General features: G+C 72.1%; 79 protein-coding genes and 1 riboswitch (1 of these 80 running past the window's edge). Of the genes, 51 read left to right on the plus strand and 28 right to left on the minus strand.

The genetic code is table 11. The features are described from left to right. The 4 genes from macS to ACZ3X1_RS07150 form a co-directional block, all read left to right on the plus strand. On the plus strand, positions 1–669 hold the 3' portion of the coding sequence (macS, locus tag ACZ3X1_RS07135) for a MacS family sensor histidine kinase (protein ID WP_467277419.1). Its footprint begins 549 nt before the window's first position; the window shows 669 of its 1,218 coding nt (coding positions 550–1,218); its start codon lies beyond the left edge, outside the window; its stop codon occupies positions 667–669. A gap of 59 nt (positions 670–728) precedes the next feature. Continuing rightward, positions 729–1,373: a response regulator transcription factor gene (locus ACZ3X1_RS07140; protein WP_356813094.1), complete on the plus strand. Its 645-nt coding sequence runs from the start codon at positions 729–731 to the stop codon at positions 1,371–1,373. Positions 1,374–1,527: 154 nt separating this feature from the next. After that, a complete protein-coding gene (locus ACZ3X1_RS07145; RefSeq protein WP_467277620.1) occupies positions 1,528–2,556 on the plus strand; it encodes a 6-phosphofructokinase in 1,029 nt (342 codons plus the stop codon). 208 nt (positions 2,557–2,764) lie between these two features. Then, positions 2,765–3,076 (plus strand): hypothetical protein, encoded by a 312-nt coding sequence (locus ACZ3X1_RS07150; protein ID WP_390074933.1) that lies wholly within the window; start codon positions 2,765–2,767, stop codon positions 3,074–3,076. Here ACZ3X1_RS07150 and ACZ3X1_RS07155 read toward each other — a convergent pair. After that, complete coding sequence (locus ACZ3X1_RS07155) at positions 3,045–4,970, minus strand: anthranilate synthase family protein (RefSeq protein WP_467277421.1); 1,926 nt, start codon at positions 4,968–4,970, stop codon at positions 3,045–3,047. The two genes, ACZ3X1_RS07150 and ACZ3X1_RS07155, sit on opposite strands and share 32 nt — an antisense overlap. 376 nt (positions 4,971–5,346) lie before the next feature. Between ACZ3X1_RS07155 and ACZ3X1_RS07160 the strand changes: the two genes are divergently transcribed. Together ACZ3X1_RS07160 and ACZ3X1_RS07165 are read left to right on the plus strand one after the other, a co-directional pair. Further along, positions 5,347–6,708, plus strand: a complete 1,362-nt coding sequence (locus tag ACZ3X1_RS07160) for a class II 3-deoxy-7-phosphoheptulonate synthase (RefSeq protein ID WP_372449405.1) — start codon at positions 5,347–5,349, stop codon at positions 6,706–6,708. Between the two features lie 133 nt (positions 6,709–6,841). Beyond that, positions 6,842–7,138: a (2Fe-2S)-binding protein gene (locus ACZ3X1_RS07165; protein WP_362631194.1), complete on the plus strand. Its 297-nt coding sequence runs from the start codon at positions 6,842–6,844 to the stop codon at positions 7,136–7,138. A 59-nt stretch (positions 7,139–7,197) separates the two neighbouring features. Here the strand turns inward: ACZ3X1_RS07165 and bfr are convergent, their stop codons facing one another. Continuing rightward, a complete protein-coding gene (bfr, locus tag ACZ3X1_RS07170; RefSeq protein ID WP_030037303.1) occupies positions 7,198–7,674 on the minus strand; it encodes a bacterioferritin in 477 nt (158 codons plus the stop codon). Positions 7,675–7,847: 173 nt separating this feature from the next. Between bfr and ACZ3X1_RS07175 the strand changes: the two genes are divergently transcribed. After that, positions 7,848–8,480 carry a sulfite oxidase-like oxidoreductase gene (locus tag ACZ3X1_RS07175; protein WP_362631192.1) on the plus strand — a complete coding sequence of 211 codons (633 nt, stop codon included), beginning with the start codon at positions 7,848–7,850 and terminating at the stop codon, positions 8,478–8,480. Positions 8,481–8,607: 127 nt separating this feature from the next. On the opposite strand, the gene ACZ3X1_RS07180 is transcribed toward ACZ3X1_RS07175, so the two are convergent. The 5 genes from ACZ3X1_RS07180 to thiO form a co-directional block, all read right to left on the minus strand. Beyond that, complete coding sequence (locus tag ACZ3X1_RS07180) at positions 8,608–9,468, minus strand: deoxyribonuclease IV (protein ID WP_467277426.1); 861 nt, start codon at positions 9,466–9,468, stop codon at positions 8,608–8,610. A 6-nt stretch (positions 9,469–9,474) separates the two neighbouring features. Continuing rightward, positions 9,475–11,388: a Stk1 family PASTA domain-containing Ser/Thr kinase gene (gene pknB / locus ACZ3X1_RS07185; protein WP_356813070.1), complete on the minus strand. Its 1,914-nt coding sequence runs from the start codon at positions 11,386–11,388 to the stop codon at positions 9,475–9,477. A 300-nt stretch (positions 11,389–11,688) separates the two neighbouring features. Next, entirely contained in the window at positions 11,689–12,483 is a 795-nt protein-coding gene (locus ACZ3X1_RS07190) for a thiazole synthase (RefSeq protein ID WP_356813071.1), read from the minus strand. Positions 12,484–12,488: 5 nt separating this feature from the next. Next, positions 12,489–12,689 (minus strand): sulfur carrier protein ThiS, encoded by a 201-nt coding sequence (gene thiS / locus ACZ3X1_RS07195; protein ID WP_356813072.1) that lies wholly within the window; start codon positions 12,687–12,689, stop codon positions 12,489–12,491. Further along, positions 12,686–13,867: a glycine oxidase ThiO gene (thiO, locus tag ACZ3X1_RS07200; protein ID WP_362631184.1), complete on the minus strand. Its 1,182-nt coding sequence runs from the start codon at positions 13,865–13,867 to the stop codon at positions 12,686–12,688. Before thiO ends, thiS begins: the two co-directional genes overlap by 4 nt. Beyond that, a riboswitch (TPP riboswitch) is annotated at positions 13,865–13,976 on the minus strand. (Overlaps the previous gene by 3 nt.) 81 nt (positions 13,977–14,057) lie before the next feature. Here thiO and ACZ3X1_RS07205 point away from each other — a divergent pair. The 5 genes from ACZ3X1_RS07205 to ACZ3X1_RS07225 all read left to right on the plus strand — a co-directional run bounded on the left by ACZ3X1_RS07205 (position 14,058) and on the right by ACZ3X1_RS07225 (position 18,421). Further along, a complete protein-coding gene (locus ACZ3X1_RS07205; protein WP_467277430.1) occupies positions 14,058–15,278 on the plus strand; it encodes an NAD(P)/FAD-dependent oxidoreductase in 1,221 nt (406 codons plus the stop codon). Between the two features lie 76 nt (positions 15,279–15,354). Further along, entirely contained in the window at positions 15,355–15,720 is a 366-nt protein-coding gene (locus tag ACZ3X1_RS07210; RefSeq protein ID WP_030663974.1) for an Rv2175c family DNA-binding protein, read from the plus strand. Positions 15,721–15,799: 79 nt separating this feature from the next. Beyond that, positions 15,800–16,435: a thiamine phosphate synthase gene (thiE, locus tag ACZ3X1_RS07215; protein WP_356813075.1), complete on the plus strand. Its 636-nt coding sequence runs from the start codon at positions 15,800–15,802 to the stop codon at positions 16,433–16,435. A gap of 165 nt (positions 16,436–16,600) precedes the next feature. Then, positions 16,601–17,515, plus strand: a complete 915-nt coding sequence (gene metF / locus ACZ3X1_RS07220; protein WP_030832763.1) for a methylenetetrahydrofolate reductase [NAD(P)H] — start codon at positions 16,601–16,603, stop codon at positions 17,513–17,515. A 42-nt stretch (positions 17,516–17,557) separates the two neighbouring features. Further along, positions 17,558–18,421, plus strand: coding sequence for a hypothetical protein (locus ACZ3X1_RS07225; protein WP_362631177.1), 864 nt, complete (start codon positions 17,558–17,560; stop codon positions 18,419–18,421). A gap of 63 nt (positions 18,422–18,484) precedes the next feature. Here the strand turns inward: ACZ3X1_RS07225 and ACZ3X1_RS07230 are convergent, their stop codons facing one another. The 5 genes from ACZ3X1_RS07230 to ACZ3X1_RS07250 form a co-directional block, all read right to left on the minus strand. Then, positions 18,485–19,903 carry a phytoene desaturase family protein gene (locus ACZ3X1_RS07230; protein ID WP_467277434.1) on the minus strand — a complete coding sequence of 473 codons (1,419 nt, stop codon included), beginning with the start codon at positions 19,901–19,903 and terminating at the stop codon, positions 18,485–18,487. 36 nt (positions 19,904–19,939) lie between these two features. Beyond that, positions 19,940–20,566: a DUF4126 domain-containing protein gene (locus ACZ3X1_RS07235; RefSeq protein ID WP_356813078.1), complete on the minus strand. Its 627-nt coding sequence runs from the start codon at positions 20,564–20,566 to the stop codon at positions 19,940–19,942. Between the two features lie 106 nt (positions 20,567–20,672). Continuing rightward, positions 20,673–21,074, minus strand: coding sequence for a DUF3040 domain-containing protein (locus tag ACZ3X1_RS07240; protein ID WP_030663992.1), 402 nt, complete (start codon positions 21,072–21,074; stop codon positions 20,673–20,675). Positions 21,075–21,365: 291 nt separating this feature from the next. Next, positions 21,366–22,124: a methyltransferase gene (locus ACZ3X1_RS07245; RefSeq protein ID WP_362631171.1), complete on the minus strand. Its 759-nt coding sequence runs from the start codon at positions 22,122–22,124 to the stop codon at positions 21,366–21,368. Between the two features lie 73 nt (positions 22,125–22,197). Next, positions 22,198–22,692: an SAV_6107 family HEPN domain-containing protein gene (locus ACZ3X1_RS07250; protein WP_362631169.1), complete on the minus strand. Its 495-nt coding sequence runs from the start codon at positions 22,690–22,692 to the stop codon at positions 22,198–22,200. A gap of 179 nt (positions 22,693–22,871) precedes the next feature. Here ACZ3X1_RS07250 and ACZ3X1_RS07255 point away from each other — a divergent pair, with 179 nt between their 5' ends. The 3 genes from ACZ3X1_RS07255 to ACZ3X1_RS07265 are packed head-to-tail and all read left to right on the plus strand — an operon-like array spanning position 22,872 to position 26,579. Next, complete coding sequence (locus ACZ3X1_RS07255; protein WP_467277438.1) at positions 22,872–23,852, plus strand: ATP-binding cassette domain-containing protein; 981 nt, start codon at positions 22,872–22,874, stop codon at positions 23,850–23,852. Next, complete coding sequence (locus tag ACZ3X1_RS07260; protein WP_467277440.1) at positions 23,824–25,917, plus strand: YhgE/Pip family protein; 2,094 nt, start codon at positions 23,824–23,826, stop codon at positions 25,915–25,917. Before ACZ3X1_RS07255 ends, ACZ3X1_RS07260 begins: the two co-directional genes overlap by 29 nt. A gap of 29 nt (positions 25,918–25,946) precedes the next feature. Then, positions 25,947–26,579 (plus strand): TetR/AcrR family transcriptional regulator, encoded by a 633-nt coding sequence (locus ACZ3X1_RS07265; protein ID WP_356813084.1) that lies wholly within the window; start codon positions 25,947–25,949, stop codon positions 26,577–26,579. Between the two features lie 519 nt (positions 26,580–27,098). On the opposite strand, the gene ACZ3X1_RS07270 is transcribed toward ACZ3X1_RS07265, so the two are convergent. The 4 genes from ACZ3X1_RS07270 to ACZ3X1_RS07285 form a co-directional block, all read right to left on the minus strand. Then, positions 27,099–29,510 (minus strand): transglutaminase TgpA family protein, encoded by a 2,412-nt coding sequence (locus tag ACZ3X1_RS07270; RefSeq protein ID WP_467277446.1) that lies wholly within the window; start codon positions 29,508–29,510, stop codon positions 27,099–27,101. Next, the gene (locus ACZ3X1_RS07275; protein WP_467277449.1) at positions 29,507–30,877 is read right to left on the minus strand and encodes a DUF58 domain-containing protein; all 1,371 of its coding nucleotides are present in this window, start codon (positions 30,875–30,877) and stop codon (positions 29,507–29,509) included. Before ACZ3X1_RS07275 ends, ACZ3X1_RS07270 begins: the two co-directional genes overlap by 4 nt. Then, positions 30,877–31,887, minus strand: a complete 1,011-nt coding sequence (locus ACZ3X1_RS07280; protein ID WP_356813087.1) for an AAA family ATPase — start codon at positions 31,885–31,887, stop codon at positions 30,877–30,879. The genes ACZ3X1_RS07275 and ACZ3X1_RS07280 overlap by 1 nt, the downstream gene beginning before the upstream one ends. A gap of 136 nt (positions 31,888–32,023) precedes the next feature. Beyond that, positions 32,024–32,575 (minus strand): beta-class carbonic anhydrase, encoded by a 552-nt coding sequence (locus ACZ3X1_RS07285; protein ID WP_467277454.1) that lies wholly within the window; start codon positions 32,573–32,575, stop codon positions 32,024–32,026. Positions 32,576–32,935: 360 nt separating this feature from the next. Here ACZ3X1_RS07285 and rsmH point away from each other — a divergent pair, with 360 nt between their 5' ends. The 16 genes from rsmH to ACZ3X1_RS07365 all read left to right on the plus strand — a co-directional run bounded on the left by rsmH (position 32,936) and on the right by ACZ3X1_RS07365 (position 51,211). Beyond that, positions 32,936–33,895 carry a 16S rRNA (cytosine(1402)-N(4))-methyltransferase RsmH gene (gene rsmH, locus ACZ3X1_RS07290; protein WP_356813089.1) on the plus strand — a complete coding sequence of 320 codons (960 nt, stop codon included), beginning with the start codon at positions 32,936–32,938 and terminating at the stop codon, positions 33,893–33,895. Continuing rightward, the gene (ftsL, locus tag ACZ3X1_RS07295; protein ID WP_362631158.1) at positions 33,892–34,425 is read left to right on the plus strand and encodes a cell division protein FtsL; all 534 of its coding nucleotides are present in this window, start codon (positions 33,892–33,894) and stop codon (positions 34,423–34,425) included. The genes rsmH and ftsL overlap by 4 nt, the downstream gene beginning before the upstream one ends. Positions 34,426–34,572: 147 nt before the next feature. After that, the gene (locus tag ACZ3X1_RS07300) at positions 34,573–36,594 is read left to right on the plus strand and encodes a peptidoglycan D,D-transpeptidase FtsI family protein (protein ID WP_362631157.1); all 2,022 of its coding nucleotides are present in this window, start codon (positions 34,573–34,575) and stop codon (positions 36,592–36,594) included. A gap of 45 nt (positions 36,595–36,639) precedes the next feature. Beyond that, positions 36,640–38,349 (plus strand): UDP-N-acetylmuramoyl-L-alanyl-D-glutamate--2,6-diaminopimelate ligase, encoded by a 1,710-nt coding sequence (locus ACZ3X1_RS07305; protein ID WP_362631155.1) that lies wholly within the window; start codon positions 36,640–36,642, stop codon positions 38,347–38,349. Continuing rightward, the gene (locus ACZ3X1_RS07310; RefSeq protein ID WP_356813192.1) at positions 38,346–39,776 is read left to right on the plus strand and encodes a UDP-N-acetylmuramoyl-tripeptide--D-alanyl-D-alanine ligase; all 1,431 of its coding nucleotides are present in this window, start codon (positions 38,346–38,348) and stop codon (positions 39,774–39,776) included. The genes ACZ3X1_RS07305 and ACZ3X1_RS07310 overlap by 4 nt, the downstream gene beginning before the upstream one ends. Beyond that, positions 39,773–40,843 (plus strand): phospho-N-acetylmuramoyl-pentapeptide-transferase, encoded by a 1,071-nt coding sequence (gene mraY, locus ACZ3X1_RS07315; RefSeq protein WP_356813193.1) that lies wholly within the window; start codon positions 39,773–39,775, stop codon positions 40,841–40,843. Before ACZ3X1_RS07310 ends, mraY begins: the two co-directional genes overlap by 4 nt. Then, positions 40,825–42,408, plus strand: a complete 1,584-nt coding sequence (murD, locus tag ACZ3X1_RS07320) for a UDP-N-acetylmuramoyl-L-alanine--D-glutamate ligase (protein ID WP_467277469.1) — start codon at positions 40,825–40,827, stop codon at positions 42,406–42,408. Before mraY ends, murD begins: the two co-directional genes overlap by 19 nt. 70 nt (positions 42,409–42,478) lie before the next feature. Continuing rightward, entirely contained in the window at positions 42,479–43,849 is a 1,371-nt protein-coding gene (gene ftsW, locus ACZ3X1_RS07325) for a putative lipid II flippase FtsW (RefSeq protein ID WP_356813195.1), read from the plus strand. A 6-nt stretch (positions 43,850–43,855) separates the two neighbouring features. Then, positions 43,856–44,950: an undecaprenyldiphospho-muramoylpentapeptide beta-N-acetylglucosaminyltransferase gene (gene murG / locus ACZ3X1_RS07330; RefSeq protein ID WP_356813196.1), complete on the plus strand. Its 1,095-nt coding sequence runs from the start codon at positions 43,856–43,858 to the stop codon at positions 44,948–44,950. A gap of 30 nt (positions 44,951–44,980) precedes the next feature. After that, positions 44,981–45,835, plus strand: coding sequence for a cell division protein FtsQ/DivIB (locus ACZ3X1_RS07335; protein ID WP_467277475.1), 855 nt, complete (start codon positions 44,981–44,983; stop codon positions 45,833–45,835). A gap of 279 nt (positions 45,836–46,114) precedes the next feature. Next, on the plus strand, positions 46,115–47,320 hold the full coding sequence (gene ftsZ, locus ACZ3X1_RS07340) for a cell division protein FtsZ (protein ID WP_385912334.1): 1,206 nt from the start codon (positions 46,115–46,117) through the stop codon (positions 47,318–47,320). A gap of 17 nt (positions 47,321–47,337) precedes the next feature. Then, positions 47,338–48,105 carry a peptidoglycan editing factor PgeF gene (gene pgeF / locus ACZ3X1_RS07345; RefSeq protein WP_362631148.1) on the plus strand — a complete coding sequence of 256 codons (768 nt, stop codon included), beginning with the start codon at positions 47,338–47,340 and terminating at the stop codon, positions 48,103–48,105. Continuing rightward, entirely contained in the window at positions 48,092–48,811 is a 720-nt protein-coding gene (locus ACZ3X1_RS07350; RefSeq protein ID WP_467277482.1) for a YggS family pyridoxal phosphate-dependent enzyme, read from the plus strand. Before pgeF ends, ACZ3X1_RS07350 begins: the two co-directional genes overlap by 14 nt. A gap of 149 nt (positions 48,812–48,960) precedes the next feature. Then, the gene (locus ACZ3X1_RS07355; protein WP_356813199.1) at positions 48,961–49,578 is read left to right on the plus strand and encodes a cell division protein SepF; all 618 of its coding nucleotides are present in this window, start codon (positions 48,961–48,963) and stop codon (positions 49,576–49,578) included. A gap of 60 nt (positions 49,579–49,638) precedes the next feature. Continuing rightward, positions 49,639–49,935 carry a YggT family protein gene (locus tag ACZ3X1_RS07360; RefSeq protein WP_030664053.1) on the plus strand — a complete coding sequence of 99 codons (297 nt, stop codon included), beginning with the start codon at positions 49,639–49,641 and terminating at the stop codon, positions 49,933–49,935. 82 nt (positions 49,936–50,017) lie between these two features. Then, positions 50,018–51,211 (plus strand): DivIVA domain-containing protein, encoded by a 1,194-nt coding sequence (locus ACZ3X1_RS07365; protein WP_467277485.1) that lies wholly within the window; start codon positions 50,018–50,020, stop codon positions 51,209–51,211. A 749-nt stretch (positions 51,212–51,960) separates the two neighbouring features. On the opposite strand, the gene ileS is transcribed toward ACZ3X1_RS07365, so the two are convergent. Beyond that, a complete protein-coding gene (ileS, locus tag ACZ3X1_RS07370; RefSeq protein ID WP_467277488.1) occupies positions 51,961–55,119 on the minus strand; it encodes an isoleucine--tRNA ligase in 3,159 nt (1,052 codons plus the stop codon). A gap of 613 nt (positions 55,120–55,732) precedes the next feature. Here ileS and ACZ3X1_RS07375 point away from each other — a divergent pair. The 5 genes from ACZ3X1_RS07375 to ACZ3X1_RS07395 all read left to right on the plus strand — a co-directional run bounded on the left by ACZ3X1_RS07375 (position 55,733) and on the right by ACZ3X1_RS07395 (position 60,595). Then, complete coding sequence (locus tag ACZ3X1_RS07375; protein ID WP_467277491.1) at positions 55,733–56,551, plus strand: TraR/DksA family transcriptional regulator; 819 nt, start codon at positions 55,733–55,735, stop codon at positions 56,549–56,551. 152 nt (positions 56,552–56,703) lie between these two features. Continuing rightward, on the plus strand, positions 56,704–57,264 hold the full coding sequence (lspA, locus tag ACZ3X1_RS07380; RefSeq protein ID WP_356813203.1) for a signal peptidase II: 561 nt from the start codon (positions 56,704–56,706) through the stop codon (positions 57,262–57,264). Between the two features lie 41 nt (positions 57,265–57,305). Then, a complete protein-coding gene (locus ACZ3X1_RS07385) occupies positions 57,306–58,247 on the plus strand; it encodes an RluA family pseudouridine synthase (protein WP_362635456.1) in 942 nt (313 codons plus the stop codon). Continuing rightward, the gene (locus ACZ3X1_RS07390) at positions 58,244–58,711 is read left to right on the plus strand and encodes a GNAT family N-acetyltransferase (RefSeq protein WP_356813205.1); all 468 of its coding nucleotides are present in this window, start codon (positions 58,244–58,246) and stop codon (positions 58,709–58,711) included. The genes ACZ3X1_RS07385 and ACZ3X1_RS07390 overlap by 4 nt, the downstream gene beginning before the upstream one ends. Positions 58,712–59,002: 291 nt before the next feature. Next, entirely contained in the window at positions 59,003–60,595 is a 1,593-nt protein-coding gene (locus tag ACZ3X1_RS07395) for a Na+/H+ antiporter (RefSeq protein ID WP_467277502.1), read from the plus strand. 99 nt (positions 60,596–60,694) lie between these two features. On the opposite strand, the gene ACZ3X1_RS07400 is transcribed toward ACZ3X1_RS07395, so the two are convergent. Further along, on the minus strand, positions 60,695–61,216 hold the full coding sequence (locus tag ACZ3X1_RS07400) for an SRPBCC family protein (RefSeq protein WP_356813207.1): 522 nt from the start codon (positions 61,214–61,216) through the stop codon (positions 60,695–60,697). Between the two features lie 63 nt (positions 61,217–61,279). Here ACZ3X1_RS07400 and ACZ3X1_RS07405 point away from each other — a divergent pair, with 63 nt between their 5' ends. After that, positions 61,280–61,861, plus strand: a complete 582-nt coding sequence (locus ACZ3X1_RS07405) for a TetR/AcrR family transcriptional regulator (RefSeq protein WP_356813208.1) — start codon at positions 61,280–61,282, stop codon at positions 61,859–61,861. Here ACZ3X1_RS07405 and ACZ3X1_RS07410 read toward each other — a convergent pair. After that, positions 61,858–62,910, minus strand: coding sequence for a mechanosensitive ion channel family protein (locus ACZ3X1_RS07410; RefSeq protein ID WP_467277510.1), 1,053 nt, complete (start codon positions 62,908–62,910; stop codon positions 61,858–61,860). The two genes, ACZ3X1_RS07405 and ACZ3X1_RS07410, sit on opposite strands and share 4 nt — an antisense overlap. Positions 62,911–62,973: 63 nt before the next feature. Between ACZ3X1_RS07410 and ACZ3X1_RS07415 the strand changes: the two genes are divergently transcribed. Next, positions 62,974–63,543: a dienelactone hydrolase family protein gene (locus ACZ3X1_RS07415; RefSeq protein ID WP_356813211.1), complete on the plus strand. Its 570-nt coding sequence runs from the start codon at positions 62,974–62,976 to the stop codon at positions 63,541–63,543. 66 nt (positions 63,544–63,609) lie between these two features. Here the strand turns inward: ACZ3X1_RS07415 and ACZ3X1_RS07420 are convergent, their stop codons facing one another. The 5 genes from ACZ3X1_RS07420 to ACZ3X1_RS07440 form a co-directional block, all read right to left on the minus strand. Next, entirely contained in the window at positions 63,610–64,557 is a 948-nt protein-coding gene (locus ACZ3X1_RS07420; RefSeq protein WP_356813232.1) for a zinc metalloprotease, read from the minus strand. Positions 64,558–64,799: 242 nt separating this feature from the next. Beyond that, the gene (locus ACZ3X1_RS07425) at positions 64,800–66,461 is read right to left on the minus strand and encodes an alkaline phosphatase D family protein (RefSeq protein ID WP_356813212.1); all 1,662 of its coding nucleotides are present in this window, start codon (positions 66,459–66,461) and stop codon (positions 64,800–64,802) included. 129 nt (positions 66,462–66,590) lie between these two features. Further along, complete coding sequence (locus tag ACZ3X1_RS07430) at positions 66,591–67,385, minus strand: DsbA family protein (RefSeq protein WP_356813213.1); 795 nt, start codon at positions 67,383–67,385, stop codon at positions 66,591–66,593. Positions 67,386–67,443: 58 nt separating this feature from the next. Beyond that, complete coding sequence (locus tag ACZ3X1_RS07435) at positions 67,444–68,130, minus strand: hypothetical protein (RefSeq protein ID WP_467277515.1); 687 nt, start codon at positions 68,128–68,130, stop codon at positions 67,444–67,446. A gap of 89 nt (positions 68,131–68,219) precedes the next feature. Continuing rightward, positions 68,220–69,545 (minus strand): DUF2252 domain-containing protein, encoded by a 1,326-nt coding sequence (locus tag ACZ3X1_RS07440; RefSeq protein ID WP_356813215.1) that lies wholly within the window; start codon positions 69,543–69,545, stop codon positions 68,220–68,222. Positions 69,546–69,716: 171 nt separating this feature from the next. Here ACZ3X1_RS07440 and dnaE point away from each other — a divergent pair, with 171 nt between their 5' ends. Then, the gene (gene dnaE, locus ACZ3X1_RS07445) at positions 69,717–73,259 is read left to right on the plus strand and encodes a DNA polymerase III subunit alpha (protein ID WP_356813216.1); all 3,543 of its coding nucleotides are present in this window, start codon (positions 69,717–69,719) and stop codon (positions 73,257–73,259) included. A gap of 104 nt (positions 73,260–73,363) precedes the next feature. Here the strand turns inward: dnaE and ACZ3X1_RS07450 are convergent, their stop codons facing one another. After that, entirely contained in the window at positions 73,364–73,528 is a 165-nt protein-coding gene (locus ACZ3X1_RS07450) for a hypothetical protein (RefSeq protein ID WP_356813217.1), read from the minus strand. Between the two features lie 220 nt (positions 73,529–73,748). Between ACZ3X1_RS07450 and ACZ3X1_RS07455 the strand changes: the two genes are divergently transcribed. From ACZ3X1_RS07455 to ACZ3X1_RS07470, 4 genes are all read left to right on the plus strand, one after another. After that, the gene (locus tag ACZ3X1_RS07455; RefSeq protein WP_356813218.1) at positions 73,749–75,056 is read left to right on the plus strand and encodes an NYN domain-containing protein; all 1,308 of its coding nucleotides are present in this window, start codon (positions 73,749–73,751) and stop codon (positions 75,054–75,056) included. 28 nt (positions 75,057–75,084) lie between these two features. Continuing rightward, on the plus strand, positions 75,085–76,122 hold the full coding sequence (locus ACZ3X1_RS07460) for an ABC transporter ATP-binding protein (RefSeq protein ID WP_467277524.1): 1,038 nt from the start codon (positions 75,085–75,087) through the stop codon (positions 76,120–76,122). A 68-nt stretch (positions 76,123–76,190) separates the two neighbouring features. Continuing rightward, positions 76,191–76,991, plus strand: coding sequence for an ABC transporter permease (locus ACZ3X1_RS07465; RefSeq protein ID WP_356813233.1), 801 nt, complete (start codon positions 76,191–76,193; stop codon positions 76,989–76,991). 60 nt (positions 76,992–77,051) lie between these two features. After that, a complete protein-coding gene (locus ACZ3X1_RS07470) occupies positions 77,052–77,738 on the plus strand; it encodes a hypothetical protein (protein WP_390074974.1) in 687 nt (228 codons plus the stop codon). A 158-nt stretch (positions 77,739–77,896) separates the two neighbouring features. Here ACZ3X1_RS07470 and ybaK read toward each other — a convergent pair whose 3' ends face one another. From ybaK to ACZ3X1_RS07485, 3 genes are read right to left on the minus strand one after another with little or no spacing between them, the layout of a single operon-like run. Beyond that, positions 77,897–78,391: a Cys-tRNA(Pro) deacylase gene (ybaK, locus tag ACZ3X1_RS07475; protein WP_356813221.1), complete on the minus strand. Its 495-nt coding sequence runs from the start codon at positions 78,389–78,391 to the stop codon at positions 77,897–77,899. A gap of 37 nt (positions 78,392–78,428) precedes the next feature. Next, positions 78,429–79,166 (minus strand): LON peptidase substrate-binding domain-containing protein, encoded by a 738-nt coding sequence (locus ACZ3X1_RS07480; RefSeq protein ID WP_356813222.1) that lies wholly within the window; start codon positions 79,164–79,166, stop codon positions 78,429–78,431. A gap of 34 nt (positions 79,167–79,200) precedes the next feature. Further along, positions 79,201–80,799, minus strand: coding sequence for an oxidoreductase (locus tag ACZ3X1_RS07485; protein WP_467277533.1), 1,599 nt, complete (start codon positions 80,797–80,799; stop codon positions 79,201–79,203). Positions 80,800–80,924: 125 nt separating this feature from the next. Between ACZ3X1_RS07485 and hisD the strand changes: the two genes are divergently transcribed. Genes hisD through hisF form a run of 8 tightly spaced genes read left to right on the plus strand, consistent with a single transcriptional unit; the run spans position 80,925 to position 86,653 of the window. Continuing rightward, positions 80,925–82,274, plus strand: coding sequence for a histidinol dehydrogenase (gene hisD, locus ACZ3X1_RS07490; RefSeq protein ID WP_356813223.1), 1,350 nt, complete (start codon positions 80,925–80,927; stop codon positions 82,272–82,274). Next, positions 82,253–83,380 carry a histidinol-phosphate transaminase gene (locus ACZ3X1_RS07495; RefSeq protein ID WP_356813224.1) on the plus strand — a complete coding sequence of 376 codons (1,128 nt, stop codon included), beginning with the start codon at positions 82,253–82,255 and terminating at the stop codon, positions 83,378–83,380. Before hisD ends, ACZ3X1_RS07495 begins: the two co-directional genes overlap by 22 nt. Further along, on the plus strand, positions 83,377–83,970 hold the full coding sequence (gene hisB / locus ACZ3X1_RS07500) for an imidazoleglycerol-phosphate dehydratase HisB (RefSeq protein ID WP_467277539.1): 594 nt from the start codon (positions 83,377–83,379) through the stop codon (positions 83,968–83,970). Before ACZ3X1_RS07495 ends, hisB begins: the two co-directional genes overlap by 4 nt. Before the next feature lie 2 nt (positions 83,971–83,972). Beyond that, positions 83,973–84,140, plus strand: coding sequence for a hypothetical protein (locus tag ACZ3X1_RS07505; RefSeq protein ID WP_030028108.1), 168 nt, complete (start codon positions 83,973–83,975; stop codon positions 84,138–84,140). Further along, positions 84,137–84,787 carry an imidazole glycerol phosphate synthase subunit HisH gene (hisH, locus tag ACZ3X1_RS07510; protein ID WP_467277545.1) on the plus strand — a complete coding sequence of 217 codons (651 nt, stop codon included), beginning with the start codon at positions 84,137–84,139 and terminating at the stop codon, positions 84,785–84,787. Before ACZ3X1_RS07505 ends, hisH begins: the two co-directional genes overlap by 4 nt. Next, a complete protein-coding gene (priA, locus tag ACZ3X1_RS07515; RefSeq protein WP_356813226.1) occupies positions 84,787–85,518 on the plus strand; it encodes a bifunctional 1-(5-phosphoribosyl)-5-((5-phosphoribosylamino)methylideneamino)imidazole-4-carboxamide isomerase/phosphoribosylanthranilate isomerase PriA in 732 nt (243 codons plus the stop codon). The genes hisH and priA overlap by 1 nt, the downstream gene beginning before the upstream one ends. Then, the gene (locus ACZ3X1_RS07520; protein ID WP_356813227.1) at positions 85,515–85,901 is read left to right on the plus strand and encodes a RidA family protein; all 387 of its coding nucleotides are present in this window, start codon (positions 85,515–85,517) and stop codon (positions 85,899–85,901) included. The genes priA and ACZ3X1_RS07520 overlap by 4 nt, the downstream gene beginning before the upstream one ends. Next, positions 85,898–86,653, plus strand: coding sequence for an imidazole glycerol phosphate synthase subunit HisF (gene hisF / locus ACZ3X1_RS07525; protein WP_356813228.1), 756 nt, complete (start codon positions 85,898–85,900; stop codon positions 86,651–86,653). The genes ACZ3X1_RS07520 and hisF overlap by 4 nt, the downstream gene beginning before the upstream one ends. The last annotated feature ends 152 nt before the right edge of the window (positions 86,654–86,805 follow it).

Here is an 86,805-nt window from a genome sequence, read left to right on the forward strand (position 1 = left end):
GAGATCGAGGCCGCCACCCGCGAACGCGAGCGCCTCGCCCGCGACATCCACGACGGCGTCCTCCAGGTCCTCGCCATGGTCCAGCGCCGCGGCGCCGAACTGGGCGGCGAGGCCGAGGAACTGGGCAGGATGGCCGGGGAGCAGGAGGTGGCGCTGCGCACGCTGGTCTCCAGCGGACTGGTGCAGCCCTCCCGGGTCTGCCGCGACGAGTCACGGGGCGCGCTGGTGGACACGTACGACGACGACGAGCCCGGCGCGGACGAGGGGGAGCTGGACCTGCGCTCGCTCCTCGCCCCGCACGCCGGGTCCCGGGTGAGCTTCGCCGAGCCGGGCACCCCGGTACCGCTGCCCGTGCCCGCCGCGAAGGAGCTGGCGGCCGCCGTCGGCGCGGCCCTCGACAACGTGCGCAGGCACGCCGGGGAGGGCGCCAGGGCCTGGATCCTGGTCGAGGACTGGGGCGACGAGGTGATCGTCACCGTTCGCGACGACGGCCCCGGTATCCCGGCGGGCCGCCTCGACCAGGCCGAGGGCGAGGGCCGTATGGGCGTGGCGCTGTCCATCCGAGGGCGGCTGCGCGACCTCGGCGGCAGCGCCGATCTGGTGTCCGTCCCCGGGCAGGGCACCGAAGTGGAACTGAAGGTACCCAGGGGCAGGACGGACAAGAAGTGAGCGAGCACACCGACGTGAACAACCCGCAGCAGTCGCAGGAGCACCGCGAGACGAGGGTGATGGTCGTCGACGACCACCCCATGTGGCGCGACGCGGTGGCCCGCGACCTGGCCGCCGCCGGCCTCGACGTGGTGGCCACCGCCGGCGACGGCCCCGAGGCGGTGCGCCGGGCCCGCGCCGTCAACCCCGACGTGCTGGTCCTCGACCTCAACCTGCCCGGCATGCCGGGCGTACAGGTCTGCAAGGAGCTGGTCGGCGCCAACCCGGCGCTGCGGGTCCTGGTCCTGTCCGCCAGCGGTGAGCACGCCGACGTCCTGGAGGCGGTGAAGTCCGGCGCGACCGGCTACCTGCTGAAGTCCGCCGGCGCCGAAGAGCTGATCGACGCCGTACGCCGCACCGCCGTCGGTGACCCGGTCTTCACCCCGGGCCTGGCCGGGCTGGTGCTCGGCGAGTACCGGCGGCTGGCCACCGACCCGGTGCCGACCGCCTCCGACGAGCCGAAGGCGCCTCAGCTGACCGACCGCGAGACCGAGGTGCTGCGCCTGGTGGCGAAGGGGCTCTCGTACAAGCAGATCGCGGAGCGGCTGGTCATCTCGCACCGCACCGTGCAGAACCACGTCCAGAACACCCTGGGCAAGCTGCAGTTGCACAACCGGGTGGAGCTCGTCCGCTACGCCATAGAGGCGGGCCTCGACGACGCGTGAGCGCCGCCCGTGCGCGCGCCGATCGTACTTACGTCCTCGTACGAGTGAACGGGCGTACGCAACGCCCCGTGATTCCACCTGAATTGCCGCTTCGCAAGCCCTTGCTGTGACCTGCGTCACCACTAGCGTGGCCGTCATGGCGAAGGGAGATGCAATGAAGGTCGGAGTACTGACCGGTGGCGGCGACTGCCCCGGACTCAACGCGGTGATCAGGGCCGTCGTCCGCAAGGGCCACCAGGAGTACGGCTGCGAGTTCGTCGGGTTCAAGGACGGCTGGCGGGGCGCGGTCGAGGGGTGCACGGTCCCCCTCGACATCCCCGCCGTCCGCGGCATCCTGCCCCGCGGCGGCACCATCCTCGGCTCCTCGCGCACCAACCCGTTCAAGACGGAGAACGGGGTGCGCGACATCAAGGAGAACCTGGCCAAGTACGAGGTGGACGCCCTCGTCGCGATCGGCGGCGAGGACACCCTCGGGGTCGCCGCGCGCCTCTACGACGAGTACGGCATCCCCTGCGTGGGCGTGCCGAAGACCATCGACAACGACCTGTCAGCCACCGACTACACCTTCGGCTTCGACACCGCCGTCGGCATCGCGACCGAGGCCATCGACCGCCTGCACACCACGGCCGAATCGCACATGCGGGTCCTCGTCGTCGAGGTCATGGGCCGGCACGCCGGCTGGATCGCGCTGCACTCCGGGCTCGCCGGCGGGGCCAACGTCATCCTCATCCCGGAGCAGCGCTTCGACGTGGACCAGGTGTGCGCCTGGGTGACCTCCCGCTTCAAGGCGAGCTACGCGCCGATCGTCGTGGTCGCCGAAGGCGCCATGCCCAAGGACGGCGACATGGTGCTCAAGGACGGCACCAAGGACTCCTTCGGGCACGTCCGGCTCTCGGGCGTGGGCGAATGGCTGGCCAAGGAGATCGAGGAGCGCACCGGCAAGGAAGCCCGCACGACGGTGCTCGGGCACATCCAGCGCGGCGGCACCCCCAGCGCCTTCGACCGCTGGCTGGCCACCCGCTTCGGGCTGCACGCGATCGACGCGGTCCACGAAGGGGACTTCGGGAAGATGGTCGCGCTCAAGGGCACGGACATCGTCCGGGTACCGATCGCGGACGCGACGGCGAAGCTGAAGACGGTCGACCCCGCCCTCTACCAGGAGGTCGGCGTCTTCTTCGGCTGAGCCGCCGGGCGTTGGCACACCATGGGTCGTATCGCGACCAACGGCCCATGGTCCGGCGTACGGGAGCCAACGTGGAGATCTCGGCATTCGGCGTGCAGGCGGACGAGCGGCCGATGCCCCGCCGGAGCCGACCGCGGCCCCGCGAGTTCACCCGTGCTTCACCGGACGGCCGTACGGGATGCGCGGGCCGGCCGATAGGTTCGGCCGCGTGGACATACCTTCCGTGGGCCGATGGCTCCTGCTCGCCGTGGCCGCAGTACAGCTCGTGTACGCCGTCCGGGCCCTGCGGCCCGCTCTCCGGGCCGGACCGGGAGAGCGGGTGGACGCGTGGCTGACGTTCGCCGACCCCGCGGTCGGCGCACCGGTGTCGGTGGCGCTGGCCGCCGGCGACCTCACGGCGTCCCTGTACGGGATGGTGGTGCTCGGCCTGGTCCTGACCTGCCAGTTGGTACGCCGGTTCCGGCCCGGACACCCCGCGGGCGCGGGAACTACGCCGGGGCCGGAGCGCGGACCGCGGTGAGCAGCTCGCGCAGCAGCTCGGCGCCGCGCAGGGTGAGGACCGACTCCGGGTGGAACTGCACCCCCGCGAAGCCGCCGCCGACCGAACGGAACGCGTGGACCTCCCCGGTCACCGGGTCGCGGGACACCTCCACACCGGCCTGCGCCAGCCGCGCCGCGCCGGCGGCGTCACAGTGCGCGGTGTACGTGTTGTAGAAGCCGACCACCTCCTCGGCCCCGAACAGCCCGATCCGGGTCTGCGCGCCCTGCGCCGGCTCCGCCTTGCGCACCAGCGGCAGGCCCAGCTCGGAGGCGAGCAGCTCGTGCCCGAGGCAGACCCCGAGCAGGCCGTGCCGGTGCCCGGCCAGCAGCTGCGCCGTCAGCCCGCGCAGCATCCGCATCTTCGGGTCGGCGCCGTCCGCCGGGTTGCCCGGGCCGGGGCCCAGCACGATCGGGCCCTCCCAGGCCAGGGCCGCCTCCCGCAGCCCCGGCTCGTCGAAGCGCCGTACGGTCACCTCCAGCCCGGCCACCCGCAGGAGGTGGGCCAGCATCGCCGTGAAGGTGTCCTCCCCGTCCACCACCAGCGCACGGCCCGTCGGCGCGGCCGGCCGCTCCTGCATCCGCAGCCAGAAGGGCGCCAGGTCGGCCCGCCGGGCGGCCAGGGCCGCCCGCACCCGCGGGTCCTCGGCCAGGCGCGCCCCCTCGGCGGCCGGCCGCGGCGCCGACGGGCGGACGCCGAGCGCCGCCAGCACCCCCGCCGCCTTCGCGTGCGTCTCCGCCACCTCGCCCGCCGGATCGGAGTGCCGCACCAGCGTGGCCCCCACCGGCACCCGCAGGGTCCCGTCCGCCGCGATGTCCGCGGTCCGGATCAGGATGGGGGAGTCGAGGGTCTGCGTCCCGGCCGCGTCCAGGCCCAGCAGGGCCAGCGCGCCCGCGTAGTAGCCGCGCCCGCCCGCCTCGTACCGTTCGATCACCCGGCAGGCGTTCTGCACCGGCGAGCCCGTCACCGTCGCCGCGAACATCGTCTCCCGCAGCACCTCCCGCACGTCGAGCGAGGAGCGTCCGCGCAGCTCGTACTCGGTGTGCGCGAGGTGGGACATCTCCTTGAGCCGCGGTCCGACGACCACCCCGCCCCGGTCCCCGACCGTGCACATCATCTTCAGTTCCTCGTCGACCACCATCGACAGCTCCTCGGTCTCCTTGCGGTCTCCGAGGAAGGCCAGGAGCGACTCGACGGTGGGTCCCGTGGCGGGAGGGCGGTACGTCCCGCTGATCGGGTTCATCACGACCGTGCCTGCGGACATCCGGACGTGGACCTCGGGACTGGCGCCGACCAGCGTGCGCTCGCCGGTGTGGACGACGTAGGTCCAGTACGCGCCCCGCTCGCCCGCCAGCAGCCGCCGGAACAGCGCGAGCGCGTCCGCCCGGCCGAACCCGCCGATCCGGCCCTCGAAGGTGCGCCGGATGACGAAGTTCGCGCCCTCGCCCCGGCCGATCTCGTCGCGGATCACCCGATCCACGGTGTCCGCGTACGCCTCGTCGCAGACGTCGAAGCCGCCGTCCTCCACCCGCACCGCGTGCGCGGGCAGCTCCGCGAGGGCTTGGGCGAGCGGGATCTCGTACACCTCCTCGGCGACGAGCGCGCTCAGCGGCGTGCCGTCGTCGCGTACGTCGAACCCGCGCTCCCGGATCTGCCGGAAGGGCACGAGCGCCAGGGTCGGCAGCGGGCCGACGGGCAGGTCGGCCAGGCGCCCGGCCTCGTGGACCGGGCCGAGGAGCACCTCGACGGTGTCGTGGTCGCGGCCGGGGGTGCGCCGGCGCAGCAGGGCGAACGGCGGGCAGGAGTCGTCGAGCAGCCGGCTCAGCGGGTGCCGTCGGTCGCGGCAGTCCTGGCGGTTCTGGCGGCTGGGTTCCATGGGCGGAGCGTCCTTCCGGAGGGGAGGAGCGGCTCTCGCTGCCGGCGCCGAGGTCGCCGAACGCGGAAGGCCGCCCCTCGGGGCGGCCTTCGCGTCGTGCGTGTCTCTAGGTACGCGCAGGAAGTGGGCCGCCGGGAGCGGGCCACCACCAGTTCTGGTTCGTGTGCGCGTACATGCGGTGAACCATAGCCCAGACCGTCCGCCCAGCGGGTGTCTTGCCGATCACGCCCGCCGACCGAGAAGACGCCCCTCGCGCCGGTTCCGACCCCGGCCGCACGCCGAACCATGGATTCCGTTCCGCCGGGCGTCCACCGCCTTCGAGAAATCCGTCTCACGTTGTGGGCGGGGGGCAAGATGCCCCGCGTAACGCCGTAATGTGTACGAGGTGACCGTGAACGCTGAAACCCAAGCCCCCGCCGCCAAGGCGACCTGGCGAGACCTTCCCGCGGCGCAGCAGCCTTCGTACCCCGATGCCGAGGCTCTGCGCGCTGTCGTCGCGGACCTCGAGTCGTATCCTCCGCTCGTTTTCGCGGGCGAGTGCGACCAGCTGCGCGCCCGTCTGGGAGCCGTCGCCAAGGGCGAGGCGTTCCTGCTTCAGGGCGGCGACTGTGCCGAGGCCTTCGACGGCGTCTCCGCCGACCACATCCGAGCCAAGCTGAAGACGCTGCTCCAGATGAGTGCCGTACTGACGTACGCGGCCTCCGTGCCGGTCGTCAAGGTCGGCCGCATCGCGGGCCAGTACTCCAAGCCGCGCTCCAAGGACACCGAGACCCGCGACGGCGTCACCCTGCCTACCTACCGCGGCGACTCGGTCAACGGCTTCGCCTTCACCGAAGAGGCCCGCGTCCCGGACCCCGAGCGGCTGAAGCGCATGTACAACGCCTCCGCCTCCACGCTCAACCTGGTGCGCGCCTTCACCACCGGTGGTTACGCCGACCTGCGCCAGGTGCACGCCTGGAACCAGGACTTCGTGAAGTCCTCCCCGTCCGGTCAGCGGTACGAGCAGCTGGCGCGGGAGATCGACAACGCGCTGAGCTTCATGAAGGCCTGTGGCACCGACCCGGCCGAATTCAAGGCCGTCGAGTTCTACGCCTCCCACGAGGCGCTGCTGCTCGACTACGAGGGCGCGCTGACGCGCACCGACTCGCGCACCGGCAAGCTGTACGACACCTCCGGCCACATGGTGTGGATCGGTGAGCGCACCCGCCAGCTGGACCACGCGCACATCGAGTTCTGCTCGCAGATCGCCAACCCGATCGGCATCAAGCTCGGCCCCACCACCACGGTGGACGAGGCGCTGACGTACATCGACCGCCTGGACCCCGAGCGCGAGCCGGGCCGGCTGACCTTCGTCGTCCGCATGGGCGCCGACAAGGTCCGCGACAAGCTCCCCGAGCTGGTCGAGAAGGTCACCGCCTCCGGTGCGATCGTCGGCTGGGTGACCGACCCGATGCACGGCAACACCTTCGAGGCGGCCTCGGGCCACAAGACGCGCCGTTTCGACGACGTGCTCGACGAGGTCAAGGGCTTCTTCGAGGTCCACAAGGGCCTCGGCACCCACCCGGGCGGCATCCACGTCGAGCTCACCGGTGACGACGTCACCGAGTGCGTGGGCGGCGGCGACGAGATCTTCGTCGACGACCTGCACCAGCGCTACGAGACGGCCTGCGACCCTCGGCTCAACCGCAGCCAGTCGCTGGACCTGGCGTTCCTGGTCGCGGAGCTCTACCGCGACTAGTCGTCGGGATCAGTAGGTGCGTTCCTACGACTGTGGGGCGCGGATCGATGTGATCCGCGCCCCACTGTCGTAGCCGGGGCTTTTAGGCCACCCTAACTTTGGGTACGGTTAGGTAAGCCTCACCGAATAGGGGATGGCTCGCCGCACCAGTCAGCGCCAGGAGGTGAACCGCGTGTACGTCTGCTCTTGCTTCGGGATCACCGACAAGCAGGTCAAGGAACACGCGGCTGCCGGGGCCTGCACGCCCCGCCAGATCGCCTCGGCCACCAAGGCCGGCACCGACTGCGGTTCCTGCGTACGCACCATCCAGGGCATTCTCGGCCGCGGGGCCTGCCCGCGCAGGGAGCTGCTGGAGAAGGGCGACGCGGTGTCCGTGCTCGCCGCCGACACGGAGGCGGTACGTTCGCCCGCGCTGGCGGAAGCGGCCTAGAAGCCGGGCCGGAGCGGGCTGGAGCAGGCTCGGCGACCTTGGATCGGCCCGCCGGAAGGTCAGCTCGGCTGCTCGATGAGCTGCGCGATGTAGAGCGCCTCGCCCAGGGACTCGATGAGCTCCAGCTGGGTGTCGAGGTAGTCGATGTGGTGCTCCTCGTCCTCCAGGATCTCCTCGAAAAGACGGGCCGACGTGATGTCGCCCTTGCCGCGCATGACCTCGATGCCGCGCTTGAGCCGGTCGATGGCCTCGACCTCGACCTGGCGGTCCGCCTGGAACATCTCGGTGATCGTCTGCCCGACGCGCACGTGGAAGAGACGCTGGTAGTTCGGCAGGCCGTCGAGCATCAGGATGCGCTCGGTGATCTTGTCCGCGTGCTTCATCTCATCGATGGACTCTTCACGCGTGTACTTGGCGAGCTTGGTCCAGCCCTTGTTGTCCTGGATGCGGTAGTGCAGCCAGTACTGGTTGATGGCCGTCAGCTCGCCGGTCAGCTGCTCGTTCAGAAACTCAAGGACCTCGGGGTCGCCCTGCATCGCAGAGGCTCCTTCCAGGCAATGTCAGCTATGTGACGGGGCAGTTGCGCGCATCCTTGCACCGCCACTGAGGGCCGTCCAGTAAGTGCCTCCTTAGTGGGAGTTACCGCGACTTGCCCGAATCGGCCCAGACCTGGTCATGACCACCCTGCCCAGTCTGTCACCATGGAGTCATGGGTCAGCCGGAAAGCCGGGAATCTCCGGGAGCAGAGCAGCTGGAGCTTCCACCGGGGCAGCGGCTGCAGAAGGGCTGGCCCGTCACCCACTACGGTCCCGTGCCCAAGTTCAAGCCGGACCGCTGGGAGTTCCGCGTCTTCGGCGCGACCGCCGACGGCGACAAGCACTGCTGGAACCACGAGGAGTTCACGGCCCTGCCGTTCGCGACCGTCGTGGCGGACCTGCACTGCGTCACGAAGTTCAGCATGCAGGGCGCCGAATGGGGCGGTGTGCTCGCCCGCGACGTGCTCGCCCTGGCCCCGCCCGCGCCGCAGGTCACGCACGTGATGGTGTGGGCCGAATACGGCTTCAGCTCCAACCTGCGGCTGGCCGACTTCGCCTCCGACCGGACCGTCTTCGCCACCCACGAGGGCGGCGAACTGCTCACCGCCGAGCACGGTTTCCCGGTCCGGCTGGTGGTCCCGCACCTCTACGCGTGGAAGGGCCCCAAGTGGGTCCGCGGCATCGAGTACATGACCGCCGACCGCCGCGGCTTCTGGGAGGAGCGCGGCTACCACAACATCGGCGACCCCTGGCGCGAGCAGCGCTACTCCTACCAGGAGGAGCCGGGGGACGGCCCCGAGATCTAAGGGGTGTCCTGCGGGCCCCCGGCCGGAGCGCCATCGGCCAGGGCCACCCGGACGGCCGTACGCAGGCCGCGCCGAGGCGAGGATCCGGCGCCGGGTGGGGCTGACCTGTTCCTCAAGAATCAGTGGATCACTGCGGGCCGCGCAGCTCCTTCAGCAGCGCCACGTCCGCCGCATGCCCTTCCTTGCCGCCGGGCGTCTCGATGATCAGCGGCACGCCGTCCATCGCCGGGTGCGTGAACAGCTCGGCGAAGGCGTCCCGGCCGATGTGGCCCCGGCCGACGTTCGCGTGCCGGTCCTTGTGCGCGCCGACACCCTCCTTGGAGTCGTTCGCGTGGACCAGCTTCAGCCGGCCCTCGCCCACGGTGTCCACCAGCAGGTCCAGCATCACCTTCGTCCCGCCCGGCTCCGCCAGGTCGTGACCGGCCGCGAAGATGTGGCAGGTGTCCAGGCAGATCCCCAGCTTCGGATGGTGGTCCAGCGCATCGAAGTACGGGCCGAAGTCCCAGGTGCGCGAGCACAGCGAGGAACCCTGCCCGGCCGTCGACTCCAGCAGCAGGAACGGGTCGTCGTCATGCGTCAGCTCGTCCAGCAGCGGCAGCATGTGCTCCTCGACCTGCGCGTACGCCGCTTCCCGTGGACGACCGCCGGTCGCCGACCCGGTGTGGACGACCACCCCGAGCGCGCCGATCTGCCGGGCCCGGCGCAGCGAGTGGCGCAGGGACTCCACCGACTTCTCCACGGTGGCCCCGGTGTGCGAGCCGAAGTTGATCAGGTACGGGGCGTGCACGTACGCGGGAATCCCCTCCCGCGCGCACTCCTCGCGGAACCGCTCGTCCTGCGCCGGACTGCCGACCGGGGTGGCCCAGCCGCGCGGGTTGGCGACGAAGACCTGGACGGCCTCGGCGCCCATCTCGCGGGCATACGTCAGCCCGACCGAGGCGAGACCGCCCGAGACGGGGACGTGTCCGCCCACTGGATTGCGTACCACGTGCGTTTACAGCCCCTTGATCGTGATCGTGATCGTGAGGCCCTCGGCGGCGGTCTGGCCGGGCAGCACCGACTGGGCGTCCACCGTCCTGCTGAAGGAGATCAGCGGCCGATCCACCTTCACCTTGAAGCCCGCGCTCTCCAGGGTCCTGCGGGCCGCGTCCACGTCCTGGCCGACCACGTTCGGGACCGGCAGCTGGCGCGGGCCCTTGGACACCGTCAGCGTGACCGTGTCCCCGGCCGCGGCCTGGGTGCCGGCGCCGATCGACTGGTTGGCGACCGTACCGGGATCCGACGGCGCGTTGACCTGCTCGGGAGCCGCAACGACCTTCAGGCCCAGACCCTCCAGAGTGGCCTTCGCCTGCTCGAAGGGGAGCCCGGTCACGCCCGGCACCGGCACCGGCCGGCCCTTGCTGACGACGATCGAGACCGCCGTGTCGGGCGCCCGCTTCTCGCCGCCCGCCGGGTTGGTGCTGATCACCGAGCCCTGGGCGACCTCCTGGCTGAAGGCCTGCGTGATGATCCCGGGAGCCAGCCCGGTCCGGGTCAGCTCGGCCTTGGCCTCGTCCAGGGGCCTGCCCTTCAGGTTGGGCACGGACACGACCTCGGGGCCGCGGGAGATCGTGATGGTCACCGCGCCGTTGCCGCGGATCCGCCGGCCGCCCGGGGGATCGGTGTTCATCACCGTCCCGCGCTCGAAGGCGTCGCTGAACTTCCGGTCGACCCCCTTCACGCCGAGCCCGGCCTCGGACAGCTGGGCGCGGGCCTGCTCCTCGGTCTTGCCGAGCAGGTTGGGGACCTTGGTGAACTGGCCGGAGTTGATGTACCAGACGCCCGTACCGATCCCCAGCGCCAGCAGGACGCCGACGACCACCAGCAGCACTCCGCGGCGCGGGCGCGCGGCGGGCGCCGACCGGCGCCCGGGCGGAGCGGGCGGATCCAGCGGCGGCGACTCCAGCCGGGAGGTGAGGTTCACGGGCTGCGCGGCCACCGGGCGCGGGATCACGCCCGTGCGGTCCTCGGCGGACGACCGGTCGACGGCTTGCGCCTGCGGCGGTACGGCGTCCAGCTCGGCGTCGGTGAGCTCGGCGCGGGCCTCGCGGGCGAGGCCGAACAGCGCGGCGGCGTCGTAGGGGCGCAGGTCGGGGTTGCGGGCGGTGGCGGACGCCACGAGCCCGTCGAGACCGACGGACAGCCCGGGCACCACGGCGGACGGCGGCGGGACGTCCTCGTGCAGGTGCTGGTAGAGCACCTGGGCGGGGGAGTCGCCGAGGTGGGGCTTGGAGCCGGTGAGCATCTCGTAGAGGACGACACCGCAGGCGTAGACGTCCGCGCGGGTGTCGGCGATCCCGTTCTCGATCTGCTCGGGGGCCAGGTAGGAGACGGTGCCGAGGACCGAGCCGGTGGTGTTGGTCACCGAGTCCACGGACCGGACCAGCCCGAAGTCGGCGACCTTGACCCTGCCGTCGTCGCCGATCAGGACGTTCTCGGGCTTCATGTCACGGTGCACGAAGCCGGCCCGGTGGGCGGCGCCGAGCGCGGCGAGGACGGGTTCGAGGATGTCGAGGGCCGCCCGGGGCTGGAGCGCGCCGCGCTCGCGCAGCACGTCGCGCAGGGTGCAGCCCGAGACGTACTCCATCGCCAGATAGACGTACGGCCCGTCCGTGCCCTGGTCGAACACGGCGACCACGTTGGGGTGCGCGAGCCGCGCCACGGACTTCGCCTCGCGGATGAACCGGTCCACGAAGGCGGCGTCGGACGCGAGCGCGGGATGCATCACCTTCAGGGCGAGGATCCGGTCCAGGCGGGTGTCGACGGCCCGGTAGACCGTGGCCATGCCGCCGGCCGCGATGCGGGCATCGATGCGGTAGCGGCCGTCGAGCACACGCCCGACGAGGGGGTCTTCCAAGGTCGTATCCACCCGGCGATTCTACGAGCCGGCGCCGGGACCCCGTCGGGGGCGGGTCGCCTTGCAGCGCAGCTGTGACGTGAGCAGGCGCCGGAACAGGCCCCCGCCCCCCTCGCCGCGCCCTCGGCATCCCCGATCCGGCTCGGCGGTCGGCCACCCGCGCGCGGGGCGGTGACCAGGCCGATCGGGGGCGGGAGGGGGAGGGGCGGGCTTCGCGGGGGAGCGGGAGGCGCGGGGGCCTTCAGCCTCCGACCGGGCGGCTCCCGTCCCCGGCGAAGTCCCCGTCCTGCGCCGTGCTCGGCCGCCCGCGTCTCAGAACGCCGGGCGTTCCGGGTCCAGGGTCGCGCGGCCCTCCGTGGGGGACGAGGCTTCGGCGAAGCGGCGTTGTGGGATGCGGCCCGCCCGGTGGGCGAGGCGGCCCGCCGAGACGGCGTCCCGCATGGCGGACGCCATGAGGACCGGCTCCTGTGCGCGGGTGACCGCCGAGGCCAACATCACCGCCGCGCAGCCCAGTTCCATCGCCAGGGCGGCGTCGGAGGCGGTGCCCGCGCCGGCGTCCAGGATCACCGGGACCTGGGCCCGCTCCGTGATCAGCTCGAAGTTGTGCGGGTTGCGGATGCCCATGCCCGACCCGATGGGGGAGCCGAGCGGCATGATCGCCGCGCAGCCCACGTCCTCCAGCTTGCGCGCGAGCACCGGGTCGTCGTTGGTGTACGGCAGGACGGTGAAGCCCTCGTCCACCAGGGTCTCGGCGGCGTCCAGCAGTTCGACGCCGTCGGGCAGGAGGGTCCGCTCGTCCGCGACCACCTCCAGCTTGATCCAGTCGGTGCCGAGGGCCTCCCGCGCGAGCCGGGCCGTCAGGACGGCCTCGCCCGCGGTGAAGCAGCCTGCCGTGTTCGGCAGGACGGAGATGCCGAGCTTGGTGAGGACGGAGAGGACCGAGCCCTGCACGGTGGGGTCCAGGCGGCGCATGGCCACGGTGGTGAGTTCGGTGCCGGACGCGACGAGGGCGCGTTCGAGCACGTCCAGGCTGGGGGCGCCGCCCGTGCCCATGATCAGGCGGGAGGAGAAGGTCCGGTCGCCCAGGGTGAAGAGGTCGTCGGCCATGCCGGTCAGCCCCCCTGGACCGCGGTGAGGATCTCCACGCGGTCGCCGTCGCCCACGGGGGTGGCCGGCCACTGCCCGCGCGGGACCACGGTCTCGTTGAGTGCGGCGGCCACTCCGGAGGGGGCCGCGGTCAGGGTGGCGACGACGGTGTCGAGCGTGGTGCCGGCCGCGACATCGCGCGGCTCGCCGTTGACGGAGATGGTCATGCGTACGACTCCTGACGTGCGGCGGAGAAGCGGCGGGGGGTGAAGGGGCGCGCGATCCCGGGCAGTTCGCCGGTGACCAGCAGTTCGGCCATCACCTCGCCGGTGAGCGGGGTCAGCAGCACCCCGTTGCGGTAGTGCCCGGTGGCCAGGTGCAGGCCGGGCAGGTCGGTCGGGCCCAGCAGCGGGGCGTTGTCGGGTGATCCGGGGCGCAGTCCCGCCCGGGTCTCGGTCAGCGGGAGTTCGGTGATGCCGGGTACCAGTTCGTGGGCGTCGCGCAGGAGTTCGTAGACCCCGCCCGCGGTCACGGTGGTGTCCCAGCCGAGCTCCTCGCTGGTGGCGCCGATGACGAGTTCGCCGTTCTCGCGGGGCACGAGGTAGACGTGGCTGCCGCGCACGACCGCCCGTACGGTGCGGGAGAGGAAGGGGGCGTACGCGGCGGGCACGGTGAGCCGCAGTACCTGTCCCTTGACCGGCCGTACGGGGGGCAGCACCTCGGCGGGTACGCCCGCCAGTCTGCCGCTGAGCGAGCCCGCGGCCAGGACGACCTGGTCGGCGCGCAGCTGCGTACCGTCGTCGAGGAGGGCGCCCGTGGCCCGGTCCGCGGTGGTGAGCAGCTGCTCGGCGCCCGCCCGGTGGACGGTCACTCCGGCGCCTTCGCAGGCGGCGAGCAGGGCGGCGGCGAGCCGGCGCGGGTCGACCTGGTGGTCGCCGTCGACGCGCAGGCCGCCGCGTACGCCGGGGGCGAGCATGGGCTCCAGACGGCGGCATTCGCGGCCGGTGAGCCATTCGGACTCCAGGCCGCAGCGGCGCTGGAGGGCGTGGAGTTCGCGCAGGTGGAGGCGGTCGTCGGCGTCGAGGGCGACGGCGAGGGTGCCGCAGGCGCGGTAGCCGATGTCCAGGCCGCCGGCGGCTTCGGCGAGGTCGGCGGCGAAGCGCGGATAGCGTTCGGCGGAGGCGAGGCCGAGGCCGAGGAGGGCTTCCTCGCCGTAGTGCAGTTCGGTGACCGGGGCGAGCATCCCGGCCGCGACCTGGGCGGCGCCGCCGCCGGGTGCCGGGTCGGCGAGTACGGTGCGCAGGCCGCGCTCCGCCGCCCGCCAGGCTGTGACCAGGCCGATGATCCCGCCCCCGATGACGAGGACGTCGGATCCCCGGCCGGATCCCTCTCCAGATGAGTGCATGGGCGTCCAGCCCCTCCCTTCGCCGGCATGACCCGGATCAGGTTCGTACGGTCGGAGGCCGGCCAGCCTCCCTCTCAGCCCGGTGCGCCGGACTCCCGCGATAGGTACGGTGGCCAGACTATCCCGGCCGTGGACGGCGGGTAAGGCGGCACCTGTTCCTGACGGAGCGTCAGATGACTAGGGTGGCCGCGTGAGTGAGCAGACGGAACAGAATCAGCGCGGCGTCGTGATCGTCGGCGCCGGAATGGCCGGGGTGCAGACCGCGGTCGCCCTGCGCGAGCAGGGCTTCGCGGGCCCCGTGACCCTGCTGGGAGCCGAACCGCACCAGCCCTACGACCGGCCCCCGCTGTCCAAGGCGGTGCTGCTCGGCAAGGCCGAGGACTCCGCCTTCGACGTGGACTTCGAAGCCCTGGGCATCGGGCTCCGCCTCGGGACGGAGGTCACCGGACTGCGGGCCGCCGACCACGAGCTGGACACCGAGGCGGGACCGGTCCCCTACGAGGTCCTCGTGCTGGCCACCGGCGCGCAGCCGCTGCCCCTGCCCGGCGCCGGGGGCGTCCCGGGCGTACACCTGCTGCGCACTCTGGACGACGCGGCGCGGCTGCGCCCCGTCCTGGCGGCCGCCTCCCGGGTCGTGGTCGTCGGCGCGGGCTGGATCGGCGCCGAGTTCGCCACCGCCGCCCGCGAGGCCGGCTGCGCGGTGACCGTCGTCGAGGCGGCGGACCGGGTGCTGGCGGGCGCCCTGCCCGCCGAGGTCTCCGAGCCGATGTCGCGCTGGTACGGGCAGGCCGGCGCCGAGCTGATCACCGGCGCGAAGGTGGCCGGCGTCGAGGAGGGGCGGGTCCTCCTGGCCGACGGGCGCGCCCTGCCCGCCGACGCGGTGGTCGTGGGCATCGGCGCCCGTCCCGCCACCGGATGGCTGGCCGGGTCCGGCGTGGAACGCGGAACCGACGGCTCGGTCACCGCCGACGCGCACCTGACGACCTCCCTGCCGGGGGTGTACGCGGTCGGCGACTGCGCCTCCTTCCCGTCCGGGCGGTTCGGGGCGCGGCTGCTCGTGCACCACTGGGACAACGCGCTCCAGGGCCCGAGGGCGGTCGCGGCGAACATCCTGGCCGGGGAGCCCACCGCGGTCTACGACCCGGTGCCGTACTTCTGGTCCGAGCAGTTCGGGCGCTTCGTGCAGTACGCCGGCCACCACGGCGGGGCCGACACCCTGGTCCGGCGCGGGGACCCGGCCCAGGAGGCCTGGTCGGTGTGCTGGCTGCGCGACGGCGCCCTGGTCGCGGTCCTCGCGGTCGGCCGGCCCCGGGACCTGGCGCAGGGCCGCAAGCTGATCGAGACGGGCGTCCCGGTCGACCCGGCGAAGGTCGCGGACCCCGGCACCCCGCTGAAATCGGCCACGGCGTAGACACCGGCCCCGGGGGCGCGCCACGGACGGTCCGCCCCGGGTACCGGCTGTCGGTGGGAGGTGGCAGGCTTGGCCTGTGACCGAGATTGACGCAAAGATCGATTCCCTCGTCCCCGACTGGCTGTACCTCCCCGACATCGCGGAGATGCTGGACGTCGAGGTGACGCGGGTCCGCCAGATGGTCAAGGAAGGGCAGCTCATCGCCGTTCGCCGGGGCGAGAACAGGGCCCTGCAGGTTCCGGCCCCCTTCATCGACGGCGACAAGGTGGTCAAGGGCCTCGTCGGCCTGCTGACCGTCCTGCGCGACGACGGCTTCTCCGACGAGGAGATCCTGGAGTGGCTCTTCACCGCCGACCCGACCCTGCCCGGCACCCCCGCCCAGGCGCTGAGCGAGAATCGCGGCACGGAGGTGAAGCGCCGCGCTCAGGCGCTCGCCCTCTGACCTGATCCGCAGTAGCCGGCTCCACCGCGGTGTACGGGCCCCGCGCCCGTACACCGCCTCCATCACGGGGGGTACACCCATGCAGCTGTCCGATGCCCGGCTCTACCTGTGCACGGACGCCCGCAAGCGCCAGGGTGACCTGCCCGAGTTCCTCGACGCCGTGCTCGCCGGGGGCGTGGACATCGTCCAGCTCCGCGACAAGGGCATGGAGGCGGGCGAGGAGCTCGAACACCTCCAGGTCTTCGCCGAGGCCGCACGCCGCCACGGCAAGCTCCTCGCCGTCAACGACCGTGCCGACGTCGCCCACGCCATCGGCTCCGACGTCCTGCACCTCGGACAGGGCGACATCCCGGTCCCCGCCGCCCGCGCCATCCTCGGCGGCCGGGTCCTCGTCGGCCGCTCCTGCCACGCGGAGGACGAGGTCGCCGCGGCCGTAGCCGAAGCGGGCGTGGACTACTTCTGCACCGGGCCCTGCTGGCCCACCCCCACCAAGCCCGGCCGCCACGCCCCCGGCCTGGACCTGGTCCGCTACGCGGCCTCCCTGGAGCAGGACCGGCCCTGGTTCGCCATCGGCGGCATCGACGCCACGAACCTGGACGAGGTGCTGGACGCAGGCGCCACCCGCGTCGTGGTCGTCCGCGCGCTCACCGAGGCCTCCGACCCCGGTGCGGCCGCCGCCGACCTCGCCAAGCGCGTCCGGGCCCGGCTCGGCTGAGCCCTCCGGTCCCGTCCGCCCGGACAGCCGACGACCGGTGGCATTCCGCGCCGCATAGTCCGTACAGGCCCCTTCGAGCCAGAGGCGGAAGCCCAGGTGTCCAAAAACGTGTCCAAAAGGCGGACGCCGCTTCGGGGAGCGCCGGGCCGCGTCTAACCTGCCCACATGGCCTCTGGTACCGCTTCCACCTGGTCGGACCGTGCACACACGGTCCGCGACCTCCTCGCGTCCGGGCGCTCGTACTCCTTCGAGTTCTGGGCCCCGAAGACCGAGAAGGGCGAACGCAACCTCTGGAACGCCCTCCGCCGGGTCGAGGCGGTATCCCCGAGCTTCGTCTCCGTGACCTACGGAGCCGGCGGCTCCACCCGCGGCGGCACCGTCAAGGCCACCCAGGAGATCGCCGCGGACACCACGCTGACCCCGGTCGCGCACCTCACCGCCGTGGACCACTCCATCGCCGAACTGCGCCACGTCATCGGCCAGTTCGCCGACGCCGGGATCCGCAACATGCTCGCCCTGCGCGGCGACCCGCCGGGCGACCCGATGGCCGACTGGGTGGCCCACCCCGAGGGCGTGCACTACGCCGCCGACCTGGTGCGGCTGCTCAAGGAGTCCGGAGACTTCTGCGTCGGCGTCGCGGCGTTCCCCGAGATGCACCCGCGATCGACCGACTGGGATACGGACATCCGGCACTTCGTGGACAAGTGCCGTGCGGGCGCGGACTATGCGATCACCCAGATGTTCTTCGATCCCGAGAATTATCTGAGGCTGCGCGACAGCGTCGAGAAGGCGGGCTGCGAGACCCCGATCATCCCCGAGGTCATGCCTGTTGTGGGCATCAAGCAGCTCGACCGACTGCCCCAGCTCAGCACCGCTGTCTTCCCCGCGGACGTGAAAGAGCGCATGCTCGCCGTCAAGGACGACCCGGCCGCTGTACGCTCCATTGGCATCGAGTTCGCCACGGAGTTCTGCGCGCGGCTGCTGTCCGAAGGTGTACCGGGACTGCACTTCATCACGCTGAACAATTCCACGGCGACTCTCGAGATCTACGAGAACCTGGGCCTGCACCAGCGGGCCTGACCGGCCGTACCCGTGTGACGGCCGTACCGAGAGGGGCCTTGCATGGGTATGACGGTCCTCTACATCGCGTTCGGAATCGTCGCGTTGTGGCTGCTTGCCGAGGTACTGATGCAGTACAAGGCCCGGCTCCGCTGGCGCCTGCTCGCCTTCGCCGGCTTCCTCGGCGTGGTCGCCGGGGTGATACTGCCCTCGGTGCCGGTCATCGGCGCCGGCGCCGCCGCGTTCGCCGTGGGCCAGACCCTGGTGACGCTCTCCTTCCGCAAGGGCTTCGTCGCCGGCTGGGCGCTGCGCCGCGGCGGGGAGCCCGTACGGCAGGCCAGGCGCCGCAGGGGAAGGACCGCGACGCCGGAACCGGCGCTCCAGGTCACCGCCCTGGAGTACGGGGACGCCGACGGGGCCGCGGACGAGCGGCCGTTGCGGGCCGCGGCCGAAGAGGTCTACAGCCCGCAGCCGGTGCCCGAGGACACCGGGTCCTACGGGATACAGAGCTTCTCGACGCCTGCCCCGGAGGTCGGCCAGACGGCGGCCTTCGCCTCGCCGTTCACCACCGCCGAGCAGGACGGCCACCAGTACGCGGCGTACTACGACCAGCACAACCAGGGCGGTTACGACTACTCCGGCGGCTACCCGACGGGCGAGCAGCAGCAGGTCTACGCCGCCTACTCGGACCCGTACATCGGAACCGGCGGAGGCGTCGTCCCGCCCCAGCCCTACGACTACGCCCCGTACGCCGACTACGGGCAGCAGCAGTACTCCACCGACACCCCGCCGGGCGGCGTCTGGGTCCCGCAGCAGAGGTCCACCGACGGGGGCGGCCAGCCGTACCCGTCGGACGAGCAGGGCGGGCAGCCGCCGCAGCAGTACCCGTACCCCCAGCAGGGGGAGTACGAGCAGTACCGCTACTGAGCCGGCCGGGGTCGGGGTCGGGGTCAGGGCGGGGTCAGAGCGGGGTCAGGGTCCGGGGCCGGGTCACTGGGAGCCGCGGAAGCCCGCACCCTCCACGATCAGGCCGGCCACCAGGGCCCCGGTCATCCCGGCGTGCGCGAGCCCGCCGCCGGGGTGGGCCCAGCCGCCCGCCAGGTACAACCCGGGCACGGCCGTGGAGTTGGCCGGATAGAGCAGCCGGCCCCCCGCGCCCGCGAGGGCGGGCGGGGGCACCGCGCCGCCCAATGCACCGGTGGCCGCCTCGATGTCGGCCGGGGTGCGCACCTCCTGCCACAACAGCCGCTCCCGCAGGCCCTGTACGGCCTTCTCAGCGAGGTTCAGCAGCTCCCCGGGCTCCGAGGTCCCCGGGCCGTGGACGGCGCTCACGGTGACCGCCTCGTGCTCCGCGTCGGGCCGCGTGGCGGGATCGTCCGGCCGCATGACGGTGACCTGCGCCCCGGCGGCGTGCACGAGGGTGCGGTGGACGGTCCCCGCCGGACGGGCCCCGCGCAGCGCGAGCAGCAGCGTGATCCGGCCGGGCACGCCGTCCCCGCGGGCCGGTACGGCGCCGGCGGGCCACGGGAGCGAACCGGCCGGCAGCCGCCGCGGGTCGATCCCGCAGACGACGGAGTCGGCGGCCGCCTCCGTTCCGTCGGCCAGCAGCAGGCCGGCCGCCCGGCCGCCCCGGACCAGGACCTCGCGGACCTCCGCCCCGAAGACGAAGGCGACCTTCCGCTCCAGGCAGCGCTCGTACACGGCGGTGGCCAGTGCCCGCATCCCGCCGCTCACGTACCAGCTGCCGAAGGTCTGCTCCATGTACGGGAGCACGGCCGCCGAGCCGGGAGCCGTGGCGGGGTCGAGGCCGTAGCCGCGGACCACTCCGGTCAGCACCTGCGCCAGGGGACCGCCCAGCTCCCGCCCGGCCACCTCGGCGAGGGTCGGCGTACGGCGGCGGAGCAGGCCGCTGCGCCGCAGGGCCGGGTACGGGTCGCCGCCCAGCGCCTGCCGGGCCCCGTCCCGCAGGGGCTCCTCCAGCAGCGGGCGGCGGGTGGCGTCCCAGGCATCGCGGGCACGGCCCAGCACCCCGTGCCAGCGCTCACCGGCACCCTGGCCGAACGCGCCGTCGAGGGCGGCGGCGACACCGCCGTGCGAGGCGCCGGGCAGGGTGACGTCGATGCCGTGGCCGGGCAGGACGTGGCGGACGGCCGGGTCGGCCTGCGCCATGTCGACGCACTCCTCCAGCGGCCGCTTGCCGGTCTTCACGAAGAGGTCGCGGTAGACGGCGGGGAGGTGCAGCAGCCCGGGCCCGGTGTCGAAGGCGAAGCCCTCGCGCTCGTACCGGCCGACGGCCCCGCCGTAGGTCGCGCTCCGCTCGTACACCGTCACCTGGTGCCCCGCCACGGCCAGCCGGGCCGCCGTCGCCATCGCGCCCATGCCGGCGCCGATCACCGCAATTCGTGCCATGCGGGCGAGCCTATGGCCCCGTGCGGGCGCCCGCGGTCAGCGGGGTGGGGCCCCGGTGGCCTGACGGGCCTCCGTGGCCAGCCGCTTCTCCTCGCGGCGCTGGGCGCGCCGGCGCAGGAAACGGCGGATCCGGCTCCAGAGGAAGAAGAGTATGGCCAGCCCGACGACCAGCAGGGAGCCCGCGATGATCGCGGCGGCGAGCGGATGGAACATCGCGAAGGTGACCAGGCCCGCCACACCGAGGTCCTCGGCGATGCTCATTGCCACGTTGGTGAACGGCTCGGGCGAGGTGTTGATCGCCATCCGCGTGCCGGCCTTCACGAAATGGCTGGCCAGCGCCGTGGTGCCGCCGACGGCCCCGGCGGTGATGTCGGAGAGCGAGCCGCTCTGACCGGCCAGCAGGGCGCCGATCACCGCACCTGCCACCGGGCGGATCACGGTGTGGACGGTGTCCCATATCGAGTCGACGTACGGGATCTTGTCGGCGACCGCCTCGCACAGGAACAGCACGGCGGCGACGATCAGAACGTCCGGGCGCTGGAGCGACGCGGGGACCTCGTCGGTCAGGCCGGTACGGCCGAAGATGCCGAGCAGGAGGACCACGGCGTAAGCGTTGATCCCGCTGGCCCAGCCGCTGGTGAAGACCAGGGGGAGCACACTCATCGGATCATCATGCCGTACGGGGACACCCGTGGACCGCAGGCCGGCGCACAACAGTGAGGGGACGGTCGCACGGTGGCGGCCGTCCCCTCACTCACGTGGTCCGGGGCTACTGCCCCTGCTCGTCACGCCGGCGCTGCCACCGATCCTCGATGCGGTTCATCATCGACCGACGCTGCCGGTTGTGGCCGCGGGCCGAACCGCCGGTACTTCCGGAGACGGGCTGCTCGCCGGGCTTGGGTGCCTTGCGCCAACCGGTGACCACCAGGACCGTACATCCCAGCATGACGAGGAAGCCCACCACGCTGATCCAGAGCACGTTCGGAATGATCACACCGGTCATGAGGAGCGCGATACCCACCACAATGCCTGCGACTGCCTGGTAGACCCGTCGCCGGGTGTACGTACGCAGCCCGCTGCCCTCAAGCGCTGTCGCGAACTTGGGGTCTTCGGCGTACAGCGCTCGCTCCATCTGCTCGAGCATTCGCTGCTCGTGCTCCGAGAGCGGCACGGGAGTCCTCCTCATCCGTCGGTCGCGGGGGTAGCGACCAGGGGTCCCCTTCAGGATAGGCGGGGAATCGCCCCCGTGACACCCGCCCTCTACACACGTTCCAAAATGACAAAGCACAGAAAGACACAGCCGTAACGCCACTGCGTGAAAACCGTACCGCCGCGGGAGCGGTCACTGAGGCCGTTATTCCCCAATGGCCCGATCGCCATGCCGGTCACTGCTCCCGATCATACGGGGCGGACCGGCGAAGCGGAGGGTCGGCGGCAGACTCCGTGCGCGCAAGAGCGCAGTTCAGACCTGCTTCTCGCCCAGGACGTGCAGTTGCGTGGCCACCGCGTGGAAGGCGGGCAGCTCCGCCGCGGCCTCCTCCAGACGCAGCAGCGCCTCCACCGCGCCCGGCTCGGTGTCCACCAGGACGCCCGGGACGAGGTCGGCGAAGATCCGCACGCCGTGCACCGCGCCGACCGCCAGGCCGGCCTCCCCGACCAGCTCGGAGAGCTGCTCGGCGGTGAAGCGGCGCGGCACCGGGTCGCCGGAGCCCCAGCGGCCGGCCGGGTCGCCGAGGGCGGTACGGGCCTCCGTGAAGTGCCCGGCCAGGGCGCGGGCGAGTACGGCCCCGCCGAGGCCGGCGGCCAGCAGGCTGAGCGTGCCGCCGGGGCGCAGGGCCGCCACCGCGTTGGCCACGCCCTCGGCCGGGTCGTCCACGTACTCAAGGACGCCGTGGCAGAGCACCACGTCGTACGCCTCCCGCTCCACCACGTCCAACAGGCCTTGGGCGTCACCCTGGACGCCGCGGACCAGGTCGGCGACGCCGGCCTCGGCCACCCGGCGCTCCAGCCCGAACAGGGCGTTGGGGCTGGGGTCGACCACGGTGACCCGGTGGCCCAGGTGGGCCACCGGCACGGCGAACTTGCCGGTGCCGCCGCCGGTGTCGAGCACGTCCAGCACGTCCCGTCCGGTCGCCTTCACCCGGCGGTCGAGCGCCTCCTTGAGGACCTCCCACACCACGGCGGTGCGGAGGGAGGCACGGGGGCGGGAAGTGTCCGACACGGCTGATGGCTCCTCGGCGCGGTAAGGGTGAGCGGTCAGTGCCCCACCCTATTGCCTTCCGCAGCCGGGCAGGTCATCCCGCGTCCGGACGCTCCGGCCGTGGCTGGGGCAAGGTCTGGGCCGGGCTCTGGGCGGGCACCCGTACGGCGAGCATCCGCTCCACCAGGCGCAGGAACATCGAGGCGGCGCGCAGCAGGTCGTCCGCGTCCCGGGCGCTCGCCGCGTCCGGTATCCCCGCCTCGGCCCGGGCCCGGCGGGCGGCGCCGGAGGCGAAGAGGGCGCTCCACTCGGCCAGCTCCGGTGCCAGCTCCGGCAGCACCTCCCACGCGCTGCGGATCCGGGGCCGCCGCCGCGGGTTGGCCGGCTCGGGGCGCCCGCGCGCCGCGAGCACGGCCGCGGCGGTGCGCAGTGCGGAGAGGTGGGCCGTCGCGTAGCGCTCGTTGGGCCGGGTCAGCCGGGCGGCCTCGGCCAGGCCGCTGTGGGCCTTGGCGAGGAGGTCGAGGGCGGCCGGAGGGGCCGCCGACTTCCGCAGGACGGGGTGGACAGGGGACGGGGACGGTGTGGCCATGACGAACCTCCTGTCGATGCGTTGTGCGTTGCCCCCATCGTGACGGCCCCCACTGACAATCGCCCTGACCTGCGCTTTTGCCGTCATATGCAGAGCAACTACCCCCTCCTGCACGCCTGGTGCGGCATGAGGTGGTAGTTTTTGAACTGACCGGTCAGTTCAAAAAGAAGGGGGACGGCGTGGACAGCCCGCACGGCGCGGCCGTCAAGGCCGAGGACTTCGGACTCAAGGGCCCGCGCGGCTGGGCCTTCCGGGGACTCGGCCTCGACGCGGCGCCCGGCTCGCTCATCGCGGTCGAAGGCCCCTCCGGCAGCGGCCGGACCTGCCTGCTCCTTGCCCTCACCGGGCGGATGAAACCCACCGAGGGCCACGCCGAGGTCGGCCCCCACCGGCTGCCGAAGAAGATGGCCGCGGTCCGCCGGATCGCCGCCCTCGGCCCGGTCCCCGGGGTCAACGACCTCGACCAGTCCCTCACCGTCGCCGAGCAGCTGCGCGAGGGCGCCCTGCTCCAGCGCCACTACGACGCCCCGATCCGCTCCCTGCTGCGGCCCCGGGCCGAGCGCCGCACCGCCGCCTCCGCCCGGATCGAGGCCGCCCTCGACGCCGCCGGACTGGACCTCGCCACACTGCCCAAGGCCGAGCGCACCACCGTCCGGGACCTGGAACGGCTGGAGTCCGTACGGCTGTCGGTGGCCATCGCCCTGCTCGGCTCCCCGCGGCTGCTCGCCCTGGACGACCTCGACCTCAAGCTCTCGGACCCCGAACGCGGCGAGGTCTGGACCCTGCTGCGCTCGATCGCCGCCCGGGGGACCACCGTCCTCGCGGTGTGCAGCGAAGCCCCCGCCGACGCCGTGGTCCTGCGGACCGGCCCGAAGGCGGACGACGGGGCACCGGAGGAGAAGCCGAAGAGGCCCGCCGCCGACACCCCGAAGATCACGTGGGGCAAGGGGGCGAAGGACGACGCCGAGGCCGGCAAGGGAGCCGAAGAGGACGTCGAGGCGGACCCGGAGAAGGACGCCGATGCCCCCGCCGACGCGGCCGACGGCACCGACGACGGCTCCGGCACCGGAAACGACACCGATACCGACACCGACACCGACACCGAAAACGTCGACACGAAGGGGGCGGACGATGCGCTCGCCGAAGCTGGCCGCGCTTGAGCTGAAGCGGTTCGGGCGGGGAAAGCTGCCCCGGGCCGCCCTCGTCGCGCTGCTCCTGCTGCCACTGCTCTACGGAGCCCTCTACCTCTGGTCCTTCTGGGACCCGTACAGCCGCCTCGACAAGGTGCCCGTCGCCCTCGTCAACTCCGACCGGGGCGCGAGCGTCGACGGCAAGCACCTGGACGCGGGCGGCGAGATCACCAAGAAGCTCCGCGACAGCAGGACCTTCGACTGGCGGGAGGTGAGCCCCGAGAAGGCGGCCAAGGGCCTGGAGGACGGCACCTACTACCTGACCCTGACCATGCCGGCCGACTTCAGCGAGAAGATCGCCTCCAGCTCGGGCGACGACCCCACCACCGGTGCCCTCCAGGTCCGCACCAACGACGCCAACAACTACGTCGTCGGCTCCATCTCGCGCACCGTCTTCTCCGAGGTCCGCTCGGCGGCGTCCGCCAACGCCTCCCGCGGTTTCCTCGACAAGATCTTCGTCAGCTTCTCCGACCTGCACGACAAGACCGCCGAGGCCGCCGACGGCGCCGACAAGCTCAAGGACGGGGCGGGCAAGGCCCAGGAGGGCGCCAAGGAGCTCGCCGACGGCCTCGACACCGCCGGGGAGAAGAGCGGCGAGCTGGCCAACGGCCTGAAGAAGCTCAACTCGGGCGCAGCCAAGCTGGAGACCGGCACGAGGGACGTCGCGAACGGCACCCAGCTCGTCGCCGACAAGGTCAACGGCGCGGCCGACAAGGCCCGCCCCTTCGTCAAGGACCCCAAGAGCCTCGCGGCCACCGCCGAACTGGTCGCCGACAGCGCGAAGGTGGTCAACAACCACCTCGACAAGTTCGCCGAGAAGGCCCCGGCCGCCGCGGCCGCCGCCAAGCGCGCCTCCACCGGCGCCGACGCCTACTACACCAAGCACTGCGTCACCCCCGGCGGCGAACCGCACCTCGCCTCCTGCCCCGACCTGAAGAAGGTCCGGGACGACATGGCGGAGGCCGCCGAACTCAGCGGTGACGTCAGCGCCCTGGTCAAGAACGCCAACGGCGACGTGTCCAAGCTCCGCACCCAGCTGACCGACCTGGAGAACAAGGCGCGCGACCTCGCCGACAAGGCCCCCCACCTCGCCGCGGACCTCGACGCGGCCGTCGCCAAGGTCAACGCCCTCAACACCGGTGCCCACAAGGTCGCCACCGGCATGGCCGAGCTGCACACCGGCCTCGGCACCGCCACCACCGGCTCCGGCGCCCTCAGCGACGGCGTCGGCAAGCTCGGCGACGGCGCCCACCGCCTCGACGGAGGCATGTACAAGCTCGTCGACGGCACCGGCGAGCTCGCCGGCGGCCTGCACGAGGGCGTGGGCAAGATCCCCGACTACGACCAGCAGCAGCGGGACGCCCGCACCGAGGTCATGGCCGACCCGATCAAGCTCGCCAACCAGTCCCTGCACAAGGCGCCCAACTACGGCACCGGCTTCGCGCCCTACTTCATCCCGCTGTCCCTCTGGGTCGGCGCGATGGTCGCCTACATGCTGATCACCCCGATGAACAAGCGGGCCCTGTCCGCCGGCGCCTCGCCCTGGCGGATCGCCCTCGCCGGCTGGCTGCCCGTCATGGGGATCGGCGCCGCCCAGGTCGCACTGCTGATGTCCGTCCTGCACTGGGCCCCGGACCTCGGCCTGAAGATGGCCCACCCGGCCCTCACCATCGGCTTCCTGCTGCTGGTCACCGGCTGCTTCGCGGCGATCATCCAGTGGCTCAACGCCAAGTTCGGCGCGGCCGGGCGGATCCTCGTCCTCGCCGTCCTGATGCTCCAGCTGACCTCGGCCGGCGGCACCTACCCCGTCCAGACCAGTCCGGACTTCTTCAACGCCGTCCACCCCTACCTGCCGATGTCCTACGTCGTGGAGAGCCTGCGCCACCTCATCACCGGCGGCGACCTCACCCCGGTCTGGCAGGGCAGCGTGGTCCTGATGGCCTTCACGGTCGGAGCCCTCGCACTGACCGCGCTGGCCGCCCGCGGCAAGCAGGTGTGGACCATGGACCGACTGCACCCGGAACTGACCCTGTAGGGATGTGTTGACCTGTGACAATCAGCGCCATGGACAGCAGCAGCACCGGTACGGGTACCGGCGGGGGCCGTCGTCGGGCCACCCGGCAGAAGCTCTACGAAGCGGCCGTCACCCTGATCGCCGAGAAGGGCTTCTCAGCGACCACGGTCGATGAGATCGCCGAGCGGGCGGGCGTGGCGAAGGGCACCGTCTACTACAACTTCGCGAGCAAGAACGAGCTCTTCGAGGAACTGCTCCGGCACGGCGTCGGCCTGCTGACGGCATCGCTGCGAACGGCGGCCGAGGAGACCGAGGCGCGCGGCGGCAGCCGGGTCGAGGCGCTCGACGCCATGATCCGGGCGGGCCTCGTCTTCATCGACCGCTACCCCGCCTTCACCCAGCTGTACGTCGCCGAACTGTGGCGCACCAACCGCACCTGGCAGTCCACCCTGATGGTGGTCCGCCAGGAGGCGGTGGCCGTCGTGGAGAAGGTGCTGCGCGAGGGCGTCGAGCGGGGGGAGCTCAGCTCCGAGATCGACGTGCCGCTCACCGCGGCCGCGATGGTGGGGATGGTCCTGGTGGCCGCCCTGGACTGGCAGTCCTTCCAGCGGGAGCGGTCCCTCGACGACGTGCATTCGGCGCTGTCGCTGCTGCTGCGCGGCCGGGTCAGCGGAAACCGCTGAACCGCACGGCACCCCCCAGTCGGCGGTGCCGCGCGGGCGCGTCAGGCCGTACAACTGGTGGGGCCCGCCGCGGCCGCTGAGTACCCGTACCTAGCCGCGGAAATGAGTACGCGCGCGGATGGGCTCCCACCTGCGTGGACGCCAGACTGGGAGCAACGGACAGGAGACCCGGTCCGCACCGCCGACACGGGGCTGCGGAGCGGACCGGGTACCTCCTTCCGGAACCGGGAGGAGGTACGGGGGACCCGGTGGGAAAAGCGCGGACGCGGCGGGGCCCGGGGGGATCGGGCCTCGCCGCGTTCTCGCGTCCGGGGTCCGGCAGGTGGCGCGCCGGGCAGGGCGGCGTTGCGGGGGCTCCGCGTTTTCGCGTCCGCGGGTTTTGCAGGTGGTGCGCTGGGCGCGGCGCCGTTGCGGGGGCTCTGCCCCCACACCCCCTCGCCTTCCTCCGGATCCTGCCGGGCCCGCGCTGCCCGGCACCGGACAACGCGGGCTCGGCCGACAAGATCCGACAGGCACGCCCTAGCCGCGGCCCCGGAGCGGGAGGCGGAGCCGGAGGGCCGTGAGGCGGGCCGAGGCCGCCCCGGCCAGAACCGACCAGCGGGCCGAGACCGCCCAGGAGATCCGGGCCGCCGAGCGCGGCAGCAGCAGCGCCCGCAGCCGGGGCAGGCGGTCCGCCGCGGCCAGCAGGCCCGCCCGGCCCTGGAGTACGTCGTCCGCCAGGCCCGCGTACGAGACCTCCGCGCCCGGCGGCGCGTACAGGGCCCGTTCCACCGCGCCCGCCACCCGGTGCACCGCCGCGGCGGCGTCCGCTTCCAGTTGGCCCAGGTCCACGATCCGGCTCGCGGCCCGGCGCGGGGACAGCGCCTCGTCCGGGGCCACGCCCACGTCCCAGGCGGCGTCGGCCAGCTCCTGCCAGGCCGCCGGCACCTCCCCGGTCCCCAGGCGCCGGGCCCGCAGCCGGCTGCGCCACAGCAGCGGGAGCAGGGGCAGGCCCAGCACCGCGGCGACGGCCGCCGCCCAGCCGAGGACCGCCGCCAGGGACGGTCCGCCGTCCCGGGCCGCGCTCTGCTGCGGTGCGGTCGGCCCGCACTCACCGAGCTTCTTCAGCGCCGGCGGGCACTCGACGGACGCCGACGGCGCCGGAGCCGGCAGCACCGCGCCCTGCGAGGGCAGCGGCGCCGGCGCGGACGGCTGGGCCGCCGGAGCCTGCGTGCGGGAGTAGTCCGGGACGTTGAGGCCCGACCGGGGCGTCGGCTCGAACCGGGTCCAGCCCACGCCCTGGAAGTACAGCTCGGGCCAGGCGTGGGCGTCGCGCATCGACACGTTCACGACGCCGTCCGACTGCCTCTCCCCGGGAGTGAAGCCCACCGCGACGCGCGCCGGGATGCCCAGCGTGCGGGACATCGCCGCCATCGAGAACGCGAAGTGGATGCAGAAGCCCTCCTTGTCGGCGAGGAACCGGGCCACGGCCTGCGGCCCCGTCCCCGAGGCGGTCTGCGTGTCGTAGCGGAACCCGCCGCTCACGGCGAAGAAGTCCTGCAGCTTCACCGCGCGCGAGTAGTCGTCCTTCGTCCCCTGCGTCACCTGGCGGGCCGTCTCGGCGACCACCGGCGGCAGGTTGTCCGGGACCTTCGTGTACTCCTCGCGGATCGCCGGGTCCGGCGCCGGGGCCTTCTGCAGCTGCTGCGCGGTCGGCTTCAGCAGCAGGCTGCGCACGTTGTACTCGGCGCCCTGGACGGTCTGGTACTTGTCCCTGCCCAGCTGGTCGCCGACCAGGGTCCGGCCGACCGGCTCGAAGCGCCACTTGCCGCGGACGTCCACCGCGGTCGCCGGGTACGGCAGGGGGAGGTAGCGCTGGCTGTAGCGGTCCGACGCCGTGATGTTCGTGGTCACCTCGGTCGCCCCGAGGCGGACCTGGTCACCGAGACCCGGCGGGGCGGGCAGCTGCTGCGGCACGTCGGTCAGGGCCCGCCCCGACGCCTCCCACTTGGCGCCGTTGAACTCGTCGAGGGCCAGGATGCGCAGGTACTGCTCGCTCTGCTGCGGGTTGTCCGTCCGGTACCTGAGCACCACACGGTTGTCCTGCGCGTTCAGGTTGCTCTGCAGGGAGACCAGCGGGTTGACCGCCGAGATCGTGCCGCCGGACCCGCCGCTGCCCTCGCCGTCCTCGGGACCGCCGAGCAGCCCCTCGCCGAGGGCGGGTAGCGCCGCCGGCACCACCAGGGCGAGGCCCAGCGCCATGGCGCCGACGCGCCGGCCGAACCGCACCGGAGCCGTCGCCCGGCCGCCGCCGGGGCTGAGACCGGAGTCGGCCGCGCCGCTTCCGCGCGGTGCCGCTCCGAAGACCCGCCCCCACTGGGCGAGCCGGTCGCGGCCCTCGCACAGCAGCAGCATCAGGTAGCCGCAGCCCGCCATCAGGAAGGAGACCCACGAGGCCTCCCCGCCGCCCGACAGGCCCGCGGCGACCGAGTACAGCGCGAGCAGCGGCAGCCCGGCCGCGGCCGCTGTGCGCGCGGTCACCGCCAGCAGGTCCACGAGCAGGCCGATCAGCAGCACCCCGGACACCAGCAGCAGCTGGATGCCGTCCGTCAGCGGTGCCGGTATCGCGAACTCGCCGACGTCGTGGACGCCCTGCGCGAACAGCGAGCCGAAGTCCGTCACGAAGTAGGCCAGCGGCCCGCTGCCGGTGGACTCGACCTTGCCGGCGAAGAGCAGCGCGAGCAGCAGCAGCGACACCAGCAGCTGCGCGGCCACGGTCAGCGAACGCGCCAGCGGCACCCGCCGGGCGCCCGCGCCCACCGCGCTCTGCACGGCCAGCAGCAGCGCGCCCTGGAGCAGCCAGGCCTGCGACTCCACCAGCGGGCTCAGTGACCACGCGGTGAGCAGCGTCGCGAGCGCCGCGAACACCGTCAGTTTCGCCCGTCCGCTCATTCCCGGCCTCCGCTCGTCCCCGTACCGACGCGTCCGGCCCCGGCCTGGCGCCACAGCTCGCCGAAGGCCGCCCCGGGCGTGGCGGCCAGCGCCGTCCAGCCCGCGTCGCGCAGCCTGCGCAGCCGCTCCTCCAGCGGGACCACGTCGTGTCCGGGCTCGGGCCGTCCGCCCCAGGCCCCGGTGTCCAGTACGAAGGCCACCGCGCCCGAGGTGCGCTGGCGCATCTTGGCCGCCAGTTCGGTCTGTACGTCGTCCAGGTCGCCGAAGAAGGCGATGAGGAGCCCGTCGCCGCCGCCTTCGCCGAAGCCGCCGCCGCCGCGCACCGCGTCGTAGGCGCGGGAGAGCCCGGCGCCGTCGGAGTGCCCGACCACGGCGAGGGTGTCCATCATCAGCCCGGCGGCCTCCGCGGACTCGTGCCCGCCGGCGGAGAACCCGCCGCCGCCCTCGCCGGGCACCGAGCTCCCGGTGTCGGTGAGCAGCCGCGTGGAGAAGCCCTGTTCCAGGACGTGCACGAGGCTGGAGGCGGCCGCGGAGACGGCCCATTCGAAGGCGGAGTCGGGTCCCGCGCCGTCGAAGGCGAGGCGGCGGGTGTCGAGCAGGACGGTGGCCCTGCTGCGCTGGGGCTGTTCCTCGCGGCGGACCATCAGCTCGCCGTAGCGGGCGGTGGAGCGCCAGTGCACGCGGCGCAGGTCGTCGCCCCGCCGGTAGCCGCGCGGGATCACGTCGTCGTCGCCGGCCAGGGCCAGGGAGCGGCGGCTGCCGTCGCCGTAGCCGTTGGACTCGCCGGTCAGCCGGACCGGGGGGAGGGGCTCGGTGCGCGGTATGACGGTGAGGGTGTCGTAGGCGCTGAAGGAGCGGGTCAGCTCGACCAGCCCGAAGGGGTCGGTCAGCCGCAGCTGGAGCGGGCCCAGCGGGTAGCGGCCGCGCAGGTCGGAGCGGACCCGGTAGGACACCTCGCGGCGGCCGCCGGGCTCGACCCGGTCCAGGACGAACCGCGGGCGCGGGCCCAGTACGTAGGGCACCCGGTCCTGGAGCATCAGCAGGCCGGTGGGCAGCCGGGAGACGTTGTCCATGCGCAGCTGCACCCGGGCCTCGGCGCCGGCGGGCACCCGCCCGGGGGTCAGCCGGCGGCTGCCGGAGACCCGGTAACGGGTGCGGTGCAGGGCGTAGACGCACAGCAGCGGCAGGAGGGCGAGCAGCAGGCCGACGCGCAGCAGTGCGCCCTGGCCGAGGACGTAGGCGCACACGGCAGCGGCGATCCCGGCGGCCACGAAGGAACGGCCGCGGGTGGTCAGCCCGGACAGCGAGGCGCGCAGTCCGCCGCCGTCTCCCGGGCCGCCGGCGCCGCGCGGGGCACCGGCGCCCATCAGAAGCTCCGGGCGCCGGCGCCGGGCGGCATCTCGCCGCGGGCGTGCGCGGCCGGTACGGGGGTGCGCTGGAGGATCTCGCCGACGACCTGCTCGGAGGTGCGCCGGTTCAGCTGGGCCTGTGCGGTGGGCAGCAGCCGGTGCGCGAGGACCGGCGCGGCCAGCGATTGGACGTCGTCGGGCAGGACGTAGTCCCGGCCGGCGAGCGCGGCGGAGGCCTTGACGGCGCGCAGGAGGTGCAGGGTGGCCCGGGGGGAGGCGCCCAGCCGCAGGTCGGGGTGGCTGCGGGTGGCGGAGACCAGGTCGACGACGTAGCGCCGGACGGGCTCGGCGACGTAGACCTCGCGCACGGCCTCTATGAGCTTGACGATGTCGTGGGCGTGCGCGACGGACTGGAGGTCGTCGAGCGGGTTGACCCCGCCGTGCACGTCGAGCATCTGGAGCTCGGCCTCGGGGCTGGGGTAGCCGACGGACACGCGGGCCATGAAGCGGTCGCGCTGGGCTTCGGGCAGCGGGTAGGTGCCCTCCATCTCCACCGGGTTCTGGGTGGCGACGACCATGAAGGGGCTGGGCAGCGTGTAGGTGGTGCCGTCGATGGTGACCTGGCGTTCCTCCATCGACTCCAGCAGCGCGGACTGGGTCTTCGGCGAGGCGCGGTTGATCTCGTCGCCGATGACGATCTGCGCGAAGATCGCGCCCGGCTTGAACTCGAACTCGCGGCGCTGCTGGTCGTAGATGCTGACGCCCGTGATGTCGGACGGCAGCAGGTCCGGCGTGAACTGGATGCGCTGCACCGAGCAGTCGATGGACTTGGCCAGCGTCTTCGCGAGCATCGTCTTGCCCACGCCGGGCACGTCCTCGATCAGCAGGTGCCCCTCGGCGAGGAGCACGGTCAGCGCGAGGCGAACGACCTCGGGCTTGCCCTCGATCACGCTCTCGACCGACCGGCGGACCCGCTCCGCCGTGCTGGTCAGATCCGCGAGGCTCGCTCGGTCGTCATACGTCGTCACCTGGTTCTCCTCGGCCCATTTCTCAGGGCCGACGCCCTTGGCGCATGACCGGCCCACCCCGAAACACGGACACCGGACCCGGGGTTCCCGGGTGGTGTCCCCCCGCATTGTTGACGGCGTTACGGCCTTGTGTCACTCAGGAGCTGGGATCGATCTCCCGGAGGAGCCCGGTGTGCACGTCGAAGACGAAGCCTCGCACATCGTCCTTGTGCGGCAGGAACGGGTTGGTGCGGACCCGCTGCATGGACTGGCGTACGTCCTGGTCGACGTCCCGGAACGCCTCGACGGCCCAGGAGGGGCGCTGGCCGACCTCGTCCTCCAGCTCGTGCCGGAAGTCCTCGGTCAGGCTTTCGAGACCGCAGCCGGTGTGGTGGATGAGTATCACCGTGCGGGTGCCGAGGGCCCGCTGGCTGATGGTGAGGGAGCGGATGGTGTCGTCGGTGACCACGCCGCCCGCGTTGCGGATGGTGTGGCAGTCGCCGAGCTCCAGGCCGAGGGCCTTGTGCAGGTCGAGGCGGGCGTCCATACAGGCCACGACGGCCACGTGGAGCACGGGGCGGGCGTCCATGCCGGGGTCGGTGAACTTGGCGGCGTAACGCTGGTTCGCCTCGACCAGCCGGTCGGTGACGGATCCGCCGACGGATGCCTCGGGTGCGGATTCTGCAGGCAGGGATGCGGAAGTCGTCATGGGTACGACGTTAATGGTCACGGGCGCCGACGGCCTCGCGTGAGGTTGGACAAAGAACGTCAACGGGGCTTGTTGTGAGCTAACCCACAGGGGTGGGCGGGAGTCGGCCGTCCGGGTGGTTCGGGAGCTTTTGGGGCTTCGGTCCGAGAGGCGCGTACGGCGCGCGGGCCGGTTCGTTGACCGCGGCGACCGTTGCACTAAAGTGACGCGAACCGGCCGGAGCCCGGCCCTGACCGGCCGCCGGCCACCGATGAAGACTCCGCGTGCGCGGCGCGTACGTACGGCCCGGCCCTCTTCCGCTCACCGGCCGGGGGAGCGGGCGGTGCGTACGCACGCCGCGCCGTTATCTGAGAGGGCGCTTTGACTAGCGAGTCCCGACATGTCCCGGTGATGCTCCAGCGGTGCCTGGACCTGTTGGCCCCGGCGCTGGAGAGGCCGGGGGCCGTCGTCGTCGACTGCACCCTCGGGCTCGGCGGCCACAGCGAGGCCCTGCTGACCCGGTTCCCCGACGTCCGCCTGATCGGCCTCGACCGCGACAAGGAGGCCCTGCGGCTCTCCGGCGAACGGCTCGCCCGCTTCGGCGACCGGGCCACCCTCGTCCACGCGATCTACGCGGACCTCGCCGAGGTACTCGACGGTCTGGGCCTCCCGGCCGTCCAGGGCATCCTCTTCGACCTGGGCGTCTCCTCCATGCAGCTGGACGAGGCCGACCGCGGGTTCGCGTACGCGCAGGACGCGCCGCTGGACATGCGCATGGACCAGACGACGGGCATCAGCGCCGCCGAGGTCCTCAACACCTACGCGCCGGGCGAGCTCGTGCGGATCCTGCGCCAGTACGGCGAGGAGAAGCAGGCCAAGCGGATCGTGTCCGCGATCGTCCGCGAACGCGAGAAGGCCCCCTTCAGCAACAGCGCCCGGCTGGTCGAGCTCATCCGCGACGCCCTGCCCCAGGCCGCCAAGCGGACCGGCGGCAATCCGGCGAAGCGCACCTTCCAGGCGCTTCGGATCGAGGTCAACGGCGAACTGTCCGGGCTGGAGCGGGCCATCCCGGCCGCCGTGGACCGGATCGCGGTCGGCGGCCGGATCGCGGTCCTCTCCTACCACTCGCTGGAGGACCGGCTGGTCAAGCAGGTCTTCTCGGCGGGCGCCACCTCCACCGCCCCGCCCGGGCTGCCGGTGGTGCCGGAGAAGTACCAGCCGAAGCTCAAACTGCTCACGCGCGGGGCGGAGCTGCCGACCGAGGAGGAGATCGCCGAGAACCGGCGGGCCGCCCCGGCGAGGTTCCGGGGGGTCGAACGCATCCGGGAGGCGCGACTGTGACCAAGGCCGGGAAGGTCGCCACGCTGACCCGCGGGCAGGCGGCCCGCATCGGGCGGGCCCTCGGCGCCCGCCCGGCCCGGCCGCGGCCCGGCGGGCAGGCGGCCCGGATGCCGTTCGTCCTACTGGTCGTCGCCCTGCTCGCCGGCGGGCTGATCAGCCTGCTGCTGCTGAACTCCGCGCTCAACGAGGGCTCCTTCCAGCTGACCCGGCTGAAGAAGGAGACCACCGCCCTCACCGACGAGGAGCAGGCCCTCCAGCGCGACGTGGACGCCCACTCCGCCCCCGACGCACTCCAGCGCCGTGCGCGTGAGCTGGGCCTGGTCCCGGGCGGCAGCCCCGTCTTCATCGGCCCCGACGGCAAGGTCGCCGGCAGCGTCTCGGTGGCCGAGGCGCCGCCGTCGCCCACCCCGGCCCCGACGACGACGCCGCCCGCGCAGGCCGGACCGGGCCCGGCCCCGGCCGCTCCCCCGGCCCCGGCCCAGCCGGCTCCCACCGCTACCCCGCAGTCCAGCCAGACCCCTGGAAGGTGACGTCGTGACGCGGATCCCGTCTGAACCAGCCTCGCCGGTGCGTGAGGCGCGGGGTCGGGGGCGGAGCCCCGGAAAGCCCGCAGCCCTGTTCCACGGCCACCGCACCGGCACGGGAACCGGCACCGGCACACCGCGGACGGTGGCCGGGTGAGCCCGCAGGACCCGCCGCGGCGGCGGGTGCCGGGGCCGGCCAGGCCGTCGCGGCCGGGCGACCGGACCCGCGCCACCGCCCGCCCGGCCTCCCGCCCGGCGACGCGCCGCCCCTCCGGCCCCAGCAAGCCCCACACCATCCGGCTCGGCAGCCCCCGGCCCCGGCTGCGCCTGGTCGGCGTGGGCCTGACCCTCGTCATGCTCGCTTTCGTCGTCCGGCTGCTCCAGGTGCAGGCCGTCGACGCCTCGTCCTTCTCCGCGGCGGCCTCCAAGAACCGCTACACCAACGTCAAGCTGGCCGCCGAGCGCGGTGAGATCACCGACCGCAAGGGCGTGGCCCTCGCCACCAGCGTCGACGCGTACGACATCACCGCCGACCCGAAGATGTTCACCCCGCAGGACAGCAAGGCCCCCGACGCCCCCGAGCAGGCCGCCGCGCTGCTGGCGCCGATCCTCGGCAAGGACGCCAAGGAGCTCGCGGACAAGCTCAGGACCAAGAACAGCCGGTACGTGGTCCTCGCCCAGCGCCAGACCCCGCAGGTCTGGAACCAGATCAAGGACCTCAAGCGGGTCTTCTCCGAGAAGGCGACCGCCGACAAGAAGAACAACGCGCCCGGAGCCAACGTCCTGGCCGGCGTGTTCAAGGAGGACAGCAGCAAGCGCGTGTACCCGGGCGGTGACCTCGCCGCCGGGATACTGGGTTACGTCAACGCCGAGGGCAGGGGCGCCGGCGGGCTGGAATCCTCCCTCGACAAGAAGCTGGCCGGCAAGGACGGGGAGATCACCTACGCCCAGTCCGGCGGCCGCAAGGTCCCCACCGCCGGCTCCAGCGAGAAGCCCGCCGTCCCCGGCGACGACATCGAGCTGACCATCGACCGGGACATCCAGTGGGCGGCGCAGAGCGCCATCGCCGAGCAGGTGCAGAAGTCCGAGGCCGACCGCGGCTACGTCATCGTCCAGGACACCCGCACCGGCGAGGTACTGGCCATGGCCAACGCCCCCGGCTTCGACCCCAACGACCTGACCCGGGCCAGCTCCGCCGCCATGGGCAACGCCGCGCTCCAGGACGTGTACGAGCCCGGCTCCACCGCCAAGGTGATGTCGATGGCGGCCGTGCTGGAGGAGAAGAAGGCGACCCCCGACACCCGCGTCGAGGTCCCCAACCGGCTGCACCGCGGCGACCGGCTCTTCAAGGACGACATCGACCACCCGACCTGGTACCTGACCCTCAACGGGGTCCTCGCCAAGTCCTCCAACATCGGCACCATCCTGGCCACCGGCCAGCTCGGCCCCACCCAGGCCGAGTCCAACGAGGTCCTGCACTCGTACCTGACGAAGTTCGGCATCGGCCGGCCCACCGGCCTGGACTACCCGGGCGAGTCCCGCGGCATCCTCGCCCGGCCGCAGGACTGGTCCACCTCCCAGCAGTACACGATCCCTTTCGGCCAGGGACTGTCCCTCAACGCCATGCAGGCGGCCTCCGTGTACTCGACCATCGCCAACGGCGGGGTCCGCATCGAGCCGACGCTGGTCCGCGGCACCAAGGGCCCCGACGGCCGCTTCACCCCGGCCCCGGCTCCCGAACAGAACCGTGTGATCAGCCAGGAGACCGCCAAGACCCTCGCCGAGATGCTCGAATCCGTCGTCGACGACCAGGAGGGCACCGGAACCAAGGCGAAGATCCCCGGCTACCGGGTCGGCGGCAAGACCGGCACCTCCAACCGGGTGGATCCGGCCACCGGCCGCTACAAGGGATACACCGCATCCTTCGCCGGTTTCGCCCCGGCGGACAATCCGCGCATCACCGTCTACTGCGCCATCCAGAACCCCACCAAGGGCAGCTATTTCGGCGGCCAGATCTGCGGCCCCATCTACAAGAAGGTCATGGAGTTCGCCCTCAAAACCCTCCAGGTCGCCCCCACCGGCACCGCCCCCGCGGGGCTCCCGGTCACCTACGAGCCCGGCCCGCAGCCCGCCCAGCAGCCCGCCCCGCAGCCCAGTCCGCAGCCCGGCCAGTGACCCACGGCCGCGGCCTGCCCGCCAGAAAAGCGTGAGGCACCATCAGTGACAACGATCACCCCGAAACCCGGGAACCGACCGGACGCCGCAGCCGGGGCCGGGCCCTCACTTCGCGGCCCGGCCGCCGGGCCCGGTACGCTCACCGCCGTGCCCCACGCTGATCAGCCCAGAACCACCCAGCAAGACGCCCCGGCAGCGCCGCCGGGAGCGCCCAGGCCCGCGTCCGCCACTCCGAGCCCGCTGGGCGAGCTGGCCGCGCTGCTGGGCATCCCGTCGCCAGGCGCTGCGCAGATCACCGGGATCACGCACGACTCCCGTGCGGTCCGCCCCGGAGACCTGTACGCGGCCCTGCCGGGCGCCAGGACCCACGGCGCCGACTTCGCCGCCCAGGCAGCCGGCCTCGGCGCCGCCGCCGTGCTGACCGACCCCGCCGGCGCCGAGCGCGCCGCCGCGACCGGCCTGCCGGTACTGGCCGTCCCCGACCCGCGCGGCCGGATGGGCGAGCTCGCCGCCGCGATCTACGGCCGGCCCGGCGAGGACCTGCTCCAGATCGGCATCACCGGAACCTCCGGCAAGACCACCACGGCGTACCTCGTCGAAGGCGGCCTGCGCGCGGCGGGCCGCAGCACCGGACTGGTCGGCACCGTCGAGATGCGCATCGGCGACGAGCGCATCAAGTCCGAGCGGACCACCCCCGAGGCCACCGACCTCCAGGCCCTCTTCGCCGTCATGCGCGAACGCGGCGTCGAGGCCGTGGCCATGGAGGTCTCCAGCCACGCCCTGGTACTCGGCCGCGTCGACGGCTGCGTCTTCGACGTCGCCGTCTTCAACAACCTGAGCCCCGAGCACATGGAGTTCCACTCCGACATGGAGGACTACTTCCAGGCGAAGGCGGGGCTGTTCACCCCCCGCCGGGCCCGCCTGGGCGTGGTGAACCTCGACGACGAGTACGGCCGCCGCCTGGCCGAGGAGGCGACCGTCCCCGTCGTCACCTTCTCCGCCGCGGGCGACCCGGCCGCCGACTGGCGCGCCGAGGACGTCGTCACCGGCCACATGGACTCCACGCTGACGCTGGTCGGCCCCGAGGGACAGCGCGTACGGGCCAAGGCCCCGCTGCCCGGCCCCTTCAACGTCGCCAACACCGTCGCCGCGATCGTCACGCTCGCCGCCGCCGGCCTCGACCCGCAGACCGCCGCCGACGGCGTCGCCGCCGTCCCGGGGGTCCCCGGCCGGCTGGAGCGGGTGGACGCCGGGCAGCCGTACCTCGCCGTCGTCGACTACGCGCACAAGACGGACGCCGTCGAGTCGGTGCTGCGCGCGCTGCGCGAGGTCACCACCGGCAAGCTGCACATCGTGCTCGGCTGCGGCGGCGACCGCGACACCACCAAGCGGGCCCCGATGGGCGCCGCGGCCGCCCGGTTCGCCGACGTGGCCGTCCTGACCTCCGACAACCCGCGCTCCGAGGACCCGCTCGCGATCCTCGCCGCGATGTTCGGCGGCGCCGTGTCCGTACCGCCCGCCGAGCGCGGAACCGTCCTCGTCGACGCCGACCGGGCGGCGGCCGTCGCCGCCGCCGTCGCGCGCGCCGAGCCCGGCGACACCGTGCTCGTGGCGGGCAAGGGCCACGAACAGGGCCAGGACACCGCAGGGGTCGTCCGGCCCTTCGACGACCGCACGGTGCTCCGCGCCGCGATCGAACACCAACTCGTGCTCGATCGAACGACCCAGGTCCGACAGGCCGAGGTGAACCAGTGATCGCCCTTTCCCTCGCCGAGATCGCCGACATCACCGGCGGGCGGCCCCACGACATACCGGATCCGTCCGTCCAGGTCACCGGTCCCGTCGTCTACGACTCCCGCGAGGTCCGCCCCGGCAGCCTGTTCGCCGCCTTCCTCGGCGAGCGGGTCGACGGGCACGACTACGCCGAAGGCGCGTTCGCCGCCGGCGCCGTCGGCGTCCTCGCGACCCGGCCCGTCGGCGTCCCGGCCATCGTCGTCCCCGACGTGGTGGCCGCCCTCGGTGCGCTTGCCCGGGCCGTCGTCGCCCGCCTGGGCACCGACGTCGTCGCCCTCACCGGGTCCGCCGGCAAGACCTCCACCAAGGACCTCATCGCGCAGGTGCTCCAGCACCACGCGCCGACCGTGTGGACCCCCGGGAACCTCAACAACGAGATCGGCCTGCCGATCACGACGCTGCGCGTCACCGAGGACACCCAGCACCTCGTCCTGGAGATGGGCGCCCGCGGCATCGGCCACATCCGCTACCTCACCGGACTGACGCCCCCTCGGATCGGTCTGGTCCTCAACGTCGGCACCGCGCACATCGGCGAGTTCGGCGGACGCGAGCAGATCGCACAGGCCAAGGGCGAGCTCGTCGAGGCGCTGCCGGCCGAGGCTGAGGGCGGCGTCGCCGTCCTCAACGCCGATGACCTGCTGGTTCGTTCCATGGCCGCGCGTACCAAGGCCCGTACGGTCCTGTTCGGCGAGGCCGACGACGCCGAAATCCGGGCCACGGAAGTCCGCATGACGGACAAGGGGCAGCCTTCCTTCACACTGCACACACCGACCGGGTGCAGCGACGTGACCTTGCGGCTGTACGGTGAGCACCACGTGTCGAACGCGCTTGCCGCGGCCGCCGTCGCCCACGTCCTGGGCATGTCCGTCGAGGAGATCGCCACCGCGCTCTCCGGGGCGGGCACGCTGTCACGGTGGCGGATGGAGGTCACCGAGCGGGCGGACGGTGTGACGATCGTCAACGACGCCTACAACGCGAACCCGGAGTCCATGCGGGCCGCACTGCGCGCGCTCGCCGCGATGGGCGGTGGCGGCAGGGCGAACGGGGGGCGCACGTGGGCGGTGCTCGGCCCGATGGCCGAGCTCGGAGACGACGCTCTCGCCGAGCACGACGCGGTCGGACGACTTGTCGTCCGGCTCAACGTGAGCAAGCTCGTCGCGGTCGGGGGCAGGGAAGCCTCCTGGCTGCAACTGGGCGCATATAACGAGGGTTCGTGGGGTGAGGAGTCGGTGCTCGTGTCCGACGCGCAGGCGGCGGTCGACCTGTTGCGCAGTGAACTGCGCCCGGGTGACGTCGTGCTGGTGAAGGCTTCCAGGTCGGCCGGTCTGGAGCGGGTGGCGCAGGCCCTGCTCGAGGGCACTGTCGAGGGCGAGGTCGCCGGCCGATGAGGCAGATCCTGTTCGCCGGTGTCATCGGCATGTTCCTGACCGTCGTCGGCACCCCGCTGCTGATCAAGCTGCTCGCCCGCAAGGGCTACGGCCAGTTCATCCGCGACGACGGCCCGCGCGGCCACGCCGGCAAGAAGGGCACGCCCACCATGGGCGGCATCTCCTTCATCCTGGCCACGCTCGTCGCCTACGCCCTGACGAAGATCCTCACCGGCTCCGAGCCGAGCTTCTCGGGCCTGCTCGTGCTCTTCCTGATGGCTGGCATGGGCCTGGTCGGCTACCTCGACGACTACATCAAGATCGTCAAGCGGCGGTCGCTGGGCCTGCGGGCCAAGGCCAAGATGGCCGGCCAGCTGATCGTCGGCATCGCCTTCGCGGTGCTCGCACTCCAGTTCAAGGACTCGCGGGGACTGACCCCGGCCTCCACCAAGCTGTCGTTCGTCACGGACTTCGGCTGGTCGATCGGCCCGGTGCTCTTCGTGGTCTGGGCACTGTTCATGATCCTGGCCATGTCCAACGGCGTGAACCTCACCGACGGTCTGGACGGTCTGGCCACCGGCGCCGCCGTGATGGTCTTCGGCGCCTACACCTTCATCGGCGTCTGGCAGTTCCAGGAGTCGTGCGCGATGGCGGCCGACCTCACCAACCCGAACGCCTGCTTCGAGGTGCGAGACCCCCTCGACCTGGCCGTCGTCGCCTCCGCCCTCATGGGCGCCTGCTTCGGCTTCCTGTGGTGGAACACCTCGCCGGCCAAGATCTTCATGGGCGACACCGGTTCGCTGGCCCTCGGCGGCGCGCTCGCCGGCCTCGCCATCTGCTCCCGCACGGAGTTCCTGATGGCGCTCCTCGGCGGCCTCTTCGTACTCATCACGATGTCGGTCGTCATCCAGGTCGGCTCTTTCAAGCTGACCGGGAAGCGCGTCTTCCGGATGGCGCCGCTCCAGCACCACTTCGAACTCAAGGGCTGGTCCGAGGTCCTCGTCGTGGTCCGCTTCTGGATCATCCAGGGCATGTGCGTGATCGTGGGTCTCGGTCTCTTCTACGCGGGATGGGCAGCCGACAAGTGAGCGCCACCGACCTGGCCGGCGTGCTCGGCCCCGACGCCCTGGGCCGGTTCGGACTGCCGGGCCGGATCACCGTTGCAGGGCTCGGCATCAGCGGCATCAGCGCCGCCCGGGCACTGGCCGGGCTGGGCGCGCGCGTGACCGTCGTCGACAACGGCGACGGTGACGCGCACCGCGCAAGGGCCGCAGAGCTGGCGGAGCTCGGCATCGAGGTCCGTCTCGGCCACCTCCCCGACGGAGCCCCGGCGGGCGAGACCCTGCCCGAGGGCACCGAACTGGTCGTCACCTCGCCGGGCTGGCAGCCGCAGAGCCCGCTCTTCCTGGCCGCCGCCGCGGCCGGCGTCGACGTCGTCGGCGACGTCGAGATCGCCTGGCGGCTGCGCGCAGCCGGCGCGGAGCTCCGTGCCGCCCGCCGGGCCGCGGCGCAAGGGGCCGACGGGGCCGCAGCCGGCGACCGGGCCCCCGCCGGGCCGGCCGAATGGCTCGCGATCACCGGGACCAACGGCAAGACCACCACCACGCAGATGCTGGCCTCGATCCTGAAGGCCGCCGGCCTGCGCACCGCCGCCGTCGGCAACATCGGGACCCCGATCATCGACGTGGTGCTCGGCGAGCAGGAGTACGACGTGCTCGCCGTCGAACTCTCCAGCTACCAGCTGCACTGGGCGCCCTCGCTGCGCGTCCACTCGGCGGCCGTCCTCAACCTGGCGCCCGACCACCTCGACTGGCACGGCTCCATGCAGGCGTACGCCGCGGACAAGGGCCGGATCTACGAGGGCAACACGGTGGCCTGCGTCTACAACGTGGCCGACAAGGCCACCGAGGACCTGGTCGTCGAGGCCGACGTCGAAGAGGGCTGCCGCGCGATCGGCTTCACCCTCGGGGCCCCCGGCCCCTCCATGCTCGGCGTCGTCGACGGCATCCTCGTCGACCGGGCCTTCGTGGAGAACCGGCAGAAGAACGCCCAGGAGCTCGCCGAGGTCAAGGACGTCAATCCGCCGGCCCCGCACAACATCGCCAACGCGCTCGCCGCCGCGGCCCTGGCCCGCGCCTTCGGTGTGGAGCCGCGCGCGGTCCGCGACGGGCTGCGCGACTTCCGTCCGGACGCCCACCGGGTCGCCCGGGTGGACGAGGTCGGCTCCGTCGTCTATGTCGACGACTCCAAGGCCACCAACACCCACGCGGCGGAGGCCTCCCTCGCCTCTTTCGACAAGGTCGTGTGGATCGCCGGCGGCCTGGCCAAGGGCGCGACCTTCGACGAACTCGTGCGGAAGTCGGCCGAGCGGATGCGCGGCGTCGTCCTGATCGGCGCCGACCGGGCGCTGATCGCCGAGGCGCTGGCGCGACACGCCCCCGAGGTCCCGGTCGTCGACCTCGACCGGACCGACACTGGGGCGATGCTCGCAGCGGTCCGGGAGGCGGCCGCGCTCGCCGAGCCCGGCGACACGGTCCTGCTGGCACCGGCCTGCGCCTCGATGGACATGTTCGCGAACTACAACAAGCGTGGGGAAGCGTTCGCCGACGCGGTGCGCGAACTGGCCGCCGAGAGCGCCGCGGACACTGCCTAGGCCGGGGGCGCCGGGACAGGTTCCCTCCGGCCGGATGCTCGCCTCGTACGAGTGGAGGGGAAGATCACAGATGCCGGCCAAGCAGATGCTGCCGGGGCGGCGGCCGTCCGCCGTGAAGGCGCAGGGCCGCAAGCGCCCCGGCGTGAGCGTGAAGCGCCCGACGCGGCCCGCCGGGCGCGGGCCGCTGGCCGGTCTGCGGCGTACGCAGCAGCAGTTGCGCAGGGCGTGGGACCGCCCGCTCACCGCCTATTACCTGATCTTCGGAAGTTCCCTGCTCATCACCGTGCTCGGTCTGGTGATGGTGTACTCCGCCTCCATGATCAAGGCCCTCCAGCTGGGCCTGGGTGACGCGTACTTCTTCAAGAAGCAGTTCCTGGCCGCCCTCATCGGCGCGGGCCTGCTGCTGGCCGCCTCCAGGATGCCGGTCAAGCTGCACCGGGCGCTGTCCTATCCGGTGCTCGCCGGCACGCTGTTCCTGATGGTCCTGGTCCAGGTCCCCGGGATAGGGGTCTCGATCAACGGCAACCAGAACTGGATCTCCCTCGGCGGCCCGTTCATGCTCCAGCCCAGCGAGTTCGGCAAGCTGGCGCTGATCCTGTGGGGCGCCGACCTGCTGGCCCGCAAGGGCGACAAGGGCCTCCTGAGCCAGTGGAAGCACCTCCTGGTGCCGCTGGTCCCCGTGGCCTTCCTGCTGCTCGGCCTCATCATGCTGGGCGGGGACATGGGCACCGCGATGATCCTGGGCGCCATCCTGTTCGGCCTGCTCTGGCTCGCGGGGGCCCCGACGCGGATGTTCGTCGGCGTACTGGCCTTCGCGGCTGCGATCGTCGCGCTGCTCATCAAGACCTCTCCGCACCGGATGGACCGCCTGGAGTGCATCGGTGCGACAGAACCGGGCAAGAACGACCTTTGCTGGCAGGCCGTACACGGGATCTACGCCCTCGCGTCGGGCGGCTGGTTCGGTTCCGGGCTGGGTGCAAGTGTGGAAAAATGGGGTCAACTACCCGAAGCCCACACCGACTTCATCTTCGCCATCACGGGGGAGGAACTGGGACTGGCGGGGACGCTGTCGGTCCTCGCCCTGTTCGCGGCTCTAGGCTATGCGGGTATCCGCGTGGCCGGACGCACGGAGGACTCCTTCGTACGGTTTGCCGCGGGAGGCGTGACCACCTGGATCACGGCGCAGGCCGTGATCAACATCGGTGCGGTGCTCGGCCTGCTGCCGATCGCCGGAGTCCCGCTCCCGCTGTTCTCCTACGGGGGGTCGGCCCTGCTGCCGACCATGTTCGCGGTCGGACTGCTCATCGCCTTCGCGCGGGAGGAGCCGGCCGCGCGCGCGGCCCTCGCGATGCGACAGCCGAAGACCGGCTGGAGGCGGACCGGGGTGAGATGGAAGTCGATGAGACGGCGCGTCAAGAAGCGTCCGTCCGGAGAGCGGTGAATTTCGGTGCATGTCGTACTCGCCGGTGGGGGGACCGCCGGCCACATCGAGCCGGCGCTCGCCCTCGCGGACGCCCTGCGCAGGCAGGACCCTTCAGTGGGCATCACCGCCCTGGGCACCGAGCGCGGACTCGAAACCCGCCTGGTGCCGGAGCGCGGCTACGAGCTGGGGCTGATCCCCGCCGTACCGCTGCCCCGCAAGCCCACCCCTGAGCTGATCACCGTCCCCGGACGGCTGCGCGGCACCATCAAGGCCGCGGAGGAGATCCTCCTGCGCACCAAGGCCGACTGCGTCGTCGGCTTCGGCGGCTACGTGGCCCTGCCCGGCTACCTCGCGGCCAAGCGGCTCGGAGTGCCGATCATCGTCCACGAGGCCAACGCCCGGCCCGGACTGGCCAACAAGATCGGCTCCCGGTACGCGCACGCCGTCGCGGTCTCCACGCCCGACAGCAAGCTGCGCGGCGCCCGCTACGTGGGCATCCCGCTGCGCCGGTCCATCTCCACCCTCGACCGGGCCGCCGTACGCCCCGAGGCGCGCGCCGCGTTCGGCCTGGACCCCAACCTGCCCACGCTGCTGGTCTCCGGCGGCTCGCAGGGCGCACGCCGCCTCAACGAGACCATCCAGCAGGTCGCTCCGACCCTCCAGCGCTCCGGCGTGCAGATCCTGCACGCCGTCGGGCCGAAGAACGAACTGCCGCGTGTCGACAACATGCCCGGGATGCCGCCCTATGTGCCGGTACCGTACGTGGACCGGATGGATCTCGCGTACGCCGCCGCCGACATGATGCTGTGTCGCGCGGGAGCGATGACCGTCGCCGAACTGTCCGCCGTCGGGCTGCCCGCCGCCTACGTCCCGCTGCCGATCGGCAACGGCGAACAGCGGCTCAACGCCCAGCCGGTGGTCAAGGCCGGCGGCGGCCTGCTCGTGGACGACGCGGAACTGACGCCCGAGTGGGTGCTCGGCCAGGTCCTCCCGGTGCTGTCCGACCCGCACCGCCTGTACGAGATGTCCCGCGCCGCCGGTGAGTTCGGCCGCCGGGACGCCGACGAACTGCTGGTCGGCATGGTGTACGAGGCGATCGCAGCCCACCGGTCCCGCTGACGCGGGAGCACGGACGCAGGAGGCACAGGAGTGGCCGGAGCGACGACCGCACAGCGAGGCACACCGTCTCCTGATCGGCCCGGCCGGCCGCCCCGCAAGGGCGCCGGCTCTACCGAGCCGCCCAAGAGCCCGAAGCCCGCGAAGCCCGTGAAGTGGAGGGTCCCGCGGGGCCCCGGCAAGCAGTTGCGCCGGGTCCCCGCGCTGGCCTCCCTGGCCGCCGCGGTGCTCCTCGTCGCGGGCGGCAGCTGGGTCCTCTACGGGTCCTCCTGGCTCCGCGTCGAGAAGGTCACCGCCACCGGCACCGACGTGCTCACCCCCGAGCAGGTGCTCTCCGCCGCGGCCGTGCCGGTGGGAGCGCCCCTCGTGGGCATCGACACGGACGAGATCGAAAGCCGCGTACGGGGCCGTCTGCCCCGCATCGATTCGGTCGATGCGGTGCGGGCTTGGCCGCACGGAATCGGACTGAAGGTGACCGAGCGCAAACCCGTCCTGCTCATCAAAAAGGACGCCAACTTCGTGGAAGTGGACGCATCGGGTGTGCGATTCGACACGGTTCCGAAAGCACCCGCGGGTGTTCCGGTCCTCGAATTGAACGCGGGAGGCTCCCCGAGCGCCCGCCGCTTCGACGAAGAGCGGTTGCTGCACGAGGCCGTGCTCGTCGCCGGATCCCTCCCGGCGCCGATCGCCGGGCAAACCGTGCAGGTCAAGGTGGGTTCCTACGATTCGATCGTGCTGGAGCTGACCGGGGGCCGGTCCGTGCGGTGGGGCAGCGGCGAACAGAGCGGCGCGAAGGGGCGCGCGCTGACCGCTTTGTTGAAAGCCGCGCCGAAGGCCGCTCACTTCGACGTGAGCGTTCCCACCGCCCCTGCTGCGGCCGGGAGTTGACGTCAGGTCGAACAGCGACGCACCCTGGTTGGCCAGCGATACGGGTGATCACATAGGGTGAAAAGAAAAACGGGAGGTTCGGCGTGTTCGTTGAACACGCGCTACTTGTCGACTTAGTGTCCTGTTCGGAAGAGTCCAAGGAACAGACACACCCCTAACCCTAAACTTCAGGGTGAGGGTTCGGGTCGGCGCGTTCGGACCGTCCCTATTTCGGCATCAGTCGTCGCAACGCAGGCCCGCGAGGCGGCGACACGTAACTCGAGGCGAGAGGCCTTCGACGTGGCAGCACCGCAGAACTACCTCGCAGTCATCAAGGTCATCGGTGTCGGCGGCGGTGGTGTCAATGCCATCAACCGAATGATCGAGGTCGGTCTCAAGGGCGTCGAGTTCATCGCCATCAACACGGACGCGCAGGCGCTGTTGATGAGCGACGCCGACGTCAAGCTCGACGTCGGCCGCGAACTCACCCGCGGCCTCGGCGCCGGCGCCAACCCGGCGGTCGGTCGCAAGGCGGCAGAGGACCACCGCGAGGAGATCGAGGAGGTCCTCAAGGGGGCCGACATGGTCTTCGTCACCGCCGGTGAAGGCGGCGGCACCGGCACCGGCGGCGCACCCGTCGTCGCCAACATCGCGCGTTCGCTGGGCGCCCTGACGATCGGTGTGGTCACCCGGCCGTTCACCTTCGAGGGCCGGCGCCGCGCGAACCAGGCGGAGGACGGCATCGCCGAGCTCCGCGAAGAGGTCGACACCCTCATCGTCATCCCCAACGACCGCCTGCTGTCCATCTCGGACCGCCAGGTCAGCGTCCTGGACGCCTTCAAGTCGGCGGACCAGGTCCTGCTCTCCGGCGTCCAGGGCATCACCGACCTCATCACCACCCCGGGTCTGATCAACCTCGACTTCGCCGACGTCAAGTCCGTGATGTCCGAGGCCGGCTCGGCCCTGATGGGCATCGGCTCGGCCCGCGGCGACGACCGCGCGGTGGCCGCCGCCGAGATGGCGATCTCCTCGCCGCTGCTGGAGGCGTCCATCGACGGCGCCCGCGGCGTGCTGCTCTCCATCTCCGGCGGCTCGGACCTCGGTCTCTTCGAGATCAACGAGGCCGCGCAGCTGGTGAGCGAGGCCGCGCACCCCGAGGCGAACATCATCTTCGGCGCCGTCATCGACGACGCGCTCGGCGACGAGGTGCGGGTCACCGTCATCGCCGCCGGTTTCGACGGCGGACAGCCCCCGGCCCGACGGGACAACGTCATCGGAGCCGCGTCCACCAAGCGCGAGGAGCCCGCCCCGGCTCCGGTCCGCGCCGCCGAGCCGGCCCGCCCGGCCTTCGGCGGACTCGGCACGGTCCCCCCGCGCGAGGAGCCCCCGGCCCCCGTCGAGGCGGCCCCGGTCGAGGCCCAGGCCCCCGCGCCGCAGGTCCCCACGGCCCGGCCGTACCAGGACAGCCCGGCCGAGGAACTGGATGTCCCGGACTTCTTGAAGTGACACCGGAGCAGCATCACGTGGGCGGCGCCCACTTCGCCTTCACCGACCGGTGGGGCGGAGTGAGCGCCGTTCCGTACGAAGAGCTCAACCTCGGCGGCGCGGTCGGAGACGACCCGGCCGCCGTTCTCGCGAACCGGGCCCTGGCGGCGCGATCCCTGGGACTCGACCCGGACCTGGTGGTCTGGATGAACCAGGTGCACGGCCGGGACGTCGCGGTGGTCGACGGCCCGTGGGGTGCGGACACCGCGATCCCCGCCGTGGACGCGGTGGTGACCGCCCGTCGTGGACTCGCCCTCGCCGTGCTCACCGCCGACTGCACGCCCGTCCTGCTGGCCGACCCCGTCGCGGGGATCGCCGCGGCCGCCCACGCCGGGCGGCCCGGACTGGTCGCCGGGGTGGTGCCCGCGGCCGTGGAGGCGATGGTCTCCCTCGGCGCCGAACCAGGGCGGATCGTCGCCCGTACCGGACCCGCGGTCTGCGGGCACTGCTACGAGGTGCCGGCCGAGATGCGTGAGTCGGTGGCGTCGGTGGTTCCCGCCGCCCGGGCCGAGACCAGCTGGGGCACACCGGCGGTCGATGTCGTCGCGGGGGTGCACGCGCAGCTCGCGGAGGCGGGGGTGGTGAACGGCCTGCGTTCACCGGTCTGCACACTGGAGTCGCGGGACCACTTCTCGTACCGTCGCGACCGGGTCACCGGCCGGCTGGCCGGATATGTCTGGTTGACGGAGCTTTCCCGGGGGGAGTACCCCCGGACCCCGGGGGAAAAGAAGAATGACGGATCGTAAGTCGGAGCTCGCCGGGAACCTGGCGCGGGTGGAGGAACGTATCTCGTCCGCCTGCGCCGCGGCGGGCCGGGAGCGCGGGGAGGTGACCCTCATCGTGGTCACCAAGACCTACCCGGCGAGCGACGTACGACTGCTGGCGGAGTTGGGCGTCCGTCATGTTGCCGAGAATCGCGACCAGGACGCCGCCCCCAAGGCCGCGGCCTGCGCGGATCTGCCGCTCAGCTGGCACTTCGTCGGCCAGTTGCAGACCAACAAAGTCCGTTCCGTGGCGGGATACGCGCATGTGGTGCAGTCGGTCGACCGGCCCCGGCTCGTGACCGCCCTCTCGGCGGCCGCGACCGGCGCCGGCCGTGAACTCGGCTGCCTCGTCCAGATCGCCCTCGACGCCGAGTCGGGCGAGCGGGGTATCCGGGGCGGTGCCGCACCGGAGCAGCTGGCGGAGTTGGCGGACCTCGTCGCCGGGGCACCGGGACTGAGGATCGACGGACTGATGACCGTCGCACCGCTGTCCGGCCACTACGCGGGACGCGAACAGGCCGCTTTCGAGCGGTTGATGGAATTGTCATCCCGCCTGCGCGCGAACCATCCGACTGCCACGATGGTGTCGGCCGGGATGAGCGCAGACCTGGAACAGGCCGTTGCGGCCGGTGCGACACATGTACGCGTCGGCACTGCGGTACTCGGCGCGAGACCCCGGCTCGGGTAACGTCGCGAAGAAAGTCGGACCACAGCAGAAAATATGGTCATTCCCGTCGATGAGCGGGCAGACCACGTGGATCGCGGGCAGTTGGTGACATTCGTGACACGGCGGCACCTGCGACAGGGCGATCCACCACAGAGCGGAGGACTCGGAGAATGGCCGGCGCGATGCGCAAGATGGCGGTCTACCTCGGCCTCGTGGAGGACGACCGGTACGACAACCCGGGGTACGACCCCGATGACGAGTTCGAGCCCGAGCCGGAGATCGAGCGGGCTCGGGAGCGGGATCGCCGACAGCAGCCCGTGCACCAGTCGCCCGTATCGGACGAACCGGTACGAGCCGTACAGCCTCCGGCGCAGCGGGAACCCATCCCAATTCCGGTGGAAAACGGACGTCCTGCGCGAATTGCCCCCGTGGCATCCATCACACCTGATCGCACGAACCTGGAGAAGAACGCCCCCGTGATCATGCCCAAGGTCGTCTCCGAGCGGGAGCCGTACCGCATCACGACACTGCACCCCCGGACCTACAACGAGGCCCGTACCATCGGGGAACACTTCCGTGAGGGCACTCCGGTGATCATGAATCTCACGGAGATGGACGACACGGACGCCAAGCGTCTCGTGGACTTCGCCGCCGGACTCGTGTTCGGTCTGCACGGCAGCATTGAACGCGTGACACAGAAGGTGTTCCTGCTGTCGCCTGCTAACGTCGATGTCACGGCGGAGGACAAGGCCCGCATCGCGGAGGGCGGGTTCTTCAACCAAAGCTAGACCGATCCGTCAGATACGGGACCGGGAACAGATCGGGAAACGGGGAGAGGGAAGCGCGGGATGGGCATCGCACTGCAAGTGGTCTACGTCGTGCTGATGTGCTTCCTGATCGTGCTGATCTTCCGACTGGTCATGGACTATGTGTTCCAGTTCGCACGTTCATGGACACCCGGCAAGGCGATGGTGGTCGTTCTGGAGGCCACCTACACTGTCACCGATCCACCGCTCAAGCTCCTTCGGCGGTTCATTCCGCCGTTGCGTCTCGGCGGCGTGGCACTCGACCTGTCCTTCTTCGTTCTGATGATCATCGTTTACATCCTCATCAGCTTCGTGAGCACCGCTGCGAGAAGCGTGTGAACGATGAGCTTCCCCGTACGCGCGGGGACGGTCCCGATACGGTCCAGCCGACTGCCGACGACTACGTAGAGGTGAAGAAGACATGCCGCTGACTCCCGAGGACGTGCGGAACAAGCAGTTCACGACCGTCCGCCTCCGAGAAGGCTATGACGAGGACGAGGTCGATGCCTTCCTCGACGAGGTCGAGTCCGAACTGACGCGCCTGCTGCGCGAGAACGAGGACCTGCGCGCCAAGCTGGCTGCCGCCACGCGTGCCGCCGCGCAGAACCAGCAGCAGCAGAGCATGCGCAAGCCCGAGCCCCAGGACCAGCGCGGCCCCGGCGCCCCCGTGCCCGCGGCCATATCCGGCCCGCCGCAGCAGCAGAACCCGCAGATGGGCCCGCCCCAGCTGCCGGGCGGCGCGCCGCAGCTCCCGCCGGGCCCCGGCGGCCAGGGCCAGCAGGGCCCCGGCCCGATGGGCGGCCCCATGGGCGGACCCATGCAGCAGCACCCCATGGGTGGACCGCAGGGCATGGGCCAGCAGCAGATGCAGCAGCAGCAGTCGATGGGCGGCCAGAACCCGCTCGGCCAGCAGATGCAGCCCATGGGCCAGCAGATGCAGCCGATGGGTCAGCAGATGCAGACCATGGGCCAGCAGATGCAGCAGATGCAGCAGCCGCAGCTCCCGCAGCAGGGTGCCGGTGGCGACAGCGCCGCCCGCGTCCTGTCGCTGGCGCAGCAGACCGCCGACCAGGCGATCGCGGAGGCCCGCTCCGAGGCCAACAAGATCGTCGGCGAGGCCCGGTCGCGCGCCGAGGGCCTGGAGCGGGACGCCCGCGCCAAGGCCGACGCGCTGGAGCGGGACGCGCAGGAGAAGCACCGCGTCGCGATGGGCTCCCTGGAGTCCGCCCGTGCCACGCTGGAGCGCAAGGTCGAGGACCTGCGGGGCTTCGAGCGTGAGTACCGTACGCGTCTGAAGTCCTACCTGGAGTCGCAGCTGCGCCAGCTGGAGACCCAGGCGGACGACTCCCTGGCCCCGCCGCGCAACCCGGCCGGTCCCGCGCTGCCCCCGTCGCCGTCGCCCTCGATGGCTCCGGCCGGTGCGATGGGCCACTCCATGGGCGGCCCGTCCATGGGCGGTCCCTCCCCGATGGGCGCCGGTCCGTCCTACGGCGGCCAGCAGCAGATGTCGCCGGCGATGACCCAGCCGATGGCTCCGGTGCGGCCGGCCGCGCCGCAGCCGATGCAGGCGCCGTCGCCGATGCGGGGCTTCCTGATCGACGAGGACGACAACTAAGCGGTACGCCTCGCGGCGCGTCAGCAGTTCGGGCCGGGCCCGGTTCCCCCACGGGGGCACCGGGCCCGGCCCGTTCCCGTTCCCGGCTGCGGGCCGGTGCCTTGGGGGGCGCTGCCCCTGCCCTCCGGCTGCGGGCCGGTGGCCGCGCCTCAATCGCCGGCGGGGCTGGGGTGTGCCCCCCCCCCCTGGCCGGGGGTGTGGCCCGTCGGGTAGGGCGGTGGCTTCGGGTGGGGTGGTGCCCCTCCGGGGGGTCTCCTCGGCTCGGCGCGTGCGGGCATGTCCCGGTTGTGCCCGGTGGTTGCGCCTCGTCCTGCGGGGAGCCCCCGGAGTGTCCCCACCCCACGGCCCCGCTTCGTCCGGGACGGGGCGGGGCCGCCGGGGTGGGGGTGTGGGGTCGGTGGGGGGTGTCCCCGCAGGACGAGCGCGCACCGCCGGGTACGGCCGAGAAGGTCAGTCCCGCGCGAGCCGAGGAGACACCCCCCGGCGGTCCCGCACCCCACCCCCCTGTCCCGACCCCGACCCGGGGGCACACCCCGGCCCCGCCGGCGTTTGAGGCGCGGCCACCGGCCCGCAGCCGGAGGGGATCAGCGGCAGTGCCCGGCGAGGGCAGCGGCGGGCACCGGCCCGCGGCTGGGGATCAGCGGCAGTGCCCCGGCGAGGGCAGCGGCGGGCACCGGCCCGCAGCCGGAGAACGACAGCGGCCCGCCCCCCCCCCGGGAGGGAAGGGGCGGGCCGCTCAAGGGGCCGGGTTACGCCTTGCGGAGGCGGAAGGTCAGACCCAGGGGCTCGTCCGTGAAGGGGTCGCCGTAGGCGGCGTCGGCTTCGCCGGACGCGAAGTCCGTGGCCAGCACCTCGTCCGCGATGAGGCCGGCGTGGTCCGTCAGGGCCGTCACGACCTCCGGGTCCGCGGAGGACCACCGCAGCGCGATCCGGTCCGCCACGTCGAGGCCGGAGTTCTTCCGGGCCTCCTGGATCAGGCGGATCGCGTCACGGGCCAGGCCCGCCAGCCGCAGCTCCGGGGTGATCTCCAGGTCCAGGGCCACCGTCGCGCCCGAGTCGGACGCCACCGACCAGCCCTCGCGCGGGGTCTCGGTGATGATGACCTCCTCCGGGGAGAGGGAGACGGGCTCCCCGTTCACCTCGACCTCGGCGGAGCCGGACCGCAGCGCCAGCGACAGCGCCGCCGCGTCGGCCGCGGCCACCGCCTTCGCCACGTCCTGGACGCCCTTGCCGAAGCGCTTGCCGAGCGCGCGGAAGTTCGCCTTCGCCGTGGTGTCCACAAGGGACCCGCCGACCTCCGAGAGGGAGGCCAGGGAGGAGACGTTCAGCTCCTCCGTGATCTGGGCCTGGAGCTCCGGAGACAGCGCGTCGAAGCCCACCGCGCCGACCAGCGCCCGCGAGAGCGGCTGGCGGGTCTTCACGCCCGACTCGGCGCGCGTGGCGCGGCCCAGCTCGACCAGGCGGCGGACCAGCAGCATCTGCTGCGACAGCGCCGGGTCGATCGCCGCCGTGTCCGCGACCGGCCACGTCGACAGGTGCACCGACTCGGGGGCGTCCGGGGTGACCGGGACCACCATGTCCTGCCAGACCCGCTCCGTGATGAAGGGGGTGAGCGGAGCCATGAGACGGGTGACCGTCTCGACCACGTCGTGCAGGGTGCGCAGCGCGGCCGGGTCGCCCTGCCAGAAGCGGCGGCGCGAGCGGCGGACGTACCAGTTGGACAGGTCGTCCACGAAGGCGGAGAGGAGCTTGCCCGCCCGCTGGGTGTCGTAGGACTCCATCGCCTCCGTGACCTCGGAGACGAGGGCGTGGAGTTCCGAGAGGAGCCAGCGGTCGAGGACCGTGCGGTCCGCCGGTGCCGGGTCGGCCGCGGACGGCGCCCAGTTCGACGTACGGGCGTACAGCGCCTGGAAGGCGACCGTGTTCCAGTAGGTGAGGAGGGTCTTGCGGACGACCTCCTGGATCGTGCCGTGGCCCACGCGGCGGGCCGCCCACGGGGAGCCGCCGGCCGCCATGAACCAGCGGACCGCGTCCGCGCCGTGCTGGTCCATGAGAGGGATGGGCTGGAGGATGTTGCCCAGGTGCTTGGACATCTTGCGGCCGTCCTCGGCGAGGATGTGGCCCAGGCAGACCACGTTCTCGTAGGACGACTTGTCGAAGACGAGGGTGCCGACCGCCATCAGCGTGTAGAACCAGCCGCGCGTCTGGTCGATGGCCTCCGAGATGAACTGCGCCGGGTAGCGCTTCTCGAAGATCTCCTTGTTCTTGTACGGGTAGCCCCACTGCGCGAACGGCATCGAGCCCGAGTCGTACCAGGCGTCGATCACCTCCGGCACCCGCACGGCATCCAGGGAGCAGCCCTCGTGCGTGCAGGTGAAGGTGACGTCGTCGATGTACGGGCGGTGCGGGTCCAGGGCGGAGTGGTCCCGGCCGGACAGCTCGCTCAGCTCGGCGCGCGAGCCGACGCAGGTGAGGTGGTTCTCCTCGCAGCGCCAGATCGGCAGCGGGGCGCCCCAGTAGCGGTTGCGGGAGAGCGCCCAGTCGATGTTGTTGTTCAGCCAGTCGCCGAAGCGGCCCTGCTTGACGGAGTCCGGGAACCAGTTGGTCTTCTCGTTCTCCCGCAGCATCGCGTCCTTGACGGCGGTGGTGCGGATGTACCAGGACGGCTGTGCGTAGTAGAGCAGGGCCGTGTGGCAGCGCCAGCAGTGCGGGTAGCTGTGCTCGTAGGCGATGTGCTTGAAGAGCCGGCCGCGCGCGTCGAGGTCGGCGGTCAGCTTTTCGTCGGCCTTCTTGAAGAAGACGCCGCCCACCAGGGGGACCTCCTCCTCGAAGGTGCCGTCGGGGCGGACCGGGTTGACGACGGGCAGGCCGTAGGCGCGGCAGACCGCGAGGTCGTCGGCGCCGAAGGCGGGGGACTGGTGGACCAGACCGGTGCCGTCCTCGGTCGTGACGTACTCGGCGTTCACGACGTAGTGGGCGGGCTCGGGGAACTCGACCAGCTCGAAGGGGCGCTCGTACGTCCAGCGCTCCATCTCCTTGCCGGTGAAGGTCCGGTCCGTGGCCTCCCAGCCCTCGCCGAGGGCCTTCTCCAGCAGCGGCTGGGCGACGACCAGCTTCTCCGAGTCCTCGGCGCCGGTGCGCGTGGCCACGACGTAGGTGACCTCGGGGTGCGCGGCGACGGCCGTGTTGGACACCAGGGTCCACGGGGTGGTCGTCCAGACCAGCAGCGCCGCCTCGCCCGCGAGCGGGCCGGAGGTGAGCGGGAAGCGGACGTAGACGGAGGGGTCGACGACGGTCTCGTAGCCCTGGGCCAGCTCGTGGTCGGAGAGGCCGGTGCCGCAGCGCGGGCACCAGGGGGCGACGCGGTGGTCCTGGGTGAGCAGACCCTTGTTGAAGATCTCCTTCAGCGACCACCACACGGACTCGACGTACTCCGGGTCCATGGTCCGGTAGGCGTCGTCCAGGTCTACCCAGTAGCCCATGCGGGTCGTGAGCTCGGTGAACGCGTCGGTGTGGCGGGTCACGGACTCGCGGCACTTGGCGTTGAACTCGGCGATGCCGTACGCCTCGATGTCCTGCTTGCCGTTGAAGCCCAGCTCCTTCTCGACGGCGAGCTCGACGGGCAGGCCGTGGCAGTCCCAGCCGGCCTTGCGGGCCACGTGGTAGCCGCGCATCGTGCGGAAGCGGGGGAAGACGTCCTTGAAGACGCGGGCCTCGATGTGGTGCGCGCCGGGCATGCCGTTCGCGGTGGGCGGGCCCTCGTAGAAGACCCACTCGGGGCGGCCCTCGGACTGCTCCAGGGTCTTGGCGAAGGTCTTGCTCTCGCGCCAGAAGTCGAGGACCGCGTGCTCGAGGGCAGGCAGGTCGACCTGGGCGGGTACCGGGCGGTACTGCGGCGGTGTGGTCATGAGGCTGAACTCTTCCTCCGGCGGGATGTCACGTCCGTCCGGAGGGACGAGAGCCGACTGCTGCTCCCGCGGTACCACCCTCCTTGGCCGCCGGACGGATCCGGTGGCCCCCTCATTGGGGTGCGAAGCCGGTTCTACTCGCCCTGCGGGGGACCCGCGGCTTTCTTCCGGCGGCTCAGGGGTGATCCTTCACGTCGCGCTCGCCCCCGGGCTCTCACCGTCCCCGGGTCGCTCCTGGCTGCGTCCGACGCTACTCGTCCCCGTCCATGCCTTTCGCTGGGCCCAGTGTACGGGCCGGGAAGGGACGCGGCAGACCGGTTTACGGGGGCCCGTGCGAGGCCCGCGGCCACGGCGTGGCGGGGGTGCGGCCTCGGGGGACGCGAGCGGGGCCGGAGCCGGGTCCGGCGCAGGGCCCGGGGTGACCCGAACGGGCCATCGGCGCCGTCGCGGGATCGGGTGGGGCGGGAGTGGCGGATTACCGGGCCTCGGGATGGGCACAACGGATGCAGGTTGACCTCGACGGATGCGTGCCCCGTTGCCGCGGGGGCGGAGCCGATTTATCGTTCCGGCACGATTCGCGAGCAATATCACAGTATGTGAAGGGGCCGCGGCCATGGTGGCGAAGAAGACAGCGGTCTCCGGGGACCCGGCTCCCGCCAAGAAGGCGACGGCGGCCCGAAAGGCGACCGCCAAGAAGGCTCCGGCGAAGAAGGCATCGGCGAACAAGACGGCCACGGCGAACAGCACGGCCGCGGCGGGCAAGACGGCGGCATCGGGCAAGGCGGCGGCCGGCAAGGCCGCGGCCGACAAGGCGACCGCGGCCGGGAAGAAGACGACCGCAGTCAAGAAGACGACCGCCGTCGAGAAGCGGACGGCCACGGCCAACAAGGCCGGGGCCGAGGGGGCGGCGCACGCCGCGAAGGAGACGGGAGTCCGGAACGTGGTTGCCAAGAAGAGCACCGGTGCGGCGAGGAAGACGGCTGAGGCCGCCACCAGCGGGCTGCCCAAGACCCGGGTCACGGCGGCCGCCGCCCCCGGGGAACTCGCCGTACGTCCCGGGGAGGACCCCTGGACGCCCCAGGAGGTCGAGGAGGCCCGCGAGGAGCTGACGTCGGAGGTGCTGCGGCTGCGCGCCGAGCTGGACGCCTCGGAGGTGGCCATCTCGGGCCTGATGAGGGACTCGGGCGACGGCGCCGGCGACGACCAGGCCGACACGGGCACGAAGAACATCACCCGGGAGTCCGAGCTGGCACTCGCCGCCAACGCCAGCTCGATGCTGGAGCAGACCGAGCGGGCCCTGGAACGGCTGGAGGCGGGCACGTACGGGCTCTGCGAGAGCTGCGGGCAGCCCATCGGCAAGGCCAGGATGCAGGCCTTCCCGCGGGCCACGCTGTGCGTGGACTGCAAGCAGAAGCAGGAGCGGCGGCACTAGGGGGTGCCTTGCCGATCAGGCCGGACCAGGGAGCGCGGGTGCCCGCGGAGGCGGAGGGCGGAGGCGGGGCGGGCGCTGTGCGGGGGCCCTGACGTACCCTCGTCTGGTCAGGGTCCAGGAGAAGCCTGGGTCGGCTAGTTCGAGGGACTCACGTGGCAGAGGCGGAGCGCATCATCGGTACGCCGGAGGTCGGGGACGACGCCCAGCCGGAGTCGGCCGCGCCCAAGGGGCGCCGCCGGATCGCGGCACTGCTCGTCGTGGCGGTGCTCGCCTACCTGCTGGACCTCGGCACCAAGATGCTGGTCGTGGCGAAGCTGGAGCACCAGCCGCCGATCGAGATCATCGGTGACCTGCTGAAGTTCGAGGCGGTCCGCAACCCGGGCGCCGCGTTCGGCTTCGGCGAGGCCTTCACCATCATCTTCACCGCCATCGCGGCGGCCGTGATCGTGGTGATCGTGCGCCTGGCCCGCAAGCTCTACAGCCTGCCCTGGGCCATCGCCCTCGGTCTGCTGCTGGGCGGTGCGCTGGGCAACCTGACCGACCGGATCTTCCGTTCGCCGGGCGTGTTCCGCGGGGCTGTCGTCGACTTCATCGCGCCGGCCCACTTCGCCGTCTTCAACATCGCCGACTCGGCGATCGTGTGCGGCGGCATCCTCATCGTGCTGCTGTCGTTCAAGGGCCTGGACCCGGACGGCACCGTCCACAAGGACTGATCGCGGGACGGCCCGTCCGCCCCGTCCTGCATACTCGACGGGTGAGTACGATTCCCGAGATCCGCACCCTGCCCGTTCCCGATGGCCTCGAAGGCGAGCGCGTCGACGCCGTCATCGCCCGTATGTTCGGTTTCTCCCGGACCAAGGCGGCCGAGCTCGCGGCCGAGGGGAAGGTGTCGGTCGACGGCAGCGTCGTCGGGAAGTCCGAGCGCGTGCACGGCGGCGCCTGGCTCGAAGTCGAGATGCCCGCGCCGCCGCGGCCCGTCGAAGTCGTGGCCGAGCCGGTCCCGGGCATGGAGATCGTCCACGACGACGACGACATCGTCGTCATCATGAAGCCCGTGGGCGTCGCCGCCCACCCGAGCCCCGGCTGGACCGGCACCACCGTCATCGGCGGCCTCGCCGCCGCGGGCTACCGCATCTCCACCTCCGGCGCGTCCGAGCGCCAGGGCATCGTGCACCGCCTCGACGTCGGCACGTCCGGCCTGATGGCCGTCGCAAAGTCCGAGCGCGCGTACACCTCGCTGAAGAACCAGTTCCGCGAGCGGGTCGTCGACAAGCGCTACCACGCGCTGGTGCAGGGCCACCCCGACCCGATGAGCGGCACGATCGACGCGCCGATCGGCCGCCACCCGAGTGCCGACTACAAGTGGGCGGTGACCCAGGACGGCAAGGCCTCCGTCACCCACTACGACCTGATCGAGGCCTTCCGCGCCGCCTCGCTGCTGGACATCAAGCTGGAGACGGGCCGTACGCACCAGATCCGCGTGCACATGTCCGCGCACCGCCACCCGTGCGTCGGCGACCTGACCTACGGCGCCGACCCGACCGTCGCGAAGCGGCTCGGCCTGGCCCGCCAGTGGCTGCACGCGGTCCGGCTGGGCTTCGAGCACCCGGCGGACGGGCAGTGGGTGGAGTTCGAGAGCACCTACCCGGCCGACCTCCAGCACGCCCTCGACGTGATCCGCGCCGAGAGCGAGTGACCTCGCCGGTCGAGGTCCGGGTCGCCGTCTCGCAGGAGGACCTGAAGGCCTGCTTCGCGGTGCGGTCCGAGGTCTTCGTGGCCGAGCAGTCGGTGCCGGAGTCGATCGAGTACGACGCGTACGACGCGGGCGCGGTGCACGTCCTGGCCGTGGACGCCGACGGGACCCCCCTGGGCACGGGCCGCCTGCTGCACGGGCCGGCGGCCCTCGGCGCGACGGGCGTCCCGGCGGCCGGCGTGCTGGGCCGGCTGGCCGTCGCCCGGTCCGCGCGCGGACTGGGTGTGGGGAGGCTGCTGGTCCGAGCGATCGAGGCGGAGGCCGCCCGGCTGGGGCTGACCTCGGTCGACCTCGGCGCGCAGACGCATGCGCTGGGCTTCTACGAGCGGCTCGGGTATGTGGCCCACGGCCCGGAGTTCCAGGACGCGGGCATTCCCCACCGCGCGATGCGCCGCCCCCTCCCGTAGCCCTGCGGCCCGCCCGCCGGGACTCCGTGTCCGCGCCTCGAAGGCCGGCGGGGCTGGATGTGGCTGAGCTGCACGGGACGTTTTGCCCGGGGCCGGCTACCACGCTGCGGCAGTTGCGGCCCGTGCGGCGTTCGAACGAGGAGCGGGTTCGGCGGCCGGAGCCCCGGCTTCTCGGCCCCGCCGGCGGTGGCGGCGAGCGGGTCGGCCGGGGCGGAGCCTCGCGGGGGTCGACACGCGGGGCCGGCGCAGTCACCGCCCGGGCCGAGCGCGGCGGCCTGGCAGGGTGGGGGAGTGGATCAGCTCGCTCTGCTCTTCGTGCTCCTCCTCGGGGCCGTGGTCATGGTGCCGCTCGGGGACCGGCTGGGGCTGCCCGCGCCGGTCCTGATGACCCTCGGCGGGGTGGTCCTCGCCCTGGTGCCGGCCGTGCCGGAGGTCGAGGTCCCGCCCGAGTTCATCCTGCCGCTGGTGCTGCCGCCGCTGCTGTACGCCTCCGTGCAGCGGACCTCGTGGCGGCAGTTCGCCGCGAACGTGCGGCCGATCCTGCTGCTGGCCGTGGCCCTGGTGTTCGTCACGACCGCAGCCGTGGCCGCCGTCGCCTATTCCGTGGTGCCCGCGCTGCCGCTCGCCGCCGCCGTCGCGCTCGGCGCGCTCGTGGCCCCGCCCGACCCGGTCGCCGCCACCGCCGTCGCCGGATCGCTCGGGCTGCCGCGCCGCATGGTGTCGATCCTGGAGGGCGAGGGGCTCTTCAACGACGTGACGGCCATCGTGCTCTACCACGTGGCGATCGCCGCCGCCGTCAGCGGCAGCTTCTCCTGGCCCGACGCGCTCGGCGAGTTCGTGCTGTCCGCCGTCGTCGCCGTGGTCGTCGGCCTGGCCCTCGGCTGGACCACCCACCGGCTGATGGGCCGGCTCGGCGACGCCACCCTCCAGATCGGCCTGACGCTGCTGGTGCCGTTCGTGTCGTACGTGGTCGCCGAGGAACTCCACGGGTCCGGGGTGCTGGCCGTGCTGACGACGGCCCTGTTCCTCGCCGAGTACGCCTCCGACGCCGACGACGTGCTGGGACGCCTGGCCGGGCACACCTTCTGGGAGGTCGTGGACACGCTGGTCACCGGCGTGGCCTTCGGTCTGATCGGGCTGGAGCTCCACAACGTCTTCGGGACGGCCCGGGACCGCGCGTGGCAGATGGCCGGCTGGGCGGCGGTCGTCGTCGCGGTGGTGGTCGGCGTACGGCTGGCGTGGCTGCTGCCGGCCGGGTGGCTCGCCAAGAAACTGCACCAGCGGCGCGATTACGACGAGGAGATCCCGCTCAGCTGGCGTGAGAGCGTCGTGATGTGGTGGGCGGGGATGCGCGGGGTGGCCTCGGTGGCCCTGGCCCTGGCCGTTCCCCTGAAGACGGACTCCGGCGAGCCCTTCCCGGCGCGGGACGAGATCATCTTCATCGCGTTCGCGGTGATCATGGTGACCCTGGTGTGCCAGGGGCTGACCCTGCCGTGGCTGGTGCGGCGCCTGGGCGTGGAGGAGGACACCGACGCCAGGCGGGACGCCGAGCGGCAGCTGGCGATCCGCGCCGCCAAGGCCGCGAAGCGGCGGCTGAAGGAGATCGAGGAGGCCGAGGAGCTGCCGGAGGACCTGATCGAGCAGCTGAGCCGGCGCGCGTACGACGTGGGGGCCAGGATCAGCCCGGACATGGTCGACGAGGAACGGCGCGAGGCGTACGCGCAGCGCGTGCAGCGGCTCCGCGACGTCCAGCGGATCCAGCGGGAGATGATGTCGGCCGCCCGCCACGAGGTGCTGGCCGCCCGCAGCGAACCCGGCTCCGACCCGGAGGTCGTCGACCGGGTGCTGCGGCACCTCGACGTACGCAGCCTGCGCGCGCCCTGAGTCGTGTCGTCAAAGTTCCCGCCTGGGCGGCGCCACTTTGACGAGACTCCCTGGCTGTGATCGACCACGAGCGTTGTCGGGTGCGGGCGGCTGCCGACGCTATTTCGCGGACACTCCCGGGCGGGCCCCCGTCACCAGGCGTTCGAGGCCCCGCAGGAAGCGGACGTACGGGGACCAGCGGGCCCGGTGGGCGATGGTGCCCGTGCAGGCCAGTTCGGCGCGGTCCAGGCAGTCCTCCAGCACGGCGTCGTGCGCCGGGCGGTAGGCCAGCGGCCAGGTGACGCGGCTGACGCCGCTGACGGTCATCGCGAGGGTGTGCCGCAGCACGGTCCGCTCCGCGTCGGCGGGCAGTGCGGTGAACTCGTGGAAGCCGTGGAACCCGCGGGGCCCGGTGAAGGCGAAGCGCACCCAGGTCCCCGGCACGTACGCGGCCACCGTGTAGCGCACCGGCCCGTGGCCGCCCGCCGCCCCGACGGCCAGGGGGCGGTCGAGCTCCATCTCCTCCCACAGGCGGGCCGGCCACAGCCGGTCGTCCTCACCGCCGGCCAAGGTGTCGATGAGTGCGCCGACCTCCCTCTGCCCGGCCGTCAGCAGGCGTTCGTGCACGTTGAAGACGCCCATGGGTCCTCCCCTCCAGATTATTAGAGATGGGTCTCTAATAATCTGGAGGGTACTCTCTGATTCATGGCGAGACCACCCCGCTTCGACATCGACCAGATCCTCGACGCCGCCGTGCGGCTGGCCGCCTCGGCCGGACCGGGCGGTGTGACCATGTCCGCCGTCGCCCAGGCGATCGGCGCGCCGAGCGGTTCCATGTACCACCGCTTCGCCGGGCGCACCGCCCTGCTCGCCGAGGTGTGGCTGCGGACCGTCGAGCGGTTCCAGGAGGGCTATCTCGCCGGCCTCCACGGCGAGGCCGATCCGCTCACGGCCGCCCGCAGGGCCGCCCGCCACGTCGTTTCCTGGAGCCGAGCCCAGCCCGAGGAGGCGGCGCTCCTCCTCTACGGCGCGGCGGAGTTCGGCCGCGCCGACTGGTCCGAGGAGCACACCCGGCGCGCCGACTCCGGCAACGAGCGCGTCTACGCCGCCATCGGCGAACTCGCCGCGGCCCTCGGGGCCGCGGACGACCGGGGCCGGGACCGGATCACCCTGGCCCTGATCGACCTGCCCCTCTCGGTCGTCCGCCGGCACATGCGCGCCGGAGCGCCACTGCCGCCGCACGCCGAGGACCTCGCCGAGGAGTGCGCGGCGGCGCTGCTGGCCTAGGGACTGTCCGGGGCGGGGGGTGCCTGGGCGATGGCGATGCGGGGGAGCGCGTAGGGGTGGTGGTCGGCCAGCCACGTGATCAGCCGCTCGCGGACCGCGCAGCGCAGCGTCCAGAGGTCGTCGGCGTCCTTGGCCGTGACCACCCCGCGGATCTGGACCGTGTGCGGTGTGGTGTCCGTCACGGCCAGGCCGCCGCCGCGTCCGTCCCATTCGGGGAGTTCCTCCAGGATCTGCTGGAACCGCTCCCGCATCAGGCCCACGGGGGCGCTGTGGTCCAGGTGCCAGAAGACCGTGCCGGTCATCTGCGCGCCGCCGCGCGACCAGTTCTCGTACGGCTTGCTCGTGAAATACGACACAGGCATCGTGATGCGGCGCTCGTCCCAGGTGCGGACGGTCAGGAAGGTCAGGGTGATCTCCTCGACGCGGCCCCACTCCTTGTCGACCACCACGGTGTCGCCGATGCGGACGGTGTCGCCGAAGGCGATCTGCAGGCCGGCGAAGAGGTTGCCCAGCGAGGACTGCGCGGCGATGCCCACCACGATGCCGAGGACTCCCGCCGAGGCCAGCACCGAGGCGCCGACCGCACGCATCGGCGGGAAGGTCAGCAGCATCGCCGCCGCGGCGACCACGACCACCACCGCGGCGACCACCCGCTGGATCAGCGTGACCTGGGTGCGCACCCGGCGGACCCGGGCCTCGTCCTCGGTCACCGCCGCGTAGCGCGCGTACGTGGAGTCGACGGCGGCCGTCGCGATGCGTACCGCCAGCCAGGCCGCCGAGGCGATGAGCACCAGGGTGAGGAAGCGGCCGACGCCGACGGGATGGTCGGGCAGGACGCCCGCCCAGCGGTAGGAGCCCCGCAGCAGGGTGGCGCAGAGCACCACCTGGAAGGGGAGCCGGCAACGGCGCAGCAGTCCCCACAGGGGGGTCTCGGGGTGCCGGGCGTCGGCCCGGCACAGCAGCAGGTCGAGCAGCCGGCCCGCGATCAGGGTGGCGACCAGCGAGCCGCCGATGACCGTCATGGGGCGCAGGAAGTTCTCGGTCTCCATGGGGATGAAACGTAGCGGGAGCCGTGGCGTGGCAGGGCCTGGGACGGCTGGCACGATGGAGGCATGAACATCATGCTTTTCCATTCGACGTACGGGCTGCGGCCCGCCGTGCACGCGGCGGCCGACCGGCTGCGCGCGGCCGGTCACCAGGTCCGGGTTCCGGACCTTTTCGAGGGGCGCACCTTCGAGACCGTCGAGGAGGGCATGGCCCACCGGGACGGGATCGGCCGTGACGAGCTGCTGAAGCGGGCGGTGCTGGCCTCGGCCCCGCACTCCGACCAGGGACTGGTCTACGCGGGCTTCTCCTTCGGCGGTTCCCTCGCCCAGCACTTGGCGCTGGCCGACGAGAAGGCGCGCGGGCTGCTCCTGCTGCACGGGACGGCGGACCTGGAGGACGGCGCCTCGGTGGACGAACTCCCGGTGCAGCTGCACATTGCGGACCCGGACCCCTTCGAGCCGCACGACTGGCTGACGGCCTGGTACCTGCGGATGCAGCGGGCCGGGGCGGACGTCGAGGTCCACAGCTACCCGGGCGCCGGGCACCTGTTCACCGACCCGGGCCTCGACGACTACGACGCCGAGGCGGCGGAGCAGACGTGGAAGACGGCGATCGGCTTCCTCGACAGCCTGTAGCCGCACCCGGCATGGGGGAGGGCCCGGCCCGGCGGATGCCGGACCGGGCCCTCCCCGTCGCTGGGGTCAGCCCGCGCGGTAGGCGGTCCAGTTGCTGCTCATGCGGGCCACCTGGCCGGCGCTGAACTGGTACATGCAGGAGTCGTACGTGTAGTCCATGAAGTTGCGGATCGGGTCCGCGCCGGGCTTGCTGGCGCAGCTGTCGCGCCCGGTCGGGCACTCGTACGCGGCGCTCTTCTCGGCCGGGGTGTCGGAGACGTAGTCGCCGTTGCCGTTACAGCCGCCCTGGAAGGTGTGGTACAGCCCGAGCCAGTGGCCGACTTCGTGGGTGGCGGTGTCGCCCTCGTTGTAGTTGGCGGAGGAACCGCCGGGCAGCGAGGTGTCGAGCACGACCACGCCGTCCATCTTGGGGCTGGACGCGTAGGAGGTCGGGAAGGTGGCCCAGCCGAGCAGGCCGCCGGAGAGCTTGGCGGTGTAGAAGTTGAGCGCGCCCGGGCCGCCCTGGCGCAGGGTGTTCTTCATGTCCTTCTCGGCCTGGGAGCCGGAGGCCAGGTTGTACCAGGACGCGTTGTCCGTGTAGTCGGTCGACGCCAGGGTGAACTGGAAGTTCGTGTTGACGTTGCCGGTGCCCTGGCCGCCGTAGGCGGCGTTGAGGACCGCGAGCTGCTTGCTCACGTCGGTGGCCGTGAGCTTGCCGGCCGCGCCGGAGTGCACGACGTGGAAGTACACGGGGATGTTCACGACGGCCTCGGCGGCGGCGAGGCTGCGCTGCGGCTGGTTCTTGAGGGCCTTGTCCAGCTTCGACTTGAGGTCGGCGTCCATGGCCTTGGCCTGCGCGTCGGTGAGCTCGTTCGGCTCGTCCGCGTGCTCGTCGTGGGTGCGGGTCACGCGGGCGTTGGCGGGTGCGGTGGCCTGGTCGGCGCACACCTCGGCGGGGGTCTTGGCGGCCGCGAGCGTGGTGGGGGCGGCAAGCGGGGTGAAAGCCAGGGTTCCGGCCAGAACCGCCGTGCCCATCAGGCGGCGGCGGAGAAGGGGGGATATGCGGGCGTTCGCGCGCACGTGTGCTCCTCGCGGGTGGGGGGTGGTGGGGGGTGGTGGCCTGAAGGATCTTCTTCAGCTGGCGCGAAGCTTATGTGTGCATGACATATTCAGGTCAAGTGTCTTGCGTAAAAGATTTGTTGCTTCGAACGCACAAGGGGCGTCTGGTATGTACCAGGCGCCCCTTGCGGCAGAAGATTTGACGGTCAATCAGGCAATCAGCGAACGGGCTGGTAGGCGCGCTCCACCTTCTGGGTCCCGTTCAGGGTCCGGTAGGAGCGGGACCATTCGGACGTGGCGCCGGGCCGGCGCTTGTCGGACACCACGTAGTAGTCCATCTGCGAGCGCTCCGGCGTCACGTCCAGCACGCCGTAGCCGTGCGCGTCCATGTCGAGCCACTTCACGTGCCAGTTGGCGGCCTTGATGGCGGATTCGGCCACCAGTGAGACCGTGTCCGGCAGCACGTGCAGTATGTCGTCGAGGTTGTCGGAGGTCACCGACGTGACGACGAACTCGGTCGCCGCCGTGCCCGAGCCCGGGTAGGTGGCCATGTTCACCGGGACCTCGTTCGCCCAGGCCATGTGGATGTCGCCGGTCAGGAACACCGTGTTCTTGACGTTCCGGGCCTTCAGGTGGCCCAGCAGCTCCTTGCGGTCGTCCGTGTACCCGTCCCACTGGTCCACGTTGATCGCGATGCCGCCCTCGGGCAGGCCGAGCAGCTTGGCGAGCGGTGCCAGCAGGTGGGCGGGCAGCGAGCCGAAGGCCACCGGCGAGATCATCACCGAGGTGCCGACCAACTTCCAGGTCGCGTCGGAGCCCGCGAGGCCCGACTTGAGCCAGTCCAGCTGGGCGCGCCCGGTGATGCTGCGCTCCGGGTCGTCCACCGCGCCGCTGCCGACCTCGGCCTGCTGCGAGCGGAAGGAGCGCAGGTCCAGCAGGTGGAGGTCGGCGAGGGTGCCGAACCGCAGTCTGCGGTAGACGGTCCCGGCGGTCGAGGTCCGTACCGGCATCCACTCGAAGTACGCCTGCTTGGCCGCCTCGGCGCGGGCCGCCCAGTCGCCCTCGGCGCCCGGGGTGTGGTTCTCGGCGCCGCCGGACCACATGTCGTTCGCGAACTCGTGGTCGTCCCAGATGGCTATGACGGGGTGCGCGTGGTGCAGGGCCTGGAGGTCGGCGTCCGTCTTGTACTTGCCGTGCCGGGCGCGGTAATCGGCCAGCGAGACGATCTCGTGCTTCGGCTCGTGCTGGCGGACGGTGTACTTCGCCTCCGGGTAGCCCCCGGACTGGTACTCGTAGATGTAGTCGCCCAGGTGCAGGACCGCGTGCAGGTCCGTACGGGCGGCCAGGTGGCGGTAGGCCGAGAAGTAGCCGGACTCCCAGTTGGCGCAGGAGACCACGCCGAAGCGGACGCCCGGGGTGGTCACGTCGTGGCCGGGGGTGGTCAGCGTGCGTCCGACGGGGGAGACGGCCGAGTCGGCGGTGAACCGGTACCAGTACGGCGTCTGCGGCCGGAGTCCGCGCACGTCGACCTTGACCGTGTGGTCGGCGGCGGCGCTCGCGGTGACGGTTCCCCGGGCGACGACCCGGGAGAAGGCCTGGTCGGAGGCCACCTCCCAGCCCACCTGGACGGCCGGGCCGAGGCCGGAGCCGGGGACGGCCTCGGGGGTGGGGGTGAGGCGGGTCCACAACAGGACGCCGTCGGGCAGCGGATCACCCGAGGCGACGCCGTGCAGGAAGGCGGAGGCGGTGCCCGCCGCGTGGGCGGTTCCGGAGCCCAAGGAGGCGAGGGGGGCCAGCGTGGCCGTGGCCGCCGCGGCGAGAACGACCGTGCGGCGCCGGGGCGTTGCCGCGGTCTGGGAAGGGGTGAGATGACTGGTCACGGCCGGTCATATTACCGACGGGTACACCCCGTCGAACAGATGTAGGAACGCAACGGGCGGGCGAACTCTGGGAGTTCGCCCGCCCGTTGGTGCGGCCGGTCCGGAAGGCCATCTCCCGGAATGCCCGGATCAGCCCTGCAGGGCCTTGTCGATCGCCGCCGTGAACTGCTCCGCCGTCTGCGGGGTGTCGATCTTCTTGCCGTCCATCTTCAGGGTCGGCGTACCCTTCACACCGGACTTGTCGAAGGCCTTCGACATCTCCAGCGCCCACCGGTCGTACGTGCCGTCCTCGACGGCCTTCTTGAACTCGGCGTTGCCCTTGAGCGCCGGGACGGTGTCCGCGACCTTCAGCAGGTAGTCGTCCTTGGCGAAGCTGTCGACGGTCTCCTCGGGGTGCTGCTCCTTGGAGTACAGCGCCCCCTTGTACTGCAGGAAGGCCTCCGGGCTGACGTTCAGCGCCGCGCCCAGCGCGCTCAGCGCGTTCTTGGAGCCCTCGCCCTTGACCGCGTTGTCGATGAAGGTGGCGCCGACGTACTGGAGCTTGTACTTGCCCGCGTCGACGTCCTTCTTGATCTGCTCGCCGGCCGCCTGCTCGAAGGCGGCGCAGGCCGGGCAGCGCGAGTCCTCGTACAGCTCCAGGGTCTTCTTCGCGTCGGCCTTGCCGACGACGACCGTGGTGCCGTCCTCGCCCTCGGTGTTCTTCGGCTTGACCAGCTCGGCCTTGGCGGCCTTCTCCCAGTAGTCGGGCTCATTGGCCTTCATGACCCCGTAGGCGATGCCGCCGGCCAGCCCCAGGGCGGCGACGACTCCGACGCCCACTATGAGCTGCCGGCGGATCTTGTCCCTCTTGGCCTGGGCCTCGCGCTCGGCGCGCAGCCGCTCGCGGGCCGCCGCCTTGTTCGCCTGGCTGTTGCGTGAACTCATGGTGATCTCCGTGGGACGTGATGTGTGAAGACGTGTGGAGGGGACTGCCGTACGTGCGTCAGGCGCGCGCGAGCGCACCGGGCACGGGGGGTCCCCGCCGTCCCACGGAGTGTGCGGGGAAGCGCGTAGGGGCCCCGGCACCCGCCGGGACCGGCCGAAGCGCCCGCCGCGCCGGCCCGCAGGCCACCGCGACGGCGGCCGCCGCCAGCCGCAGCGGCCGGAACGCGAAGGCCGCCACCGCCCGCACCAGCCGGCCCAGCGCGCGCTCCCCGTGGCGCAGCCAGGCGGCGGCGAGCAGTCCCACCGAGACGTGTGCGCCGAGCAGCAGCCACGGGGTGTAGGGCCCCGGAGAGGCCAGCAGCGCGGCGGCGTCGGCGGGCCCGGCCACCTCGGTCAGCGGCCCGCCCACCGGGGCGCCCCCGCACAGCTCCTCCAGGCCCATGGCGCGCAGCGGCCCCGAGACGGGGCCGCCGGCCGGGCCGTAGCAGAGGTGCTGGCCGGTGGTGAAGACGGTGTCGGCCGCCAGCTCCAGCGGTACGAGGAGCCCCGCGATGGGGCCGAAGCCCCGCTCGCGGCCCGCGAGGGCGTAGGCGATCACGAACACGCCCGCGAAGGCCCCGCCCACCAGCACGGGCGGCAGCGGGACCTGTGACATCAGGACGTGCGAGCCGGACGAGAGCAGCACGACGAGCGCGCTGAACAGCGCGGCCCGCAGCCCTCTGAGTCCCGTCCCGGAAAAGTCCATCCTCGCGAGTGTGCCACGTGTTCCTGTGGGAGCCGGTTCAGGGGCGTCCCGCCGATCGTGCCGGGCTCGGCCTGATCGACAAGGCACCCCTAGGGGGTGAGGCGCCCGTTGCGGAACAGGTCCACGAAGATCTGGTGGTCGGCGCGCGCCCGGGCCCCGTAGGCGTGCGAGAAGTCCACGAGCAGCTCCGCGAAGCCCTCCTCGTCCGCCGCGATGGCCGCGTCGATGGCCCGCTCGGTGGAGAACGGCACCAGGGACTGCCCGCTCTCCGCCTCGTCGGCCGACGCGTGCATGGTCGCCGTGGCCCGGCCGAGGTCCGCGACGACCGCCGCGATCTCCTCCGGGTCGTCGAGGTCCGACCAGTCCAGGTCCACCGCGTAGGGGGAGACCTCCGCGACGAGCTGGCCCGCCCCGTCCAGCTCGGTCCAGCCCAGCCACGGGTCGGCGTGGGCTTGGAGCGCCCGCTGCGAGATCACCGTGCGGTGCCCCTCGTGCCGGAAGTAGTCCCGCACCGCCCGGTCGGTGATGTGCCGGGACACCGCCGGGGTCTGCGCCTGCTTGAGGTAGATCACGACGTCGTTCTCCAGGGCGTCGCTGTGCCCCTCCAGCAGGACGTTGTAGGAGGGCAGGCCCGCGGAGCCGATGCCGACGCCCCGGCGGCCCACCACGTCCTTGACCCGGTAGGAGTCGGGCCGCACCAGCGACTCGTCGGGGAGCGTCTCCAGATACCCGTCGAAGGCGGCCAGCACCTTGTAGCGGGTCGCGGCGTCCAGCTCGACGGATCCGCCGCCGGACGTGAAGCGGCGCTCGTAGTCCCGTATCTCCGTCATCGAGTCCAGCAGCGAGAAGCGCGTGCGGGAGCGGGCCGAGCGCAGGGCGCCCAGCAGCGGGCCCTCGGCGGTGTCCAGGGTGAAAGAGGGCACCTCTTCGTTCTTGGCGCCCGCGGCCAGCCGGTGGATCCGCTCCCGGTAGGCGCCCGCGTAGGTCCGCACCAGCTCGCTTATCTGGTCGTCGCTGAGCGCCTTGGTGTAGCCGATCAGCGCGACGGAGGCGGCGAAGCGCTTGAGGTCCCAGGTGAAGGGGCCGACATAGGCCTCGTCGAAGTCGTTGACGTTGAAGATCAGCCGGCCGTTGGAGTCCATGTACGTGCCGAAGTTCTCGGCGTGCAGATCGCCGTGGATCCACACCCGGCCCGTCCGCTCGTCCAAGTACGGGCCGCCGTGCCGGTCCCGCTCCAGGTCGGAGTAGAAGAGGCAGGCCGTGCCGCGGTAGAAGGCGAAGGCCGAGGCCGCCATCTTGCGGAACTTGACCTGGAAGGCAGCGGGGTCGGCGGCGAGCAGTTCACCGAATGCGGTGTCGAACACGTCGAGGATCTCTTCGGCGCGCTGCTCGTCGGTCGTCTCGGGGACCGCCATGGCGGGTTCCTCCTGGTGCACGGGTTGTACGGGCTCTGCCGGACTGGACGCCGGACCTGCGCCCCTGGTTCTGCAACGCCCGACCGTACCGCCGCGTGCCCCGGATCTGTCACCCGTGGGACGTAGGATTCAAAGCTGCCCCCCTCCCCCCGCCGCCAGGAGACCAGCGCCGTGACCAAGACGCCGTTCACGCACCTGCACGTCCACACCCAGTACTCGCTGCTGGACGGTGCCGCACGGCTGAAGGACATGTTCAACGCGTGCAACGAGATGGGCATGACGCACATCGCCATGTCCGACCACGGCAACCTGCACGGGGCCTACGACTTCTTCCACTCCGCGCAGAAGGCCGGGATCACGCCGATCATCGGCATCGAGGCGTACGTCGCCCCCGAGTCCCGGCGCAACAAGCGCCGCATCCAGTGGGGCCAGCCCCACCAGAAGCGCGACGACGTCTCCGGCTCCGGCGGTTACACCCACAAGACGATCTGGGCGGCGAACGCCACCGGCCTGCACAACCTCTTCCGGCTGTCCTCCGACGCCTACGCCGAGGGCTGGCTCACGAAGTGGCCGCGCATGGACAAGGAGACCATCAGCAAGTGGTCCGAGGGCCTGATCGCCTCCACCGGCTGCCCCTCCGGTGAGCTGCAGACCCGGCTGCGCCTCGGCCAGTTCGACGAGGCCCTGAAGTCGGCCTCCGAATACCAGGACATCTTCGGCAAGGACCGCTACTTCCTGGAGCTGATGGACCACGGCATCGAGATCGAGCGCCGGGTCCGCGACGGACTGCTGGAGATCGGCAAGAAGCTCGGCATCCCGCCGCTGGTGACGAACGACTCGCACTACACCTACGCCAGCGAGGCCGCCGCCCACGACGCCCTGCTGTGCATCCAGACCGGCAAGAACCTCTCGGACCCCGACCGCTTCCGCTTCGACGGCTCCGGCTACTACCTGAAGTCGACCGACGAGATGTACGCCATCGACTCCTCGGACGCCTGGCAGGAGGGCTGCGCCAACACCAAGCTGGTCGCGGACCAGGTCGACACCGAGGGCATGTTCAAATTCCGGAACCTGATGCCGAAGTTCGACATCCCGGACGGCTACACCGAGGTCACCTGGTTCCGCGAGGAGACCATGCGCGGCATGCACCGCCGCTTCCCCGGGGGCATCCCCGAGGACCGCATGAAGCAGGTCGAGTACGAGATGGACACGATCATCTCGATGGGCTTCCCGGGCTACTTCCTCGTGGTCGCCGACTTCATCATGTGGGCCAAGAACCAGGGCATCGCGGTCGGCCCCGGCCGAGGCTCCGCGGCCGGCTCGATCGTCGCCTACGCCATGGGCATCACCGACCTCGACCCGATCCCGCACGGCCTGATCTTCGAGCGCTTCCTCAACCCCGAGCGCGTCTCCATGCCCGACGTCGACATCGACTTCGACGAGCGCAGGCGCGTCGAGGTGATCCGGTACGTCACGGAGAAGTACGGCCAGGACAAGGTCGCCATGATCGGCACCTACGGCACCATCAAGGCCAAGAACGCGATCAAGGACTCCGCGCGCGTCCTGGGCTACCCGTACGCCATGGGCGACCGCCTCACCAAGGCCATGCCCGCCGACGTCCTCGGCAAGGGCATCCCGCTCTCCGGCATCCTCGACCCCTCGCACCCCCGCTACAGCGAGGCCGGCGAGATCCGCAGCATGTACGAGAACGAGCCCGACGTGAAGAAGGTCATCGACACCGCCCGCGGTGTGGAGGGCCTCGTCCGCCAGATGGGCGTCCACGCCGCAGGCGTGATCATGTCCAGCGAGACGATCACCGACCACGTGCCCGTCTGGGTGCGGCACACCGACGGCGTCACCATCACCCAGTGGGACTACCCGAGCTGCGAGTCGCTCGGCCTGCTGAAGATGGACTTCCTCGGCCTGCGCAACCTCACGATCATGGACGACGCCGTCAAGATGGTGAAGGCCAACAAGGGGATCGACATCGACCTCCTGGCCCTCCCGCTCGACGACCCCAAGACCTTCGAGCTGCTCGGCCGCGGTGACACCCTCGGCGTCTTCCAGTTCGACGGCGGGCCCATGCGCTCCCTGCTGCGCCTGATGAAGCCCGACAACTTCGAAGACATCTCCGCCGTGTCGGCCCTGTACCGCCCGGGCCCGATGGGCATGAACTCGCACACCAACTACGCCCTGCGCAAGAACAAGCAGCAGGAGATCACCCCGATCCACCCCGAGCTGGAGAAGCCGCTCGAAGAGGTGCTCGCGGTCACCTACGGACTGATCGTCTACCAGGAGCAGGTCCAGAAGGCCGCCCAGATCATCGCCGGCTACTCGCTCGGCGAGGCCGACATCCTGCGCCGCGTCATGGGCAAGAAGAAGCCCGAGGAGCTGGCGAAGAACTTCACGATCTTCCAGGAAGGCGCCCGCAAGAACGGCTACAGCGACGAGGCCATCCAGAAGCTCTGGGACGTCCTGGTCCCCTTCGCCGGCTACGCCTTCAACAAGGCCCACTCGGCCGCCTACGGCCTGGTCTCCTACTGGACCGCCTACCTCAAGGCGAACTACCCCGCCGAGTACATGGCGGGTCTGCTCACCTCGGTCAAGGACGACAAGGACAAGTCCGCGATCTACCTGAACGAGTGCCGCCGCATGGGCATCAAGGTGCTCCCGCCGAACGTCAACGAGTCCGAGTCGAACTTCGCCGCCCAGGGCGACGACGTGATCCTCTTCGGCCTCACCGCCGTCCGCAACGTCGGCCAGAACGTCGTCGACTCGATCATCAAGACCAGGAAGGCCAAGGGGAAGTACTCCTCCTTCCCCGACTTCCTGGACAAGGTCGAGGCCGTCGTATGCAACAAGCGGACCATCGAGTCACTGATCAAGGCCGGTGCCTACGACGAGATGGGCCACACCCGCAAGGGCCTGGTCGCCCACCACGAGTCGATGATCGACAACGTGGTCGCCGTCAAGCGCAAGGAGGCCGAGGGACAGTTCGACCTCTTCGGCGGAATGGGTGACGAGGCCGCCGGCGACGAGCCCGGCTTCGGCCTCGACGTGGAGTTCTCCGACGTCGAGTGGGAGAAGTCCTACCTGCTCGCCCAGGAGCGCGAGATGCTCGGCCTCTACGTCTCCGACCACCCGCTCTTCGGCCTGGAGCACGTCCTCTCCGACAAGACCGACGCCGGCATCTCCCAGCTGACCGGCGGCGAGCACTCCGACGGCGCCGTCGTCACCATCGGCGGCATCATCTCCGGCCTCCAGCGCAAGATGACCAAGCAGGGCAACGCCTGGGCCATCGCCACCGTCGAGGACCTGGCCGGCTCCATCGAGTGCATGTTCTTCCCCGCGACCTACCAGCTCGTCTCCACCCAGCTGGTCGAGGACACCGTCGTCTTCGTCAAGGGCCGCCTCGACAAGCGCGAGGACGTCCCCCGCCTGGTCGCCATGGAGATGATGGTTCCCGACCTCTCCTCCGCCGGCACCAACGCCCCCGTGGTCCTCACCATCCCCACCGTCAAGGTCACACCCCCGATGGTGACCCGTCTGGGGGAGATCCTGCGCCACCACAAGGGCAACACCGAGGTGCGGATCAAGCTCCAGGGACCGCGGACCACCACCGTGCTGCGCCTCGACCGGCACCGGGTACAGCCCGACCCGGCCCTCTTCGGAGACCTCAAGGTCCTGCTCGGACCGTCCTGCCTGGCCGGATGACGGCGGCCGCCACACGCACGACGAGGGCCTGCCCGGTACTGCCGGGCAGGCCCTTGGCGCTTCGGGGCGTCACAGACCGACGCGGAGGACGTCAGCCCGGTACGTCAGTTGTGGCCGAACTTCTTCTGCTTGCTCTTGTGGGCCAGGTCCATGGGACTCGGCGCCTGGGACGCCGGCTCGTGGGACGAATCCGACGAGCGCGACATGTCCTGTCCGGACGAACGGGTCTGCTGCTTCGCCGGCTGCTTCTGGTTCTTGTTCTTGGCCATGGTGGAGCCTCCGTGAGGGTCTAGGGGCCAGGACCGCCTTCACACTCACACAGCCCCAGAAACCGCGCATTTTGGATCATTACTGCGTGTAGCCGAGGGTCGCCGCCCGCCGCCGCGTGAGATCCGCCACGCCGATGATCGAGTTCCGGCCTTCAACACCCTTGGGGTCGGGCAGACTCGGGGAACCCCGGAAAACGACATGGGGACCCCAGGGAAGAGGGTGGAACGCGTGGACCGCTGCGTCGTCCTGGTGGACGCCGGCTACCTGCTGGGCGCCGCCGCCAGCCTTCTCGCCGGGGAGCCCTCCCGCTCCCGGATCACCGTCGACCATGCCGCCCTCATCCAGGGCCTGCGCGAACGGGCCGAAGCCGACACCGAGCAGCCCCTGCTGCGCATCTACTGGTTCGACGGCGCACCCGACCGGGTGCCCCAGCCCGAACACCGCAGGCTGCGCGTCATGCCCCGAGTCACCGTCCGCCTCGGCGCCCTGACCCGCAGCGACGGCCGCTGGGCCCAGAAGGGCGTCGACGCCGCCATGCACGCCGAACTCACCGAGCTCGCCCGCAACCGCGCCTGCTCCGACGTGGTCCTCGTGACCGGCGACGGCGACCTGCTGCCCGGCCTGATGTCCGCCAAGGAGCACGGCGTCGCCGTCCACCTGTGGGCCGTCCAGGCCGCCGACGGCGACTACAACCAGTCCGAGGACCTCGTCGCCGAAGCCGACGAACGCCGCGTCCTCGACCGCGCCTGGATCACCCGGGCCGTCCGCGCGAAGGACCTGGCCGGACTGTGCTCCCCGCCGCCCGTGCCCCGCCCCGACATCGCCGCCATCCTCTCGGCGCCGCTGCCCGAGGCCGCACTCGCCGAGGCCGCCCGCAACGGCGCCGCCGCCCGCGCGGACGACGACCGGGAGGGAGTCCCCGTACCGGCGCCCACCACCCCCGGCGGCAAGACCGTCCCGACGCCCAAGGACCTCGCCGGATCACTGCGCGCCCCCGGCGCGCACGGCGGCCCGCAAGCCGCCGCGAGCAGCACGGCCGCCCCGGCCAGCGCCCTGCGCTGGTCCTCCGACAAGGGCTGGATCGACCGCGCCGGACCCCTCGGGGAACCCGCCGAGACCGCCTCCCTGCCCACCCTCGCCCAGCTCACCAGCGCCGAACAGCGCTGGGCGGACCGCGAGGAGGACATCACCACCGTCGGCGGCGACCCGTTCGAGGTGGGACAGGTGTTCGCCCGGCGGTGGATGGAGCGCCTCCCGGAAACCGTGCACCTGCAGAAACTGGCCACCATGTATCCGCGCATCCCGCACCGGATCGACGGCGAGCTGCTGCGCTACGCCGCCCGCTTCGGCCTCCTCGCGCACAAGGACGACCAGATCGACGAGCACGACCGCTACGCCATCCGCGCCGGGTTCTGGAGGGAGATCGACGTCCGCGCCGCCGCCGAGCACGTCGCGGCGGTACCGGCCGCCGCGCCCGGAACCGCACCCGCCGACCTGCCCGCCCCGCAGACCCCGGCGGCCGAGTAGGGGCGGGAACCCCGTAGGCTGCTCCCTCGTGAGTACGGGCACAGCACAGGCGCAGGACAGCACGGCGGCGGCCGCGGGAGCGGCGCCCGACGTGGTCTGCGCGGTGCGTGACCTGGTCAAGACGTATCCCGCGGTACGCGGGCGGCGCGGAGCCCCCGCCCTGCCCCAGACCCGCGCCAACGACGGCGTCACCCTCGACGTCCGGCGCGGCGAGGTCTTCGGGCTGCTCGGCCCCAACGGCGCCGGCAAGTCCACCCTGGTCCGCCAGATCACCGGCCTGATGCGGCCCGACTCGGGCACCGTGACCCTCCTCGGCCACGACCTCGTACGCCACCCCGGACGGGCCTCCCGGCTGCTCGCCTACCTCGGGCAGGAGTCCACCGCCCTGGACGAGCTCACGGTGGCACTGGCCGCCGAGACCACCGGACGGCTGCGCGGACTCGACCTCCGTGCGGCCCGGGCCGCGCGCGACGCCGTACTGGAGGAACTCGGGCTGACCCCGATCGCCGAGCGGCCCCTGAAGAAGCTCTCCGGCGGCCAGCGGCGCCTCGCCTGCCTGGCCGCCGCACTGGTGGGGGAGCGGCCCGTACTGGTCCTCGACGAGCCCACCACCGGCATGGACCCCGTGGCCCGGCGGGCCGTGTGGGCGGCCGTGGACCGGCGCCGCGCACAGCACGGTGCGACCGTCCTGCTCGTCACCCACAACGTCATCGAGGCCGAGACCGTCCTCGACCGGGTCGCCGTCATCGACCAGGGCAAGGTCATCGCCTGCGACACGCCGGCCGCGCTGAAGGCGAAGGTCTCCGGCGAGGTCCGGCTGGAACTGGTGTGGCGCGAAAGCGCTCCGCTGGAGGTGCCGGAGGTCGCCCGGCTGCGCGCCCGCGCCGTCGAGTCGGGTCGCCGCTGGGTGCTCCGGCTGGCGCCGGACGAGGCGCGGGCGGCGGTGGCCTCGGTCACCGGGGGCCCCGCCTTCGCCGCGCTCGACGACTTCACCCTGGCCACCCCCAGCCTCGAAGACGTGTACCTGGCCCTCGGCGGCAGGACGAAAGGGCTGGTGAAGTCGTGAGCGACCGCTCGACGGGGGCCGTCCGGGCCGCGCTCGCGCCCGACGCCGCGCCGACACCCGCGCCGGAGGTGGCACCGGCCGCTGACACCGAGGGCTGCGCACCGGCACCCCGGCCCGCGCCGCTGGCGCCCGGCGCGCGGTTCTTCCCCTCGCTGGCCGCCGTCTACCGGGCGCAGCTGTCGCGGGCGCGGGTGGCGCGGATACCGCTGCTGTTCGTGGCCACCTTCCAGTCCGTCGGGATCATGATCCTGATGCGGGGCGTCGTCGACGGGGGCTCGGAGGCCCGCGCCGTCGTCGCCGGCTCCTCGGTGCTCGTCGTCGCCTTCGTCGCGCTGAACCTGCTCGCCCAGTACTTCGGGCAGCTGCGGGCCGGCGGCGGACTCGACCACTACGCCACCCTGCCGGTGCCGCCCGCCTCGGTGGTGCTGGGCGCGGCCGCCGCGTACGCCTCCTTCACCCTGCCGGGGACACTGGTCACCGCGGTCTTCGGATGCCTGCTCTTCGGCCTGCCGATGGGGGGCCTGTGGATCCTGGCCGCCGTCGTGCCCCTGGCCGGGGCCGCGCTGGCCGGGCTCGGCGCGGCGCTGGGACTGCTGGCACCGCGGCAGGAGCTGGCCACCCTCGCCGGACAGCTCGGCATGTCGGCGGCCCTGCTGCTGGGGGTGCTGCCGCCCGAGCGGATGCCCGCCCTCATCGTGTGGGCGCGGGACCTGCTGCCCTCCACGTACGGCGTGGAGGCGTTCGCACGGACCTTCGAACCGGAGCCGGACTGGGCCGCCGTCGCCTTCGACCTCGGCGTGTGCGCGGCCGTCGGGGTCGTCTCCCTGGCCCTCGCGACCTGGGCGTACCGCCGGGCATCGGTGCGCTGACGCGGTCCGCCGGTGCGGTCCGCCGACGCCGGGTCCGGGGACACCTGGCACGATGTGGGGGTGACCGAAGCCGTGACCCCGCAGTCCTCTTTCGACCCGCCGCCGTCGCCGCCCGAGAAGCCGGGTGACAGCGCCGCGGCCATCACCCCGGCGGACATCCGCGACGGTGCCGTCGTGGCCCTGGCGGTCGGGGTGGCAGGGCTGCTCCTCGGAGTGCTGTGGATGTGGCTGGCGCCGCGCGTGCAGTACGTCTCCAACGGGGAGGCGGTGTTCCTGCGCAACAGCGAGAGCGAAGCGCGGATCGCCGCCGACGGGACCTTCTTCCTGCTGTCGGTGGGACTGGGCGTGCTCAGCGCCGTCGGCACGTTCCTGTGGCGCCGGGCCGGCGGTGTGCCGCTGGTGATCGGGCTCGCCGTCGGGTCCTGCTTCGCCGCGCTGGCGGGGTGGCGGTTCGGGCTGTGGCTCGGGTCGTCGGCGGATGTGGCAGCCGCTGCGGCCAAGGCCGGCAAGGGGGTGCCGTTCGACGGGCCGCTGGAGCTGCTGGCGCACGGGGCGCTGCTGGCCTGGCCGATGACCGCCGTGCTGCTGCACCTGGGATTCACCGCGCTGTGGACGCCGCGGGATCCGGAGCCGGACCCGCTGGCCGGGTGGAGCGGCTACTACCAGCCGGCGCCGCCCCCGCCGGCCGAGCGGTCGCTGCCGCCGACCGACACCGGTCCGACGGCGTCGGAAGCCCCGCGCGCCTGACCCGCCGGGGCGGTGGGCCGCTGGCGCTGGCGCTGCGCGGAGCCCGTGCCCGCCCCGCCCTTCCTCCGTTTCCCGGGACTCCGCCCCGGCCCCCGCCGGGCCCTGCCCGCACCCGCGCCTCGATCGCCGGCGGGGCTGGGTTGGCGGGGGCGGGAGGGCTACGGGCGGGCGATCGGGGCCAGGGTGGCTGACGTGAGGGTGGCCAGGTCCGACGGGGAGAGTTCGACCTCCAGGCCGCGGCGGCCCGCCGAGCAGCAGATCGTGGGGTGCGTCGTCGCGGACTCGTCGATCACCGTGCGCAGCCGTTTGCGCTGCCCCAGCGGGGAGATGCCGCCGCGGACGTAGCCCGTGGTGCGTTCCGCCAGGGCCGGATCGGCCATCGCCGCCCGCTTGCCGCCCACCGCCGTCGCCAGGGCCTTCAGGTCCAGCGACCCCGAGACCGGGACCACCGCCACCGTCAGGACGCCGTCCACGTCCGCCACGAGCGTCTTGAAGACCTGCGTCGGCGAGACGCCCATGGCCTCGGCCGCCTCCTCGCCGTACGAGGGGTGCGCCGGGTCGTGCTCGTACGCGTGCGTGGTGAAGGCGACCCCGGCCGCCGTCAGGGCGACGACGGCCGGGGTGCCGGCCGCCTGCTTCGTCTTCTTCGCCATCGGTCCCCCGTCGGTCGCGCTCGTCAGTTGCGGCTGGTCAGTTGGGGCTCGTCGGAGCGCGGGTCAGGTCCACCGCCGGCAGCGACGGCAGATGGCGGATCACCGCCGTCTCCGTACGCAGCAGCTTCAGCTCCTCCGCCAGCCGCGTCGCCGTGTCCGGCGCCTGCAGCAGCCGCTGCTTCGCCGGGATGTCCAGCACCGCCGCCGCGGCCACCAGGTAGGAGACCACCGACGGCTCGTCGGGGAGCTCCGCGCCCGTCAGGGACCGCTCGCGGGCCCCCGCCAGCCGCTTCTGGTAGTTGCGGAAAGCCCGCAGCACGCCCTCCGCGAGGACCCCGGCGCCGTCGCCCGCGTCCTCCGGGAGCTCCTCCAGCTCGGCCGTCAGGAAGGGCCCCGAGGAATCCACCGACAGCAGGCGGACTCGCGTCGTACCGGTCGCGAGGACCTCGAAGCTGCCGTCCTCCCGTTCCCGGATCGTCGCCGCCTCCGCGATGCAGCCCACCCGGTGGAACGCCTGGACGGGATCCGGGCCGAAGCCCGCCGCCGGGCCCCGCTCGGGCAGCGCCGTCGGGTCCGGCAGGCCCTGCGCGGTCGGGGCGACCTCCCGGCCGTCGCGGATCGCGACGACCGCGAAACGGCGCGGCTCGTCCTCACCCGTCTTCAGCAACTCGCGCATCATGGCGCGATAACGCTCCTCGAAGACGTTCAGCGGGAGCACGAGTCCCGGGAACAGCACCGAGTTCAGCGGGAAGAGGGGCAGGCGAACGGTGGTCACGACGCACAGGGTAATCGTCCCGAGACGCGCCCGGTCACCCCCGCCGCAGCAGCCGGGAGGCCCCCGCCGCCACCGTCGTGGCCAGGATCCAGCCCATGACGACGAGACCCGCCGCCCCCCACTGCCAACCGCCGGCCAGTTTCCACTGCCCCTGCTGGCCGAGGTCGATCACCGGGAGCAGCAGATCCAGGGCGTACAGCGGGGCGCTCCACTCGGGATGCTCGTCCTGCTTGATCGCCGGCGGGTCGAGCTGGGAGAACAGCAGCGCCCCCGCCGCCCACAGCACCGCCATCCACAGCGCGGCACGGCCCGGCCGGTAGCCGTAGACCACCGTCCAGTCCTGCAGGTACCCCCACGCCTTCGGCCCCGGCGGCAGCGTGGCCCGGCGCCGCCGCTGCTTGGCCAGCAGCACCTCGCGCGCGTCCGCGTCCTCGCCGCTGGCCCGCAGTACGGCCGCCAGCCGCTCGTAAGGCCCCGGCGAGTACTCGGGGGTGGCCGCCTCCAGCCAGGCCAGCCTGCGGGAGAGGGGGAAGTGGCCGCGCGGCGCGAGGTTCTCGTACTCGAAACCCTCGATGGACACCCCGCCCGGGCCCGGCCAGCTCGTGGAGGTGTCGACGAGTTTGACCACCTTGGCCCCGGACACCACCACCCTCCCGCGCTCCGGCCCCTCCCCGACGAAGCGGAACTCCGGGGTCTGGATCCGGCGCAGGGATATCTCCTGCTCGTCCGTGAGCTGGAACCGCGCGCCGTAGAAGTCGATGGCGTCCCCGAACCGGCCGTCGTCCAGCCGCAGCCCGCCCCGGCACTCGAACGGCTGCGCCTGCTGCCCCCGGGTCGGTGTCCGGCCCAGCCCGTACGGGGGAGTGGAGGAGCCCGAGCCCCCGCGGCCGTAGTCCATGGCGATCGAGGTCAGGTACAGGGTCCGCTCCACGGTCAGCTGCGGCGCGTTCAGCGCGTGCCGCCCGGACGGATTGCGCAGCCGGGCCCCGCGCAGGTTCATCGACACGCCGACCTTCGCACCGCGCAGGCTCACCTCCCCGTACGTCTCCAGCAGCTCGCCCTGGAAGTCCTGCGCGACCGACATCCCGTCGGCGGCGATCGCCCGGCCCTTGTTGTCCCGCTGCACCACCGCCTGGCTGACCAGCAGGTCCGTGCCGATCTGCGCATCGGTCAGCCGGATCCCGCGCGCCACCCGGCAGCGCGGCACGTGCAGATCGCCCTCCGTGTGCAACCGGGCCGCCTCCAGCCGCGGAATCGCACAGTTGACCAGGCGCAACGTGCCGAATCGGGCCTCGGACAGCTGGATCTCGCTGTCGAAGCGGCAGGACTGCAGCTCCACGTACGGAGCAACGGTCCCACCGGACAGATCCAGCCGCCCGATGATCCGTACGCCGCGGAGCTTCAGGGAGGCCACCCGGCCCGGCACCGGCGGCGGCCCGTGGAGCAGCAGCAGCGCCACCACCCCCGCGCGGACGCTGCGCCCGGAACCCCAGATGAGGTCGCCGTGCGGATCGTCCACGTCGGCGGCGCGGGCACTGAGGTCGCAGACGCTGCCCGTGCGGTACGCGTCCCACATGCGGCGCTCGGAGGCGCTGAGATCCGCCGGATACCCGTCCGCGCTCGCCTCGGTCACCGCGGTCCCCCTCCGCCGTCATGTACGTGTAGGCGAACGCTAACGGGCACCTGTGACGTCCGGGGCGTGTATCAGCCAGTGATACGGGCGGACGGTGGCACGAGGCGGTCTGAGAGAATTGGGAGGTGATCTCTCGTATCGACCTGCGCGGTGACGCCCTCCCCGAGGGCGGCGCCCTGCGCGACCTGCTGCCCCGTGCCGAGTTCGACGTAGAAGCTGCCCTGGAGAAGGTGCGGCCCATCTGCGAGGACGTCCATCATCGTGGCACGGCGGCGCTGATCGAGTACGCGCAGAAGTTCGACGGGGTGACGCTGGAGCAGGTCAGGGTGCCCGCCGAGGCACTCCGGACGGCCCTCGACGAGCTCGACCCGGCCGTCCGCGCAGCCCTGGAGGAGTCGATCCGCCGCGCCCGGATCGTGCACCGCGAACAGCGCCGCACCGAGCACACCACCCAGGTGGTCCCCGGCGGCACCGTGACCGAGAAGTGGGTTCCGGTGGAGCGCGTGGGGCTGTACGCGCCGGGCGGCCGCTCGGTGTACCCGTCCTCCGTCGTCATGAACGTGGTGCCGGCCCAGGAGGCGGGCGTCGAGTCGATCGCGCTCGCGTCCCCGCCGCAGAGGCCCGCTTTCGAAGGTGACCCAGCCGGCGGCCTGCCGCACCCGACGATCCTCGCCGCCTGCGCCCTGCTCGGCGTGGACGAGGTGTACGCGGTCGGCGGAGCCCAGGCTGTCGCGATGTTCGCGTACGGCACCTCCGGACCCGACGGCTGCCTTCCCGCCAACATGGTCACCGGCCCCGGCAACATCTGGGTCGCCGCCGCCAAGCGCTACTTCACCGGCCGGATCGGCATCGACACCGAGGCCGGCCCGACCGAGATCGCCGTCCTCGCGGACTCCACGGCCGACCCGGTGCACGTCGCCGCCGACCTCATCAGCCAGGCCGAGCACGACCCGCTGGCCGCGGCCGTCCTCGTCACGGACTCCGCCGAGCTCGCCGAAGCCGTCGAGAAGGAGCTGGAGCCTCAGGTCGCCGCGACCAAGCACGTCGAGGACCGGATCAAGCCCGCCCTCGCCGGCAAGCAGTCCGCGATCGTGCTGGTCGACAGCCTGGAGGACGGCCTCAAGGTCGTCGACGCCTACGGCGCCGAGCACCTGGAGATCCAGACCGCCGACGCCGCCGCCTGGGCCGCCCGCGTCCGCAACGCCGGCGCGATCTTCGTCGGCCCGTGGGCCCCGGTCTCCCTCGGCGACTACTGCGCCGGCTCCAACCACGTGCTGCCCACCGGCGGCTGCGCCTGCCACTCCTCCGGCCTGTCCGTGCAGTCCTTCCTGCGCGGCATCCACATCGTCGACTACACCCGAGACGCCCTCGCCGAGGTCACCCACCACGTGGTGACCCTCGCCGAGGCCGAGGACCTGCCCGCCCACGGCGCCGCCCTCAAGGCACGCTTCGGATGGAAGGTCCCCAACCAGTGAGCATCGGAATCGACGACCTCCCCATCCGGGACGAACTGCGCGGCAAGAGCCCGTACGGCGCCCCGCAGCTCGACGTGCCCGTCCAGCTGAACACCAACGAGAACCCCTACGAGCTGCCCGCCGAACTCGTCGCGCGCATCGCCGAGCGCGTCGCCGACGCCGCCCGCACCCTCAACCGCTACCCGGACCGGGACGCGGTCGAGCTGCGCACCGAGCTGGCCGCCTACCTCACCCGTACCGGCAAGCACCCGGTCGCGCGGGAGAACGTATGGGCCGCCAACGGCTCCAACGAGGTCATCCAGCAGCTGCTGCAGACCTTCGGCGGGCCCGGCCGCACCGCGATCGGCTTCGAACCCTCGTACTCCATGCACGCGCTGATCTCCCGCGGCACCGGCACGGGCTGGATCTCCGGCCCGCGCCGCGAGGACTTCCGCCTCGACGTGGAGGCGGCCGAGCGGGCGATCGCCGAGCACGCCCCCGACATCGTCTTCATCACCTCGCCCAACAACCCCACGGGCACCGCGGTCGACGCGGAGACCGTCCTGGCCCTCTACGAGGCGGCCCAGGCGGCCAAGCCCTCCCTCGTCATCGTCGACGAGGCCTACGTGGAGTTCAGCCACCGGGACTCGCTGCTGCCCCTCATCGAGGGCCGCCCCAACATGGTGATCTCCCGGACCATGTCCAAGGCCTTCGGCGCGGCCGGCCTGCGCCTGGGCTACCTGGCCGCACACCCCGCCGTCGTCGACGCCGTACAGCTGGTGCGCCTGCCGTACCACCTGTCCGCCGTCACCCAGGCCACGGCACTCGCCGCCCTGGAGCACACCGACACCCTGCTCGGCTACGTCGAGCAGCTCAAGGCCGAGCGGGACCGCCTCGTCGCCGAACTGCGCGCCATCGGCTACGAGGTCACCGAGTCCGACGCGAACTTCATCCAGTTCGGGAAGTTCGAGGACGCGCACACCGCCTGGCAGAAGATCCTCGACCACGGGGTCCTGGTCCGGGACAACGGCGTACCCGGCCGGCTGCGGGTCACCGCCGGGACCCCGGCAGAGAACGACGCGTTCCTGGAAGCGGTTCGCGCACTGAAGAAGGAGCAGCACGCATGAGCCGCATCGGACGGGTCGAACGGACCACCAAGGAGACCTCCGTCGTCGTCGAGATAAACCTCGACGGAACCGGCCAGGTCGACGTCTCGACGGGCGTGGGCTTCTACGACCACATGCTCGACCAGCTCGGCCGCCACGGCCTCTTCGACCTCACCGTCAAGACCGACGGCGACCTGCACATCGACTCCCACCACACCATCGAGGACACCGCCCTCGCGCTCGGCGCCGCCTTCAAGCAGGCCCTCGGCGACAAGGTGGGCATCTACCGCTTCGGCAACTGCACCGTGCCGCTCGACGAGTCCCTCGCCCAGGTGACCGTCGACCTGTCCGGCCGCCCCTACATCGTCCACACCGAGCCCGAGAACATGGCGCCGATGATCGGCTCCTACGACACGACGATGACCCGCCACATCCTGGAGTCCTTCGTCGCGCAGGCCCAGATCGCCCTGCACGTCCACGTCCCGTACGGCCGCAACGCCCACCACATCGTGGAATGCCAGTTCAAGGCCCTCGCCCGCGCGCTGCGCTACGCCGCCGAGTTCGACCCGCGCGCCGCCGGCATCCTGCCCTCCACGAAGGGCGCCCTCTAGCAGTGAACGGGCTGAACACCATCCTGATCGTCCTCGGCCTGTTCCTGGCCGGGGGCGTCTACTCCTTCCAGAAGCAGCAGATGCCCAAATCGGTCGTGGTCCTGCTCGCCATCGCCTCCGCGATGTGCCTGGCGGCCGGAGTCCTGCGGATCCAAGGAATCTGGGAATGAGCACAGCACGCCCCACCAAGAAGGTCGTCGTCTTCGACTACGGCTTCGGCAACGTCCGCTCCGCCGAAAGGGCCCTCGCCCGCGTCGGCGCGGACGTCGAGATCACCCGCGACTACGACAAGGCCATGGACGCCGACGGACTCCTCGTCCCCGGCGTCGGCGCCTTCTCCGCATGCATGCAGGGCCTCAAGGACGTCCGCGGCGACTGGATCATCGGCCGCCGCCTCTCCGGAGGCCGCCCGGTCATGGGCATCTGCGTCGGCATGCAGATCCTCTTCGAGCGCGGCATCGAGCACGGCGTGGAGACCGAAGGACTCGACGAGTGGCCCGGCACGGTCGGCCCGCTCAAGGCCCCGGTCGTCCCCCACATGGGCTGGAACACCGTCGAGGCCCCCGCCGACAGCCAGGCCTTCGCCGGCCTGGACGCCGACGCCCGGTTCTACTTCGTGCACTCCTACGCGGCCAACGACTGGAGCCTGGAAGTCACCAACCCGCTGATCCGCGCCCCCAAGGTCACCTGGGCCACCCACGGCGAGCGCTTCGTCGCGGCGGTGGAGAACGGGGCCCTGTGGGCCACCCAGTTCCACCCCGAGAAGTCCGGCGACGCCGGCGCCCAGCTCCTCACCAACTGGATCGAGACCCTCTGATGAGCGCATCCGCACTCGAACTCCTTCCCGCGGTCGACGTGCGCGACGGCCAGGCCGTCCGCCTCGTCCACGGCGTCTCCGGAAGCGAGACGTCCTACGGCTCCCCCCTGCAGGCGGCCCTCGCCTGGCAGGCCGCCGGCGCCGAATGGCTCCACCTGGTCGACCTGGACGCCGCCTTCGGGACCGGCGACAACCGCGCCCTGGTCGCCGAGATCACCCGCGCCATGGACATCAAGGTCGAGCTGTCCGGCGGCATCCGCGACGACGCCTCGCTCGCCGCGGCCCTCGCCACCGGCTGCACCCGCGTCAACCTCGGCACCGCCGCCCTGGAGACCCCCGAGTGGGCCGCCAAGGCCATCGCCGAGCACGGCGACAAGATCGCCATCGGCCTCGACGTACGCGGAACCACCCTCAAGGGCCGCGGCTGGACCAGCGAGGGCGGCGACCTGTACGAGACCCTCGCCCGCCTCGACTCCGAGGGCTGCGCCCGCTACGTCGTCACCGACATCGGCAAGGACGGCACGCTGACCGGCCCCAACCTGGAGCTGCTGAAGAACGTCTGCGCCGCCACCGACCGGCCCGTCGTCGCCTCCGGCGGCATCTCCTCGCTCGACGACCTGCGGGCCCTGTCCGAGCTGGTCCCGCTGGGCGTCGAGGGCGCGATCGTCGGCAAGGCCCTGTACGCCAAGGCCTTCACCCTGGAAGAAGCCCTGAAGGTGGTCTCCGCATGAGTTCCGACGCCGTACGCCGCATCTCCTCCGGCGGCTCCTACGAGGACGTCATCGCGTACTCCCGCGCCGTGCAGCTGCCGAACGGGCTCGTGCTCGTCTCCGGCTGCACCGCGGCCGACGCCGGCGGCCCGTACGACCAGACCGTCGCCGCCTTCGGCGTCGCCTTCAAGGCCCTCGCCCAGGCCGGCCTCGGCCCCGAGGACGTCGTGCGCACCCGCATGTACCTCACGCACGCCCGTGACGTGGACGATGTGGGCCGCGCCCACAAGGAGCTCTTCGACGCGGTCCGCCCGGCCGCGACGATGCTCATCGTCTCCGGCTTCGTCGACTCGTCGATGGTCGTCGAGGTGGAGGTCGAGGCGTACAAGGCGGTGTCCGGATGAGCCTCTCCGTACGCGTGATCCCCTGCCTGGACGTGGACAACGGCCGGGTCGTCAAGGGCGTCAACTTCCAGAACCTGCGCGACGCGGGCGACCCGGTGGAGATGGCCAAGCTGTACGACGCCGAAGGCGCCGACGAGCTGACCTTCCTCGACATCACCGCGTCCTCCGGGAACCGCGAGACCACCTACGACGTGGTGCGGCGCACCGCAGAGCAGGTCTTCATCCCGCTGACCGTCGGCGGCGGCGTCCGTACGGCCGACGACGTCGACAAGCTGCTGCGCGCGGGAGCGGACAAGGTGGGCGTGAACACGGCCGCCATCGCCCGCCCCGAGCTGATCCAGGAGATCGCGGAGCGGTTCGGCCGGCAGGTCCTCGTGCTGTCCGTCGACGCGCGGCGCACGGAGACGGGCTCCTTCGAGGTCACCACCCACGGCGGCCGCCGGGGCGCCGGCATCGACGCCGTCGAATGGGCCCACCGGGCCGCGGAGCTGGGCGCCGGGGAAATCCTGCTGAACTCCATGGACGCCGACGGCACGAAGGACGGCTACGACACGGAGATGATCGCGGCGGTGCGCAAGCACGTCACGGTGCCGGTGATCGCCTCGGGCGGCGCGGGCCGCCTGGCCGATTTCGCCCCGGCGATCGCGGCGGGGGCGGATGCGGTGCTGGCGGCGTCGGTGTTCCACTTCGGCGATCTCCGCATCGCCGAAGTGAAGTCGGCCCTCCGCGAAGCGGGCCACCCGGTCCGCTGATCCCCTCCGGCTGCGGGCCGGTGGCCGCGCCTCAATCGCCGGCGGGGCTGGGGTGTGCCCCCCCCTGGCCGGGGGTGTGGCCCGTCGGGTAGGGCGGTGGCTTCGGGTGGGGTGGTGCCCCTCCGGGGGGTCTCCTCGGCTCGGCGCGTGCG

The sequence above is a fragment of the Streptomyces sp. NPDC023541 genome, assembly GCF_055559995.1.

What these genes read in the sequence shown, in the direction of transcription:
- thiS (WP_356813072.1), bottom strand. Translation starts at nt 12,689, where the DNA reads ATGACCATCTCCGTCAACGGCGAGCCGCGCGATGTCGCGGCCGGCACC.
- ACZ3X1_RS07350 (WP_467277482.1), top strand. Translation starts at nt 48,092, where the DNA reads ATGACGGATCGTAAGTCGGAGCTCGCCGGGAACCTGGCGCGGGTGGAG.
- ileS (WP_467277488.1), bottom strand. Translation starts at nt 55,119, where the DNA reads ATGACCACACCGCCGCAGTACCGCCCGGTACCCGCCCAGGTCGACCTG.
- hisB (WP_467277539.1), top strand. Translation starts at nt 83,377, where the DNA reads ATGAGCCGCATCGGACGGGTCGAACGGACCACCAAGGAGACCTCCGTC.
- mraY (WP_356813193.1), top strand. Translation starts at nt 39,773, where the DNA reads ATGAGGCAGATCCTGTTCGCCGGTGTCATCGGCATGTTCCTGACCGTC.
- hisH (WP_467277545.1), top strand. Translation starts at nt 84,137, where the DNA reads ATGAGCACAGCACGCCCCACCAAGAAGGTCGTCGTCTTCGACTACGGC.
- ACZ3X1_RS07270 (WP_467277446.1), bottom strand. Translation starts at nt 29,510, where the DNA reads ATGAGCGGACGGGCGAAACTGACGGTGTTCGCGGCGCTCGCGACGCTG.
- hisF (WP_356813228.1), top strand. Translation starts at nt 85,898, where the DNA reads ATGAGCCTCTCCGTACGCGTGATCCCCTGCCTGGACGTGGACAACGGC.
- ACZ3X1_RS07275 (WP_467277449.1), bottom strand. Translation starts at nt 30,877, where the DNA reads ATGGGCGCCGGTGCCCCGCGCGGCGCCGGCGGCCCGGGAGACGGCGGC.
- ACZ3X1_RS07260 (WP_467277440.1), top strand. Translation starts at nt 23,824, where the DNA reads ATGCGCTCGCCGAAGCTGGCCGCGCTTGAGCTGAAGCGGTTCGGGCGG.
- ACZ3X1_RS07365 (WP_467277485.1), top strand. Translation starts at nt 50,018, where the DNA reads ATGCCGCTGACTCCCGAGGACGTGCGGAACAAGCAGTTCACGACCGTC.
- ACZ3X1_RS07140 (WP_356813094.1), top strand. Translation starts at nt 729, where the DNA reads ATGGTCGTCGACGACCACCCCATGTGGCGCGACGCGGTGGCCCGCGAC.
- ACZ3X1_RS07440 (WP_356813215.1), bottom strand. Translation starts at nt 69,545, where the DNA reads ATGGCGGTCCCCGAGACGACCGACGAGCAGCGCGCCGAAGAGATCCTC.
- ftsW (WP_356813195.1), top strand. Translation starts at nt 42,479, where the DNA reads ATGCCGGCCAAGCAGATGCTGCCGGGGCGGCGGCCGTCCGCCGTGAAG.
- ACZ3X1_RS07155 (WP_467277421.1), bottom strand. Translation starts at nt 4,970, where the DNA reads ATGGAACCCAGCCGCCAGAACCGCCAGGACTGCCGCGACCGACGGCAC.
- priA (WP_356813226.1), top strand. Translation starts at nt 84,787, where the DNA reads ATGAGCGCATCCGCACTCGAACTCCTTCCCGCGGTCGACGTGCGCGAC.
- metF (WP_030832763.1), top strand. Translation starts at nt 16,601, where the DNA reads ATGGCCTCTGGTACCGCTTCCACCTGGTCGGACCGTGCACACACGGTC.
- ACZ3X1_RS07450 (WP_356813217.1), bottom strand. Translation starts at nt 73,528, where the DNA reads ATGGCCAAGAACAAGAACCAGAAGCAGCCGGCGAAGCAGCAGACCCGT.
- ACZ3X1_RS07250 (WP_362631169.1), bottom strand. Translation starts at nt 22,692, where the DNA reads ATGGCCACACCGTCCCCGTCCCCTGTCCACCCCGTCCTGCGGAAGTCG.
- ACZ3X1_RS07420 (WP_356813232.1), bottom strand. Translation starts at nt 64,557, where the DNA reads ATGGGCACGGCGGTTCTGGCCGGAACCCTGGCTTTCACCCCGCTTGCC.
- ACZ3X1_RS07190 (WP_356813071.1), bottom strand. Translation starts at nt 12,483, where the DNA reads ATGGCCGACGACCTCTTCACCCTGGGCGACCGGACCTTCTCCTCCCGC.
- ACZ3X1_RS07405 (WP_356813208.1), top strand. Translation starts at nt 61,280, where the DNA reads ATGGCGAGACCACCCCGCTTCGACATCGACCAGATCCTCGACGCCGCC.
- ACZ3X1_RS07285 (WP_467277454.1), bottom strand. Translation starts at nt 32,575, where the DNA reads ATGACGACTTCCGCATCCCTGCCTGCAGAATCCGCACCCGAGGCATCC.
- ACZ3X1_RS07175 (WP_362631192.1), top strand. Translation starts at nt 7,848, where the DNA reads ATGGGTCAGCCGGAAAGCCGGGAATCTCCGGGAGCAGAGCAGCTGGAG.
- thiE (WP_356813075.1), top strand. Translation starts at nt 15,800, where the DNA reads ATGCAGCTGTCCGATGCCCGGCTCTACCTGTGCACGGACGCCCGCAAG.
- ACZ3X1_RS07165 (WP_362631194.1), top strand. Translation starts at nt 6,842, where the DNA reads ATGGCTCGCCGCACCAGTCAGCGCCAGGAGGTGAACCGCGTGTACGTC.
- ACZ3X1_RS07225 (WP_362631177.1), top strand. Translation starts at nt 17,558, where the DNA reads ATGGGTATGACGGTCCTCTACATCGCGTTCGGAATCGTCGCGTTGTGG.
- ACZ3X1_RS07400 (WP_356813207.1), bottom strand. Translation starts at nt 61,216, where the DNA reads ATGGGCGTCTTCAACGTGCACGAACGCCTGCTGACGGCCGGGCAGAGG.
- ACZ3X1_RS07355 (WP_356813199.1), top strand. Translation starts at nt 48,961, where the DNA reads ATGGCCGGCGCGATGCGCAAGATGGCGGTCTACCTCGGCCTCGTGGAG.
- ACZ3X1_RS07265 (WP_356813084.1), top strand. Translation starts at nt 25,947, where the DNA reads ATGGACAGCAGCAGCACCGGTACGGGTACCGGCGGGGGCCGTCGTCGG.
- thiO (WP_362631184.1), bottom strand. Translation starts at nt 13,867, where the DNA reads ATGCACTCATCTGGAGAGGGATCCGGCCGGGGATCCGACGTCCTCGTC.
- ACZ3X1_RS07375 (WP_467277491.1), top strand. Translation starts at nt 55,733, where the DNA reads ATGGTGGCGAAGAAGACAGCGGTCTCCGGGGACCCGGCTCCCGCCAAG.
- murD (WP_467277469.1), top strand. Translation starts at nt 40,825, where the DNA reads ATGGGCAGCCGACAAGTGAGCGCCACCGACCTGGCCGGCGTGCTCGGC.
- ACZ3X1_RS07495 (WP_356813224.1), top strand. Translation starts at nt 82,253, where the DNA reads ATGGAAGGTCCCCAACCAGTGAGCATCGGAATCGACGACCTCCCCATC.
- bfr (WP_030037303.1), bottom strand. Translation starts at nt 7,674, where the DNA reads ATGCAGGGCGACCCCGAGGTCCTTGAGTTTCTGAACGAGCAGCTGACC.
- ACZ3X1_RS07145 (WP_467277620.1), top strand. Translation starts at nt 1,528, where the DNA reads ATGAAGGTCGGAGTACTGACCGGTGGCGGCGACTGCCCCGGACTCAAC.
- ACZ3X1_RS07360 (WP_030664053.1), top strand. Translation starts at nt 49,639, where the DNA reads ATGGGCATCGCACTGCAAGTGGTCTACGTCGTGCTGATGTGCTTCCTG.
- ACZ3X1_RS07235 (WP_356813078.1), bottom strand. Translation starts at nt 20,566, where the DNA reads ATGAGTGTGCTCCCCCTGGTCTTCACCAGCGGCTGGGCCAGCGGGATC.
- ybaK (WP_356813221.1), bottom strand. Translation starts at nt 78,391, where the DNA reads ATGGCGAAGAAGACGAAGCAGGCGGCCGGCACCCCGGCCGTCGTCGCC.
- ACZ3X1_RS07410 (WP_467277510.1), bottom strand. Translation starts at nt 62,910, where the DNA reads ATGGAGACCGAGAACTTCCTGCGCCCCATGACGGTCATCGGCGGCTCG.
- ACZ3X1_RS07435 (WP_467277515.1), bottom strand. Translation starts at nt 68,130, where the DNA reads ATGGACTTTTCCGGGACGGGACTCAGAGGGCTGCGGGCCGCGCTGTTC.
- ACZ3X1_RS07430 (WP_356813213.1), bottom strand. Translation starts at nt 67,385, where the DNA reads ATGAGTTCACGCAACAGCCAGGCGAACAAGGCGGCGGCCCGCGAGCGG.
- ACZ3X1_RS07230 (WP_467277434.1), bottom strand. Translation starts at nt 19,903, where the DNA reads ATGGCACGAATTGCGGTGATCGGCGCCGGCATGGGCGCGATGGCGACG.
- ACZ3X1_RS07520 (WP_356813227.1), top strand. Translation starts at nt 85,515, where the DNA reads ATGAGTTCCGACGCCGTACGCCGCATCTCCTCCGGCGGCTCCTACGAG.
- ACZ3X1_RS07415 (WP_356813211.1), top strand. Translation starts at nt 62,974, where the DNA reads ATGAACATCATGCTTTTCCATTCGACGTACGGGCTGCGGCCCGCCGTG.